The sequence below is a fragment of the Kitasatospora sp. NPDC051705 genome (assembly GCF_044453265.1).
GTDB lineage: Bacteria > Actinomycetota > Actinomycetes > Streptomycetales > Streptomycetaceae > Kitasatospora.
Window position 1 is genome coordinate 1 of the sequence record NZ_JBITCO010000019.1, and the last position, 112,703, is coordinate 112,703.

Consider the following 112,703-nt stretch of genomic DNA (forward strand, 5'->3'; position numbering starts at 1 on the left):
CCCGGACCCGGCCCCCCGGGCCCGGCCCGGTCCGCGCCGCGGGCCCGGGCCCCGGGGCCCGGCCGGCCGGGGGCGGGGCGTTCCCGCGCGCGGCGGGGCGCCCGCCCCCGCCCGGCGGGAGCGGGCGCCCGGCCCGGTGGGGCGCCCGGTGGCAGACCCCGGGAGCGGCGCCTGGGCCCTGTCGGGCCCGCCTCAGTACAGGACGTGCGGGTAGTAGACCCGGGCGTCGACGTTGCCGTTGCCCTGCAGGGCTCCGATGTTGCCGCCGTTGCCGGTCACGGCCAGCCCGTTGTTCTGGTTGGCGGCGCCCGAACCGGTCGCGGTCTGCTGGGTGTTGACCACGTTGCCGGTCACGTTGCCGATGATGTTGCCGGAGCCGGTGTTGTTCACGACGCTGCTGTTGGAGTGGTCGACGGCGCCGGCGCCGTTGTCGGCGTGGGCGGCGGTGGCGCCGATGCCCACGAGGAGGAACGCGCCGAGGGCGGTGACGGCGGCGGCTGCGCGAATACGGGACACGCTGGTCTCCCTGAGCTGGGGTGCGAAATGTGGCGCGATCCGGAGTGGCCGCTCCGTGGCGCCGTTGCCTGACGTCGCACGTTCAGCATTCACCAGCGGCGTGGACGAACTCCACCGTACGGGTGGCAATTCCCCCGATGGTGTCATGGCGTTGTCGTATCCGGGTTCCGCCGGACGGCCCGACGGGCGCCGTCCGGCCGGCCGAATCCGTTGTGGGAAGGGCCAGTTGAGGGCCAGGCCGGGATTCTTCGGCAACCCTCCGCTGTCAACCAAGAGTTGACCGGGTGCTCCCGAAGGTCCGGCGGGGCGGGACGGGGGCGGGGTGCCCCGCCCCGCCCGGTCGGGGAACCATTTCGGAGGCCGACGAGTCTTGGTGAATGCTTTACCTTTTCATTGCCAAGACTCGACCTCCCGGAGTGCCCGCACCGTGACCAGCCTCGCCCTCGGCCCGTCCTGGCTCGATCCGACCCACCTGATCTCGACCTTCGGCCTGCTCGGCATCCTGGCCATCGTCTTCGCCGAGTCCGGCCTGCTGATCGGCTTCTTCCTGCCCGGCGACTCGCTGCTCTTCACCACCGGCCTGCTGGTGGCCGGCGGCACGTACCTGCACCAGCCGCTCTGGCTGGTCTGCGCGCTGGTGGTGGCCGCCGCGGTGGCCGGGGACCAGGTCGGCTACCTGTTCGGCCGCAAGGTCGGGCCGGGGCTGTTCCGCCGCCCCGACTCCCGCCTGTTCAAGCAGGAGAACGTCGAGAAGGCCGCCGCCTTCTTCGACCGGCACGGGCCCAAGGCGATCGTGCTGGCCCGCTTCGTGCCGATCGTGCGCACCTTCACCCCGATCGTCGCCGGGGTGAGCAGGATGAACTACCGCACCTTCGTGGTCTTCAACGTCGTCGGCGGCGTCCTGTGGGGCGCCGGGGTCACCGTGCTCGGCTACTTCCTCGGCCGGATCCCGTTCGTCCGGGAGAACATCGAGGCCATCCTGGTCGGCATCGTGCTGGTCTCGGTGGTCCCGGTGGCCGTCGAACTGCTCCGGGCCCGCCGCTCCGGCGCGGCCGCCGCCAGCCGTCACCGCGCCGGGTAGGCGCCCGTGGGGACGGTCACGCTACGTCGCGTACATGTGCGTCCGGCTGTTCGATCAGGCAAGGTGTAACCCGAGATCGAACGGTGGCAGGCGGCCACCAGGGGTGGCGAGGAGCGGAAGTGCCGAAGCGGGGCCGACCGGGCGGCGGCAAGCGGGCGAGGGGGGGCCGGGCGGTCCGCCAGGCGCGGCGGACACCGCCGGTCCGGCCGGTGGACCCGGCCGAGGCACCGCCCACCGAGGGCCTGCTCGGCCACCCGGCCCCGCTCGTCGAGCCCGTCACCGTCGTCCCGCTCGTTCCGCCGATCCCGGAGACCAGGGGCCTGCTGAACCCGGAGCCGGAGCCGGAGCCGGAGCCGGAGTCCGAGGCCCAGCCCGCGTTCGAGCCCGATCCGGCCGTCGCGGCCGGGCCGCACCCCGGACTGGAGCCGTCGGGCGGGGCCGCCCGGCCGGCCCGGCGCCGCTCGGTCGCCGAGGACACCCTCACCCCCGAGGAGTGGCGGGCCGCCGGCTACACGCCGCCCACCGGCATCCCCGTCGCGGACCTCACCCCCGGCGCGCCCGGCGAGGCGCCCTGGCCGGACCGGATGCGCACCCTGCTGCGCACCCCGATGTCCGAGCGGCCCGCCTTCGAGCGGACCGCCCGCGAACTGCACCCCTCCGCGGCCGCGACCCGCAACGTCCCGCGCATCCTCGACCTGACGCTGCGCATCGGCGAGCTGCTGCTGGCCAGCGGGGAGGCCGCCGAGGACGTCGAGGCCGCGATGCTCGGCATCGCGCACGCCTACCGGCTGGACCACTGCGAGCCGCAGGTGACCTTCACCCTCATCGGCATCTCGCACCAGCCCTCGCTGGTCGAGCCGCCGATCACCGCCGACCGCGTGGTGCGCCGCCGCACCTCCGACTACACCCGGCTGAACGCGGTCTACGAGCTGGTCGCGGACATCACCGCCGAGAAGGTCACGGTCAACGACGCCTACCGCCGGCTCGCCGCGATCCGCCGCAACCGCCACCCCTACCCGGCCTGGTTCCTCGCGCTGACCACCGGTCTGCTGGCCGGCGCGGCCACCTTCCTGGTCGGCGGGCGGGCCGACGACAAGGCCTGGCTGGTCTTCGCCAGCGCCTTCGTCGCGGCCGTCCTGGGCGACCGGCTGGCCTCCATGCTGGCCCGGCGCCGGCTGCCGGAGTTCTACCAGTTCGTGGCGGCCGCGATGCCGGCCGCGGCCTCCGGGATCATCCTGTCCTTCAACGACTGGGGGCTGCGCGGTTCGGTGGTGATCACCGGCGGCCTGTTCGCGCTGCTGCCCGGGCGGGCCCTGGTCGCCGCCGTCCAGGACGGTCTGACCGGCTTCTACATCACCGCCGCGGCACGCCTGCTGGAGGTGATCTACCTGGTCGCGGGCATCGTGATCGGGGTGATGCTGATCCTCTACCTGGGCGTCGGCTTCGAGGCGAAGCTGCGGCCGGACGAGAGCCTGGTGGGCGTCAGCTACCCGCCGGTCCAGATGATCGCGGCGCTGGTGCTCACCCTGGCCTTCGCCACCCTGCTGCAGACCGACCGGCGCTCGCTCGCCCTGGTCACGCTGAACAGCGGCATCGGCTGGGCCAGCTACGGCGTCCTGGCCTACAACGCGGGCCTGTCCCCGATCGCGGCCACCGGGGTGGCGGCGGGCCTGGTCGGCCTCTTCGGGCAGCTGATGGCGCGCTACCGCAACGGCTCGGCGCTGCCGTACGTGACCGCCGCGATCGGCCCGCTGATGCCCGGGTCGGCGCTCTACCTCGGGATGCTCTCCTTCGCGCAGGGCCACTCCAGCGCCGGCCTGGTGTCGGTCTCCCGGGCGGCGGCGATCGCGATGGCGCTGGCGATCGGCGTGAACCTCGGGGGCGAGATCGCCCGACTCTTCATGAAACTCCCGGTCGGCGGCGAGCGCCCGTCGCTGTACCCGATGGGCCCGCGCCGGGCGGCCAAGCGCACCCGCGGGTTCTGACCGGGCGTTGGACCGGTGTTGGCCTCCGGGCCACGTCACGGCCGACCGGACGCAGGACCAGGAACGAAGGTAAGAAGCATGACCACACTGCTGGACGGCTACCGCGAGCACATCCTCGCCGCGCACAAGCAACCGCTGCTCCTGCTGCTGGTCGGCTTCATCACCTCCTTCGTCTTCATCCGCTTCAGCGTCCGGATGATCCGCGCCCAGGTCCGCTGGTGGCCGGGCAACGTCACCCCCGGCGGCCTGCACATCCACCACATGGTGTTCGGCCTGGGCTTCCTGCTGGCCGGGGGCATCGGGGTGTTCGCCACCTACGGCGGGCACCCGTGGATCGACTGGTTCGGGCTGGTCTTCGGCATCGGCTGCGGCCTGGTGCTGGACGAGTTCGCCCTGATCCTGCACCTGGACGACGTCTACTGGAGCGAGCAGGGCCGCAAGTCGGTGGACGCGGTGATCTTCGGGATCCTGTTCACCGCCCTGCTGCTGGTCGGGTACGTGCCGCTCGGCGTGGTGCCCGGCGAGGAGACCAGGTGGGGCCTGATCACCGTGATCTCGGTGAACGCGCTGGCCTCGGTGATCACCCTGATCAAGGGCAAGATGTGGACCGGCCTGCTGGGCATCATGGTCCCCGGCCTCTCCTGGATCGGGGCGATCCGGCTGGCCCGGCCCAGCAGCCCGTGGGCCCGCTGGCGGTACGCCACGCGCCCCCGCCGGCGGGCGCGTGCGCTCCGGCGCGAGCGCCTGCTGCACCGGCGCGCCGACCGGGCCCGCACCTGGCTCTTCGACCTGATCGCGGGTGCTCCGGACAAGGTGCCGGCGAACCACCCCGCCGCGCACCGGGTGGCCGAGCGGATGGCCGCCCGGGCCACCGCCCACCTCGACGCGCACGCCGCCCGGGCGCTGGCCCGGCGCCAGGCCCGGCTGGCCGACCGCCGCTCGGCGGCCGCCGCCGGCTCCCCGCTCGGCCCGGGGGAGGGCGCGGCCTTCGGGCCGGTCGGCCTCCCGGGCCCGTCCCGCGGCGCCCAGCAGCGCCGCCGGGCGGTCCGGGCGGGCCGCAACCGGACGTACGCGGTCCGGCCGACCGGGCTGGAGCGGCGCTCCTCGCGGCACCCCCACCTGCGGACCCACACCCCCCGGATCCACCGGTAGGCCGCCTCCCCCGGGGCGGGGCCGAAGCCGACTCCTGGTCGGATCATCCGATGGTCACCCGACCGGCGGACGGTGTTCGGGGTGGGAAAGGCGCCGGAGTTGAGAACATGATCGGCAAGTGACCGTTCTGTCACGTGATGGGATGATTCGCCGGAGCTCCTCGGACCGGCCGCCCGGCCGCCCGGCCGCCCAGGCCTTCGGACCGGGAGTCCCGAGGCCTCCGGGGCCCCGGGGGCCGCCCGGCCGTCATCCCCTCCGGACCCGTGAGAAGGGATGTCTCGTGGCACGCAGGCTCCTGCCGACCCTCCTGTTGTCCCTCACCGCCCTGCTCGGGCTGCTCCCCGCCGCCCAGGCCGCGCCGGCCGACCCCGCGCCGGCCGCCGGCCCGGGAGCCCCCGCCGGCCCCGCGACCGGCGACGACCGGTACCCGACCCCCGAGGAGATCGGCCGGTCCCGCGCCGAGGCCGACCGCACGGCGGCCACCGTCACGGCCGTCGAGGCCGGACTCACCGCCGCCCGGGACGAACTCGACCGGGCCGCGCACAGCGCCGAACGGGCCGTCGAGGCCTACAACGGCGCCCAGCTCGCCCTCACCCGGGCCCGCGCCGAGGAGACCGCCGCGGCCGGCCGCGCCACCGCCGCCGAGGCCCGGCGCACCGAGGCCGCCGAGGACGCCGCCCGGCTCGCCGCCGAGACCTACCGGCAGGGCGCGGGCGCCGAACTCTCCGCCCTCAACGCGCTGCTCGGCGCCCGCGGCCCGCGCGAGGCCGGCGACCGCGCCACCGCGGTCGGCGTCGCCAGCGACCGCACCCGGCAGATCCTGGACGCCGCCACCTCCACCGCCGCCGCGGCCGCCCGGGCCTCCGCCGCCGCCCGCACCGCCACCGGGGCCGCCGAGAAGGCCGCCGCCGAGGTCGGCGCCGCCAGGAGCAGGGCGGAGGCCGGGCTCGCCGCCCAGCAGAGCACCGTCGCCGCCACCGCGCGTCGCCGCGAGCAGCTGCTCACCGAACTGGCCGCCGCCCGGCACACCACCGTCGAGCTCGAACGCCGGCGCCGCGAGGCGGTGGAGGCGATCGCCGCCCGCGAGGCCGAGGCCGCCGCCCGCGCCGCCGCCGAGAAGGCCGCCGCCGACCGGGCCGCCGCCGAAGCCGCGGCCGCGGACGCCGTGGGGGCCGTGGGGGCCGTGGGGGCCGCACCGCCCGCGGACCGCCCGTGGTCCGCCGAGGGCGCCGCCGCCGCCGTCGCCTTCGCCCGTTCCAAGATCGGCCTGCCCTACGTCTGGGGCGGCGAGGGCCCGGACGGCTACGACTGCTCGGGGCTGACCATGACCGCCTGGCGCGAGGGCGGCCGGTCGCTCAACCACTTCGCCGCCGACCAGTACGCCCAGAGCACCCCGATCGGCTACCGCCAGCTGCGCCCCGGGGACCTGGTCTTCTGGAGCGACACCGGCCGGGCCGCCGACATCCACCACGTCGGCCTCTACATCGGCGACGACCAGATGATCGAGGCCCCCCGGGTCGGCATGCCGGTCAAACAGGCCAGCCTCTGGATCATGGGCACCCCGGACTTCTACGCCCGCCCGTAGCGCCCGGAGGGGTCCCGGGGCCCCTCGCGCTCGGGACGGGCCGGCGTCGTCGGGGGTCGGGGCTACCGTGGGTGGTCCGACGACCGGGAGGAGACGCCGTGCTGCTGCGGGATGTCCGGGAGGGGGACGTCGAGGCGTACGTCCGGATGCGCTGCGACCCGGTAATGATGGCCCGGCTTCCGGCTGCTCGGCGAGCGGGAGGTCGACTTCGCGGGCCGCGTGCTGCGCTGCCACGACTGGGTGGTGACGCCCGGCGAGCACCGCCGGTCGGGCACGGAATAATTCGGATGCCGCCGGACGAGCGCCGCCGTACGGTGGCCCGATGGGCAACAGAACCGATGACGGTGCCGTGGACGTCGTGGACGGCCTCCGGATCCGCGCGATCGCCGAGGACGAGGTCGCCGCGTGGGACCGCGCGCTCGCGACGGGCTTCCTGCGCTCGCACGTGGGCAGCGCGGCGGACTTCCGTCGTCGGCAGTGGGAGCCGGGCCGGATGCTCGGCGGCTTCGACGGCGAGCGCTGCATCGCCACCTTCCGCAGCTTCGACGTCGAGCTGACCGTCCCGGGCGGGGCCGCCGTCCGGGCCGACGCGATCACCGCGGTGACGGTGAGCGCCACCCACCGCCGCCGGGGCCTGCTCGGCGCCATGATGCGCCGGGACTTGGCGGCCGCCGCCGACCGCGGCTCGGCGGTCGCCATCCTGATCGCCGCCGAGTACAACATCTACGGCCGCTACGGCTTCGGCCCGGCCACCCGCGGCCACGGCTGGAACGTGGACCTGCGGCGCACCCGCGGGCTGCGCGAGGGCCTGCCGACCGTCCCCGGCGGCCGGATCGACTTCGTGACCATGGCCGAGCTGCGCGAGGTCGGCGCCGACCTGCACGAGCGCTGGCGCCGCACCCAGCCGGGCGCGATCGCCCGCGACGGGCTGTGGTGGAAGCGCTCCACCGGCGAGCTCCAGGTGCCGGGCTTCGAGTTCAAGGAGCCGTTCGCGGCCGTGCACCGGGACGCCGACGGCGCGGTCACCGGCCTGGTGGTCTACCGGGTCGACGACAAGTGGGACGGCAGCTACCCCGACTGCACGCTCACCGTGGTCGACTTCCTCGCCCTCGACCGGGCGACCGCCGCTGGCCTCTGGCGCTTCGTCCTGTCCGTCGACTGGGTGCGCAAGGTGGTGGTGGAGAACGTCGGCCCGGACGACCCGCTGCCGCTGCTCCTCCAGGACCCGCGCGCCGCCACCCCCCACGTGGACAACGCGGACTTCACCTGGCTGCGGGTGCTGGACGTCGAGGCGGCGTTCGCCGCCCGGACGTACGGCGCCCCGGGCCGGGTGGTGCTGGCGGTCGAGGACCGGCTCGGCTACGCCGCCGGCCACTGGGCGGTCGAGGTGGCCGCGGACGGCACCGGCCGCTGCGTCCGGACCACCGACGACGCCGACCTCGCCCTCGACGCCTCCGTCCTGGGCTCGCTCCACCTGGGCGGCGAGACGGCGCCCCGGCTGGCCGCCGCCGGCCTGCTCACCGAACTGCGCCCGGGCGCGGCCGCCGCCGCCGACCTCCTGCTGCGCACCCCCCTGCAGCCCTGGAACCCGGACGGCTTCTGACCGCCCGCCGGACCCTCCCCGCCGCCGGGCGCGGCTACTTGACGGCGGTCTTGCCGATGGTGGGGAGGATGAAGTCCTGGATGAGGCCCTTGGCGTCGCGGACGATCGGCCGGAAGACCCGGTAGCGGGAGAGGTTGATCACCCGGGCCGCCATGGGGGTGGAGCGGCGGACGAACTCCCTGGTCCGCTCGGTGTCCTCGGTCCTGTCGAAGACCCAGTAGAGGACGACGACCATGAGGTGCAGCCAAAGCACGTCGGGCAGCAGGTCGACCAGTTCGGCGTCCAGCTTCGGTGCCAGTTCGGAGCCCTGCAGCACGTCGCGGAAGAGCTCGACCGCCGTCGCCCGCGCCGGATGGGACTCGTTGGAGAACGGGCTGAGCGAGCTGTTCGGATCGGCGGCCGTGCGGAAGAACTGGGCGGAGAACTCGTGGTACGGGGCGGCGGTGTCGAGCCAGGAGTCCAGGGCGATCTGCAGCCGCTCGGCGAAGTCCCGGGTGTGGGCCATCCGGCGCCTGGCGTCCGCCGCGTGGTCGTGGGTCATCCGGTCGTAGAACCCCTGGATCAGGAATTCCTTCGCGGAGAAGTAGTAGTAGGCGTTGCCGACCGAGACGCCCGCCTCGGTCGCGATGGCGCGCATGGTGGTCTTCTCGTAGCCGCGTTCCTGGAACAGGCGCATGGCCGTCTCCAGGATCAGCGCCCGGGTCTGCTCGCTCTTGTCGGTCTTCGGTTGCGCCCGCCCGCCGGGCAGGGGCCCGCTGTCCGCGCCGGGTGCGGCCTCGGCCTCGGCCGTGCCGCTCGTGCCGTCCGTTCGGTTCGTCGCTGCCAGGTCGTCCACGGGCACGAGCCTAACCGGAGACGAGGCTCCAGCCGGTGTCGGTGGGTGCGGTACCGGACGTCCCCTCCGCGTCCGGTACCGCACCTGCCGCCCCCATCCTTTCGAACGCGTTCAAAAGCATGGCAGAACTGTAGAGGGTCGGCTTGAACATGTTCAACTCTGTCGGTGTGGGAGGCTCGTCACATGATCAGCCACGGGGAGACCACCATCCGCAGCGGCGGACCGCGGGACGCCGCCGCCGTCGCCGACCTGCACGCCGGCAGCTGGCGCACCGCCTACGAGGGGATCGTCCCCGCGGAGGCGCTCGGCGACGGACTGCCCGCCCAGCGGCGCGAGCTGTGGGAGCTGCGGCTGGGCGCCGACTACGGCGAGCCCTCCGCCGAGCCCGAGCTGCTGATCGCCGAACGGGGCGGGCGGACGGTCGGGTTCGTCTACCTCGTCCCGCAGCCGGACGGCCGGGTGCTGGTCGACAACCTGCACGTCCGCCCCGGGCTGACCGGCGGCGGGATCGGTCGCGCCCTGCTCGCCGCCGGCCGCGCGCACGTCGCCGAGCGGCACCCCGGCGCCGAGCTGTACCTGGAGGTGCTGCGCGACAACACCCGGGCGATCGCCTTCTACGAGCGCGAGGGCGCCGTGCGGACGCGGGCCCAGGAGGGCGTGTTCCCGGGCGGGTACGTGCTGCCCGAGTACGTGTACAGCTGGCCGGCCGAGGCCCTGGCCGCCGACCCGGCTGCCGCTCAGTCCACGTCGTAGACCGTCACCGGTACGCCCCGGGCCACCAGCCGGGCCGCCACCAGCGGTTCGACCCGCTCCCAGCGCCCGCCCGCCAGGCCGCAGCCGATCCGCGGCATGTGGACGGACGCGCCGAGCTCCAGGGCCCGGTCGCCCAGGGCGGCCAGCGCGGTGTCGATCGCCTCGTACCGGACCGGCACCCCCGTGGAGCGCCCCGTCCGGATGCCGCGCTGGCCGACCATGTTGGCCACCCAGACGTACGGCCCGACCCGCACCAGCTGGAGGGCGCCGAGCCCGAAGTCGTTCCCGGCCCGTTCCCGGTGCCAGCGCCGGAACGCGGCCTCGGGCTCGGGCCAGCGTCCGGACAGCGCGAGCACGAAGCCCTTGCCCCAGCCGCCGAGGTCGTTGCAGACGTGCGCGATCACCTTCACGCCCTTGCCGAGGGGCGCGGTGGCATCGCCGCGGACGTAGGTGATCTCCGTCATGCCCGAACGCTAGACCGGGGCACTGACAGCCCGCTCGGCATTTTCCGCCGGGCCGCCCGGGCCGCCCGGGCCGTCCAAGCAGTCCGAGCCGCCTGGGCCGTCAGGGCGGGTCGGAGCCCCGGGAGCACCGGAGCCCTCGGCGCCGTCCAGCGCCCGTGAGCCGCCCGCGGCCCGCGAGCCGCCGGGGACGCGCAGGTGCCGCTGCCCGGCCAGCGCGATGATCAGCGCCAGCGAGGCCGCGGCGGCCGGTAGCAGGTAGCCGGTGCCGGGCGCGGCGTGCTCGGCGACCGCCCCGGCGAGCGCCGCGCCGCCCGAGATGCCCACCACGATGCCGGACACCGCCACCGCCATCCCCTCGTTGAACTGCCGCCCCGGCAGCAGCTCCTGGACGAGGGTCATGCCGGTCACCATGGTCGGCGCGGTGGCCGTGCCGCCCGCGAACAGCACCACCCCGAGCAGGCCGAGCCCGGCCCCGCCCAGCCCGGCGGCGAGCGGCAGCAGCAGCACCGCGGCCATCGCCGCGGCCCCGGCGAGGAAGCGCACGCCGGGTGCCCGGCGCGGCGTCAGCAGCCCGAACAGCAGCCCCGCCACGCAGGATCCGCCCGCGACCAGGCCCAGCAGCGGGCCCGCGGCCGCCCGGTGCCCGAGCGCGTCGGCGTACGCCACGGTGGTGATCTCGGTCGCGCCGAAGACCACGCCGGTGGCGAGGAAGGTGAGCACCAGCACGCGCAGCCCGGGCACCCGCAGCGGGGAGCCGGGGGCGTCCTGCGCGGTGCGGGCGGCCGTCGGCGGTTCGGTGCGCCGCTGGGCCGCGAACAGCAGGGCGCCGGCCGCGCCGAACGTCGCGCCGGTGAGCAGTCCGGCCTCCGGGGCGACCGTCGTGCAGAGCGCCGTCGCCAGGACCGGCCCGGTCATGAAGCAGAGCTCGTCCAGCGCCTGTTCGAGCGAGTTGGCCCGGTGCCGGGCGGCCGGGTCCGCCCGGTACAGGTGCGCCCAGCGGGCCCGGGCCATGCCGCCGAGGTTGGGCGTGGCCGCGCAGGCCGCCCAGCAGGCGTAGAGGGTCCAGTCGGGGGCGCCGGACCGGACGCAGAGCAGCAGGGCGACCGGCGGCAGGACGTTGTAGAGCGCGGCCGGGACGGTCACCCGGGCCTGGCCGTAGCGGTCCACCAGCCGCCCGAGCAGCGGCATCCCGATCGCGCCGGTGACCAGTCCGGCCGCCGCGACGCTGCCGGCCAGGGCGTACGAGCCGCGCCGCTCGGCGAGCAGGACGACCAGCGAGACGCCGTTCATCGACAGCGCGAGGCGGGCGAGCAGTCCGGTGAGGGTGAAGGCGGCGGCGCCGGGGGCCGCGAACAGCCGCCGGTAGGAGGGGAGGAGGGCGCGCGGGGGCATCGGGCTCCAGGGGAGGCGGAGGGGGATGCCTCCAGCCTGGCGGCGGCGCCCGGCGGCCGTCCAACACCTGTTCCGCCGCATTCACAACACGCTGTTGTCAATGGCCGTGCGGTTGTTACCCTGCCGCCCATGCCCCGTGACCTGCACCCCCGTCTGCTCCGCGGCTTCGTCGCGACCGCCGAGACCCTGCACTTCGGCCGGGCCGCCGGGCGGCTGCACGTCGCCCAGCAGGCGCTCAGCCGGGACATCAGGGCCCTGGAGGGGCTGCTCGGCGACGCGCTGTTCACCCGTACCACCCGCAGTGTCGAACTCACCCCGGCCGGGCTGCGGTTGCTGCCCCGGGCCCGCCGGCTGCTCGCCCTGCACGACGAGATCCTGGGCGACGCCGTCCGGCCGCTGCTGCTCGACCTCAACAGCGACGTCACCGGCCCGGACCTCACCGCCGACCGGGTGCTCGAACGGGCCCGCGCGGCCTGGCCGGAGGGCGAACTGCTGGCCCGCTTCCACGGCGGCCTCGCCGCGGCCGCCGCCGAACTGCTGGCCCACCGGCTGGACGTGTCGTTCGGCCGCTTCGCCGGCCTGCCCGCCCAGCTGCGCAGCCAACTCGCCCAGGTCCCGGTGCGGTTGGAGCGGGTCTCGGTGATGATGGCGGACACCCATCCGCTGGCGGGCCGCCGGGCGCTGCGCCTCGCGGACCTCGCCGGGCACCCCGTCGACGTCTGCGCGGGGAACCCGGCCACCACCGAGTGGGCCGACCTCGGCGTGCGCCTGCTGCGCGAGCACGGCCTGGCGCCGGCCGCGCCGCACGTCCCGCCGGTGGGCGTGGACGAGACCGCCCGCTACCTCGCCCGGCACGGCGACCCGATGCTGACCACGGTCGGCGGACCGAGCCTCCCGGGGGCGGTGAACGTGCCGCTGGTGGAGCCGGTGCCGTTGAGCCTGGTCAGCCTGGTGCACCGGCCCGGCGAGCGGCATCCGGGGCTGGCGGCGCTGGTCGCCGCGGCTGCCGGGTTCGGCGCGGCCGAGGGCTGGCTGCTCCGGCCGGAGGGCAGCTGGCTGCCGGCGCCGGACGCGGCGCTGCTGGCCGGGTGACCGCGGGGCCGCGCCGGCCACGGGGCCCGGGTGGCCGCGGACCGGCCGACCGCGGCGCGACGGCCGGGGGATGCCGCCGCCCCTGCCGTCGGGGGGTCGGCAGGGGCGGCGGGTGGGCGGTGCACCGGCGGCGTCGGCGGCGGCGCGCCCCGCCCGGGCAGTGGCCGTGGACGGCCGGGTCAGGCCGCCTTGACGGCGGAGATGTCGAAGCCGAGCTTGACCTTCTCGCCGATCAGCACGCCGCCGGTCTCCAGGGCCGCGTTGTAGGTCAGGCCGAACTCGGTGCGGTCGACCACGGTCGAGCCCTCGAAGCCGACCCGCTCGGCACCGTAGGCGTCGGTGGCGCTGCCGGTGTACTCCAGGTCCAGGACGACCGGGCGGGTGGTGTCCTTGATGGTCAGGTCGCCGGCCATCCGGTAGGTGTCGCCGCGCAGCCACTCGGTCGAGGTGCTGCGGAAGCGGATCTCCGGGTAGGTGTCGGCCGCGAAGAAGTCGCCGGTGCGCAGGTGCTCGTCGCGCTGGGCCTGGTTGGTGTCGATGCTGGCGACCTTGATCACCAGGTCGGCGGAGGAGTTGCCCGGGGTGGTGCCGTCCAGGTGCAGCTTGCCGTCGTACTCGGTGAAGCGGCCCTTCACGTTGGTGATCATGGCGTGCCGGACCGAGAAGGAAACCTCGCTGTGCGTGGTGTCGACGGCCCAGTCGCCGGTCAGGTGGGCGAGGTCCGGGCCGGCCGGGGCCGTGGTGACGGCGGTCGCGGCGGCGGGGGTGGCGGTCTTGGTGCGGTTGAACAGGCCCATGGCTCCTCCTCGGGTTCGAAGCCAGTTGTTTAGGCTTCAACTTGTTGGCTCCAGCGTAGGGCGCTTTCGTTCAAATTTCAACCATGGCGCGCCACGGCCTTCGGGAGGTGCCCCGGCCGCTCCGGCGGACCGGCCCTGTCGGACCTCCCGGCTACCCTGCGAAGGACGGATCCACCCACCCGGAGAGGCCCACCCGCATGTTCGTCCTGCACGCGCTCTGGCGGGCGGACGGGCGGCTGGCGCTCTGGGCCGAGGACGCCCGGGCCCACCCCGGTGCCGCCGGGCCCGGGCCCGACCGGCCCGCCCCGCGCGCCCACCCCTACGCCTGCCCGGCCGCCGCACTGGCCGCCGTCCTCGGGGGCATCGGGCCCGGCCTCGGCTGGCTCGCCGGGCGGGCGCCCGAGCGCTGGGCCACCCTGCTGCTGCCCACCGTCGGCGCCCTGCCCGCACCCTCGCCCGACCTCCCGGTCACCCCCGCCCGGGGCGCCGCCGCGCTCGCCCCCTGGCGGGTCCCGGCCCTGCTCTTCGACACCGCGGCCGCCGCCCAGCTGCTCGGCGAGGTCTTCGACCCGCACTGGGCCGTCACCAGCACCGACCTGCCCGGCGCCGGACGGGTCGAGGTGGTGCACGGGGCCTCGCTGCGCTGGCTCACCGGCGTCCACGACCTCGCCTGGCGGGCGGTCGGCCACGGCCGGGTGCTGCCGCTGCCCGTCCTGGTGGACGGCCGCCCGCAGGCCCGCTGGCGCCCCGACCTCACCCCGGCCGGCCTCCGGGAGGCCGCCGGACTGGCGGCCGACTGCCCACCCGTCCTGCTCGGCGGGTGGCCGAACGCCGCGGAAGCGGCCGCCACCGGCCCGGGCGCCGAAGCGACGCCCGCCGGAACGACTCCCGCCGGACATCCCGCCGGAACGCCGTCCGGACCGGCCTCCGCCGGACCGCCGTCCGGACCGGCCTCCGCCGGACCGCCCGCCGCCACCGGCGAGGCCCTGCTGGACGCCGTCCTCGGAGCCCTGGTGGACGCCGAGGCCCGGGCCGCCCTGGCCGGGGCGCCCCCGCTGGTCCCGGACGGGGCGCGGGCCGGCACCGCCGCCGAACGCTGGCTGCACGCCCTCACCACCCCGGACGGCGCTCTCGCGGCCGACCCCGAGGGCGACCTCCCCGCCGCGAACCCCGCCGCCGCGAACCTCCCCGCCGGGGGCCCCGCCGACCTCGCCGACCTGCGCCGCCGGATCACCGCCTGGTACGCCGCCGCCGAGCCCACCGCGCCCGCCCTGCGGCTCTGCTTCCGCCTGCTGGAGCCGCTCGGGCCCGACCCGGACGACGCCGAGGGCCGGCCCTCCGACGACGCCTGGCAGCTGGAGTTCCTCCTCCAGGCCGTCGACGAGCCCTCCCTGCTGGTCCGCGCCGCCGACCTGCACGACGGCGGCGCCGCCCTCGCCGCGCTGTCCCGCAAGGCGCCGGACCCGGCCGACGTCCTGGTCGCCGAACTCGCCCGCGCCGCGCACCGCTGGCCGGCCCTGGCGGCCCTGCGCCACCGCTCCCGCCCGGCCGTCCTGCCCCTCGACCGGGCCGGCGCACTGGACTTCCTGCGCACCGCCGCGCCCGACCTCGCCGAGGGCGGCTTCGGCGTCCTGCTGCCCGCCTGGTGGCGCCGCCGTCCCCGGCTCGGGCTCGCCCTGCGCGCCACCACCCCGCCCGCGCCCGGTTCGCTCGCCGTCACCAGCCAGGTCGACCGGGACACCGTGGTCGCCTTCCGCTGGCAGGCCGCGCTCGGCCCGGACGGCCCGCCGCTCACCGAGCGGGAGCTCGCCGAACTCGCCGACGCCAAGAAGGGCCTGGTCCGGGTGCGCGGCACCTGGCTGGAGGCCGACCAGGCGCAGATCGCCGCGGCGCTGGCCTTCCTCGCCGAGCAGCGCGACGGCGTCCTCGCCACCGCCGACCTGCTGCGCCTGGCCCTCGACCCCGAGGCCGTGGTCGCCGGTCTGCCCGTCACCGCCGTCCGCGCGGACGGCCCGCTCGGGGACCTCCTCGCCGGGCGCGCCGCCCCCGCCCCCGTGCCCGCCCTGCCCCCGGACTTCGGTGCCGTCCTGCGGCCCTACCAGGAGCGCGGGCTGGCCTGGCTGCGGGCGATGAGCGGGCTCGGCCTCGGCGCGGTGCTCGCCGACGACATGGGCCTCGGCAAGACCGTCCAGACCCTCGCCCTGCTGGCCGTCGAGCGAGCCGAGGGCGCCACCGGCCCCACCCTGCTGGTCTGTCCGATGTCCCTGGTCGGGAACTGGCAGCGGGAGGCCGAGCGCTTCGCCCCCGGCCTGCGGCGGTACGTGCACCACGGCTCCGACCGCCTCGGCCCGGACGGGCTCGCCGACGCCCTGCGGGGCGTGGACCTCGTCATCACCACCTACGGGCTGGTCCAGCGCGACCTCGCGGCACTGCGCGCCGTCCGCTGGCGGCGGGTGGTCGCCGACGAGGCGCAGCACATCAAGAACGCCGGTGCCGCGCAGTCCCGGGCCGTCCGCGCGCTGCCCGTCATCCGGCACCGGATCGCCCTGACCGGCACCCCGGTCGAGAACCGGCTGGCCGAGCTGCACGCCGTCCTGGACTTCGCCAACCCCGGGCTGCTCGGCCCGGCCGAACGCTTCAAGGAGCGCTACGCGATCCCGGTGGAACTGCACCGCAACCCCGAGCGCACCGCCGAACTCCGGCGCCGCACCGAGCCGTTCGTGCTGCGCCGGCTCAAGTCCGATCCGGCGGTGGCGGCCGAGCTGCCGGGGAAGCAGGAGATGACCGTCTGGTGCAGCCTCACCGCCGAACAGGCCGGCCTCTACCAGGCCGTGGTGGCCGACCTGCTGCAACGGGTCGAGGGCGTCCGGGGCGTCGAGCGGCGCGGTACGGTGCTCGCCGCGATCGGCAAGCTCAAGCAGGTGTGCAACCACCCGGCCCAACTGCTGCACGACGGCTCGGCGTTGGGTGAGCGGTCCGGCAAGGTGGCCCGACTGGCGGAGCTGCTGGAGGAGGCGCTGGCGGAGGGGGACCGCACCCTGGTCTTCACCCAGTACGCCGAGTTCGGCACCATGCTCCGCCCGTACCTGGCCCGCCGGCTCGGGGAGGAGGTGCTCCACCTGCACGGGGGAGTCCCGCGGGCGCGCCGCGAGGAGCTGGTCGAGCGATTCCAGTCCCCGGACGGGCCCGGGGTGTTCCTGCTCTCGCTGCGGGCCGGCGGCACCGGGCTCAACCTGACGGCCGCCAACCAGGTGATCCACCTGGACCGCTGGTGGAACCCGGCCGTCGAGGAGCAGGCCACCGACCGCGCGTTCCGGATCGGCCAGCGCCGGGACGTCCAGGTCCGCCGCCTGGTCTGCGTCGGCACCGTCGAGGAGCGGATCGACGAACTCCTGGCGGCCAAGAGGTCCCTGGCCGAGTCGGTGGTCGGCGCGGGGGAGCGCTGGCTGACCGACCTGCCGGTGGAGGCCCTGCGCGAACTGGTCGCGCTCACCCGCGAGGACGCCGTCGCCGAGGAGGACGCATGACGGACCGGCCCACCCCCGCCGCGGACGCTCCGGCCACGGACGCCGCCGGGCCGAACGCTCCCGCGAACGCCCCGGCGCCGCCCGCCCCCGCGCCGAACGCCCCCGCGGTGAACGTCGCCGCCTACTGGGGCGGCGGGTTCACCCTGCGCCCGGCCCCGCCCGAGCACCCCGACGAGGCCGGGGGGCCCTCGCTCCGCCGCCTCGGCCGGTCCGGCGTGACCGTCCGGGGCCGCGACCTCGCCACCCTGCTCGCCCCCGCCTACCGGGCCTTCCTCGACTGACGCACCCTCCGGCCGCGCCGGCCGCGTGGGGTAGCGTCGGCCGGGTGACCGACACTCCCGACGCCGCGGGCCCGGAGGACTTCGAGCAGCACCGCCGGATGATCTTCGGCATCGCCTACCGGAGCTCGGCAGCCTCACCGACGCCGAGGACCTCGTCCAGGACACCTGGCTGCGCTGGACCCGGGTCCGCGGCCCGGTCGCCAACCCGGGCGGCTACCTGGCCCGGACGGTCACCAACCTCGCGCTCACCCGGCTCGGTTCGGCGGCCGTCCGCCGCGAGACCTACCCCGGCACCTGGCTGCCCGAGCCGCTGGTCGCCGGACCGGACGCGGCCGACGGGGCCGAGCGTGCCGAGACGGTCTCGCTCGCCCTGCTGGTCGTGCTGGAGAGCCTCTCGCCGCTGGAACGGGCCGTCTTCGTCCTCAACGAGGCCTTCGGCTTCTCCTACCGGGAGATCGCCGAGGCGCTGGACCGCACCGAGGCCGCCTGCCGCCAGGTCGGCAGCCGGGCCAGGGCGCACGTCCGGGCCCGTCGGCCGCGCTACGACGCCCCGCCGGAACTGCGCCGCCGGGCCACCGACGAGTTCCTCGCGGCCTGCGCCGGCGGCGACCTCAACCGGGTGCTCGAACTGCTCGCCCCCGAGGTCACCGCCTGGACCGACGGGGGCGGGGTGGTCAGTGCCGCGCTGCGTCCGGTCACCGGCGCCCGGAACGTCGCCCGCTTCCTGCTCGGCGTGCTCGGCCGACTGGGCGGGGGCGCCGCCGCCCGGCCGGTGCTGGTCAACGGCCAGCCCGGTCTGCTGCTCACCCTGGACGGCGTGGTCGACGCCGTCTCCGTCCTCGAGTTCGTCGAGGCGCCGGACGGCGGGCTGCGGATCGCCGAGCTGCGCACCGTCCGCAACCCGGCGAAGCTCGCCCACCTGACCGGTGCCCCGGGCCTGACCGGTGCCCCGGGCGGGGCTTGACCCTCGACCTGGTCGAGCCCGCAGAGTCACGGCATGGAGAGCGAGCTGCACAGCATCGGCGAACTGGCCCGTGCCAGCGGCCTCGGGGTCGGCACCCTGCGCTACTACGACGGCGCGGAGGTGCTCGCCCCCGCCTGGGTCGACCCGCAGACCGGCTACCGCTGGTACCGGCCCGGGCAACTCGCCGACGCCCGCCTGCTGGCCCGGCTGCGCCGGGTCGGCCTGCCGCTGGCCGGCATCCGCGCCGTGCTCGGCGCGGCCCCCGGCTCCGGCGAGGCCCGGCGGGTGCTCGACGCGCACCTGCGCCGGCTGGAGGACGGCCTCACGGACGCCCGCCGCGAGCTCTCCCTGATCCGCGTGATGATCGACCAGAGGGAGCGACCGATGACCGCCACACCCGCCGAGTCCCGCCTCACCGTCCGGTCCGAGGAGCTGGCCGCCGCCCTGGACGCGGTGCGCTTCGCCGTCGGAGGGGGCCCGGAGGCCCCCGCCCTCGCCGGGGTGCTGTTCGAGCCGGACGGGCCGGTGCTGCGGCTGGTCGCCACCGACCGCCACCGGATGGCGCTCGCCGAGCTGCCCGCCTCCGCCGACCCCTCGACGGGCTCCGCGGCCGCCGCCGGCGTGATCGTCCCCACCGCACTGGTGGACGCCCTGCGCGCGCTGCTCGGCGCGGCGGCGGAGGGCCCCACCGGGGTCGCGCTCACCCTCGGCGGCGGCCTGGTCCGCGCCGAGACCGGCGGCCACCGGATCGAGGGCACCGTCCTGGACTTCGACTACCCGGACCACCGCGCGGTCACCCGGCTCGAACCGGAGCACCGGATCGGCCTCTCCGCCGCCGAACTGCGCACCGCCGTCGAGAACGGCGCCACCCGCACCCTGCCCTCCGGGCCGCACGGCGCGGAGTGCGCCGTCACCGTCCTCGCCCTCACCGCGGACGGCGGCCTCACGGTCGCCGACGACGGGACGGCGTCCGACGCCCTGCGGGTGGCGGTCAACCGCGACTTCCTGCTGGACGCCCTGCGGGCCGGTCGGCCCGAGCAGCTGGTGCTCGAACTCGGCGGCCCGATCGCCCCGTTGGCGATCCGCACCCCGGGCCGGGACGGCACCTTCTCCGTCCTGATGCCGGTCCGGGTGCCCGAACCCGTCGGATCCTCCGAGTGATCCGCCCGGGCGTCGGACCCTAGGGTCGCCGCATGGAGACCTCCGGAGGCTTCGCCGCCGCCTGGCCCGCGCTCGCACCCGCCGCACGCCGGTGCCTGGAACTCGCCCACCAGGCCTGGCGTGCCGGCGGCCTGCCGGTGGGCGCCGTGCTCACCGACGCCGCCGGCGCGATCGTCGCCGAGGGCCGCAACCGCGCGTACGACGCCGGGGGCGGCGCCGACGCCCTCCGGGGCACCCCGCTCGCGCACGCCGAACTCAACGCGCTCGCCGGGGCCCGCACGGCCTGGGACCTGACCACCCACACCCTGTGGAGCAGCCACCGGCCCTGCGCGATGCGCGCGGCCGCCGCGGCCTTCACGGGCGTCGGGACGGTCCGCTACCTCGCCGCCGACCCGTGGGCGGAGTCGGTCGGGCACCGGCCGGCGGAGACCGTCCGCACCCTCGGGCCGGCCCCGGAAGGCTGGCCCGGGGCGGTCGCCACCGCGCTGTTCCTCGCCGACACCGTGCGCCGGGCCGGCCCCGAGCACCGCACCGTCCGGGCCGCCCTCCGCGCCGACCCCGCCACCGCCCGGCTCGCCGTCGACCTCGGCACCGACCCGGCCCTCCGCTCGGCGGACCTCCCCGCCCTCCTCGCCGCCCTCTGGCCCCGCATCACCGCCGCCGCCGGCCCCGGGGCCTGACCGCTCCGGGCGTTTGCTGCTGCTAGCACCCTGCTTGCATTTGCAAGCGCAATGCTGCACGCTGCTGGCATGGCCTCACTGAACGTCGGCTCGCTGGGCGAGTACATCCGCGAGCAGCGCCGGAACGCGCAGTACTCACTGCGGCAGCTGGCGGAGGCCGCCGGCGTGTCGAACCCGTACCTCAGCCAGATCGAGCGAGGGTTGCGCAAGCCGAGCGCGGAGATCCTGCAGCAGATCGCCAAGGCGCTGCGGATCTCGGCGGAGACGCTGTACGTCCAGGCCGGGATCCTGGAGGAGCGGCGCGGTGAGGGCCTGGAACTGCGGGCCGCGATCCTGGCCGATCCGCTGGTCAACGAGCAGCAGAAGCAGGCGCTGCTCGCGGTCTACGACGCCTTCCTCAAGGAGAACGCCGCCCTGCGGGGCCCGGCCGCCGAGGCCGTGCCCGGCGCCGGCACTCCACCAGCCTCCGGCCCGACGACCGACGGCTCAGCCCACCAGAACACCCACCGGGAGGACCGGTAAGCATGCCGATCACCGACGAGATCAAGAAGACCCTCAGCGACCCGACCCCGCTGTACGCCCTCGCCGGCGCCGGGGACCTCGCCTACGAGAAGCTGCGCGAGGTGCCGGCCCGGGTGGAGGCGCTGGCGGCGGACCGCAAGGGCGCGCAGGAGATGGCCACCGCCCGCCTGCAGGAGGCGCAGACGAAGCTGGCCGAGGCGCAGGCCAAGGTCACCGGCAGCGTCGCGGCCTTCCCGGTCGACGTGAAGGTGCTGCAGGAGCAGGCCCAGAGCTTCGCGCTCCAGCAGGTCGGTCGCGCGGTCGAGCTGGCGGTGAAGGCCAAGGAGGCGTACGACGAGCTGGCCGAGCGCGGCAAGGCCGTGGTGGACCGGACCCGTCCGGCCGCCCCCGCCGAGTCGTCGCAGCCGGTGGTCGTGGAGCAGGAGCAGGAGCCGGTCGAGGCCGAGCTGGTCGAGGACGAGCCCGCCGGGGGCTCCGCCGACGACACCGGGGCCGCGGCGCCGGCCGCCCCGAAGCGGTCCACCCGCGCCCGGAAGGGTTCCACCGACTCCCGGTGAGTGAAGGGCCGCCGAACGGGGCACATCCGGTGACCGCGGGACGTTGACCCCAGGGCGGACGGCCCGGCGTGCCAGGATGGACGGCGGCCGGAGCGCCGGAGCCGGGAGACAGAGGAGAACACGATGGGCGGAGTGGCCCAGATTCTGGACTTGGCCTACCTGAACCCGATCTGGTGGATGTCCGTCGCGATCCTGGCCTACAAGCTGTTCGCCCTGCTCGACGCGGCCACCCGCCGCGAGGACGCCTACCGGGCGGCGGACAAGAAGACCAAGCCGTTCTGGCTGGCGATCCTGGCGATCGCCTTCGGCTGGGACCTGCTCTTCGGGGTCAACTTCTTCACCGGCATCGGGACGCTCGCCGGCCTGGTCGCGTCGATCGTCTACGTGGTGGACGTGCGCCCGGCGATCCGGGCGCTGACCGGCGGCACCGGCCGGGGCGGCCGCAGCAACACCGGTCCGTACGGGCCCTGGTAGACCGGGCGGTCCGTCGACGTCACGGCCCGGGCGGGTGGTTCACCCGCCCGGGCCGTCGCGCGTCCGGGGCCCGGCCGGTCCGGTGGTGCCCGGTCGTGCCCGGCCGGTGCCGCCGGTCAGCGCCCGGCCGGGTCGGAGCGTGTCCGGTCCTGTCCGGGCGGCCTCGGCCGGGGGATCAACCGAGGATCAGCTGTACCGGGTTGCGTTCCAGCAGCAGCACCGCGACGTCGTCCGTCAGCGCGCCGCCGTTCAGCTCCTCGACCTCGGCGATGGCGCTGTCGACGAGCCGGCCCCGGGTGAGCCCGGCGGCCTGGTGGTCGCCGATGAGGTCCGCCAGCCCGTCCTGGCCGAGGCGGCGGGAGCCGGCCCCGACCCGGCCCTCGATCAGCCCGTCGGTGTAGAGCAGGAGCCGCCAGCCGGGGTGGAGTTCGAGCTCGTGCGCGGGCCAGGCGGCCCCTCCGTCGTGGCAGGGCAGCAGTCCGAGCGCGGGCCCGGCGAGGTCGGCGGGCAGGGTGAGCGGTTCGTGGTCGCGGCCGAGCAGCAGGGGTGCGGGGTGCCCGGCGAGGTAGAGGCGGGCCCGTTCGCAGGTGCCGAGGGAGCTGAGGTCGCCGCTGGAGCCGCCGGGCTCGATGACGAGCATGCACAGCGTCGCGAAGATCTCGTCGCTGCGCCGCTCGTGCTCCAGCACGTGCTGGAGGGTGGTGAGCAGCTCCTCGCCGGTGAGGCCCGCGAAGACGAGGGTGCGCCACGCTATCCGGAGGGCGACGCCGAGGGCGGCCTCGTCCGGGCCGTGGCCGCAGACGTCGCCGATCACGACGTGGACGGTGCCGTCGTCGGTGCGGACGGCGTCGTAGAAGTCGCCGCCGAGCAGGGCGCGGCGGCGGCCGGGGCGGTAGCGCCGGGTGAAGGAGAGGCCGGCGCCGTCGAGCAGCGGGGTGGGCAGCAGGTGGCGCTGGAGCCGGGCGTTCTCCTGGCCGCGCAGTTCGGCCTCGACCAGGCGGCGTTGGGACTCGTCGGCGCGCTTGCGTTCGACGGCGTAGCGCAGGGCGCGGGCGAGCAGCGGGCCGTCCGTCTCGTGCTTGATCAGGAAGTCCTGGGCGCCGGCGGCGACGGCGGCCGCGCCCAGTTCGGCGCCGGCCGCGTCGGTGAGGACCACCACCGCGGTGTGCGGGGCCCGGCGGAGCAGCTCGTGCAGTCCCTCCAGGCCGTCCGAGGCGTCGGAGGGGTGCGGCAGGTCGGCGGGTGCGGCCAGGTCGAGCAGCACGCAGCTGAACTCGGCGCTGCGGGGGCGACCGCGCCGGGCGCCGTGCGGGGGAGCGCCCAGCAGCTCGGTGGCCTGTTCCAGGCCGCGGGCCCAGTGGATCTCGATGGAGGTGCCGCTGTCGGCGACCGCCGCCTTGATCAGCTGTGCGTCGGAGGCGTCGTCCTCGATGACCAGCAGCCTGAGCGGTGCGCTGCCGTGCGTGACGGAGGTCTCGGCCGGTTGGGCGTTTCGGGCCTGGGACCGCGGGTGAGGTATCTGGGGAGGGGACGTCACCGGATTGCTGCTGGTCGGGCGGTTACGGGCATGGCCGACGGGGGCGCCGTCATGGGCGCCCGGCAGGTCCGCGGCACCAGGTGCCCGCCCGTCTCCCGTTGCGGGCATCGGTGGTTCCTCCCTTTCCCCGAGTGCGTAACGGTCGGCGTCCGTCCGCAGTGCCCGCCTGGCACCGTGCGTCGGGGAACTTCTCGCGACCATAACGTGATCTCCGGGGATTTCTCTGGCCGACCGGCGCCGTTGTGGTTATTGCCACGCCGGTGGCGGTGTGGTGATGGGACTCGGACGACGGCTCGGATCCCGCCCCTGTGGCGGCCGGGCCGGGTGGGGAGAGGGAACGGATGACGGTGACGCGGATCACCCTGGTCGAGGGTGACATCACGGAACAGCAGGTGGACGCGGTGGTGAACGCCGCGAACTCCTCTCTGCTGGGCGGTGGCGGCGTGGACGGCGCGATCCACCGCAAGGGCGGGCCGCAGGTCCTGGAGGACTGCCGCCGCCTGCGCGCCTCGCACTGGGGCGGAGGGCTGCCCACGGGGCGCGCGGTGGCGACGACGGCCGGGCGGCTGCCGGCCCGGTGGGTGGTGCACACCGTCGGGCCGGTGTACCTGGAGGAGGAGTACGAGGAGCGGGCGGGGCTGCTGGCCTCCTGCTATCGCGAGTCGCTGCGCACGGCGGCGGAGCTCGGCGCGCGCACGGTGGCGTTCCCGGCGGTGTCGGCCGGGGTGTACGGCTGGCCGCCGGCCGACGCGGCCCGGATCGCGCTCGGCACCGTCGCGCAGGTGCTGGACGGCGGTGACGCGCGGGCGGGCGCGGAGCTGGCGGAGGTGCGGTTCGTGCTGTTCGGGGCGTCGATGTACGAGGTGTTCGACCGGGTCGGGCGGGAGCTGCTCGGGCTGGGGTAGCGCGGGCTGGGCGCGCGCGGCTGTCGTCGTCCGGCTCTGTCGTCGTCCGGCTCTGTTGTTGCGTGGGGTCTTCCTGCGCGGGGTGTCCTGCGAGGGGCGTTCCCTGTACGGGCTGGATCGGTCGCGGCCCGGGCGTGACCAGGGCACGTCCGGGGCCGGGCGGTGGTGCGGTGGCACCGTCCGGTGGCGTCCATCGTGGCGTGGCGGGGCGTCAACACGCCAGAGGTATTCGATAACTCGTTCGAGTGAATGAGCGGGATCGTGCGGGATCGTGCACCAGGGCCGACCGCACGGGCACCGGAAACGTCGCCCACGGGCACCGGAAACGTCGCCCACGGGCGTCGGAACCGGGGCTACGGCGCGAGCGCGCTCCACGGCACCGTGACCTCGCCCTGCCGCCACCGCCCGCGCGCGTCCACCAGCGGCCAGGCGCCCGCCAGCGCGGTGCACGCCGCCACCCAGCGCTGCCGGGCGCCGAAGGCCCCGTACGGCGCGGCCGCCGCCCAGGCCCGGTCGAAGTCGGCCAGGAAGGCGTGCACCGGCCGGCCCGGCACGTTGTGGTGGATCAGCGCCTTCGGCAGCCGTTCGGCCAGGTCGGAGGGTTGGTCGAGGCCGCCCAGCCGGGCCGCGAAGGTCACCGTCCGGGGGCCCTCGGGGCCGAGCGCCACCCAGACGTGCCGGCGCCCGATCTCGTCGCAGGTGCCCTCGACCAGCAGCCCGTCCGGGGCCAGCCGGGCGCAGAGCCGCTCCCACACCGCGGCCACCGCCGACTCCTCGTACTGCCGCAGCACGTTGGCGGCCCGGATCAGCTGGGCCGGCGCGCCGCCGTCCAGCGGCACCTCGAAGCCGCCGCGCCGGAAGGTGAGCAGGGGCGGCCGGGCGTACGGCAGCGCGGCCGCGACCCGCTCCGGCTCGATCTCGATCCCGACCACCCGGACGTCCGGGCGCACCGCGTGCAGCCGTCCGGCCAGTTCGACGGCCGTCCACGGCGCGGCGCCGTAGCCGAGGTCGACCGCGACGGGCGGCCGCTCGGCGGCGCGCAGCGTGCGGCCGAGCGCGTGGGCGATCCAGCGGTCCATCCGCCGCAGCCGGTTGGTGTTGGTGGTGCCCCGGGTGACCGTCCCGACCGGCCGCCCGGTCCGCCCGCGGGCGGGTGCGGTCGGGGGGTCGAAGGAGGCAGCCATGCCTGGAAGGGTATCCGGGCCGCCGGCGGCACCGCCGTGACCTGCGGCGTCGCCCGGCCCGCGGGCTCGTCGGCCGGACCGGGAATGCGGGGCGGTCCACGCGCGGTTGGCACACTGGTGGTGATGTGTGCCCGGACGGGGCAGCGCACACCGGACAACGGGCGGCCCGTGCGCGGGCCGTCGAGACGGGCCGCACAGAGGAGGCTTCAGTCAGGTGATCCAGCACCCCGTCCGTTCGGTACGCCGTGCCCAGCCCGCCGCTCCCGCGCGGGGCCGGCTCCAGTCACTCGTGCCGGGCCGCCGCCGCCCGCGCCGGATAGCCATGCTGAGCGTCCACACCTCGCCCCTGCACCAGCCCGGCACGGGCGACGCCGGCGGCATGAACGTCTACATCGTGGAGCTGGCCAAGCGGCTGGCCGCGCTGAACATCGAGGTGGAGGTGTTCACCCGGGCGATCTGCTCGGACGACGCGCCCACCGTCGAGCTGGCCCCGGGCGTCCTGGTCCGGCACGTCACCGCCGGGCCGTACGAGGGCCTGCTGAAGGAGGACCTGCCGGCCCAGCTGTGCGCCTTCACCCACGGCGTGCTGCGGACGGAGGCGGGGCACCGCCCCGGCCACTACGACCTGGTGCACTCGCACTACTGGCTCTCCGGGCAGGTCGGCTGGCTGGCGGCGCAGCGCTGGGGGGTGCCGCTGGTGCACACCATGCACACCATGGCCAAGGTCAAGAACGCGGCGCTGGCCGAGGGCGACACGCCCGAGCCCGCGGCACGGGTGATCGGTGAGACCCAGGTGGTGGAGGCGGCCGACCGGCTGATCGCCAACACCACCGAGGAGGCCGCCGAGCTCGCCCTGCACTACGCCGCCCGGCCCGACCAGCTGGCCGTCGTCCACCCCGGGGTCAACCTGGAGGTGTTCCGCCCGGGCGGGCCGTCCGCGCGCGCCGGGGCCCGGGCCCGGCTCGGCCTGCCGCAGGACGCCGCGGTGCTGCTCTTCGCCGGGCGGATCCAGCCGCTGAAGGCGCCGGACGTGCTGCTGCGGGCGGTCGGCGAGCTGCTCGCGCGCCGCCCCGAGCTGCGCGAGCGCCTGGTGGTGCCGGTGGTCGGCGGCCCCTCGGGCACCGGGCTGGCCCGGCCGGAGAGCCTGCACAAGCTCGCCGCCCAGCTGGGCATCGGCGACGTGGTGCGCTTCCACCCGCCGGTCGGCCAGGCGCGGCTCGCCGAGTGGTACCGCGCGGCGACGGCGCTGGTGATGCCCTCGTACAGCGAGTCCTTCGGGCTGGTCGCCCTGGAGGCGCAGGCCTGCGGCACCCCGGTGGTGGCGGCCGCCGTCGGCGGACTGCCGGTCGCGGTGCGGGACGGCCGGACGGGCACGCTGGTCGACGGCCACGACCCGGTGGCCTGGGCGCACGCGCTGGAGCCGTACGTCATCGACCCGGACCTGGTCGCCCTGCGCGGTGCGGCGGCGGCCCGGCACGCGGCCGGCTTCGGCTGGGACACCGCCGCGGCCACCACCGCCGACGTCTACGCCGGCAGCCTGGCCCGCCCGGCCGGGCGGCTGGCCGCCGCCCGCCGCCGACTGGCCTGAGCCGGCCCGGCGGCCGGCAGCGGCCGGCCGCCGGGGCACGCCGCCGGGCCGTGTCCCGCTGGTGCGCGCGGCCGGTACCGCCGAGTAACGTCACCCTCATGGCAATCCGCACCAAGGACGAGGCCCTGACCCTCCTGCGCACCGCCCTGGACGACGCCGGCGCGGCCTGGGAGCCGGCCGCCACGGATCCGTACACGCTGGTCGTGACGCTCCCGGGCACCCGCAAGCTGAGCACCGCCTGCGCCCTGCGGGTCGGCGACCACACCCTGTCGGTGAACGCCTTCGTGATCCGCCGCCCGGACGAGAACCACGAGGGCGTCTACCGCTGGCTGCTGGAGCGCAACACCCGGCTGTACGGCGTCGCGTACGCCGTCGACCCGCTCGGCGACGTCTACCTGGCCGGCCGCCTGCCGCTCGAGGTGCTCACCCCGGACGCCGTGGACCGGCTGCTCGGCACGGTGCTGGAGAACGCCGACGAGCCGTTCAACACCCTGCTGGAGCTGGGCTTCGCCTCGGCGATCCGGCGCGAGTGGGAGTGGCGCACCAAGCGCGGGGAGTCCACCCGCAACCTGGCCGCCTTCGCCCACCTCGCCGCCCCGGCCGCCCCCGCCCCCGCGGCCGACTGACCGCCGGCCGCCGGGACCGGGCCCGGCCGCCCCGGGCCGCCCCGACCTCAGGCGTCCGCCGGAGCCTTCGCCGTCGCGACGGGAGCCCCGGTCACGACGGGAGCCGCGGTCGCGACGGCAGTCGGGGGAACCGGGGCCGTCGCCACCACCGCGGTCGCCCCGCTCCCGCCGACCGCTGCGGGGCCCGGCCGGCGCGCCAGCAGCACGTAGCCGACCGCGGCGGCCGTGCCGCACATCCCGCAGGCGGTCCAGAGCACCCCGCCGCCGGCCCGTTCCAGCAGCAGACCGCCCGCGGCCGGCCCCAGGAACGAGGCGAGCGACCAGGAGAGCGAGTACACGCCCTGGTAACGACCGCGCGCGTGGGTCGGCGACAGCTCGGCGACCAGGCCCATCAGGGTCGGCGTGTAGAGGATCTCCCCGATCGTCCAGACCGCCACCGTGAGCGCGTAGAACCAGGCGGACGAGCCGGCCAGCGCCGTCAGCCCGAACCCCCAGCCGATGAAGAGCGCGGCCGCCGCCAGCATGGCCGTCCGGCTGCGCCCCTCGACCCAGCGGGAGAGCGGGATCTGCAGCAGCACGATCAGCAGCCCGTTCAGCCCGATGACCAGGCCGTACTGGGTGGAGGTGATCCCCCAGCGGCCCATCTCCACCGCGAGCGTGGTGGAGCCCTGCTGGAGCACCAGGGCGAGCACCAGGGTGAGCCCGACCACCGCCATGAACCGGCGGTCCCGGAAGACGGTGACGATGCCGACCGCCGGCTCCGCGGACTTCGCGGCCGGGGCGTCGGGCTTGGTCTCCGGGATCCTGACGAAGATCACCACCGCGCAGAGCACCGTGGAGAGCGCGTCCAGCAGGAACAGCGCGAGGTAGCCGTGGGTGGCGATCACACCGGCGACGGCGGAGGAGAGGCCGAAGCCGAGGTTGATCGCCCAGAAGTTCAGCGAGTAGGCGCGGACGCGGTCCTCGACCGGCACGATGTCGGCGATGATCGCCGAGGTGGCGGGCCGGGTGGCGTTGTTGCAGAAGCCGACCAGGAAGGCCACCACGGCGATGGCCACCCGGCCGTCCGCGAAGCCGAGCACGGCGGTGAACAGGGCCGCGCCGAGCTGGGCGGCGACCAGGGTCGGCCGGCGCCCGATCCGGTCGGTCAGCACACCGGCGACGATCGCCGAGGACGCCGCACCGAGGCCGAACAGGGAGGCCACCAGGCCCGCGTAGAAGGGCGAGTACCCGCGCTCGCTGGTCAGGTAGAGCGCCAGGAAGGTGACCACGAAGGCGCCGAGCCGGTTGACCAGCGTGGACACCCAGAGCCACCAGAACTGGCGCGGCAGCCCGCCCACCGTCTCCTGCACCACTCTTCGGATCCGTGGGTTGGCCGGTGCGGCGAAGAGCATGTGGGGGCTCCCGTGTGCGGGCGTCCGCTGAGCGGAACGGGCAGGCCCGGCCAGCCGACGCGTGTAAGTGTCATTCCTGCTGCGCAGACATTACACATGGGGTTGAGGTCCCCACCAGCGCTTTTTCGGGCTCCACTAAGCTGGTGGCCATGGCTGACACGACGTACCGACTCATCCTGCTTCGCCACGGCGAGAGCCAGTGGAACCAGAAGAACCTGTTCACCGGTTGGGTCGACGTCGACCTCAACGAGAAGGGCGAGAAGGAGGCCGCCCGCGGTGGCGAGCTCCTGGCCGCCGAGGGCCTGTTCCCCGACGTGGTGCACACCTCGCTGCTGCGCCGTGCCATCCGCACCTCGCAGATCGCCCTGGACAAGGCCGACCGCCACTGGATCCCGGTCAACCGCAGCTGGCGCCTGAACGAGCGGCACTACGGCGCGCTCCAGGGCAAGGACAAGGCCCAGACCCTGGCCGAGTTCGGCGAGGAGCAGTTCCAGCTGTGGCGTCGCTCCTACGACACCCCGCCGCCGGTGCTGGCCGACGACAACGAGTACTCGCAGGCCGGTGACGCCCGCTACGCGGAGATCCCGAGCGAGCTGCGTCCGCGCACCGAGTGCCTCAAGGACGTCGTCGAGCGGATGCTCCCGTACTGGTACGACGCCATCGTCCCGGACCTCGCCGCCGGCAAGACCGTCCTGGTCACCGCCCACGGCAACAGCCTGCGCGCGCTGGTCAAGCACCTCGACGGCATCTCCGACGAGGACATCGCCGGCCTGAACATCCCGACCGGCATCCCGCTCGTCTACGAGCTCGACGCCGACTTCAAGCCCGTCGCCAAGGGCGGCCGCTACCTCGACGCGGAGGCCGCCGCCGCCGCCATCGAGGCCGTCAAGAACCAGGGCAAGAAGTAACGCCCGACTGCTTGCAGGCCCCGCCTCCCGGTTCCTTGGGTTCTAGGGGTCGTTGCAACACGTGGTCGGTTTGATCAGGCCGCGACGAGTCTATGCAGGCGCTCGGCTGGGGTTTCCCAGCCGAGCGTTTTGCGTGGGCGGCCGTTGAGTTCGGCGGCGACGTGGGCCAGGTGTTCCGGGTCGTGGACGGCGAGGTCGGTGCCCTTGGGGAAGTATTGCCTCAGCAGGCCGTTCGTGTTCTCGTTCGAGCCTCGCTGCCACGGGCTGGCGGGATCGCAGAAGTAGACCGGGATGTCGGTGGCGATCGTGAACGAGCCGTGGGCGGCCATCTCGGCGCCCTGGTCCCAGGTCAGCGAGCGGACCAGGTGGGTGGGCAGGGCCCGGACGGTGGCCACCAGGGCGTCGCGGACCTGCTCGGCGGTGCGGCCATGGGGCAGGTGCACGAGCATCACGTAGCGGGTGGCCCGTTCGACCAGCGTGCCGATGGCGGAGCCGCCGTCCTTGCCGATGATCAGATCGCCTTCCCAATGCCCGGGGACGGCCCGGTCCTCGACCTCGGCGGGCCGTTCGCTGATCATCACCATCGGGGTGGCGAAACGCGGCTGCCGGCAGGCGGCCTGGCGGTGCGGCTTGCGGCGCGCGCGTCCGGTGCGCAGGGCTGCCGCGAGCTCACGGCGCAGTTCACCCCGGCCCTGGACATACAGGGCCTGGTAGACCGTTTCGTGTACCACGTGCATCTCCGGCCGCTCGGGAAAGGTGTCCCGCAGAGCCTGGCAGATCTGCTCCGGACTCCACTTCCTGTCCAGGCGGTCCTGGATGAAGTCCCGCAGCCCGGCGTTCTCGGCGATCTTCCCTGTCTTCGGCCGGGGCCGTCGGGCATCGGCACGGGCCTGGGCGGCATGGGGCCGGTAACTTCCGCTGCCCGGACGGCTGTTGCGCCGGATCTCCCGACTGATCGTGGACGGGCTGCGGCCCAGCTCGCCGGCGATCGCCCGGATGGTGGCCTTCTCGCGGATCCGGTCGGCGATGTGGATCCGCTCGTCCTCACGCAGGTACCGGGACACGGCGCAGGGCGCCCGCTCGGGTCGAGCGGGCGCCCTGAACCTCTTCGGGTCCGTCCGGCCGTTGCGCCACTCGCGTCCAGTACGCGGGTGAACGCCCACCAGCCGGGACGCCTCTCTGTTGCTGTAGCCCTGTCGCACGAGCCGGAAGTATTCCTCCCGTTCGGCACGGAGCTTCCTGGGCCCCTGCGGCTTCCGGTCCCCGCGAATCTCGAAGTCCATCGCACCCCTTCAGCTGGGGTGTTGCGACAACCGCTAGAACCCAAGTTCGCCGGGGGCGGGGCCTTTGTCGTTCCGGGGGTGGCGTGTCGGTGGGGGTGGTCAACCAGCCTGTGTGGCAGGGGAGTTGTGGTCGGCGAAAATGGTTCAGACCATTGACGGGTGGTGGCGGCTGCTCCTACCGTGAGGGCACCGGCTGGCGCAAGCATGCCAAGGATCCCCCCGTCCTGGCCGCCGCACCCCACGCGCGCGACCGCGCCCCGGCGCACTCTCCATCCACCCCCACGGAGGAGCACCATGCGCACACGTCACATCGTCGGGGCGGCCGTCGCCGCGCTCGCGATCCCGCTCACCTTCGCGCTCCCGGCGCAGTCCCACGGCTACATCTCGACGCCGCCCAGCCGGGCCGCGCTCTGCGGAGCGGACGCGGTGGCCTGGGACTGCGGGGACATCCAGTGGGAGCCGCAGAGCGTCGAGGGCCCGAAGGGCTTCCCGAACTCCGGGCCCGCGGACGGCACCATCTGCGCCGGCGGCAACTCGCGCTTCGCGGAGCTGGACGACCCGCACGGCGGCGCCTGGCCGGCCACGTCGGTGCGGGCGGGCCAGCAGCTCACCTTCACCTGGAAGTTCACCGCGCGGCACGCGACCACGAGCTTCAAGTACTACCTGACCAAGGCGGGTTACGACGCGAGCCGGCCGGTCACCAGGGCGAGCCTGGAGCTGACGCCCTTCCTGACCGTCCCCTACAACGGCCGTCAGGTGCCGAGCACCCTCAGCCACACCGCGACCCTCCCGAGCGGGCGGACCGGCCACCAGGTGGTCGTCTCGGTCTGGGAGATCGCCGACACCGGGAACGCCTTCTACTCCTGCACCGACGTGCAGTTCTGAGACCCGCCCCGAGGCCCCGGAGGACGTGTCCGGGTGCGCGGCTGCCGGTCGTGGCGGTCGCGCACCCGGGTGGTCGGGGCGGCCCGGGGCGTCCTCAGTGGCCGCAGCAGCCACCGTCCACGCCGCCGCACTGGCAGGGCGCGCCGGACTGGCAGCCGCAGCCGCAGCCCGGACCGCAGCCGCAGCCGGCCGCGAGGACGGGCAGCAGCCTGGGGGCGGGCGGCGTGGAAGTGTCGTGGGCCGGTGCCGGTCGGGTGGGGTTGGCGTTCATCGTGCTGAACCCTCCTAGTGACGGGCACGCGTCGGTGCCCACGGCTTCGAGTGAAACCGCCGATCGGAGGGAGCGTCAACGGGCGCGCAGGGGTGGGGAGTACGAAGGGCCGTGCTTCCCCACCACCCCCGCCGCGGGTTTACTCACCCCGAGGGGTGAGCGGCCGCCCCGCCGAGCGGGGCGGCCGTGCCGGCGCGGCCGGCGGTCACTCCGCGGCGGCGGCCTCCGAGGAGGCCACGAACTCGGCCACGTGCTCGCCCGTCACCAGGTACACCACGCGCTTGGCGACCGACACCGCGTGGTCCGCGAAGCGCTCGTAGTAGCGGCCGACCAGGGTGAGGTCGACGGCGGTCTCGATCCCGTGGTGCCAGCGGTCGTCGATCAGGTGCGACAGCAGCTCGCGGTGCAGGGTGTCGATCGCGTCGTCGTCCTGCTCCATCTCCAGGGCCTTGTCCACGTCCTTGGTCGCGATCACCAGGCCCGCCTTGGCCACCAGGCGCTGGGCGAGCTGCCCCATCTCCAGGACGGTCGAGTGCAGGTCGCCGGGGACGGCCGAGTCGGGGTAGCGCATCCGCGCGACCTTGGCGACGTGCCGGGCGAGGTCGCCGCAGCGCTCCAGGTCGGCGCTCATCCGCAGCGAGGTGACCACGATGCGCAGGTCGGTGGCGACCGGCTGCTGGCGGGCGAGCAGGTCGATCGCCCGGTCCTCCAGCTCGTGGTGCAGCTCGTTGATCTTCTCGTCGGCGGCGATCACGCTCTCCGCCAGCGCCAGGTCCGCGTCGAGGAGTGCGGTGGTGGCCCGGCCCAGGGCCGAGCCGACCAGCCGGGCCATCTCGACCAGGCTGTCGCCGATCGCATCGAGTTCCTCGTGGTACGCGTCGCGCATGCTCTCTCCTCAGAAGCTGTGTCGGTGGCGGTGCCGACCGGTCCTCCCGTCCGACCGTCGCCGTGACGTCCGGGTTGACCGCTGCTGGTGGCGCGAATCGTACGCGCGCACCCGGGACGGCGGCCGCTGTTCGGCCCGCCGCCCGTTCCCACACGGGCTGCACGGCCAACTCTGCGCCGTTCGGGCGACGGTGCACGGCCGGTGCGGTGAATCGGCAGCTACGTGGAGGTGAATTCTCGGCAACGCGTGGCCGATGCCTTGATCCAGCCCTTGGGGAGTGCCCTGGCCGTACGCTTACGCTGGCCACATGGACGTGAACGTGGCCGCCGCCGCTGCCTGCGCCATAGCCGGGCTCGGCGTCGGCCTCACGGCCTCCATCGCCTTCCGTTGGAGCGAGCGCGAGCAGGCCAGGGGCAGGTACGGCGGCACCAGCAGCAGGACCCGTGGTCGCCAGCAGGTGCTGGGCACCGCCACCCCGGAGCCTCCGCTCCCGCCGGGGGTGGACACCGTGCTCTCGGTGCTCCGCTCCTGCGCGATCGTGCTGGGCGAGGGCGACGAGGTGGTCAAGGCCAGCTCCGCCGCGTACGCGATGGGCCTGGTGCGCGGCGGCGCCGTCGCCGTGGACCCGATGCTGTCGCTGGCCCGCGCCACCCGCCGGGACGGTGAGATCCGGCAGGTCGAACTGGAGGTGCCCCGACCCGGCGCGGCCCGCGCGGCCGAGCCGCTGGCGGTCTCCGTCCGGGTCGCCCCGCTGGGCTCGCGGCTGGTGCTGGTGCTGGTCGAGGACCAGACGGAGCGCCGCCGGGTGGAGGCCGTCCGCCGGGACTTCGTGGCCAACGTGAGCCACGAGCTGAAGACCCCGGTCGGCGCCCTGTCGCTGCTCTCCGAGGCGGTCGCGGACGCGTCCGACGACCCGGAGGCGGTGCAGCGCTTCGCCGGCCGGATGCAGATCGAGGCGACCAGGCTGGCCAGCCTGGTCCAGGAGATCATCGACCTCTCCCGGGTCCAGGACGACCGTCTGATGGTCGACCCGGAGCCGGTCGCGGTGGACGAGCTGATCGCCGAGGCGATCGACCGCTGCCGCCAGCAGGCCGCCGCCAAGCAGATCCTGATCGCGGCCGGCGGCATCGCCGGCCTCTACCTGCACGGTAACCGCGGCCAGCTCGCCGCGGCGCTCGGCAACCTGGTCGAGAACGCCGTCAACTACAGCCCGCCGCGCACCCGGGTGGCGATCGCGACCCGCCGGATCTCCAGCGCCGCGGCGCTCGGGGAGGCGGACGGCGAGCTGATCGAGATCTCGGTCACCGACCAGGGCATCGGCATCTCCGAGAAGGACCGCGAGCGCGTCTTCGAACGCTTCTACCGGGTGGACCCGGCCCGCTCCCGGGCGACCGGCGGCACCGGCCTCGGCCTCTCCATCGTGAAGCACGTCGCCGCCTCGCACGGCGGCACGGTCTCGGTGTGGAGCGTCGAGGGCCAGGGCTCCACCTTCACCGTCCGGCTGCCCGCCGGCCAGGCGCCCGACTCCGACTCCGACTCCGACTCCGACTCCGACGCCGACGCCGAGGTCGGGTCCGCAGACGCCGACGACCTGCCCGACGAGTGGGACGACGACCGGTCCGACAACCGGCCCGACGACCGGCCCGACGACCGGCCCGGCCCCGACGCCGGCCGCGCCGGGACCGCCACCACGCCCACCCAGACCCTCACCACGGACCGGACGGCCGACTCGGGCCGCGCGGACCGTTCGCTCCCCACGGGGGAGCGGGAACAACCCCTGTCAGACCCAACCCCACAGCTTGCCCCGGAGGCCCGATCGTGACCCGAGTACTGGTGGTCGAGGACGAGGAGTCGTTCAGCGACGCCCTCTCGTACATGCTCCGCAAGGAGGGCTTCGAGGTGGCCGTGGCCGCCACCGGCCCCGACGCGCTGGAGCAGTTCGAACGCAACGGCGCCGACCTCGTCCTGCTCGACCTGATGCTGCCGGGCCTGCCGGGTACCGAGGTCTGCCGCCAGCTCCGGGTGCGCTCCAACGTCCCGGTGATCATGGTGACCGCCAAGGACAGCGAGATCGACAAGGTCGTCGGGCTGGAGATAGGTGCGGACGACTACGTCACCAAGCCCTACTCCACCCGTGAGCTGGTCGCCCGGATCCGCGCGGTGCTGCGGCGCCGCGGCGAGGAGGGCGGCCCGGGCGAGAACGGCGGCGGCCCGGGCGCCCTGGAGGCGGGCCCGGTCCGGATGGACGTCGACCGGCACGTGGTGACCGTCGACGGCGCCAAGGTCGACCTCCCGCTGAAGGAGTTCGACCTGCTGGAGATGCTGCTGCGCAACGCGGGCCGGGTGCTCACCCGCATGCAGCTGATCGACCGGGTCTGGGGCGCGGACTACGTCGGCGACACCAAGACCCTGGACGTCCACGTGAAGCGCCTGCGGGCCAAGATCGAGCCGGACCCGGGCGCCCCGCGCTACCTGGTGACGGTCCGCGGCCTGGGCTACAAGTTCGAGCCGTAGACCGCAGGTCCGACGTGATGCGGAAGGCCCCCGCCGGCAGTCGCCGGGCGGGGGCCTTCCGCATCACGCCCGGCGGCCCCCAGGGGCCGCCGGAGCGCCGTGGTGCCTCAGTGGGTGCCGGCGGACGGGCTGCCGGACGGGGTGCCCGCGGCGGGCGTGGTGCCCGCCGGGGTGGCGGTACCGGACGGCACGGCCGCACCGGTGGTGGCCGGGGCGCCCGGGGTGGTGGCGCCGGCGGCCGGGGTGGCCGCGGCGGGGGCGGTGCTCTTGGCGGGCACGGCGACCGGGCTCGCCGTCGGGCCGAAGCCCTTGTAGAGGCCCTTGTTCGGGCTCACGCCGGCCAGGGTGTCGACCTTCTGGCCGTCCTTGAAGGTGAAGGTGGTGTTGACGAAGCCGCCGACCTGGACGGTCACCGAGGCGACCTTGGCGGACGGGTTGCCGTCGCCGCCGATGGCCACGGCGCCGTTGGCGGGGATGACGATGCCGGTCAGCGGGGCGCCCGCGGCGTCGGCGAAGGAGGCGGTGGCGGTGCCGACGGTGATCGACTGCAGCTCCGCCGGCACCAGGCCCGTGTTGGCGATGTTGACGGTCACGTTGGCGGGGCCGGTGTGCTCGCCCGAGGACTCGTCCCCGGTGACGACCACGATGTTGTTCAGGCGGAGGTCCGTTCCGAGAGTGGCCGCAGCGTTGTCCGGCTTGATCTGCAGGGTGTCCGGCGAGTTGCCGGCGGCGCAGGACGACAGCGAGGCGATGGCGATGGCGGCGATGGCGGCGATGCTGCCGCGTCGAAGGCTGCGGCTCACGGCGGCGGCTTCTCCTAATGGGTCACGTGTCGGTAGGTCAGGTCTCAGATTATCGACCTCACTTATGCGCTCCTCACGGGGTGGTCCCCCGTGTCGCACGACCGGGGTCCGCCGGGCGCCCGTCCGGCCGCACCGGTGGCGTGTCCAGGTCACTCCCGGGACAAGCTTCGACCAAGATCGAATAACGATGTGGATACGGCCCGATAAACGGTGAAAACCCAAGATCCAATCACGGTTTCGCGAGTGTTGCGCGAGGTTTCGTCGAGCGCCGGAACCGCCTCCGACCTGCGGGAAGCCCCTCTCGAACATCGGTCGCAGCACGTCATGGGGGTGGTTGTCAAGCCCCGAGACCTGCCCTGACCTGCGAAAACGCCCTTCGGGTGCGCCGAAAAGCGTGTTATTCTGGAAAGCCACGGAAGGGGTCCTGTCACATGACGTTCAAGGTTGGCGACACGGTGGTCTACCCCCATCACGGGGCCGCGCTGATCGAGGCCATCGAAATTCGCCAGATCAAAGGTGTGGACAAGACCTACCTGGTGCTCAAGGTGCAGCAGGGAGACCTGACGCTCCGCGTGCCCGCCGAGAACGCGGAGTTCGTCGGCGTGCGCGATGTGGTCGGCCAGGAGGGTCTGGACCGGGTCTTCGAGGTGCTGCGCGCACCGTACACCGAAGAACCGACCAACTGGTCCCGTCGCTACAAGGCGAACCTCGAGAAGCTCGCCTCGGGCGACGTTATCAAGGTCGCCGAGGTCGTGCGCGACCTCTGGCGTCGTGAGCGCGAGCGCGGCCTGTCGGCCGGCGAGAAGCGCATGCTCGCCAAGGCGCGCCAGATCCTCGTCAGCGAGCTCGCGCTGGCGGAGAACACCAACGAGGACAAGGCGGAGACGCTGCTCGACGAGGTGCTCGCCTCGTAGTGCAGTCGGGCTTCCGCCCACCGCTCACAGCGCCCGGTGCCGGCGCGCCGCTCCCAGGACCACGTGTCCGGGGGTGGTGCAGTGGCACTTCGGGCGCTCAGGCGTGTCCGGACGACGCCTCCGGCCCGACCGGGTCGGGGTCCGCCACGACGCGGCCGGGCCTGCCGGGCCCGGGGCCGCCAGACCGATTCGCCGTGCAAGACCGATTCTGCGGGTTGTGCGGCGGGTGTGGTGGACCGTGGTTCTTCGGAAGGGGCCCTCGCGCCCGCCGGGCACGCCAAGGCCATACCCACTTCGCCGAAGGAGTGAAACCTGAACGCCTCAGCAGCAGTCGCAGCAGCAGTGGTGCCCGCCGCCGGACGCGGTGAGCGGCTGGGGCCCGGTGCCCCGAAGGCCCTGCGGGAACTGGGCGGTGTACCGCTCCTGGTGCACGCCGTACGGGCGCTGGCCCGCAGTCGGGCCGTCGGCCTGGTCGTGGTCGCCGCGCCCGCCGACGGCGTGGCCGAGGTGGTCGCCCTGCTCGGCAGCCACGGCCTGGACGACAAGGACATCCGGGTGGTGGCCGGCGGCGCGACCCGCCAGGAGTCGGTCCGGCTCGGCCTCGCCGCCATCCCGGCCGACGTGGAGGTCGTGCTGGTGCACGACGCGGCCCGCCCGCTCGTCCCGGTCGAGGTGGTGGACGCCGTCGCGGCCGCCGTCCGGGCCGGGGCCGTCGCGGTCGTGCCCGCGGTGCCGCTGGCCGACACCGTGAAGCGGGTCGAGCCGAACCCGGGACTCCCCGAGCCGGTGCTCGACACGCCCGACCGGGCCACCCTGCGCGCGGTGCAGACCCCGCAGGGCTTCGACCGGGCCACCCTGGTCGAGGTGCACGCCAAGGCGCTGGCCGAGGAGAGCGCGGGCGCCCTCGACGCGCCGCCGGTCACCGACGACGCCGGCCTGGTGGAGCGCTACGGCGGCCGGGTCGTCGTGGTGCCCGGCCACGAGGAGGCGTTCAAGGTCACCCGTCCGCTGGACCTCGTGCTCGCCGAGGCCGTACTCGCCCGCCGGAGGGCCTCCGATGCCTACTGATCCACTGCTCCCGCCCGTCCCCCGGGTGGGGATCGGCACCGACGTGCACGCCTTCGAGGCCGGCCGCCCGCTGTGGGTGGCCGGACTGGAGTGGCCGGACGCCGGGTTCGGGCTGTCCGGGCACTCGGACGCCGACGTCGCCGCGCACGCCGCCTGCGACGCGCTGTTCTCTGCCGCCGGGATCGGCGACCTGGGCGCGCACTTCGGCACCGACCGGCCCGAGTGGGCCGGCGCCTCCGGGGTGAAGCTGCTCGGCGAGGCCGCCCGGCTGGTGCGCGAGGCCGGCTTCGAGATCGGCAACGTCGCGGTCCAGGTGATCGGCGTCCGACCGAAGATCGGCAAGCGGCGGGCCGAGGCGCAGGCCGCGCTGTCGGAGGCGGCCGGTGCGCCGGTGTCGGTCTCCGGGACGACCACCGACGGCCTGGGCCTCACCGGCCGGGCCGAGGGGCTCGCCGCGATCGCCACCGCCCTGGTGTACGAACGGCGTTGAGCCAGCGCGGCGGCGGCCGCGGAAATGTCCGCCGCTGACGGGTGTTCAACGGGGGCTGCCGGGGCCCGGGTCGATAGTGTTCGGCGCGGGCCCGCTCCGGCCGTTCCGCGCCGTCCCGCCGGGTCCGCCCCACCGCCGACGAGAAGAGGTTCCCGATGAGCGCCCAACTCTCCGACCGTGCCAAGGCCCTGGTCGACGGCAAGACCTTCGCCGTGATCACCACGATCCAGCCCGACGGCAGCCCCCAGTCCTCGGTGGTCTGGGTCAAGCGCGACGGCGACGACATCCTGTTCTCCACCGTCCAGGGCCGCCGCAAGCACCTGAACCTGGTCAAGGACCCGCGGGCGACCCTCCTGGTCAACCCGCCGGACAGCCCGTACGAGTACTTCGAGGTGCGCGGCTCGGCCACCATGACCACCGAGGGCGGCCGGGAGCTGATCGACGAGCTGGCCTTCAAGTACCGCGGGGAGCAGGTCTACGGGTGGGACGGGCCGGACGACGTCCGGGTCGTGGTGCGGCTCACCCCGCGCAAGGTGGTCGGCAGCATCTGACCGCCGTCCGGGCCCGGGATTCCGGGGGAATGTCGCGGGGCACCCCCCGCCGCCCACTACGCTTGACGCTGTGAGCATTCGCCTGTACGACACCAGCACCCGCCAGGTACGCGACTTCGTCCCGCTTGTACCGGGTTGTGTCTCGATCTACCTGTGCGGCGCTACCGTCCAGTCGGCGCCACACATCGGGCACATCCGGTCCGGGCTCAACTTCGACATCATGCAGCGGTGGTTCGCCTACCGCGGCTACCAGGTGACCTTCGCCCGGAACGTCACCGACATCGACGACAAGGTGATCGCCAAGGAGCGCCAGCTCGGCACCCCGTGGTGGCAGATCGCCTACGAGAACGAGCGCGCGTTCAACGACGGCTACACGGCCCTCGGCTGCCTGCCGCCGACCGTCGAGCCGCGGGCGACCGGGCACGTCCCCGAGATGATCGAGATGATGCAGGTGCTCATCTCCGGGGGGCACGCCTACGCGGCCGACGGGAACGTCTACTTCGACGTGAAGTCGTACCCCGACTACCTCGCGCTCTCCAACCAGAAGCTCGCCGACCTGCGCCAGCCCGAGGGCGAGGGCGAGACCGGCAAGCGGGACCCGCGCGACTTCGCGATGTGGAAGGCGACCCGGCCCGGCGAGCCCAGCTGGGACACCCCGTGGGGCCGCGGCCGCCCGGGCTGGCACCTGGAGTGCTCGGCGATGGCCCACAAGTACCTCGGTGCGGCCTTCGACGTCCACGGCGGCGGGCTGGACCTGATCTTCCCGCACCACGAGAACGAGATCGCCCAGTCCAAGGCCTACGGCGACGACTTCGCCAACTTCTGGGTGCACAACGCCTGGGTCACCATGGCCGGCGAGAAGATGAGCAAGTCGCTGGGCAACTCGGTGCTCGTCTCCGAGATGGTCCAGCGCTGGCGGCCGATCGTGCTGCGCTACTACCTGGCCGCCCCGCACTACCGCTCGATGATCGAGTACAGCGAGGAGTCGCTGCGCGAGGCCGAGGCCGGCTTCGGCCGGATCGAGGGCTTCATCCAGCGCACCGTCGAGCGCTGCGGCCCGGTCGAGGCGGCGCCCGAGGTGCCGCCGGCCTTCGCCGAGGCGATGGACGACGACCTGGGCGTGCCGCAGGCGCTCGCCATCGTGCACACCGCCGTCCGCCAGGGCAACAGCGCCCTGAACGCGGACGACAAGGAGAACGCGGTGGCGCGGCTCGCCGAGGTCCGTGCGATGCTCGGAGTGCTGGGTCTCGACCCGCTCGACCCGCACTGGGCCGGGGCGGAGCGCGGCGAGGACCTGCACGGCGTGGTCGACTCGCTGGTCAGCCTGGTCCTGGACCAGCGGCAGGCGGCTCGTCAGCGCAAGGACTTCGCCACCGCGGACGCCATCCGCGACCAGCTCGGCCTCGCCGGGCTGGTGATCGAGGACACCCCGTCCGGCCCGCGCTGGACGATCAACAACCAGTAACCCCATCTGACGATCGGGGTGAGGGTGGGCCGTACCGGACCGGTGCGGCCCTCCCGCATGACGTAGCGCATGCCGCCGGCCGCCGCCGGACAGTAACGGGGCGGCCGGGCATGCCGGACAGACAGGAAGTACAGCCATGGCCGGCAACAGCCAGCGCAGGAACCGCCGCAACCCCGGATCGAAGAAGGGCGCGTCTGTCGGTACCGGCGGGCACAGCCGGAAGGCGCTCCAGGGCAAGGGCCCGACCCCGCCCGGCGCGGAGCGCAAGGGCCACCCGAAGCAGCGCGCCGCCAACGCCGCGGTCAAGCGCGAGCGGGACGCCAAGGCCCGCGCCGGCATGCGCCGCGCCGGGGCCGGTCGCGGCGGCCGCGGTGGCGCGGGCAGCGCCGAGCTGGTCTTCGGCCGCAACTCCGTGGTCGAGGCCCTGCAGGGCGACGTGCCGGCCAACGCGCTGTACGTCCAGCAGTTCATCGACACCGACGACCGCGTGCGCGACGCCTTCCAGGCCGCCAACGACCGCGGCATCCCGCTGATGGAGGCCCCGCGCGCCCAGCTGGACCAGATGACCGGCGGGCTCAACCACCAGGGCCTGGTGCTCCAGGTGCCGCCGTACGAGTACGCGCACCCCGACGACCTGCTGGTCGAGGCCTCCGACGCCGGCCAGGACGCGCTGATCATCGCGCTGGACGGCGTCACCGACTCGCGCAACCTCGGCGCCGTGGTCCGCTCCGCCGCCGCCTTCGGCGCGCACGGCGTGGTCATCCCCGAGCGCCGCGCGGCCGGCATGACCGCCGGTGCCTGGAAGACCTCCTCCGGTGCCGCCGCCCGACTGCCCGTCGCCCGGGCCACCAACCTCACCCGCACCCTGGAGGCCTACCAGAAGGCCGGCCTGATGGTGGTCGGCCTGGCCGCCGACGGCGAGGCCGAGATCGGCGACCTGGAGCTGCTGAACGGTCCGGTCGTGATCGTCGCCGGGAGCGAGGGCAAGGGGCTGTCCCGGCTGGTCTCGGAGACCTGCGACATGCGGGTGCGGATCCCGATGTCCGGGCTGACCGAGTCGCTGAACGCCGGTGTCGCGGCGGGCATCGTGCTCTACGAGGCCGCGCGGCAGCGCGCCAAGCGCTGACGCCGTGAGCCGTGAGCCGTGAGCCGTGAGCCGTGAGCCGACGCCGGACGGCGTGACCCGACGGCAGGCGTCCTGAGCCGACGGCAGGTGCTCCGCGCCGAGCGCGCGGAGCACGGCCGGCGCGGAGCACCTGCCGCGGAGCACAGAGCGGGGCCGGCGCGCAGGGGTTCTTCCGAATCCTCCGCAGTCCGGCTGGAAAGCGATCGGGCCCGACCGGGCCCGATCGCTTTTTTCATGATCACTTCAAGTATGCGCCGGACATCCACCCGGGAGAGTGTCCTTAGCGGCCGTCACCCGGTTAGACCGGGCGTGGACACCAGAACACCTCGGCGCCCCCTGTTCGGCGGCGGCAGCACCGGGATAGAAGCGGGCCCCGGCCTCGACACCGTCAAGGTGTCGTCCGACCCGGCGCGCCTCAGCAGCACCCAGGCGAGCTTCCGGCTCCGGCTCGGCACCCCGGTGGCGCCGTTGATCGAGGCCCCGGCCGGACTGCTGTCCACCGGCGCCGCGTTCGGCGACCCGTACGCCAACCAGGGCCTGATCCGTCGTCCGCTGGTCACCCCGCAGGTCGTCGTGCCCGCCTCCGCCGTCCCGGCACTGGCGGGTGCCGGCGGAGGCGGTGCGCCGCGCCGCAAGGGCCGCGTCACCGCCGTCACCTGGACCGGCCAGGCACCCCCCGGGGACCTCGCGGCCACCCAGCTCCTGGAGGCCGTCCGGCTCACCGGCTCCGGGGGCGGCGGGGTCGGCCTCGCCGAGTCCGACACCCAGGTCATCCCGTCCTACACCGGCGCCCGGACGGTGCCCCGCCAGCCCCGCGAGGGCTCCGGCACCGCCACCGACGCCGGCGTCGGCCCGGTCGGCGTGCCGCAGGGCTGGACCCCGAGCGGCGAGCTGCCCGAGGTCTCCGCGGCCGCCGCCGACGGCCGGCAGGCCTGGTACCCCGGCCGCCGGGTCGACCTCGGCCTGGTCCTGCTGCCGCTGCGCGCCGTCCTCGGCTCGCTGTCCGTCTACGCCGGCTTCAGCAAACTCTGCGACCCGGTGTACTTCGACGGCGGCGAGCGCGGCTCGATGATGCGCTGGCTCGCCTCGCTGCACCCCTGGAAGGTCGCCGAGCCGCTGCTGGCCTTCGCCATGGCGCACCCCGTCGGCGCCGGGCTGGTGGTGTCGTTCACCGAGATCGTGGTCGGCGTGCTGACGATCCTCGGCCTCTGGCAGCGGCTCGCGGCCGGGGCGGCGATGCTGCTCTCCGCCGCACTGCTCTTCACCGTCAGCTGGCGGGCCGTGCCGGTCTACGACACCCCCGACCTGATCTTCCTGGCGGCCTGGAGCCCGCTGCTGATCGCCGGTGCGCCGTTCGCCTCCCTGGACGGACGGCTCAGCCTGGAGGCCTGGCGGCGGTACGGCACCGACGCGCCCGCCGCGCTGCGCCGCCGGGTGCTGCGCCGGGGCACCGTGGTCACCACGGTCGTCGTCGGGGTGACCCTGCTGCTCGGTTCGATGCTCGGTGCGGCGGTGCGCACCGGTGCCCGGCCGCACCAGGCGCCGGCCCGTCCGGCCACCGACTACGGCACACCGGTCTGGCCCTCCGGGGCCCCGACCGGCCCCTCCACCGGCCAGGGCCCGTCCACCCCGCCCTCGCCGTCCTCCGCCCCCCGCCCGGCCACCCCCACGCCGAGCCCGACCGCCCCGCCGTCCTCCGCCCCGGCCAGCCGTCCGGCCGCCCCGACGCCGAGCGGCAAGGGGCACGCCACCAAGACCGAGGGCGGCGCCAGTTCGGCCCCGGCCCCGGCCGCACCGACCGCCGCCGCACCGGCGGCCGGTTCCTCGCCCGCCCAGCGCAGCACCCCGGCCCCCGGCGGCTCCGGCACGGCGCCCAAGCCCAGCCCGAGTTCCGGGTCGGGATCCGGGTCCGGACTGCTCGGCGGGGTGCTGGGCAGCGGCCCGCTGGCCGACCTGTCCGGTGGCGCCCGCTCCTCCCGTCCGGGGGCGCCGACGTCCACCTGACGGTCCGGTACGGCAGTGGGCCGGGTGCTCCGTGGGGGAGCACCCGGCCCACTGCCGTGGCGTCGCGGGCCCGGTGGGCGCTGCGGCCCCGGTCGCCCTGGCGGGTGCCGCGGGCCCGTCTGCGGTGTCGCGGCCTGCTCGGCGGGCGCCGCGGCCCCGGTCACCGCCGGCGGTTCACTGCGGGGCGCGGCCGGCCCCGGCGGCGAGCTCCTTGGCCGCCTCCGTGAGGTCCTTCGCGGTGTCGATGGCGCGCCAGTACACGCCCTGCGGCAGCTGGTAGCCCGCCAGCCGCTTGCCGCGCGCCAGTTGGGGGAACGTGGTGCGCTCGTGGTCGCCCACGTCCGGCAGCAGCTCGGCGAACTCCGGGCTGAACACGTACAGCCCGGCGTTGATCAGGAACGGTGAGGGCGGCGCCTCGATGAAGTCCAGCACGTTGCCGAACTGGTCGGTCTCCACCGCGCCCCAGGGGATCCGCGGCCGGGCCAGCGCGAGCGTGGCGACGGCGTCCCGCTCGTGGTGGAAGGCGGCCATCTCGCGCAGGCTGAACCTGGTCCAGATGTCGCCGTTGGTGGCGTACCAGGGCTCGTCCGGGCGGGGCAGCGCGCGGGCCGCGTACTTGAGGCCGCCGCCGCGCCCGAGCGGCTCCTCCTCGACCACCGTGCGCACCCGCAGCGGCAGGTCCGCCTTGTCCAGCCACTCCTGGAGCACGTCGGCCAGGTGACCGCAGGACACCACCACGTCGGTGACGCCCTCGGAGGCCAGCCAGGCCAGCTGGTGACCGAGGATCGGGGTGCCCGTCCCCGGGATCTCGACCAGCGGCTTCGGGCGGTCGTCCGTGTAGGGCCGCAGCCGGGAGCCCTGGCCGCCGGCCAGGATCACGGCCTGGGTGACGGGCGTCGTGGTCGGCCGGGGCGAGCGGGGGGAGCGGGACGGCTGGGACGCGGGGTCGGCGGTGGGGCCGGAGTCAGCGGTCATGGCTGAACAATAAGGCGCGGACCGGGCCGCGGAGCCGGGGCGGCTCCGCGGCCCGGTCCGGGCTGCGGCGTCTGCTGTGGGGGTGCGGGGGAGGCCGTGGTGGGGCTCCGGCGCCCGGTGTGGTGCCGGGGGCCGGCCGGGGGGCAGCGTCAGCCCGCGATGCCGGCGGCGAACGACCCGTCGCAGACCGGGCGGGCGAAGGAGCGGGCGCGCTGCACGTCGCCCTGGTACTTGCGCACCGCGGCCTTGCCCAGCTCGGAGGCGAGCGAGCTGCAGTACGGCGTCAGCGACGGCTGCTCGCGCATCGAGCGCTCCAGCAGGTCCAGCGCCGCCGACGGGTTCTTCGCGCGCAGCTCGTCCAGCAGCGCCACCCGCAGCGACTCCTGCGGGGCGAGCGCGTCCGAGGAGCGGTCCGCGGCGGCGGTCGCGGTGCGGCCGATCCCGGCGCCGTCCCCGCTGGACGCGGCCACGACCTGCTGGTCGAGGCCGGTCGGCGGGGCCCACGGCACGCGGGTCACGGCGAGGGTGCCGGTGGTCACCAGGACGACCGGCAGGGTCAGGGCGACGGTCTGGCCGATACGGCGCACAAGCTGCTTCACGCTCAGGAGCGTAGCGGTGGGTGCGGGCCGGATCGCCCTCCGTTACACCATCGAGTGACACCGTGTCCGGGTTCGTCCCCGCGCCGTGTTGACGCGGGGGTGTACGGACGGAGCCCGTCGGACCGGGGCAGGTCCGACGGGCTCCGCACGGAGGTGTGCCCGGGCGCACCCGGGCCGCCCCGTCAGCTGCTCAGGCGGGCGCCCGTGCTGGTGGAGAACACGTGGGTCTCGTCGGCGATCGGCACGACGTGGATCGTCTCGCCGCGGGCCGGGATCTGCCGGCCGTGCACGCGGACGACCAGCTCCTTGTCCTCGCCGCCGATCTTGGTGGTGCCGTAGACGAAGCCGTCCGAGCCGAGCTCCTCGACCACGTTCACCGTCACCGCGACGCCCTCGATGCCGCCCGCCGGGACGATCTCGAAGTGCTCCGGGCGGATGCCGACGGTCACCGTCTTGTCGGAACCGGCGCCGGCCAGGTCGTCACGCGAGACGTTGACCACCGAGCCGCCGAACTTCACGCCGCCGTCCACCAGCGGGACCTCGACCAGGTTCATCGCCGGCGAGCCGATGAAGCCGGCCACGAACAGGTTGGCGGGCCGGTCGTACATGTTCCGCGGGGAGTCGACCTGCTGCAGCACGCCGCCCTTGAGCACCGCGACCCGGTCGCCCATGGTGAGCGCCTCGGTCTGGTCGTGGGTGACGTACACCGTGGTGATGCCCAGGCGGCGCTGCAGGCCGGCGATCTGGGTGCGGGTCGACACGCGGAGCTTGGCGTCCAGGTTCGACAGCGGCTCGTCCATCAGGAAGACCTGCGGCTGGCGCACGATCGCGCGGCCCATCGCGACGCGCTGGCGCTGACCGCCCGACAGCGCCTTCGGCTTGCGGTCCAGGTACTCGGTGAGGTCGAGGATCTTCGCGGCCTCCTCGACCTTGGTGCGGATCTCCGACTTGTTCACGCCGGCGATCTTGAGCGCGAAGCCCATGTTCTCCGCGACCGTCATGTGCGGGTACAGCGCGTAGTTCTGGAACACCATCGCGATGTCCCGGTCCTTCGGCGGCAGGTGCGTGACGTCCCGGTCGCCGATCCGGATCGCGCCGCTGTTGACGTCCTCCAGGCCGGCCAGCATGCGCAGGCTGGTCGACTTGCCGCAGCCCGACGGGCCGACGAGCACGAGGAACTCGCCGTCCGCGATCTCCAGGTCCAGCGCCGCCACCGACGGGTCCTTGGCACCGGGGTAGATCCGGGTCGCCTTGTCGTACGTGACAGAAGCCATGGTCGTTCTCTCCTTCACCGGCAGGAACGTGCCGGACGATCCGAGTAAAGGGGGGTTGGTTCGTCTCCGTCCGCCCACCCGGTGGTCTGAACCACTGCGCAGGCCGACTCCCGGCGACGCTACCTGCGCCCGCGCCGCTTGTCAGCCCCCGTCCCGCCCGATTTCGGCATCGGTTCCATCACGCCCACCCACCCCGCCGACCCCCGGATATCCCCCCACCCCACCACCCGGGCCCGGTAGACTGCCCCCGGTGCCGCCGTGATCCATCGCGGACGGCCACCGTGCCTCCTTAGCTCAGCTGGCCAGAGCACCGCTCTTGTAAAGCGGGGGTCGTCGGTTCGAACCCGACAGGGGGCTCAGCGGCGTGAAGGGCCGGCTCCACCTGGTGACCAGGTGGGGCCGGCCCTTCGTCGTTGCCGGGGTGGCGGGGCGGGCGGGTTCCGGAATCGGGTGGGGCGGGGGTGAGCGGGGGGCCGGGGCGGTGCGTACCTCCTGGTGGGGAAACGGATGAGGAAGGAGACAGTGATGGGCATGCTGGCCAATCTGGTTCCGGCGATGAGGCATCCGCACAAGCGGACCAAGTCCGGTCGCTCGACCAGGACCTCGAAGACGGGCACCCACCGTCGCCGTCGGCGCACTTCGTCGTCGCGGCACTGACGGCTCCGCCGTCCTGTCAGGGCCGGGCCCCGGGCCCGGCCGAGTTCCCAGGGTTGGACGAGTTCCGTGTGGTCACTGCGGCGGCTGACGGTCGTCGGTGCGGGTGAGGGCGACGGCCGGCCGGTCGTCGACGCCGCTCCGGCGGTGCCGTTGCGGCGGACCTTCGGGAGGTTCTGGCCCTACACGCGCGGGGGCAGGCGCTGGCTGGCCCTCCTGCTGGGGTTCGTCCTGCTCGGCCCGGTGGTCGACGCGGCCGCGATCTGGCTGTTCAAGGTCGTCGTCGACGAGGTGCTGGTGCCGCGCAGGCTCGGGCTGTTCCTGCCGGTGGCGCTCGGCTACGCCGGGCTGGCCGTCGTGGCGGGGGGCCTGCGCTTCGCCGACGAGACGACCTCGGCCTGGGTCAGCGAGCGCTTCCTGTTGGCCCTGCGGTCGGACGTGTTCCGGCACCTGCAGGGCCTGTCGCTCGGGTTCTTCGAGCGGCGGCGGCTCGGTGACGTGCTGTCCCGGCTGACCGGTGACATCGAGGCGGTCGAGACGTTCCTGCTGTCGGGCGTCCTCGACGCCGTCGCGTACGCCGCGGAGCTCGCCGTCTTCCTGGCCGTGCTGTTCTACCTGCGCTGGGACCTCACCCTGGTCGCGCTGGTGGTGGCGCCGCTGTTCTGGTTCCTCGCGCGCCGCTTCTCGGTGCTGGTGAAGGCCGCTTCGCGGGAGCGGCGACGGCGCAGCGGTTCGGTGAGCGCCCTCGCCGAGGAGACGCTGGGCAACATCGCGCTGGTGCAGGCGTACAACCGGCAGGACTGGGAGCAGGAGCGGTTCCTGCGGGAGAGCCTGGCGCGGTTCCGGGCGACGATGGCGGCGACCCGGCTGCGGGCGTTGTTCGCGCCGATCGTCGAGGTGCTGGAGCTGTCCGGCGGGCTGATCGTGCTGGGGCTGGGCGCCTGGGAGCTGTCCCGGGGGCGGTTGACGCTGGGCGAACTGCTGGTCTTCGTGGCGTTGTTGGGCCGGTTGTACGGGCCGATCCGGGGGATCTCGCGGCTCAGCAACGGCCTCTACTCGGCCTCTGCCGCCGCCGAGCGGATCATCGAACTGCTCGACCAGCGCCCGCAGGTGGCCGATCCGCCGGTGCCGTTGAGACCGGCCCGGGTGCGCGGGGCGGTGACCTTCGACGGGGTGTGGTTCCGCTACCCGGGGTCGAAGAGGGTGGCGCTGTTCGACGTGTCGTTCCACGCCGAACCGGGCGAGACGGTGGCGCTGGTCGGCGCGAGCGGGGCCGGCAAGTCGACGGTCTCCAAGCTGCTGCTGCGGTTCTACGACCCGGAGCGCGGTGCCGTCCGGCTGGACGGGATCGACCTGCGCGAGCTGGCGCTGGCGGACCTGCGGGACAACGTCACGGTGCTGCTGCAGGAGACCCTGGTGATCCACGGCACCGTCCGGGAGAACATCGCGTACGGGAGGCCGGACGCGAGCGACGCGGAGATCCTCGCCGCCGCCTGGGCCTCCGACGTGCACGACTTCGTCGTCGGGTTGCCGGACGGCTACGACACCGTGGTGGGGCAGCAGGGCCGGCTGCTGTCCGGTGGGCAGCGCCAACGGCTCGCGATCGCCCGGGCGATGGTCCGCGACGCGCCGGTGCTGATCCTCGACGAGCCGACCACCGGGCTCGACGCGGGGTCCGGGCAGCGGGTCATGGAGCTGCTGGGACGGCTGATGCGGGGGCGGACCACGATCATCATCTCGCACAATCTGCTCACCGTCCGGAGTGCCGACCGGATCGTGCTGCTCGACGGCGGCCGCCTCGCCGACTGCGGTACGCACGAGGAGCTGCTGGCGCGCAACGACGGCTACGCGCGGCTCGACCGGCTGCATGCCCGGCCCGTCCCCGCGACACCGCTGCAGGAGACCGTCCGATGAACACCCGACCGCTGAACACCCGACCTCCGCTGCCCGCGGGGACACCCCTCGCCCCCGGCTACCCCGTCCTGGCCCACCTGTGCCGCACCGGCTGGCTCGACGTCTACGACGCCTGGAGCGAGGAACGGGACTGCCGCTGCGTGGTGAAGGTGCTCCGGCCCGACCGCCGCCGCGACCGCCGGCTGCGCGAACGGCTGCTCCAGGAGGGCCGCTGGCTGACCGGCTTCACCCACCCGCACCTGGTGCGCGGCTACGGCACGGGCGAACACCCGCAGCCGTACGCGGTCCTGGAGACCCTGACCGGCGAGACCCTCGCCCACCTCATCGACCGGCGGAGCCGCCGGCCGGCCGCCACCGACCTGGCCCTGCTCGGGCTGCACCTCTGCTCGGCGATGCGCTACCTGCACGGGCAGGGCCTGCTGCACCTCGACCTCAAGCCCTCCAACATCGTGATCGACTGCCGCCACGCCAAGGTGCTCGACCTGAGCATCGCCCGCCCGCCGGGCCGGGGGCGCCCGGGCATCGGGACGGACGGCTACCTCGCCCCCGAGCAGGCCGACGGGGGCCTGCTCACGGCGGCCGCGGACGTCTGGGGGATCGGCATCACCCTGTACGAGGCGGCCACCGGGGACGTCCCCTTCGCCGGCCCGGCCCCGGACGGCCCGGCGCCGCCGGTGGGCCGGGCGCGCCGGCTGCCCCGTCCGCTCGCCGAGGCGATCGACGGCTGCCTGCGGCCGGACCCGGCCGACCGTCCGGGCCTGCCCGAACTGGCCGGCCGCCTGGACGCGTTGCTCCCGCAGAGCCGCCGTGCGGTGGCACCGCCGGTGGACGACCCGGACTACGACGACCCGGACTCCGGCGACGAGGACTCCGGCGACCCGGACTCAGGCGACAGGGACGCCGGCGACCCGGACTCGGACGACGGGGACTCCTACGCCTCGGACCCGGGCGACATGCCTCAGGACCTGCGGAGCCGCCGGAGGGTCCAGGCGGGGTCGGGCGGGGTGGTGAGCGGGCGGGAGTGGGTGGCGAGGAGTTCGGCGGCGCGGCGGTAGGAGAGCCGGGCGCGGCCGGTGAGCGGGCAGCGGTCGGCGGCCGGGGTGCCGGCGGGGGCGCGGCGGTCGGTGAGGAAGAGCGGGCCGGTGGTGCGCCCGGCGACGAGCAGGGGGAGCAGCCGGGCGGTGCCGGCCTGCCAGTGGAGGGCGGTGCGGCCGGGCCGGTGGAGGGTGCGGCGGTGGGGCAGGTCGAGGTCGTCGGCGTCGAGGGCGAGGACGGTCTCGATGGCGGCGCCGGACTCGTGGAGGAGGTGCCAGAGCGCCTGCTCGCGCAGCGGGGCGCGGAGGGCGAAGAGGGCGCGGAGCTCGTCGGGGGTGAGCGGGGCGGCGGCCGGGCCGGCGGGCGGGCGGGGGCGCAGGTCGGTGGTGGGGTCGCCGACGAGCCAGCCGCGGGCCCGCCACCAGGCCACGGCGGCGCGCAGGGTGGAGAGTTCGCGGTTGAGCGTGCGCGGGTCGGTCGCGGTGGTGCGGAGCTCGACGGCGGTGCGGAGGCGGCCGGCGGCGTCCGGGTGGTCGAGCAGGGCGAGCGGGAGGACGGGCGGTCGGGCGCGCCGTCGTCCGGGGCCGGTGGGGGCGGGGCGGTCGGCGAGGGCCCAGGCCCAGGTGTCCAGGGCGATGCGGTAGATCCGGCGGGATCCCGGGGCGAGCCCGGCGTCGGAGAGGTAGCGGTCCACGGCGACGGCGTACTCGACCGGGGGGAGCTCCGTCATGCCGGGGCCTTCCCTTTCTTCCGCAGTAAACGAGGTGTTCCGAGCCGTTTCGAGAGTACTCCCGATGCCCGGTGAACAGCAGCTGAACTGCTATTCCCTGGTGATTTACTGCGGCGATCCAAGGGGCGCGCAGAATTGATGCGGAAAGGCTCAAGTTTTTCCCGGAAATCCTTGAATCCGGTTCCCGGTGGAACGCACACTTGCTGCCCATGGCAGTGGACACGGAACGGATCCAGGCCCGCCGACGGCGGCCGGGAGGCCGGCTCGCCGTGCTGGGCGAGCGCGATTTCAGCCGGTTCTTCGTCGGCTACACGACCTCCCTCCTCGGCTCCTCGATGGCACCGGTGGCGGTGGCCTTCGCGGTGCTGGGCGGCGACGGCGGCGGGGCGGGGGCGGGCGGCGACGGCACGGACCTGGGGTGGGTGATGGCGGCCCGGATCCTGCCGGTGGTGCTGGTCCTGCCGGCGGGCGGGTTGATCGCGGACCGGTTCGGCCGGCGGCGGGTGATGCTGGGCTCGGACGTCCTGCGGGGGCTCGTCCAGGCGCTGTTCGCCGCACTGCTGGCGACCGGGCACGCGCCGGTGTGGGCGATGGTCGCGCTGGTGGCCGTCTGGGGGGTCGGCGAGGGGCTGTTCCTGCCCGCCTTCGGGGCGGTGGTGCCCGACCTGGTGCGCCGACGGGAGCTCCTGGGCGACGCGAACACCCTGGTGGGGCTGTCCCGTTCGGCGGCCGCGGTGGCCGGGCCCGCGGCGGCCGGACTGCTCACGGCGGCGTGCGGCCCGGCGGTGGTGCTGGTGGTGGACGCGGTGACGTACGGCGTCGGGGCGCTGGCCCTGGCCGGACTCCGCAGCTCCCCGCGGACGGTGCCGGCGGCCGGCGGCGAGGAGTCGATGGCCGCCGAACTGCGCACCGGGTGGAAGGAGTTCGCCGGCCGGCCGTGGCTCTGGATCACCACCGTACAGACCGGACTGTTCAACCTGGTGGTGTGGGCGCCGTTCCTGGTGCTCGGACCGCTCACCGCCCAGCGGCACCTCGGTGGCGCCCGCGCCTGGGGCGTGGTGATGGGCGTGTACGGCGTCGGCGCGGTGCTGGGCGGTCTGCTGATGCTCGGGCGCAGGCCGGGCCGGCCGCTCGCGGTGGCCACCGTGGCGACGCTGGGGTGGGCCCTGCCCTCGGCGGCGCTGGCGGCCGGCGCGCCGCTGCCGTGGGTGGCGGCGGCCGCGCTGGCGGCGGGCGTCGGCTCGGCGGTCTGCGGGGCGCTGTACGCCACGACGATGCAGGCCTGGGTGCCGCCCGAGGTGCTCGGCCGGGTGAACTCGTTCGGGGCGCTCGGCGCTTTCGTGCTGGGCCCGCTGGGGCTGGCGGCGGCGGGGCCGGCGGCGGACCGGATCGGTGTGGGCGGGGTGCTGCTGCTCGGGGTGGTCTGGCAACTCGCGGCGGGGGCCGTGGTGTTGATGGTTCCGGCGGTCCGTGACCGGCCCTGGGGCGGCGGTCCCGGCGAGCCCGGCGGCCCAGGCGGCCCCGGCGGCGCCGGTCATCCCGACCGGGAGCCGGTCGCGGAAGCCTGACGCCCGCCTCCCACCGGCCTCGGCCTCCCACCCCGTGCCCGCCGGCCCGCCCCCACCCGACCCGCTCCGCGGGCGCACCCCCGGCCCGGCGCGGTTCGTCGCCCACCGTGCCCGGCCGGCCTCGGAGCGCACCTCCGGCCCGGCTGCCGAACCCCGTCGCCCCGGCGGGGAGCGCGGCGGCCGGGCCGGTCGTACCGTGGAGGTGCGGGGACGACGGAGGAGGTCGGCCATGCCCGGTTCGCTCACCATCAGCCACCACGAATCCGCGGTCGCCCTGGACCACGCGGACGCCGATCGGCTCGCCACGGTGCTGGCGGAGCTGGCGTACCTGCTGGAGGTCCCGGGGCCCAACCGGATCAACGACGCGCAGCTCGCCCTGCTGTGCGAGGGACGGACGCCGGACCGCGCCGAGCTGTCGCGGTGGTCCCGGACGCTCGCGGCGGAGCTGAAGGGGCGGCTCTGACGGCTGCCGCGTCCGACCGCGCCGGAACCGGAACCGGAACCGGAACCGGAGCCGAAGCCGGAGCCGGAGCGGGAACCGGAACCGGAACCGGAGGTGCCCCGCCCCGCCCGCCGTACGATGGCGCGCGGGGCGGGCCGGTCGGGCCTGCCCCGGGGGTGTCGGGGTGGCCGGCACCCGGTCCGGCGGAGGGTGGGGGCCCGAGCGTGTCGCAGTCCCGGTCGATGTCCTGGCTGACGGTGGAGACGCCGCTGCCCAGCGGTCCGATGCACGTCGCGGTGACGCCGCTGGGCGTGGCGGCCGCCGGGTACGGCGTGCGGGAGGGTGAGCTGCCGCCGTGCACCGACGCGTCGCGGATAGCCGCCGTCACGGACCGCATCGGCGCCTATCTGGCGGGCCGCAGCCGGGAGTTGGGCCTGCCGATCGACTGGAGCCTGAGTTCCGGCCCGCACCGGACGGTGCTGCGCACGCTCTGGCGGGAGGTGCCGTACGGCGGGACCATCACCTACGGCGAACTGGCCTCCCGCAGCGGGGTGTTCGAGGACGTGACCGAGCCCGGCCTGGCCGCGCGGACCGTCGGCCAGATGATGGCCGCCAACCCCGTCGCCCTGCTGGTGCCCTGCCACCGGGTGGTGGCGGCGGACGGGATCGGCGGCTTCGGCGGCGGCCGGGTGGGGATCGAGGTGAAGCGCTGGCTGCTGACCCTGGAGGGGGTGCTGGAGCCGACGCTCGACTGGAACGGCCCCCTGTAGCCGGCCCCTGGCGCAGCGTCCCTGCGGAGCCCCGGAGCCCCGGAGCCCCGGAGCCCCGGAGCCCCGTCGCCACGTCCCGCCGCCTGCCGAGCCCGGCTCAGTGCTGCCGCACCAGGTCGACCGCCACCGGTGCCCGGCGCGGCCGGACCGGCTGGATGCCGGACACCAGCGTGTACTCGACGCCCCGGACGTCCGGCGGCCGAACGGCCTCCAGTCGTTCGCCGAGGGCCAGCCGGACGGCGTCCCAGGGCAGGTTGAGCCCGCACAGCCGGAGCTGGTGGAGCCCGGCGGCGGGGCGGGTGTTGACGTCGATCACCACGGGCTGCCCGTCCAGTTCGCGGAACTGGATGTTGGACAGGTAGGCCATCCGGCCGGCCCGGACCAGTCGGCCGACCGGTTCCAGGTAGCGCGGGTCGGTGGTGAAGCCGCGCCGCCGGCCGTCCTTGGTGCGGCCGACCGCGGTGAGCGGGGTGCCGTCCCGGTCGGCGAGGCAGTCGACCGAGACCTCGGGCCCGTCCAGGTACGGCATCACCAGGAGGTCCGCCGGCTCCTCCCCGGGCCCGCCGCCGGCCCGGTCGCCGGACAGCGCGGCGGCCACCTGCTCGACCTGGACCCGGTGGTCCCAGCCGTGCAGCCGCTGCGGCCCGTACGGCTCGCGGGTGAGCACCCGGAAGCCCGCGCCGCCCGCGCCGGTGGTGGGCTTGAGGCAGGGGGTGTGCCCGGTGGCCTCGATCCGGTCGACGGCCTCGTGGAGTTCGGCGGCGGTGCGGACCCGCCACCAGGGCGGGGTGGGGAGTCCGGCGGCGGATATCGCGCGGTAGCCGTCGTCCTTTCCCGCGTAGGCGGCGACGGCGGTGGCGGGGGGAGAGAGCAGGGTGGTGCCGATCGCCTCGAACTCGGGCCGGGCGAGGGCCACGGCGAGTTGGTGGAGCTGGGGGACGAAGACGGTGATGGCGTGCCGGGCGCAGTAGTCGAGGGCGTAGCCGACGTAGGCGTCGGCGGGCAGGTCGGCGGGTTCGAGGGTGCCGTGGTCGGCGGCGGCGAGCACCGGGGAGTCGGGGTCGGCGTGGGTGGCGTGGACGGTCACCGGGCGCGGTGCGGCGTGCAGTTGCTCGATGAAGAAGACGTTCTCGGCGTAGGTGCGGTTGAGCCAGACGCGTACCGGCGCTCCCAAGGCTGCCTCCCGGGGCATGGCGTGACGGAGTGTCAGGGCGCGGGGCGGGACCGTGCGCCGACTGCCCGGGCGGCCCTGTGAGGTGGCACCCTAGCGGGCCGTCGCGAGGATTCGAACAAGCGGGTCGGTCCGGGTGGCCGCTGCCCGGTTCCGCTGCCGGAGGGGGTGTCGATGGGGGAGGATGGGCAGCGGCATTCCGATAAATTCGAATAATTAGTCGAACAAGCATCGATCAGGTGATCCAGTCGTACTATTTGTTCGGTTATTCCGAACCACTCGAAAGAGTGATTGCGGCCCGCCCCCGAATGGCCTCACCATGAAGCTGCAACATGAATGTGCAAGGCGACACGTCATCGGGTAATCGGGTATGCGAAGGGCTCCCCTTATGTCGACCGAAACCACTGCCGGTATTCCTGCGCCGGGCGCGCAGCCGGAGATCCGGCAGCAGCAGAGTCTGAGCACGGCAGGTGCGCGGAACCTCGCCACCACCACCAAGTCCGCGCCGCAGATGCAGGGCATCAGCCCGCGCTGGCTGCTCAGGACGCTGCCCTGGGTGCAGGTGTCCGGCGGTACCTACCGGGTCAACCGCCGCCTGCGCCACTCGGTCGGCCGCGGTCGGGTGAGCTTCGTCAAGACCGGCCCCGAGGTGCGGATCGTCGCGCCGACGCTCGCCGAGGTGCCGGCGCTGCGCGGGTTCCAGGACGAGGCCCTGCTGGAGGAGCTGGCCGGGCGCTTCGTCCAGCGGGACTTCGGCGCCGGCGACGTCCTGGTCTCGGCCGGGGCGGCGATCGACGAGGTCTTCCTGATCGCGCACGGCAAGCTCGAGCGGATCGGCACCGGCAAGTACGGCGACGAGACGGTGGTCGGCACCCTCGCCGACGGCGACCACCTCGGCGACGAGGCCCTGCAGCAGGAGGACGGCACCTGGCCGTACACCGTCCGGGCCGCGACCTCGGGCACGGTGATGGCCCTGCCCTGGTCCGCCTTCCAGGAGCTGCACGACCGCTCCGAGGCGCTGCAGCTGCAGATCATCGAGTACCTGAACGGCTTCCAGCAGGCGCAGAACAAGCACGGCGAGGCCGCGATCGACCTCTCCGCCGGCCACCACGGCGAGTACGAGCTGCCCGGCGCCTTCGTGGACTACGAGCTCAGGCCGCGCGAGTACGAGCTGAGCGTCGCGCAGACCATCCTCAGGGTCCACACCCGGGTCGCCGACCTCTACAACCAGCCGATGAACCAGACGGAGCACCAGCTGCGGCTGACCATCGAGGCGCTGCGCGAGCGCCAGGAGCACGAGCTGGTCAACAACCCCGAGTTCGGCCTGCTGGAGAACGCGGCGTACGACCAGCGCATCCAGACCCACTCCGGGCCGCCCACCCCGGACGACATGGACGAGCTGCTCAGCCGGCGCCGCGGCACCAGGATGTTCCTCGCCCACCCCAAGGCCATCGCCGCCTTCGGCCGCGAGTGCAACAAGCGCGGCCTCGTGCCCGGCACGGTGGAGGTCGAGGGGCGGCACGTCACCGCCTGGCGCGGGGTGCCGGTCTTCCCGTGCAACAAGATCCCGATCGTCGGCGGCCACACCAGCTCGATCATCGCGATGCGCGTCGGCGAGGACAACCAGGGCGTCATCGGCCTGCACCAGACCGGAATTCCGGACGAGTACCAGCCGGGCCTTTCGGTGCGGTTCATGGGAATCGACGAGACGGCCATCATTTCCTACCTGGTCAGCGCCTACTACTCCGCCGCGATCCTGGTGCCGGACGCGGTCGGCGTCCTGGAGAACGTGGACATCGCGCAGCGCTAGAACGCGGCCGGCGACCACGGAACCGACGCCGGAACGGCGACCACCGGAGCGGTGTGCACCGAACGCCGACCACCGGAACCGACGCCGGAACGCCGACCACCGGCACGGTGTGCACCGAACGCCGACCACCGGAACCGACGCCGGCCGGCCGTCCCGCGCCGCCCGGCCGGGGCGCCCACACCCCGGGCCGGGCGGCGCGCCTTCGTGCGGGCCGAGCGCCCCACCGCCGGTACTTCACAGCGGCCCGCCCCGGGCGGGCCGACACATCCTGTCGCAGGCCCGACGGCCTCACCACAGGCCAACAGGGGGGAGAAACCCATGACGAGCTCCACGCTGGAACGGGACCACCGGGAGGGGCACGAGGCGGAGGGCGTCCTCGCCCGGGCCCGCACGCTGGTCGACCCGGTCCTGCGGGCCGCCGTCGACTCGCTGCCGGGCGCGATGCGCAAGGTCGCCGGCTACCACTTCGGCTGGTGGGAGGCGGACGGCTCGCCCTCGGCCGCCCCCTCCGGCAAGGCGATCCGGCCGGCCCTGGTGCTCGCCGCGGCCCAGGCGCTCGGCGGCACCCCGGCCAGGGCCACCGCGGCGGCCGCCGCCGTCGAGCTGGTGCACAACTTCACCCTGCTCCACGACGACGTCATCGACCGCGACGTGACGCGCCGCCACCGCCCCACCGCCTGGAGGGTGTTCGGCACCACCGAGGCCATCCTGGCCGGGGACGCCATGCACTCGCTGGCGCTCCGGCTGCTCGCCGAGGACCCGGACCCGGCTGCCCGGGAGTCCGCCCGGCGGCTCACCGACTGCGTGGTCGAGCTCTGCGAGGGGCAGCAGATCGACTGCGCCTTCGAGCAGCGCAGCGACGTCTCCCTCACCGAGTGCCTGGCGATGGCGGAGGCGAAGACCGGGGCCCTGCTCGGCGCCGCCTGCGCGATGGGGGCCCTGTACGGGGGCGGTTCGACGGAGGCCGCGCAGGCGATGGACGGCTTCGGCCGGGAGATCGGCCTGGCCTTCCAGCTGATCGACGACCTGATCGGAATCTGGGGCGACCCCGCGGTGACGGGCAAGCCGGTGGGCGCGGACCTGGTCGCCAGGAAGAAGTCGCTGCCGGTGGTCGCGGCGCTCGGTTCCGGCACCCCCGAGGGTGCCCGGCTGGGCGAACTGTACGCGCTGGAACGCCCGCTCAGCCCGGAGGAGTTGGCGCAGTGCGCGGCTGCCGTCGAGGGCGCCGGCGGGCGCGGCTGGGCGCAGGGCGAGTCCTGCGAGCGGATGGCCGCGGCGATGGCCCAGCTGGCCACCGCCGTTCCGGAACCGTCCGCGGCGGACGAACTGCTGGCGCTCGCCGAACTGGTCACCCGCCGCAAGCACTGACCCGGGGCGGCAGGGGTGGGCGCCGGCCCGGCCCGGTCGCCCACCCCTGCGGCGTGCCCGTCCAGGCCCCGCGCCCTGCGTGCACCGGCAGCGTCGGGTCGGCCACTGAGGCCCTTCCAGGCCCCGGCGCCGTCCACGTCGCCGGGCCCGGCCGCTGAGGCCGATCCCGGCGTCCCGTCCCGGAGCCGGCGCGGGGCTCAGCCGAAGGCGGCCAGCAGCCGCTGCTCCTTGGCCGGTTCGATGCCCTGCCGCACCGCGGCCTCCTTGCGGCCCTTCCGCCCCTCGGCGTCGGTGTCCTCGGCCGGGCCGCGGCTGCGCAGCCACTCCCAGGTGTCCCGCGCGGTCTCGGCGAAGGGCCGGCAGCGCAGCCCGGCCGCCCGGGCCCGGCCGGTGTCGGCGAGCCAGACGCCCGTCAGCTCGGGCACGTCGGGCGCCCAGAGCGGGAGTTCGCTCCACGGCTCGACCTGGTCCGGCCCCTCGGCGAGCAGCGCCGCGTCGTCGACCCAGACCAGCTCGGTGTCCGCGGCGCCGGCCACCTCCCGGCAGGTCTCCAGCCACTGGCCGAAGGTGAGCAGTCCGGGCGGGGCCGTGGTGACGTAGCGACCGGTGGTTCCCACGGTGAGCAGGTCGAGCCCGAAGGCGGCGAAGTCCCGGACGTCGATCACCTGCATGGTGCGCCGGCGGTCGCCGGGGGCCAGCACCCGCCCGCCGCGGGCCATCCGTTCCAGCCACCAGGGCAGCCGTCCGCCGTTCTCGTGCGGGCCGATGAGCAGCCCGCTGTTGAGGATCAGCGAGCGTTCGGCGCCGAAGCCGTCGAGGACCGCCCGTTCGCAGCCCGCCTTGAGCGGGTTGCCGGGCGGCTGGCCGGGAGGGGTGTCGGCGGGGCAGGGGTGCAGGGGCGAGTCCTCGGTGACGGTTCCGGCGGGCCAGTCGGCGAAGGCGTGCACGGAGGAGACGAAGGTGTAGTGGTCGGCCCGGCCGCGCAGCAGTGCGGCGGAGGCCGCCGCCTGGGCGGGCTGCTGCGCGGAGGTGTCGACGACTGCGTCCCAGCTGCGGCCCTCGACGAGCCGGGCGAGGTCGTCGGCGCGGTCGCGGTCGCCCCGGACGGTCTCGACACCGGGCAGGTCGGCGGTGGTGCGGCCGCGGTTGAAGGTGGTCACCTCGTGGCCGCGGGCGAGGGCGTCGGATGCGTAGGCCCGTCCGAGGAAGGACGAGCCGCCGAGCAGGAGGATCTTCATGCGGGCAAGTCTGTCCGCGGCCGGCCGTCGGTGACCCTCGCTTAGCGCTGGGCAGAGCGGGCCGCCGGGCCCGCCCCACCCCGCCCCATCGGCCCCGCGCCGCACCGCCCCCCACCGGTCGGCCGACGTGCCGCCCCGCCCGGCCCCGCATAGCATCCGCTATGTACTCGTATGTCCAGAATTCCGGCCCGCCCCGGCGTCGCCGGCCTTCCGTGCACTGGGGAGAGCGACGCGCATGGCCAACCCGGCACTCGTGGACCCGGCCACCATCCGTGCGACGGTCGCCGAGGCCTGGATCCGCGCCTACCCGATGCTGCGGAACTACCGCACCCTGTACGCGCAGGCCCTGGACGACGCGGACCCGCGCCACGTCGGCGGCTTCGGCGTCTTCCGCCACCACCGGCGGCCGTCCACCCCGGCCGACACCGACGTCGTCACCCCGAACAACGACACCCCGTACTCCTGGGCCTGGCTGGACCTGCGCGCCGAGCCGTGGGTGGTGTCGGTCCCGGCGACGGACCGCTACTACGTCCTCCCGCTGCACGAACTCGACACCGTCTACGCCGGGTTCATCGGCAGCCGGACCACCGGCCCGGAGGCCGGCGACCACCTGGTGGCCGGCCCCGGCTGGCAGGGCGAGCCGCCCCCCGGCGTCCGCGGGGTGATCCGCACCGCGACCCGGCTGGTCGGGATCGTCGGCCGGACCCAGCTGGCCGGCGGGACACCGGCGGAGCTCGCCGAGCTGTCGGCCGTCCAGCAGGGCTACCGGCTGCGCCCGCTGCACGCCTACGCGGGCACCCCGGCGCCCGCCCCCGCGCCGGAGCCGGTCTGGCCGGTGTGGCGCGAGGAGGTGCTCGGCACCGTCGAGTTCCTGACCTTCCTCGACTTCCTGCTCGGCTTCTTCCCGCTGCACGGCGAGGTCGCGCTGCCGCCCGCCGAGACCGACCTGCGCGGGCGCCTCACCGACCTGGGCGTCGACGGCCGCGGCGAGTTCGAACCCGCCGCACTGCCCCTCGCGGTGCGCGCCGAGATCGAGCGCGGCATCGCCGGCGGCCGCGCCCGGCTGGCCCGCGCCACCGGTGAACCCGGCACCTCGGCCGGGTTGTTCGGCACCCGTGGGGAGGTCGGCGCGGACTTCCTCGGCCAGGCGGTGGGCGCCGGGCTCGGCCTCTACGGGCTGCCTGCCGAGGAGGCCTGGTACGGCGGCTGGCCGGTCGACAGCGCCGGCAACCGGCCGCCGAACGCGAGCGACCGCGACTACGTGATCCGCTTCGGCCCGGACGACCTGCCACCGGCCCGGTTCTTCTGGTCGGTCACCATGTACGGGCTCCCGGACCGCCTGTTGGTCGACAACACCCTGGACCGCTACTCGATCGGCGACCGCACCCCGGGCCTGGTCCGCGACCCGGACGGCGGACTCACCCTCCACGTCCGGCACAAGCGCCCCGCCGACGCCGGGCACTCCGCCAACTGGCTGCCCGCCCCGGACGGCCCGTTCTCGGTGGTCGCCCGGCTCTACGGGCCGGACCGCTCCGTGCTCGACGGCCGCTGGCGGCTCCCGCCGCTCGACCCGCGGTGACCGCCCCGCCGCCGAGGTGACCGCCCACGGCGAGCGCCGACACCCGACAGGCACCCCACAGGCACCCGACAGGCATCCCACAGGCACCCGACCGGCATCCCCGCACCGACCTGACGAAGGACACCCGATGACCCAGCCCGAGCTGGAGGCCCTGGCCGCCGACGCCTACGTCTACGGCTACCCGCTCGTCGCCGGCCTCACCATGGTCGAGCGCTTCACCAAGGGCGGCCTGGGCACCCTGCCGGTGGCGGAGTTCAACCACTTCAGCCACGCCACCCGGCTGGCCGGGCCCAGGGACCACTTCGTCTCGGTCAACAACGACACCGTCTACTCGGTCGCCCAGCTCGACCTCTCCGAGGGCCCGCAGGTGCTGCGCGTCCCGGACACCGCGGGCGCCTACTACGTGCTGCAGTTCGTCGGGGCCTGGACGGACAACGTCGCCTACCTCGGGAGCCGTGCCACCGGCACCGAGGAACAGACCTGGCTGGTCGTCCCGCCGGGCTGGCACGGCACACCGCCCGACCCGACCCGGGTGATCGAGGTGCCGACCACGGTGGCGACCATCGTCGGCCGCTTCGCCTGCACCGGCCCGCGCGACCTCCCCCGGGTCAAGGCCCTCCAGGCCGCCCTCACCCTGGAGCCGTTGGAGCCCGGCGGGCTGGTCGCCGGGCTGCCCGAGCCGGACCCGGACGTCCCCGAGCGGCTGGCCTTCTTCGAACGGCTCAGGGTCTGGATGCAGGCCTTCCTGCCGGCCGGGCCGGACGTCGAGTACCAGCGGCGCTTCGCCCCGCTCGGCCTCCTGGACCCGGGTGCCTCGCCGTACCGCGCGGCCGCCGCGGACTGGACGCTCGCGCTGGGCAGGGGCCTGGCCGCCGGCCGGGAGCGGGTCGAGGACGCCACCCGCCCGCCCGAGGACCACCCGCTCGGCGAGTGGCGTTCGGCGCTCCACCTGTTCGACTACAACATCGACCACCTGGGGCCCGGGACCCGCGACGAACCCGACTGGCGCATCCCCGACCGCCGCGCCGGCTACCTCAGCCGGGCCGCCGCCGCCCGGGCCGGCCTCTGGGGCAACCACGCCTACGAGGCGTCCTACGCGATGACCTACGACGACTCCGACGGCCGCCCGCTCAGCGGCGAGCACCGCTACACGCTGCACTTCGACCAGCCGCCGCCGGCCGAGGCCTTCTGGTCCGTCACGATGTACGGGCTGCCGGACTACTACCTGGTGGAGAACCCGATCGGGCGCTACTCGATCGGCGACCGCACCCCGGGCCTGGTCTACGGCGAGGACGGCTCGCTCACCCTGACGCTCCAGCACGAGGAACCCGAGGACGGGCCGACGGCGGCCAACTGGCTGCCCACGCCGCCCGGCGAGTTCCGTCCGATCATCCGGCTCTACCAGCCGAAGCAGGCCGTGCTGGACGGCAGCTACCGGGTGCCGCCGATCCGGCGGAGCTGACCGCTCGGGCCGTACCGCTCCGCCCGTCCCCCCCCGCCGTCCGGGTGCCTCAGCGCGCGGCCGGGGACGCGCCGCCCGCCGGGGCGGCCGTGGGAGAGCCCGACGGCTGCGAGGACGGCTGCGAGGAGGGCTGCGAGGACGGGTGCGCGGACGGCGAGGAGCTCGGTGAGGAGCTCGGCGAGGAGGAGGGCGAGGACGACGGCGGCGCGGAGGAGGGCGAACCCGACGGGGACGGGGACGCCGTCGCCGATCCGGACGGTCGCGGGGTCCCGCTCGGAGTGCCACCGGGCGTTGAGCCGGTCGAACCGCTCGAGCCCGTCGAGCCGGTCGGTGTGGGACCGGGTGTCGTCCCCGGAGCCGCCGTGGCGGTCGGGCCCGGGTCGGCGGGGGAGGAGGCCGAACCGCCCCGGTTGTGCGGGCCGCCCTCCAGGGTGACGACCGCCTGCGAGGGCGGCAGCGCGATCCGGGCGGTCCAGTGCGTCGTGGGGGCGAGGTCCTCGTCCACCGTGACGATCACGGTGATCCGCTGGCCCGGGGCCAGCGTCCCGGAGTCACGGCTGAGCCGGAGCCAGCCGGCGTCCGGCGCGGCACGCCAACGGATCTCGGTGGCACCGGAGTTGGTGAGTGTGAGGACGGTCCGGTTGCCGTACTCGCCGGCCTCGACGGTGAGCAGCCCGGTCGCGGCCGGTGCGGCCTGGCCCGGCCAGGGAGCGGTGACCCGCTCGACCGCGGGGGCGGGGGCGGCGACCAGGGTGGGGCTGCCGATCGGGGTCGCGCCGCTGGCCGGTACCGGTACGGCCGGTCCCTGGAGGGCGAGCCGCGGAATCCCGGGGAACAACGTTTCTGCAGTGCCGGAACCGGACGTGACCGCCCCGGCACCCGCCAACTCCATCCCGGGGACCGCGGACGACTCCGGGCCGGCCGGATCACCCGCCGACGGCCGCGCGTCCGGTGGCAGCTGCCCGCCCGCCCGGCCGGCCTCCTCCACCCGCACCGTGGAGACCGAGGCCGCCGACCCCGACTCGCCGACGCCGCGGTGCCCCGCCCAGAGCGCGACCACCGGCGCGGCCAGGACGGCGGCCAGCACCCCGGTGGTCACCACCCGCCGGCGGACCGCCAGCGCGCGGCCCGTGTCCGGCGCCCGGTGCCGGGGGAAGCCGCCCTGGTCGAACCGCAGTCCCGGATCCACCGCCGGGGCCCCGGCCGCCCGCCGGGCCCGCCGGGCGGCCCCGGACGCCGTCGGCAGGTAGCCCGCCGCGCCGTCCTCCGCCGCGCCGTCCTCGCCCGCCTCGTGCGTGCCCGTCCCGCCCTCCGCGGCCCCGCCGTCCGCCGCCCCGCCCTCCACCGGTGCGGCCGCGGGCGCGGTCAGCAGCGCCAGCCCGGACAGCCCGGCCGAGCCCTCCGCCGCCTCGTCGCCCACCCGTTCCGCCGTCCCCCGGCAGGTCGGGCAGTCGACCACGTGCTGCACCAGCTCCCGGCGCAGCGCCGGACCGAGTACCCAGTCCCGCCAGGACTCCGCCCCGGCCCCGCCGAGCCGGTCGAGCTCCGGGCAGCTGCCCACCCCGAGCACCAGCAGCGCGGCCCTGGTCCGGGCCACCTCGGCCTCGGCGGCGGCGAGCAGGGCGCGGGTCCGTTCGAACGGCAGCCCCAGGACGGCCGCCGCCTCGTGCGGGGTCAGCCGGTGCCGGACGGACAGCTCCAGCGCCTCGCGCTGCTCGGGATCGGTGCCGGCCGCCTCCGGCCAGGCGAGCGAGGCCAGCTCGCGCCGCCGCCGGGCCGCCTCGGCCTCGGCCGGCTCCGCTCCGGGCTCCCGCCCGGCGCCGTCCGCCAGACGCCGCAGGCAGCAGTACCTGGCCAGTGCGAACAGCCAGGCCCGGACCAGCCCGGGCTCGGCGAGCCGGGCGCCGTGCCGCCGGGCCAGCTCGCGGACCTCGTGCAGGGCGGCGGCGGCCGCGTCGTGCTCGCACAGCACCGAGAGGCAGTAGGTGAACAGGCCGTCCACCTGCCGGTCGTACGCCGCGAGCACGGCGGCCGGCGGTGCTTCAGTACGCGTTGTCACCCGTCCGACGGTAGAGACGGCGGGCGGTGGGCCCCGGCCGTTCGCCGCGTATGTACTTCTTTCGGGTAACAACATCGTCCATCTGTGTGGACGCCGCCCGGCCCCGGCCCGTGCATCCGCCCGCCCCGGCCCGTGTACCCCGCCCCGCCCCGGGCCGTGCACCCCGCCGGGCGGAGCGCCCGCGAGGGGCCCGCGCCCCGCGCTCGTCCGGCGGTGTCAGACCCAGGCGCTACGGTGGCCGCATGGCTGCCCGTACCAAGACCACCGCCAAGCCGCGCCCGGCGTACCGCTGCACCGAGTGCGGCAACCAGCTGCCCAAGTGGGTCGGCCGCTGCCCGGAGTGCAACGCCTGGGGCACGGTCGAGGAGTACGGCGCGGTGCCGATCCGGACGACCGCCGCCGGCCCGGTCAGCGCGCCCGCCCGCCCGATCGCCCAGGTCGACGGCCAGGTCGCGACGGCGCGTTCGACGGGCGTTCCGGAGCTGGACAGGGTGCTCGGCGGCGGGCTGGTCCCGGGCGCGGTGGTCCTGTTGGCGGGCGAGCCCGGCGTCGGCAAGTCCACCCTGCTGCTGGACGTCGCGGCCAAGGCGGCCTCCGACCAGCACCGCACCCTCTACGTCACGGGCGAGGAGTCGGCCGGCCAGGTGCGGCTGCGGGCGGACCGCATCAACGCCCTCTCCGACCACCTCTACCTCGCCGCCGAGTCCGACCTCGGCGCCGTGCTCGGGCACGTCGAGGCGGTCAACCCCGGCCTGCTGATCCTGGACTCGGTGCAGACCATCGCCTCCGCCGAGCTGGACGGCGCCCCCGGCGGCCCGGCCCAGGTCCGCGAGGTGGCGGGCGCGCTGATCCGGGCGTCCAAGGAGCGCGGCATGGCCACGCTGCTGGTCGGCCACGTCACCAAGGACGGCCAGATCGCGGGCCCACGCCTGCTGGAGCACCTGGTGGACGTCGTGCTCAGCTTCGAGGGGGACCGCCACGCCCGGCTGCGGCTCATCCGCGGGGTCAAGAACCGCTACGGCGCGACGGACGAGGTCGGCTGCTTCGAGCTGCACGACGAGGGCATCGCCGGTCTGGCGGATCCGTCCGGCCTCTTCCTGACCAGGCGTGACAAGCCCGTCCCGGGCACCTGCCTCACCGTCACGCTGGAGGGCAAGCGGCCGCTGGTCGCGGAGGTGCAGGCGCTGATGGTGGATTCGCAGATCCCGTCGCCGCGGCGCACCACCTCTGGCCTGGAGTCGCCGCGGATCGCGATGATCCTGGCGGTGGTCGAGCGGCACGGCGGGGTGAAGCTCGGCAAGCAGGACATCTACACCGCGACGGTGGGCGGGGTGAAGCTGAGCGAGCCGTCCGCCGACCTCGCGGTCGCGCTCGCGGTGGCCAGCTCCTCCTCCGACACCCCGCTGCCCAGCAACCTGGTGGCGATCGGCGAGGTCGGCCTGGCGGGCGAGGTGCGGCGGGTGACGGGTGTGCAGCGGCGGCTCGCCGAGGCGCACCGGCTGGGCTTCACGCACGCCCTCGTGCCGCCGGACCCGGGCAAGGTGCCGCCGGGCATGAAGGTGGTGGAGGTGGCCGACATCGGCGAGGCGCTGCGGGCGATCCCGGGCCGCCGCCGGGCCGCCGCCAAGCCCCGTGGTGAGGCACCGTCGGCGCCGCCGGCCCCCCGTTCGGCCCGGGTCGTCGCCGATCCGGAGGAGCTGATGGACGGCTGGGAGCCGCTCGACTCCGACGAACTGCGCTGACCCAAGCCCTGTCGATGCCGCACGCAGTTAGACTTTCCCCAGTCTCATTGGCCAGTAGGCAGTACCGAGCGGTACTGAGCGACAGAGCAACAGACCGCGGACCGGCGCACGGCGCGAGGCGCGCGGCACGGGGTCGACCGGAGGAGTCACGTGGCAGCCAGCGACCGGGGGGCGGACAAGGCCTCCCGTGAGGAGGCCCTGCTGCGGGCCTCCCTCACCGCCATCGCGCCCGGCACGGGGCTGCGCGACGGCCTGGAGCGGGTGCTCCGGGCCAACACCGGCGGCCTGATCGTGCTCGGTTTCGACAAGACGGTCGAGTCGATCTGCACCGGCGGTTTCGTCCTGGACGTGGAGTTCACCGCCACCCGCCTGCGCGAGCTGTGCAAGCTCGACGGCGCGGTGGTGCTGGACAAGGACATCACCAAGATCGTCCGGGCCGGCGTGCACCTGATGCCGGACTCCACCATCCCCACCGACGAGACCGGCACCCGCCACCGCACCGCCGAGCGCGTCAACCGGCAGACCGGCTTCCCGGTGGTGGCGGTCTCGCACTCGATGCGGCTGATCGCGATGTACGTGAACGGCACCCGCCGGGTGCTGGAGGACTCGACCACCGTCCTGTCCCGCGCGAACCAGGCGCTGGCCACCCTGGAGCGCTACAAGCTGCGCCTGGACGAGGTCGCCGGCACGCTCTCCGCGCTGGAGATCGAGGACCTGGTGACGGTCCGGGACGTCACCGCCGTCGCCCAGCGGCTGGAGATGGTCCGGCTGATCGCCACCGAGATCGCCGGCTACGTGCTGGAGCTCGGCATCGACGGCCGTCTGCTCTCGCTCCAGCTGGACGAGCTGATCGCGGGCGTGGAGCCGGAGCGGGAGCTGGTCGCCCGGGACTACTTCCCGGAGCGCGCCGCCAAGAAGGGCCGCACGGTCAACGAGGTGCTGGCCGATCTGGAGGCGCTCACCCACGCCGAACTGCTGGACCTCCAGACGGTCGCCAAGGCGCTCGGCTACTCGGGCTCCCCGGAGTCGCTGGACTCCGCGGTCTCGCCGCGCGGCTACCGGCTGCTGGCGAAGATCCCGCGTCTGCCCAACACGGTGATAGAGCGCCTGGTCGAGCACTTCGGCGGTCTGCAGAAGCTGCTCGCCGCCAGCATCGACGACCTGCAGACGGTCGAGGGCGTCGGCGAGACCCGGGCCCGCTCGGTCCGGGAGGGCCTGTCCCGCCTTGCCGAATCGTCCATCCTGGAACGCTACGTCTGACCGGGGGCGCCCGTCTCGCGGCGCCTCCGCCCGGGCCCCCGGAGAGCAGGTCTCCCGGGGGCCTTCGCACGTCCCGCCGCGGCCCGCTGCGTCCTGCCGCGCCGCGGCCCGTCCCGCCGCGGCGCGGGTCGGACGGGCGAGCCCCCGACGCCGCCGCCGATCGCCGAAGCCCCCACCACCGGAACCGGTCCGGCGGTGGGGGCTTCGCGTGGAGCCGAGGGTGCCTCAGCTCTCCAGGCGGATCGAGGAGCGCGCCGAGACCTGCCCGCCGGAGAGGCCGGTGAGGTCGGCGACCACCAGGTAGGTGCCGGCGGCCGGGGCCGTCGCGTCCGCGGTGGCGCACTGCGGCTTGCTGCGGCTGCGGTCCCAGGTGAAGGTCTCGGTCATGCCGTTGTTGGCCGGGATCTGCACCCAGGCGCTGCCGCGGTCGCTCGGGCAGTCGCCGGAGGACCAGATCCGGTCGCCGTTGCTGGCGGTCACGGTGATCGCGGAGGCGGTCCGGCCCAGGTCCACCCGGCAGTTGGTGCCGGAGGCGTTCTTCACGGTGAGCGAGAGCCGGGGCTTGTCCTTGGGCTGGTACGAGTTCTGGGCGCCGGTCAGCTCCAGGGTGACCTGGGAGGAGACGCAGACCGGCAGGGCCATCACCTCGGCCGTGTTCACCGCCGGGGCGCCGCCCGAGCCGCCCGACCCGCCCGCGGCACCCGAGCCGCCGGTGCCGCCCGAGGCACCCGGACCACCCGTCCCGCCGGAGGCACCGCCCGCGGCCGCGCCACCGCCCGATCCGCCCGTGGCGGGGGCCGGGTTGGGGGCTCCGCCGGTGCCGCCGGTGCTGAGGCTGACCTCGCCGCCGCCGGAGCCGGCCACCGGGCCGCCGCTCTGGCTGCCGCCACCGCCGCTGCCGCCGCCGGGGCGGGCCGCCGGGCCGCTGGGCGAGGCTCCGGGCGTGATGGCCTGGGCGGGGGTCTGGGACTGGGACGGAACGGCCTGGGCGGCCTTGCTCTGTGATCCGCCGTCACCGCCCTGATCGGTCATCAGCCAGGCGATCAGGGCGACGACCGCCGCGACGGCGGCGAGCATGACGAGGCGCCGGCGCCAGTAGATCGAGGCCGGCAGAGGTCCCACGGGTTGACGCAGAGAGGGCACGCCCAAACTCTACGAGACTGTGTGTGGCGATTGACTCACCAACACTGCACAGTCGCCCCTTCCTTCACATGATCCGCCATTTGCGCCGTTCGAGGGAGCCCCGAAGCGGTGATTTCCCCGCGGTTCACCGAATTGTCCGGAGCCTCGAACTCCGCTTCGGCCGGGGCCGCCGGGCATGGGAGGATCGAAGGGCCATGGCTGCCATCACCCCCGTTCCCGTTGCTCCGACCGGCTCCGCACCGGAGGCCGTCCGGTTGCCGATGCCCCTGCCGCTCTTCCACGCGACCGTCCTCGACTGGTACGAGGCCGGAAAGCGCGACCTGCCCTGGCGGACGCCCGACGCGACGCCCTGGGCGGTCATGGTGAGCGAGTTCATGCTCCAGCAGACCCCCGTGAAGCGCGTACTGCCCGCCTGGGAGGCCTGGCTGACCCGCTGGCCCACCCCGGCGGCCCTCGCGGCCGACGCGCCGGGCGAGGCGGTCCGGATGTGGGGCCGGCTCGGCTACCCGCGCCGCGCGCTGCGGCTGCACGCGGCCGCGGTGGCGATCACCGAGGAGCACGGCGGCGAGGTGCCGGACGACCACGCGACGCTGCTCTCGCTCCCCGGTGTGGGGGAGTACACCGCCGCTGCGGTCGCCTCCTTCGCCTTCCGTCAGCGGCACGTGGTGCTGGACACCAACGTCCGCCGGGTGTTCGCCCGCGCCGTCACCGGCGTCGAGTACCCGGCCCAGGCCACCACGGCCGCCGAGCGCCGTACGGCGACCGCGCTGCTGCCCGACGACGCCGAGACGGCGGCCACCTGGGCGGTCGGCGTGATGGAGCTGGGCGCGCTGGTCTGCACCGCGCGCGGCCCGGAGTGCGGGGACTGCCCGCTGTTCGCCCACTGCGCCTGGCAGCGGGCCGGGCGCCCGCCGTACGAGGGCCCGGCCCGGCGCGGCCAGACCTACGAGGGGACGGACCGGCAGGTGCGCGGCAAGCTGCTCGCGGTGCTGCGGGAGGCGCACGGCGAGGTGTCGCAGGCGCGGTTGGACGAGGTCTGGCCCGACGCGGTGCAGCGGGCCCGGGCGCTGGACGGACTGGTCGCGGACGGCCTGGTCGAGCCGGTCGAGCAGGGCGTCTACCGGCTGCCCCAGTAGCCGGCGCCTCCGCGCTACGGCCCGGCCCGCCCGTTCGCGCTCCCGGTGTCTGAAGGCGCCTGCGGGACACCCCGGGGACACCTGGTGCCCCCGGGCCCGCGGGGACGCAAGGACGCACGAAGGCGCCCCCGGAGCACGGCTCCGGGGGCGCCTTCGGCACGTCGGGCGGATCAGATGGCCGCCGCCTCCAGCGAGGCCTCGGCCGCCTTGTCCTCCTTGCCGGTGCCGACGCCGCGCAGCGGCACCTCGCGCAGGAACACCGCGGCGGCGATGGCGATCACGGCCGCCGCCGCGCCCCACAGGAAGACGGTGTGCAGGCCGTTGGACACCGCGTGGTGGTAGGCGTCCTGGATGGTGTCGGGGAGCTTGCGCAGGGCGGCCGGGCTCATCTGGCCCGGGTCCTTCACCCCGCCGCCGCCCGCGGTGGCCTGCTCGCCGAGCCGCTCCTTCATGGTCTCGGTGACCCGGTTGTTGAACAGCGCGCCGAAGAGCGCGACGCCGAAGGAGCCGCCGATGGTGCGGAACAGGGTGGCGGTGGAGCTGGCCACGCCCATGTCCTTGAGCTCGACGCTGTTCTGCGCGACGAGCATGGTGATCTGCATCAGGAAGCCCATGCCGGCGCCGAGCACGACCATCCAGCAGGCGGAGGTGAAGCTGCTGGTCCCGGTGCCCATGGTGGAGAGCAGCACCATGCCGCCGGTCATCACGACGGTGCCGATGATCGGGTAGATCCGGTACTTGCCGGTCTTGGTGACGGCCTGGCCGACCACCAGCGAGACGACCAGCATGCCGAACATCATCGGCATCAGCAGCAGCCCGGAGTTGGTGGCCGAGGCGCCCTGGACGATCTGCTGGTAGAGCGGCAGGAAGACGGTCGAGCCGAACATCACGAAGCCGACGATGAAGCCGATGATCGAGACCAGGGTGAAGTTGAGGTTCTTGAACAGGCTCAGCGGCAGCATCGGCTCCTGCACCCGCTGCTCGACGTAGCAGAAGGCGATCAGCGAGGCGGCGGAGAGCGCGGCCAGACCGAGGATCTGCTTGGAGCCCCAGGCGTACTGCTGGCCGCCCCAGGTGGTGATCAGGGTGAGCGAGACGATGCCGGTGGTGAGCAGCAGGGCGCCCAGGTAGTCGATCCGGGCCGTGTTGCGGACCTTCGGGAGCTTCAGGGTGACGACGACCACGGCGAGCGCGACCACGCCGAGCGGCAGGTTGATGTAGAAGGTCCAGTGCCAGCTGAGGTGGTCGGTGATGAAGCCGCCGATCAGCGGGCCGCCGATGGTGGCGAGGGCCATCACCGCGGCGAACATGCCCTGGTACTTGCCGCGGTCGCGCGGCGGGACCAGCGCGCCCATGATCGACATGACGCCGACCATCAGACCGCCGGCGCCCAGGCCCTGGAGGGCGCGGAAGCCGATCAGCTCGTTCATGTTCTGCGAGAGGCCGGACAGCGCCGAGCCCACCAGGAAGATCACGATCGAGGTGAGGAAGGTGCCCTTGCGGCCGTAGAGGTCGCCGAGCTTGCCCCAGATCGGGGTGGAGGCGGCGGTGGCCAGGGTGTAGGAGGTGACGACCCAGGACAGGTGCTCGGCGCCGCCGAGGTCACCGACGATCGTCGGCATCGCGGTGCCGACGATCAGGTTGTCGAGCATGGCCAGCAGCATGGTGACGACCAGGCCGACCATCACGAGGCGGATCTCGCGGGGCGACCGCGGCTGTTCCTCCTCGGCCGTCTGCTCCTCCGGTGCCGGCCCGGCGGTCTTGGACTGTGACATGAGGTGGTGTCTCCCGGGGGTGTCGCGGACGAGCGGAGGCCGTGCGTGCCTGCTGGCTGACTACTTACTTGTCGCCCGGCTAGTTTGGTGTACCGTCGGCACGGTAAGTTGTGTACTAGCCGGCCGTCAAGCCAGTTTCCCGAGCGGCCGTCCGGGCAGGGAGAATGGCCCGGGGCGGACGCCACCGGGGTCCGCAGCAGTCACCGACGCAGTCATGAGGCAGGCCATGGGCACTCCGCACAGCCCCCGCAGCGACACCCGGGCTCGCATCATCGAGGTGTCGTTGGAGCTCTTCTCCGAGCAGGGCTACGAGCAGACCTCACTGCGCGAGATCGCCGACCGCCTCGGCGTCACCAAGGCCGCGCTCTACTACCACTTCAAGACCAAGGACGACATCGTCCTCGGCATCGTCGAGCGGATGGCCGCGCCGATCGACGAGACCATCGCGTGGGGCCGCGAGCAGTCCTGGAGCCCGGAGATGCGGGACGAGCTGATCCGCCGCTTCGCGGACGGGATGGCCGAGCGGGCGCCGCTGCTGCGCTTCTTCCACGAGAACCAGCCCGCGCTGCGCGAGTCCCCGGCCGGGCTGGCGTTCCGGGACCGCATGATCACCATGATCCAGCTGGTGCACGGGCCGGACGCCGACTTCCAGGACCGGCTGCGCGCCGCGATGTCCCTGTTCACCGTCCACTCGTCGCTGTTCCTGCTCAAGCAGGACGACTCCGAGTGCGGCCGGACCGACAACGTCTGGGGCGAGACCTCACAGGTCGCGGCCACCCTGGAGGACGCGATCGCGGCGGCCCGGGTGGTCGCCCTGGAGATCGGCGGCCGGATCAGCCACCCCGCCCCCGCGCGCCCCTGACCGTCCGCCCCGTCCGCCCCCGGGCGGACAGGGCGCGGACCCGGGGTCAGAAGTCGGTGACGCCGTGCCCCGCGAGGTACGCGATCGGGTTGACCACCGCGCCGTAGTGGTTGCTGGTGCGGATCTCGAAGTGCAGGTGGGGCCCGGTCGAGTTGCCGGTGCTCCCGGAGCGCCCGATCCGCTCGCCGGCCGACACCCTGTCGCCCGCCGAGACGGCGAGCGAGGACATGTGCGCGTACTGCGCGTAGCGCCCGTCCGCCAGCCGCAGCACGACCTCCTTGCCGTACGCGCCGTCCCAACCGGCCGACACCACGGTCGCGTTGCCGACCGCCAGCAGCGGGGTGCCCGGGGCGACCGCGAAGTCCACCCCGGTGTGGTACCCGGCGGCGTACTCGGCGTTGGCCTTCCCGTACGGGTTGCTGGTCCGTGCACCGGGGGCGGGCGCCGACCACTCGGGCGCGGGTGCCGGGGCGGGTGCGGGTGCCGGGGCCGGGGCGGGCTCGGCGGCGGGTGCCGGGGCGGGGGCCGGGTCCGCGGGCGCTGCGGCGGCGGCCGGCGGCTCGGTCGGCAGCAGGTTGGCGGCCACCGCGACGGAATCCTGCGCCGAGTCCCCGCCGCCGGGGAGCCGGTAGGAGCTCGGCCCCGACACCTGGACGATCCCGGGGCTGGGCACCGCGGCCTGCGGTGCCGTGAAGGCCGAGCTGCCCGGGGTGGTGGGCCGGACGGTGTGCGCCGAGGCGCTGCCGGGGGCGGCCACCAGCAGCCCGCCGGCGAGCAGGGCGGCGACCACGCCCGCCGAGGCCACCGCGTGGTCCCGGTCGGCGCGCTGACGGCTGCCCGGCAGGGTGGCGTGACGGGGCGTGGCGAGCGCGCGCAGCGGTGCGGCGGCGTGGGTGCGGACGGCGTGGCCGAGCCGGGGCTGCCAGGCCGCGGCCTGGGCGGCGGCGCGGGCGGCGAGCCGGCGCAGCGCGGGCCCCACGGGCGGGACAGAGGACATCGGTTGCCGTACCTCACGGTCGTACGAGGGCAGCACGGAAGGACCCGTTCGGGGTGTGCTGCGCGGGGACCACTCAGGTGTAACCGTCACCGGGCGCAGCCCCAAACGGTGTGACGTACTACGGCGGGTAGTCGGCGTCGCGCCCGGGATCCGGTCCGGCGGAGCGACGATCACGGGGTCGGATCGACCACCACCGGTCCGCGGCGGCCGCCGGGCCCGCCGGGCCGCCTACTACCGCCGCTCGTACCCCCTCCGGCCCCTGTGACCAGTCCCACGCCGCAGCGGGGTTTGTGCCGGCCCCGGGGCCTTTCGCGGTCCGCGCCGCTGACCTGACGGGCCCGCTGCGGGACCATCGACGCATGTATGGCAACAGGAGCGAAGACCCCGACGGCAGTGACCGCCCGAGCCTCCCGGACCGCCGCTTCGCCGCCCTGCGGGGCTGCGAGCGGATCCTGTCCGGCGCCCGGCCGCAGAGCATGCGCGAACGCCTCGCCGCCCTCGCGGCCGCGGACGGCGGCCTGGACCACCGGCCGGACCAGTACGGCGACGGCGTGGTCCGCACCCTGGAGCGCCGGGTCGCCGACCTGCTGGGCACCGAGGACGCGGCCTTCTTCCCCACCGGCACGATGGCCCAGCAGGTCGCCCTGCGGATCCACGCCGAGGCCGCCGGGCTGCGCACCGTCGCGACGCACCCGCTGGCCCACACCGACCGGGCCGAGCGGCAGGCGCTCGGGGTGCTGACCGGACTGCGCAGCGTCTGGCCGACCATCGCGCCGCGCCAGCCCACCGCCGCCGAGCTGCGCGCCTTCGACGAGCCGTACGCCGCGCTCAGCCTCGAGCTGCCGTTGCGCGAGGCCGGGTTCGTGCTGCCCGACTGGGCGGAGCTGACGGCGCTGGCGGAGGTGGTCCGGGCGGAGCACGGCGCGGCGCTGCACGTGGACGGCGCCCGGATCTGGGAGTCGGTGCGGCACCTGGGCCACTCGTTGCCGGAGATCGCCGGGCTGGCCGACTCGGTCTACGTCTCCTTCTACAAGACGCTCGGCGGGGTCAGCGGCGCCGCGCTGGCCGGCGCCGCGGGCTTCGTCCGCACCGCCCGGGCCTGGCGGCACCGGTACGGCGGCCAGGTCTACCAGCAGTGGCCGGCGGTGCTGGCCGCGCTGGCCGGGCTGGACGACGAACTCCCGCGGCTGGACCGGTACGTGGCCCACGCCCGGACGGTCGCCGCGGCGCTGGCCGCCGCCTTCGCCGCGGTCCCGGGCGCCCGGGTGCACCCGGCCCCGCCGCACACCCACCAGTTCCAGCTCTGGTTGCCGTACCGCGCCGAGGAGTTGGAGGAGGCCACGCTGGGGCTGGCCGAGGACACCGGGACCGGGCTGTTCGGCGGCTGGCGCGAGCGCGACCTGCCGGGGCTGTCGATGACGGAGGTCACGGTGGCCGCGGCCGCGCTCGACTGGACGGCCGCCGAGGTCGCCGGGGCGGCCGCCGCCTTCCTCGACCGGCTGCCGGCCGGCGGCAAGGTCGGGTAGCGGCGGGGCCCGGTGCAAGGACGACCGGCCCGCCCCCGCGCAGTGCGGGGACGGGCCGGCCGAGGTGTGTTCAGATGCGCCTGGTCACAGGCTGATCGCTACTGCTCGATCGATCAGTTGTCGACCGGACGGACCCGGATCCAGGTCTCCAGGTAGTTCGAGGACTCGTTCTCGACCTCGATGCTGGTGCCCGTCTTCGGGACGTCCACGCCGCTGTACGGGTTGTCCTTGGACCACCAGGACTTCAGGTCCGAGAACTCGTCGACGCCCTTGGACTTCGGGATCGTGGTCTCGACGCCGGCCTTGTGCAGGGTCAGCGCCGGAACCTTGCGGGAACCGAAGGTGGAGTCGAAGCCCTGCATGCGCGGACGCATCAGGGTGCCGTCCGACCACTTCATGGTGGCCGGGTGCGAGTCGACCGGCAGGACCAGGCCGTGGCCCGGGTGGGCGCTCACGTTGTTGTCGGTCTGCGACTCGTCCCAGTACCAGATCAGCAGGCCGGGCTGGTACGCGTAGTGCTCGACCCAGCTCGGCTTGTCGGCGAAGCCGAAGTTGTACGGGCCGGTCTTCAGGGTCTGGTCGAACGAGACGTACTGCTTGTTCTCGGCGATGTAGTACTGCGCGTAGTCCTTGGTGTACGAGCCGCCGAAGCGGGTGAAGCCGGCGGACGTCCAGCCGTTGTCACCCTTCTCGACGTCGTCACTGAAGACGGTGGCGCCGTCCGCGGTCACCGAGATGTCGTCCACCGCGAAGCCGCGGTAGTGCAGGCCGCCGTCGGTGGTGTTGTGGTAGCGGAACTGGACCTTCTGGCCGGCGTAGGCGTCCAGGTTGAAGGACAGGTCGCCCCACGTGGCGGCGAGGCCGTTGACGGCCGGGCGGCCGTTCTCCTTCGGCAGCGCGGCGCCGTTCCAGGTGCCGTCCACGACGGTCCAGGTCTTGCCACCGTCGGTGGAGACCTCGCCGAACGCGTAGTCGAAGTCCGGCTCCAGCTCGTACCAGGCCTTGGCGTTGATGCTGGCCTTGGTCTTGCCGGTCAGGTCGACCTCGCGGGTCAGCGTGACGTTCAGGTTGTCGGCGCTGCCGCTCCACCACTCCGACGTGCCGGCGAACGGCTTGTTGATGTCGGTGGTGATGCTCTTCTTCGGCAGGTCGACGACCAGGGCCTGCGGGAGGGCGCTGTTGTACTCGACCGGACCGATGTGGTGGGTCGACTCCTTGCCCGCGGTGGCCTTGTCGTACTTCAGCCAGCCGAGCTGCAGCTTGCTCCAGGCGTCGAGGTCGTTCGGCATGTCGCCGATCGCGTCCTTGCCCTCGCCCAGCCAGGAACCGGAGGACATCAGCGACCAGAAGCCGACCGAGTTGTCGATGCCCTTGCCGGCGGTGTCGTACAGGTCCGGCAGACCGAGGTCGTGGCCGTACTCGTGGGCGAAGACGCCGAGGCCGCCGTTCTCGGGCTGCATCGTGTAGTCGCCGATCCAGAGACCGGAGCTGCCGACCTGGACGCCACCGAGCTTGTTGCCCTCGGGGCCGGCCTGGCCGGTCAGGTTGCCGTAGACGTACGAGCGGTGCGCCCACAGGGCCTTGCTGCCCTGCTTGCCGCCACCGGCCGACTTGTCCTCGCCGGCGTGCACGATCTGGAAGTGGTCGATGTACCCGTCGGGCTGGTTGAAGTTCCCGTCGTGGTGCGACCCGTAGCGGTCCCACTGGTCGTACTGGGCCAGCGTCGCCTTGATCTGGGCGTCGGTCTGACCCTTGGCCAGCTGGTCCTTGTACCAGATGTCCACGGCGTCGCGGATCAGGTCCTGCGCGCTGGCGCAGACGTTGGAGCCGCAGTAGTCGGACCCGTAGCGGGCCTCGTTCCACGGAACGCGCACCCAGTCCGAGACCACGCCGTCGACCGAGTAGCGGCCCGAGGACTGCTTCTCGTAGAAGGTCTTCAGCGAGGGCTTGTCCTTGCTGAAGTACAGGTCCTGGTAGTGCTGCTGGTTGTAGTCGGCCTGCCAGGCGGTCGAGTTGTTGGTGGCGCGGTCCGGCTGCGCGATCTCGTTGTGCTTCGGGCCGGGCTCACCCCCGTACTTGACCTTGCCGTCCGCCGTCTTGGTGGTGTTGTCCACCTGGTCGCCGAAGTCGACCAGGATGGTGAAGATCTTGTCCGTGCGCTCGCGGGCGAGCTCCACGTACTTGTCCTTGCCCAGCTTCACGCTGGTGCTGCCGTTGTGCTCCTCGACCTTCGCGGTGCCGGCGAGCAGCTGCTCGGTGGCGGCCTTCTGCTCGGCCTCCACCTTCCCGGTCAGCGGGCCGGGAAAGTTGTGCTCAGTGCTCTGGACGGCCTCGGCCGGGTCCTTCGGCACGGGGGCCGAACCGGCGGCGACGGCGGTGCCCGGGAACATGCCCGCGCCAAGCGTGACTATGACCGCCGCGGCCGTGGCCACCGCAGCGGTTCTCCTGGTGTGCTTCAACGTTGTGACGTCCTCCCCGACCGGGGCCAGCTCTTGGCCAAAGCCCGGCAAACCAAAATGAAAGACAGGTGGACGTCATTTGATACAAGCGTGGACGGAAAAGATAGACCTTGACCCTGACATGGTCACGGCGCTATGCTCCGCGACTTCCCATCAGCTGACCATATGTCAACCGTATGCTCGTTAAAGCTTACTGAGAAATGGGACGCATCCGTACCATCCCGCCCCGAAGCCGCAGATTCCGGTCAGCCGGAACCCGCGGCCCGCGGGCCCGGAACGCACCGAGCCCCCGGCGCGGACGCCGGGGGCTCGGTGGCTGTGAAGTTGTCTGTTAAATGTTGCTACTTCGTCAGGTCCGGACCGGACGAGGCGACCGCGGCCGGGGTGTCCGCGACGGCCGACTTCTCCTCCCCGCGGAAGGTGAACTTGGCGTCCTTGCCCTCGCCCTCGACGTCCACGACGACGATGTGGCCGGCCCGCAGCTCGCCGAAGAGGATCTTCTCGGAGAGGTGGTCCTCGATCTCGCGCTGGATGGTGCGGCGCAGCGGACGGGCTCCGAGGATCGGGTCGTAGCCGCGCTTGGCCAGCAGCTTCTTGGCCTCGACACCGAGCTCCAGGCCCATGTCCTTGTCCTTGAGCCGCTCGTCCACCTTGGCGATCATCAGGTCGACGATCTGGATGATGTCGTCCTCGGACAGCTGGTGGAACACCACGATGTCGTCGACGCGGTTCAGGAACTCGGGGCGGAAGTGCTGCTTGAGCTCCTCGCCGACCTTCGCCTTCATCCGCTCGTACCCGGTCTGGGTGTCACCCGTGGCCGCGAAGCCCAGGTTGAAGCCCTTGGAGATGTCCCGGGTGCCGAGGTTGGTCGTCATGATGATGACGGTGTTCTTGAAGTCGACCACGCGGCCCTGGGAGTCGGTCAGGCGACCGTCCTCCAGGATCTGCAGCAGCGAGTTGAAGATGTCCGGGTGGGCCTTCTCGACCTCGTCGAAGAGGACGACCGAGAACGGCTTGCGGCGGACCTTCTCGGTCAGCTGGCCGCCCTCCTCGTAGCCCACGTAGCCGGGGGGCGAACCGAAGAGCCGGGAGACGGTGTGCTTCTCGGAGAACTCGGACATGTCGAGCGCGATCAGCGCGTCCTCGTCGCCGAAGAGGAACTCGGCGAGCGTCTTGGACAGCTCGGTCTTACCGACGCCGGACGGGCCGGCGAAGATGAACGAGCCGCCGGGACGCTTCGGGTCCTTGAGGCCCGCGCGGGTGCGCCGGATGGCCTGGGAGAGCGCCTTGATGGCGTCCTTCTGGCCGATGACGCGCTTGTGCAGCTCGTCCTCCATGCGCAGCAGGCGCGAGGTCTCCTCCTCGGTCAGCTTGAAGACCGGGATGCCGGTGGCGGTGGCCAGGACCTCGGCGATGAGCTCCTCGTTCACCTCCGCGACGACGTCCATGTCGCCGGCCTTCCACTCCTTCTCGCGCTTGGCCTTGGCCTGCAGGAGCTGCTTCTCGTCGTCGCGCAGGGACGCGGCCTTCTCGAAGTCCTGCGCGTCGATCGCGCTCTCCTTCTCGCGGCGCACGTCGGCGATCTTCTCGTCGAACTCGCGCAGGTCCGGCGGCGCGGTCATCCGGCGGATGCGCATCCGGGAACCGGCCTCGTCGATCAGGTCGATCGCCTTGTCCGGCAGGAAGCGGTCCGAGATGTAGCGGTCGGCCAGGGTGGCGGCGGCGACCAGCGCGGCGTCCGTGATGGAGACCCGGTGGTGGGCCTCGTAGCGGTCGCGCAGACCCTTGAGGATCTCGATGGTGTGCGGCAGCGACGGCTCGGCGACCTGGATCGGCTGGAAGCGGCGCTCCAGCGCGGCGTCCTTCTCCAGGTGCTTGCGGTACTCGTCCAGGGTGGTGGCACCGATGGTCTGCAGCTCGCCGCGGGCCAGCATCGGCTTGAGGATGCTGGCGGCGTCGATGGCGCCCTCGGCGGCGCCCGCGCCGACCAGGGTGTGCAGCTCGTCGATGAACAGGATGATGTCGCCGCGGGTGCGGATCTCCTTGAGCACCTTCTTCAGGCGCTCCTCGAAGTCACCGCGGTAGCGCGAGCCGGCCACCAGCGCGCCCAGGTCCAGCGTGTAGAGCTGCTTGTCCTTGAGCGTCTCGGGGACCTCGCCCTTGACGATGGCCTGCGCCAGGCCCTCGACGACGGCGGTCTTGCCGACGCCGGGCTCGCCGATCAGGACGGGGTTGTTCTTGGTGCGGCGGGACAGCACCTGCATGACCCGCTCGATCTCCTTCTCGCGCCCGATCACCGGGTCGAGCTTGGCCTCGCGGGCGGCCTGGGTGAGGTTGCGGCCGAACTGGTCCAGGACCAGCGAGGTCGACGGGGTGCCCTCGGCGGGCCCGCCGGCCGTGGCCGACTCCTTGCCGCCGCTCGTCTGGTAACCGGAGAGCAGCTGGATGACCTGCTGGCGCACCCGGTTGAGGTCGGCACCCAGCTTGACCAGGACCTGGGCGGCGACGCCCTCGCCCTCGCGGATCAGGCCGAGCAGGATGTGCTCGGTGCCGATGTAGTTGTGGCCGAGCTGCAGGGCCTCCCGGAGCGACAGCTCCAGGACCTTCTTCGCCCGGGGGGTGAAGGGAATGTGACCGGACGGGGCCTGCTGGCCCTGGCCGATGATCTCCTCGACCTGCTGGCGAACGGCCTCAAGAGAAATCCCGAGGCTCTCCAGGGCCTTGGCGGCGACGCCCTCGCCCTCGTGGATCAGACCCAGGAGGATGTGCTCGGTGCCGATGTAGTTGTGGTTGAGCATCCGGGCTTCTTCCTGAGCCAGGACGACAACCCGCCGCGCGCGGTCGGTGAACCTCTCGAACATCGTTTATCGCTCCTCAGAGCGGTCGGGCAGTTCGGGGTCGGTCCCCGCCCTGTCCTTCCGCATGCTAGTCCCGCTCAGCGGCGCGGCCCACGGATTCACTCCCCGGTACGGGAGCGAGATGCTGCGCGACCAGCCGACACCAATCCCAACCTGATGTTGGGAAACGGTGTTCCCACAGGTGGCCCGGATGCACCGGATACCGCTACGCCATCGGCGAACAAGAGCCGCCGGGGCGGAGCCGGACCGTCCCCGGCCGGTCGCACATACTGCCCCTGGACGGGTCGGAGAACCCGTCCACCTGCATTCATACCCGGTATCGGGGCGGTTCTCGCGCAGTTTCCGCGGTGGCGGTGTTCGCCTGGCGAGAAGTCGGGCCGCGGTGACGGTGGTTCAGTGCCCGCCGCGTCGACCGGTACGCCATCGGTGGTGTCGGCGTTACCGCTTCGCTCCTACAGCGTTGCACAGCTCGTGATTGTTCCGCCGCCCCGGCCCACGCCCCGGACGCCCCCCGGCGCCGGTGGCGCGCAGGCCCTCCGGGCGCGCGCCGCGGGGCGCGGAGGAGATTCCTCCGCGCCCCGCGCGTGTGTCGTCGGCGCCGTGCGCGGCCGCCGGGGCCCCGCACCCGCTCCGGCGTGCCGGCGGCGCCGGGATCAGGAGGCGTTGGCCTTGTCGTAGGCCTCGCGGACCGTGCTCGGCACCCGGCCGCGGTCGTTGACCTCCATGCCCTGCTCCTTGGCCCACGCGCGGATCTTCGCGGTGTCGGGCGCACCCCCGCCGGTGGGGCGCGGCGCCGTGCCGCGGCCCGGGCGGCGTGCCCCGGCGAGCCGGCCGCTCTGCTTGCGGCCCTTCTCGACGTACGGCGCCAGCAGACCGCGGAGCTTGTCCGCGTTGGCGCTCTTCAGGTCGATCTCGTAGGCAACGCCGTCGAGCGCGAACGTCACCGTCTCGTCCGCCGAACCGCCGTCGAGATCGTCTTCAAGAATGACCTGCACCCTCTGTGCCACGGGCTTCCCTTTCCGCTAAACGACCCATTGCCTAAGGAAAGGAAAGCGCCTTTCTCCGGAAAACACAAACCCTTGACCGGCGCGGAGCCGCTCAGAGGTGGAGCAGCATGCGTGAGTTGCCCAGTGTGTTGGGCTTCACGCGCTCGAGGTCAAGGAACTCCGCGACACCTTCATCGTACGAGCGGAGAAGTTCTTCATAGACATCCGTAGCGATCGCCGCCGGGTCTGTCGTACCATCATCGGTTTCCTGAACCTCGCCGATCTCGACGAAACCGTGTTTCGCGAAGAAGGGGACCTCGAACGTCAAGCAGAAAATCCGACGGACGCCGAGCCAGCGGGCGGTCTGCACCAGCTTCTCCAACAGCAGGTGTCCGACCCCGAAGCCCCGGCAGGACGGGTCGACCGCGAGCGTGCGGACCTCGGCCAGGTCCTCCCACATCACGTGGAGTGCTCCGCACGCCACCACCGTGCCGTCGTCGTCGCGTTCCGCGACCCAGAACTCCTGGACGGATTCGAACAGCGTGACCGTGGGCTTGTCCAGCAGAATCCCGTCGCGCGAGTAGGCGTCGACGAGCCCGCGCACGGCCCGCACGTCGGTTGTCCGCGCACGGCGGATGGTGACCTCCATGCCGGGACGTTATCGCGTCGGCCCCGGCCCGGTCTCCCCGGTATCGGCTCCGGGCGGCGGCGGGGAATCCGTCGGGGCCGGATCGGACGGGAACAGTGCGGCCACCCGCAAGGCGTCCCGCAGCGCCTCGCGCTGCTCGGGCGACATCAGGCCGAAGAAGTGCACCAGGGCCGCGGCCGGATTGTCGCCGGTGGCCCAGGCGTCGTTCATCAGCGCCGCGGTGTAGGCCTCGCGGGAGGAGACCGGCTCATATCGATAGGCCCGGCCCACCCGCTCGCGGCGCAGCCAGCCCTTTCTGTGGAGCTTGTCCAGGACGGTCATCACCGTGGTGTACGCGATTTCGCGTTCCGACTGCAGATCCAGGAGAACCTCGCGAACCGTCACCGGTCGGTTCCACCGCCACACCCGGGTCATGATGGCGTTCTCAAGTTCGCCGAGTTGCCGGACCATAGTGCGGCCAGGATAGGGAGTGAATGGGGCAAATCTTGTGAAGTGCGCCAAACCGGCGCGCCGCCACCCCGGAATCGGGAATGGCGGCGCGCCGGTCGTTCGGGCGGCTGACCCCGTCGGTCGCGGGTGCGCCGGCGGGTCAGTCGAGGTCTTCCTTGGCCTTCTGGGCCCCGCCCTGCGAGCGGACGATGGCCCGCACCAGGAAGCCGAAGCCGATCGCCATGACCAGCGGCGGCACGATCGCGCTGACGTAGTCCATCAGGTCACTCCTCCTCGGTCTTCTCCGCCGTCGCGGCGGATGCCTTCGGCTCCGGCTTCACCAGCGGGAAGAGCACCGTCTCCCGGATGTTCTTGCCGGTCAGCAGCATGATCAGGCGGTCCACCCCGAGGCCGAGGCCACCGGTCGGCGGCATCGCGTACTCCAGCGCCCGCAGGAAGTCCTCGTCGACCTGCATGGCCTCGACGTCGCCGCCGGCGGCCAGCAGGGACTGCGCGGTCAGCCGGGCGCGCTGCTCGACCGGGTCGACCAGCTCGGAGTAGGCGGTGCCGATCTCGGTGCCGAAGATCACCAGGTCCCACTTCTCGGCCACGCCCGGGACGGAGCGGTGCTGGCGGGTGAGCGGGGAGACCTCGGTCGGGTAGTCCTTGATGAAGGTCGGCCGGACGGCGTTCTCCTCCAGCAGGCGCTCGACCATCTCCAGCACGATCTGCCCGTGGCCCCAGTCCTTCTCGAACGGGATGCCGTGCTCGGTGGCGAGCTTGCGCAGCTCCTCGACGCCGGTGTCGGGGGTGACCTCGGCGCCCAGGCGGGCGGAGATGCCCGGGTAGACGGAGACCTCCTCCCACGGCTCGGCCAGGTCGATCTCGTGCTCCACGCCGTGCGCGTCGACGCCCTTGATCACCGTGGTGCCCAGCGCGTCCCGGGCCGCGTTGACGATCGTCGCGCGGATCAGCTCGGCCTGGGTGTCGTAGTCGCCGTAGGCCTCGTACGACTCCAGCGAGGTGAACTCCGGGTTGTGGGTGGAGTCCGCGCCCTCGTTGCGGAAGTTGCGGTTGATCTCGAAGACCTTCTCGGCGCCGCCGACCACGAGCCGCTTGAGGTACAGCTCGGGGGCGATGCGCATGTACAGGTCGATGTCGTACGCGTTGATGTGCGTCTTGAACGGACGCGCGTTGGCGCCGCCGTGCACCGGCTGCAGCATCGGGGTCTCGACCTCGATGTAGCCGCGGTCCTCGTAGGTGCGGCGGATCGAGCGGACCACCTTGCTGCGCAGGTGCAGGATCTCGCGGGCCTCGGGGTTGACGATCAGGTCGACGTACCGCTGGCGGACCCGGGCCTCCGGGTCGGTCAGGCCCTTGTGCTTGTCCGGCAGCGGGCGCAGGCACTTGGCGGTGAGCTCCCAGCGGTCCACCATCACCGACAGCTCGCCGCGCTTGGAGGTGATCACCTCGCCCTCGACGCCCACCTGGTCGCCGAGGTCGATGTCGGCCTTCCAGGCCGCCAGCCGCTCCGGGCCGAGCTTGTCCAGGGAGAACATCACCTGGAGGTCGCCGGTGCCGTCGCGCAGGGTGGCGAAGCAGAGCTTGCCGCCGGTGCGGGAGAGGATCACGCGACCGGTGACGCCGGCCCGCTCACCGGTCGCGGTGTCCGGCTCCAGGTCGGGGTGCTTGGCGCGCAGGTCCGCGATGGTGGTGGTGCGGGGGAAGCCGACCGGGTAGGGGTCGATGCCGGCGGCCCGGAGCCGGTCCAGCTTCTCGCGCCGGACGCGCATCTGCTCGGGAAGGTCGTCGGTCGCGGGGATTGGGCTCTGATCGCTCACCCCACAAGGGTAGCCAGCCACACACGGTGCTCCGCCACGGGATACGGGTGAGGGGGGCCGCGTCGGCGGCCCCCCTCGGTGCTCCGGCCGGCTCAGCCGGTGCCGGTGGCGAGCTCGATCTCCTCGGGGCCGGCCGGGGCGGGCGGCGCGGCGGGCGCGGGGTGGGCCGGGGGCTTGGGACGGCGGCCGAAGAGCTCGGCCGGGGTCGGCATCCGGTGCGGCCGGGCCGGGGCGGTCTGGGGGGCGGTGGGCCGCTCGGCGGGGGAGTCGGTGCTGCTCATCGTGATCCGTCCTCCAACAGGGGTGGGGAGACTGCTCGGGGGTGCGGCGGGGCTCGGTACGGCGACGAGGTGGCGGGGCTGCCCGGCGGTGAGGGCGAGCCGTTCGCGGACGGCGGCCTCGGCGAGTGCGTGGCAGCGGCCGGCCAGCCGGGAGCGGCGGGCGCGTTCGTGGTGGCCGCAGGGCTGGCGGGTCAGTCCGCGCAGCGCGGTGAGGTCCTCGGGGCCGGGGAGGTAGCCGTCGGTGACGGCCTCCTCCAGGCGTTCCAGGTAGCCGGGTGCGCTGCCGGGCAGGGCGGCCCGGTAGCGCCCGAGGTCGGCGAGCAGGAAGGCGCGCAGCCGGCCGCCCTCCTGGACGGCCTCGTCGATCGCCTCGGTTAGGCGCAGCGCGTCCTGGACGTCCTCCGCCCACAGTTCGGCGCCGGGTCCGGAGAACGCCGGGTGGCCGGGGCCTTGGAGGTGGACGGGGGCGGCGGGGTGCAGGGCTTGGGCGAGGGCGCGGCGCAGCACGCGGACTTCGTCGGCGCTGAAGGCCATGCCGCCGCGCGATCCGTGTGGCGTAGGCATGGGCTGACACTACGTGAGGAATATCCGATTTGTCGGTAACGTCGCGCCGGACACCCCGTGGTCGGGCCCGACGGGCCGCGCCGGGCCCGCGCCCTAGCTGGGCCGGTTGCGTTCGTAGACGAGCCGCAGGCCGATCAGGGTGAGCCAGGGCTCGTGCACGTCGATGGTGGTGGCCTCGCCGAGGACCAGCGGGGCCAGCCCGCCGGTGGCGATCACCTGGACGTCGTCCGGGTCCTTGGAGAGCTCCCGGGCCATCCGCTCGACCAGCCCGTCCACCTGGCCGGCGAAGCCGTACAGGATCCCGGACTGCATGCCCTCGACGGTGTTCTTCCCGATCACGTTGCGCGGCCGCGCCAGCTCGATCTTGCGCAGCTGGGCGCCGCGGACGCCCAGCGCCTCCACCGAGATCTCGATGCCGGGGGCGATCGCGCCGCCCACGTAGTCGCCCCGGGCGTTGACGGCGTCGAACGTCGTCGCCGTGCCGAAGTCGACCACGATGCACGGGCCGCCGTACAGGTGGTTGGCGGCCAGCGCGTTCACGATCCGGTCGGCGCCGACCTCCTTGGGGTTGTCCATCAGGACGTGCACCCCGGTCTTCACGCCGGGCTCCACGATCACCGCGGGGACGTCGCCGTAGTAGCGGCGGGTCACCTCGCGGAGCTCGTGGAGCACGGCGGGGACGGACGAGCAGATCGCCAGCCCCTCCACCGAGGCCTCCCGGACCGCGGTGTGGTTGCCCATCAACCCCTGCAGCAGCACCGCCAGTTCATCGGCCGTGCGGCGCGGATCGGTGGAGATCCGCCAGTGTTCGACCACTTCCTCGCCGTCGAACAGGCCGAGCGTGGTCTGGGTGTTGCCGACGTCGATGGTGAGGAGCATGTGGCGCTTTCTGCGAGTCGGGGCGGAGGTCAGGCGCGCAGGTCCAGGCCGATGTCCAGGATCGGCGAGGAGTGGGTGAGCGCGCCCACGGCCAGGTAGTCGACACCAGTCTGGGCGACCTCGCGCGCCGTGGCCAGGGTCAGTCCGCCGGAGGACTCCAGCTTGGCCCGGCCGGCCACCAGCTCGACGGCCTCCTTCAGCTGCGGGACGGAGAAGTTGTCCAGCAGGATCAGGTCGGCCCCGGCCTCCAGCACCGGCGGGATCTGCTCCAGGGTGTCGACCTCGACCTCGACCGGCAGGTCGGGGTAGGCGGCCCGGACGGCCCGGAAGGCCTCGGCCACGCCGCCGGCCGCGACCACGTGGTTGTCCTTCACCAGGGCGGCGTCGGACAGCGCCATCCGGTGGTTGGCGCCGCCGCCGCAGCGGACCGCGAACTTCTCCAGCGCGCGCAGCCCCGGAGTGGTCTTGCGGGTGTCCCGGACGACCGCGCCGGTGCCCTCCAGGGCGTCCGTCCAGGCCCGGGTCGCGGTGGCGATGCCGGACAGGTGGCAGAGCAGGTTGAGCGCGCTGCGCTCGGCGGTCAGCAGGTCGCGGGTGCGCGAGCGGACGGAGAGCAGCACCTGGCCGGCCTCGACCCGGTCGCCGTCCTGGACGTGCCGCTCGACCTCGAACTCCTCCTCGCAGACCAGCGAGACGACGGCCTCGGCGATCCGCAGGCCGGCCACCACGCCCGCCTCGCGGGCGGTGAAGTCGGCGGTGGCGACGGCCTCGGCGGGCACGGTGGCCACCGAGGTGACGTCCTCGCCGCCGGCCAGGTCCTCGGCCAGCGCCAGGGTGGCGATGTCCTCGACCTCGATCGGGTCCAGCCCGGCCTCCTCCAGCAGCTCGGCGAGCTGCGGGTCCAGGCCGGTCTCGTAGCCCTCGCCGTCCCCGCAGGCGCAGCCGTCGCCGCAGCCGCCCTGGGCGTCGGCCAGGGGGAGGTCCTCGTGGGAGTGGGTCATGGTTCTACTGCTCCTCAGGGGTGCTGACGGGGTCGCCGGAGGCGGTGAGGGTGGTGATCAGGTGGCGCCGCCAGTGGGCGTCGTCGCGCTCGGGGAAGTCCTCGCGCCAGTGGCAGCCGCGGGTCTCCCGGCGCTGCGCGGCGGCCGCGACCAGGGCGGTGGCGACCAGCAGGAGGTTGGCGGCCTCCCAGGTCTCCACCCGCGGGTCGGCGGGCTTCTCCTCGGCGACGTGCGCGTAGGCCTGCTCGGCGAGCAGGGTGAGCCCGGCCGCGGCGTCGGCCATCGACGCGGCCGAGCGCAGCACGCCCGCGCCGCGCGACATCAGCCGCTGGATCTCGGCCCGGGCCTCGGACGGGGGCAGCGGCACCGGGTGCGCGGCGCGCGCCGCGGCGACGTCCACCGAGCGCTCGGGCAGCCCGCCGGCCCGGTGCCGGGCGGTCAGGTCGGCGGCGATCGCCTCGGCGAACACCAGGCCCTCCAGCAGCGAGTTGGACGCCAGCCGGTTGGCGCCGTGCACCCCGGTGCAGGCGACCTCGCCGCAGGCGTAGAGCCCGGGGACGCTGGTGCGGCCCCGCGGATCGGTGCGGATGCCGCCGGAGGCGTAGTGGGCGGCCGGGGCGACCGGGATCGGCTCGGTGACCGGGTCGATGCCGTGCGCCCGGCAGGAGGCCAGGATGGTCGGGAAGCGCTGCTCCCACATCTCGGCACCGAAGTGCCGCCCGTCCAGGTACATGTGCTCGGCGCCCTGCTCCTGCATGCGCCGGGTGATCGCCTTGGCGACGATGTCGCGGGGGGCGAGCTCGGCCAGCTCGTGCTGCCCGAGCATGAAGCGGACGCCGTCCGCGTCCACCAGGTGGGCGCCCTCGCCGCGGACCGCCTCGGAGACCAGCGGCTGCTGGCCCTCGGCCTCCGGGCCCAGCCAGAGCACCGTCGGGTGGAACTGGACGAACTCCAGGTCGGTGACGGCGGCCCCGGCCCGCAGGGCGAGCGCCACGCCGTCCCCGGTGGAGACCGTCGGGTTGGTGGTGGCCGAGAAGACCTGGCCCATGCCGCCGGTGGCGAGCACCACCGCGCGGGCCCGGACGGCGCCGACGCCGTCGCGCTGCCCCTCGCCCATCACGTGCAGGGTGAGGCCGGCGGCGTGGCCGTCGGCGTCGGTGAGCAGGTCGAGGACGAGCGCGTGCTCGATCAGCTCGATGCCCGGGTCGCTGCGGACGGCCTCGACCAGCGCGCGGGATATCTCGGCGCCGGTGGCGTCGCCGCCGGCGTGCGCGATCCGGCGGCGGTGGTGGCCGCCCTCGCGGGTGAGCAGGATCTCGCCGTCGGCGCCGCGGTCGAAGGCGGCGCCGACCGCGATCAGCCGGCGGACGGCGTCCGGGCCCTCGGTGACGAGGGTGCGGACGGCCTCCTCGTCGCAGATCCCGGCGCCGGCCACCAGCGTGTCGTCCAGGTGCTGCTCGGGGGTGTCACCCTCGCCCAGGGCGGCCGCGATGCCGCCCTGGGCCCAGCGGGTGGAGCCGTCGTCCAGCATCGCCTTGGTGACCACCATGGCCCGCAGGCCGGCCTTGCGGACGTTGAGGGCGACGGTGAGGCCGGCTACGCCGGAGCCGACCACGACCACGTCGGTGGTGGCGGTCCAGCCCGGGGCCGGGGCGGTGAGGCGGTGCGTGGCGGACATGGCGTCAGTGGCTCCTTCAGCGCGCGGCGGTCGGGGCCGCGCCGTTGCCGTCACCGTACGCCCGGTCGCCGCGGAGCAGTCCGCTGCCCTCCGGGGTCTCGGCCGGGTCGCCGCCCAGGCCGGTGATCCGGTTCCGCTCGTCCACGAAGACGATCTTCGGCTCGTAGCCCTTGGCCTCGGCCGTGTCCATCTGCCCGTAGGCGATGAGTATGACCAGGTCGCCGGGGTGGACCAGGCGGGCGGCGGCGCCGTTGATGCCGATCACGCCGGTGCCGCGCGGGCCGGCGATGGTGTACGTCTCCAGCCGGGCGCCGTTGTCGATGTCGACGATGTGGACCAGCTCGCCGGGGAGCAGGTCGGCGGCGTCGAGCAGGTCCTCGTCCACCGTGACCGAGCCGACGTAGTGCAGGTCGGCCTGGGTCACGGTGGCCCGGTGGATCTTGGACTTGAGCATGGTGCGGAGCATGGGGTCACGCCTCCTGTGAGTGCATGCCTGAGGGGGTACTGCTGCTTACCGGACGATGATGCGGACGTTGTCGATCAGGCGGGTCGAGCCCACCTTCGCGGCGACGGCCAGCACCGCCTCGCCCTGGAAGTCGTCCGCCGCCTCGGTGAAGTCGTGCGGGTCGATCAGGGCGAGGTAGTCAAGGGTGACACCCTCCGCGCCGTCCAGGACGGCGGAGGCGGCCTCGCGGACGGCCTTCGGGCCCTGCGCGGCCACGTCGCGGCCGGCGAACAGCGCCCCGGAGAGCGCCAGGGCGCGGGTGCGCTCCTCCTCCGAGAGGTAGCGGTTGCGCGAGGACAGCGCCAGGCCGTCCTCGGCGCGGGCGGTCGGCACGCCGACGACCTCGACGTCGAAGTCCAGGTCGGCGACCATCCGCTGGATGACCGCGAGCTGCTGGGCGTCCTTCTCGCCGAAGAACGCGAAGTCCGGGTCGGTGATGTGCAGCAGCTTGGCGACGACGGTCAGCACCCCGTCGAAGTGGCCCGGGCGGGTGGCGCCCTCGTAGCGCTCGCCCATCGGGCCGGCCGTCAGGCGCACCTGCGGCTCGCCGTTCGGGTACACCTCGTCGACGGAGGGCGCGAACACCACGTCGGCGCCGTTCTCCTCGGCCAGCCGCACGTCCGCCTCCAGGGTGCGCGGGTAGCGCTCCAGGTCCTCGCCGGCGCCGAACTGCAGCGGGTTGACGAAGACCGTCACCGCGACCCGGCCCTCCCGGCCGACCTGCTTGCGGGCGGCCCGGACCAGGGCGGCGTGCCCCTCGTGCAGCGCGCCCATGGTCATCACGACGGCGTTGTCGACCGGCTGCTCGTCCGGCCAGAACGCGGCCTCGAAGTCGTCCACGGTGTGCGTGACGACGGCCCGGTGGACCTTCGGCTCCCGCTGGGACCTGCCGGGCTGCTTGCCGCGTGCCATCAGTGCTTCTCCTCGTTCAGTACGTCCAGCAGCGCCGTCGCCGACGCCTCGTCGATCGTCCCGTGGGCGAGCGCCCGCTGGGCGGTGGCCCGGGCCATCGCCCGGTAGGCCGCCGGGATGTCCGGGGACACCGTACTGAGCTGCGCCAGGTGGCGCCGCACGGTGCCCGCGTCGCCCCGCGCGACCGGGCCGGTGAGGGCCGCGTCGCCGGAGCGCAGGCTGTTGTCCAGGGCGGCGCCCAGCAGCGGGCCGAGCAGCCGGCCGGGCTCGGCGACGCCGGCGGTGCGCAGCAGCTCCATCGCCTGCGAGACCAGTGTGACCAGGTGGTTCGCGCCGTGGGCGAGGGCCGTGTGGTAGAGCGGGCGGACCTGCTCGGGCACCCACTCGGGCTCGCCGCCCATCTCGACCACCAGTGCCTCGGCGACCGGCCGCAGCTCCTCGGGGGCGGTGACCCCGAACGGGCAGCCGGCCAGCCGGTCCAGGTCGACGGAGGTGCCGGTGAAGGTCATCGCGGGGTGCAGCGCGAGCGGCAGCGCCCCGGCCCGGGTGGCGGGCTCCAGGATGCCCACGCCGTGCGCGCCGGAGGTGTGCACCACCAGCTGCCCGGGGCGGACGGCACCGGTGGCGGCCAGGCCGGCCACCAGGTCGGCCAGCGCGTCGTCCGGGACGGTCAGCAGCACCAGGTCCGCCGCGGCCAGCACCTGCGGCGGGGTGACCACCCGCACCCCCGGCAGCAGCGCCTCCGCGCGGCGCCGCGAGGTGGCGGACACCCCCGAGGCGGCGACCACGGTGTGCCCGGCCAGCTGCAGGGCGGCGCCCAGGGCCGGTCCCACCCGCCCGGTGCCGACCACGCCGACGGCGAGGCGGGCCGGGCGGTTGCCCGGATCGGCCGGATCGCCGAAGCCGTCGGCGAGCGGGGCGAACCCGGCGAAGTCGTCCGACCCGTTCATGCGCCACCTCGCTGCGCTCGGCCGGGGCATCCGCCGACGCGCACTTCGTCCACAGCGGGCTCGCTCCGCTCGCCCACAGCCTGCCCTGGTTCCTCGACTGATCGTTCCGGTCCTCTTCGGGTACCGGACGCACCGGCCCATTCTACGGGCGGGCGGCGGGGTCTCAGTCGGCTGCGCCGGCCCGGATCAGCCCCGCCTCGTACGCGAGCACCACGGCCTGGACCCGGTCGCGCAGGCCGAGCTTGGCCAGGATCCGGCCGACGTGGGTCTTCACCGTCGCCTCGGAGAGCACCAGCCGGGCGGCGATCTCGCCGTTCGACAGGCCCTGCGCGACCAGCAGGAACACCTCCCGCTCGCGCTCGGTCAGCGGCCCCAGCACGTCCGAGCCGGGCGAGCTCTGCGGGGTGGGCAGCACCTCGGCGAAGCGGTCGATCATGCGGCGGGTGGTGGTCGGGGCGACCACCGCGTCCCCGCCGTGCACCGCGCGGATCGCGGCCACCAGCTCGGTCGGCGGGACGTCCTTCAGCAGGAAGCCGCTGGCGCCGGCCTTGAGCGCGGCGAAGGCGTACTCGTCCAGGTCGAAGGTGGTCAGGATGAGCACGTGCGGGGCGTCCGGCAGCGGGCTCCCGTCCTCGGCGAGGCAGATCCGGCGGGTGGTCTGCACACCGTCCAGGCGCGGCATCCGGACGTCCATCAGGATCACGTCCACCTGCGTGTGCCGCAGCCGTTCGAGGGCCTGGGCGCCGTCACCGGCCTCGGCGGCGATCTCGATGTCGCCCTGCGACTGCAGGATCATCCGGAAGCCGGTGCGCAACAGCTCCTGGTCGTCGACGAGCATCACGCGGATGGTCAAGGTGGCTCCTTCGGGGGCGTCGGGGCGACGGGGGACTCAGTGTGCCGCCTTCAGGGGGAGGACGGCGCGGATCCGGAAGCCGCCGCCGGGGCGGGGGCCCACGTCGAGGCGGCCGCTGACCATGCCGACCCGTTCGCGCATGCCGATCAGGCCGTGGCCGAGGCCGTCGGTGCCGCCGGCGGTCAGCTGCTCGTCGGTGCTGCCGCGGCCGTCGTCCTCGACCAGGACGGCGAGCTCCCGCTCGCCGAAGTCGACCGCGACCCGGGCGTGCACGTCCGGGCCGCCGTGCTTGCGGACGTTGGTCAGCGCCTCCTGGACGATCCGGTAGACCGTCAGCTCGACGCCGCGCGGCAGCTCGCGGGGGTGACCGGAGGTCGCGTAGTCCACCTGCAGCCCCGCCGTGCGGACCTGCTCCAGCAGCTCCGGCAGCTCCTCGACCCCGGGCTGCGGCACGTACTCCTCGGCGGTGTCCGCGGTCCGCAGCACGCCCAGCAGCCGGCGCATCTCGACCAGCGCCTGCCGGCCGGTGGACGCGATGGTGCCGAGCGCCTCCTTGGCCTGCTGCGGGGAGTTGTCGAGCACGTACGCGGCGCCGTCGGCCTGCACGATCATCACCGAGACGTTGTGGGCGACCACGTCGTGCAGCTCGCGGGCGATCCGGGCGCGCTCGGCGGCGACCGCCACCTTGGCCTGGGCGTCCCGCTCGCGCTCCAGCCGGGCCGCGCGGTCCTCCAGCTCGGTCAGGTAGGCGCGGCGCACCCGGGTCAGCCGGCCCCAGGCCCAGCAGAGGATGAACGGCGTGCTCATCAGCAGCATGATCAGCAGGGCCTGGCCGGGGGAGTACTCCCGGGTGACCGCGTCGCCGGCGTGGTCCAGCTCCGTCTTCATCGGGTGCAGCTGCCAGAACACCAGCGGACCGCTGGCGACACCGGCGGCCAGCGCCAGCCGGGACGTCCACTTCTGGCCGAAGGCGGCGCCGGTGTAGGCGAACACCAGGTAGGCGATCGAGGAGGCGGCCGGATCGACGTCGGCGGCCACCTGGCCGAGACCGAGGCCGGCGGCGGCCGCCACCGTCACGTCGGGGAAGCGCCGGCGGAAGACCATCAGCGCGGGCAGCAGCACCGCGACCAGGATCTGCGCGTCGAAGCGCCAGCCGTCGGGGAAGTTGTCGTTCGGCAGCAGGCCGAAGAACAGCACGACCGCAGCCCAGGCGGCGTCGACCACCATGGGGTGACGGCGGAGCCAGGCGTTGAGTCGATGCACGTCTCCAGCGTAGGCAGTCACGCGGTGTGCCCAGGTCCGCCGGTAGGGCGATCCGTCCTACTCCGTAGGTCGGAGACGCACGGGTGCCGATGGGCAGGGGTGCCCGGCGGCCGGGTAGCGTCCCGGCCCATGACTTGGATGCGGTGGGCGCCCGCCATGGAACAGGCCCTGTACGACCCGGACGGCGGCTTCTACCGCAGGCCGGAGGGCCCCGCCGGGCACTTCCGCACCTCGGTGCACGCCTCGGAACTGTTCGCCCGCGCGGTGGCACGGCTGCTGCTGGAGGTTGACGAGGCCCTCGGTCGTCCGGAGGAGCTGGCCCTGGTCGACGTCGGGGCCGGACGCGGCGAACTGCTCGCCGGCGTGCTGGCCGAACTGCCCGGCGAGGTGCTCGCGCGGCTGCGCCCGTACGGTGTGGAGCTCGCGGACCGCCCGGCCGGGCTGCCGGACGCGGTCCGCTGGACGGACGCCGTGCCGCGCGGCCGCACCGGGCTGCTGTTCGCCAACGAGTGGCTGGACAACGTGCCGCTGGACGCCGGCGAGGTCGACGAGGACGGGGTGCTGCGCTACCGCGAGGTGGACACCGCCACCGGCGAGGAACGGCCCGGCGAGCCTGTCTCGGCGGCCGACGCCGCCTGGGCCGGGCGCTGGTGGCCCGCCCGGCAGCCGGGGGACCGCGTCGAGTTCGGCGGCCCCCGCGACGCCGCCTGGGCGCACGCCGTCGCCGGACTCGACCGCGGCCTGGCCGTCGCCGTCGACTACGCCCACACCGCTGGGCGGCGGCCCCCCTTCGGCACCCTCACCGGCTTCCGCGGCGGCCGCGAGGTGGCCCCCGTCCCGGACGGCTCCTGCGACGTCACCGCGCACGTCGCCCTCGACTCCGCCGCCGCCCCCGGCCTCCACAGCCTGTGGACGACGCAGCGCGACGCCCTCCGGGCCCTCGGAGTCAGCGGCGCCCGACCGGCACTCGCCCTCGCCTCCAGCGACCCCGTCGGGTACCTGCGGGCGCTCAGCGGCGCAGGTGAGGGCGCCGAACTGACCGACCCGGCCGGGCTCGGCGCCTTCGGCTGGCTGGCCCAGACGGTCCGCATGCCGGTACCGGAGAGCCTGCGCCCCCTGCCGGGATGGCAGACTCTGACCCCATGAGGGAGACCACGGTCGGCATCGGGGCGGGAGCCGAGAACTTCACCGGCGAGGCGGGCACCACCGACATGGTGCTCAACATCGGCCCGCAGCACCCCGCCACGCACGGCGTGCTGCGACTGCGGCTGGTGCTCGACGGCGAGCGCATCGTCACCGCGGAGCCGGTGATCGGCTACATGCACCGCGGCGCGGAGAAGCTCTTCGAGGCCCGTGACTACCGCCAGATCATCATGCTGGCCAACCGGCACGACTGGCTCTCCGCCTTCGCCAACGAACTCGGTGTCGTCCTCGGCGTCGAGCGGATGCTCGGCATGGAGGTCCCCGAGCGGGCGGTGTGGATCCGCACCCTGCTCGCCGAGCTCAACCGGGTGCTCAACCACCTGATGTTCCTCGGCTCCTACCCGCTCGAACTCGGCGGGATCACCCCGATCTTCCACGCCTTCACCGGCCGCGAGGACCTCCAGCACGTCCTGGAGGAGGCCTCCGGCGGCCGCATGCACTACATGTTCAACCGGGTCGGCGGCCTCAAGGAGGACCTCCCGGCCGGCTGGCTCGGCCGCGTCCGCACCGCCGTCGCCGTGGTCCGCTCCCAGCTGCCGGTCTTCGAGGAACTCGTCCTCGGCAACGAGATCTTCCGCGCCCGCACCGCCGGCGTCGGCGTCCTCACCAGGGCCCAGGCCGAGGCGTACGGCGTCAGCGGCCCCATCGCCCGGGCCAGCGGCCTCGACCTCGACCTGCGCCGCGACGAGCCCTACCTCGCGTACGGCTCCGAGGAACTGCGGCAGGTGCTCACCGTCGTCACCCGCGAGGAGGGCGACTGCCTGGCCCGCTTCGAGTGCCTGCTGGAGCAGACCGTCAACTCCCTCGACCTCGCCGACGCCTGCCTCGACAAGCTCGCGACCCTGCCGCCCGGGCCCGTCAACCAGCGGCTGCCCAAGGTCCTCAAGGCCCCCGAGGGCAGCACCTACGCGTGGACCGAGAACCCGCTCGGGATCAACGGGTACTACCTGGTCTCGCGCGGCGACAAGACGCCGTGGCGGCTCAAGCTGCGCTCGGCGTCGTTCAACAACGTCCAGGCGCTGACCGAGCTGCTGCCGGGGACGCTGGTCGCGGACATGGTGGCGATCCTCGGGTCGATGTTCTTCGTGGTCGGGGACATCGACAAGTAGGCGGGCGGCGCGCGGGGTGGGCGCCCCTGGGGGGTGGGCGCCGTCGGGCGGGCGCCCCGGGGGCGGGCCGGTGGCCCGGTCCCTGCCGCGGGCCTGCGTCTCCCGGGTCGTGCGCCGGGCCTGCGTCTCCCGGCTCTTGCGGCAGGTCAGGCCTTCTTGGGCTTCTTCACCGGGTCCGCCGGGTGCGGGGCCACCTTGCGGTCGCCCTTGGTGGCGATCCGCTCCGCGCACAGGCCGGCCAGCACCTCGTAGGCCGCCTTGCCCATCAGCTCGGTCAGCTCGGGGCGGTAGCTGACGTACACCGGGTCCGCGCCCTGGTGCGCGGCCGGGGCGCCGGTGCACCACCAGTGCAGGTCGTGGCCGCCCGGGCCCCAGCCGCGGCGGTCGTACTCGCCGATCGACACCTGCAGGTAGCGGGTGTCGTCCGGGCGGTCGATCCAGTCGTAGGTGCGCCGGACCGGGAGCTGCCAGCAGACGTCCGGCTTGGTCTCCAGCGGCTCCCGGCCCTCCTTGAGCGCCAGCGCGTGCAGGGCGCAGCCCGCGCCGCCCGCGAAACCGGGGCTGTTCACGAAGATGCAGGCGCCGCCCACCCGGCGGGTCTGCCGGTCGCCGTCCTCGTCCAGCATGGTGACGCCGCCGTCGGACTTGATCCGCCCCTTGGCGTCGGTGCCGTGCGCGAAGTTCTCCCACAGCTCGGGCGTCAGCCGCGCCGCGTGCCCGAGGACGCGCTTCTCGTCGTCCTCGTCCGAGTAGTGCGCGCCCAGCGTGCAGCAGCCGTCCGACTCGCCGCGGCCCTCGCGGATGCCGTGGCAGCCCTGGCCGAAGACGCACGACCAGCGGGAGGTCAGCCAGGTGAGGTCGCAGCGGAAGACCTGCTCCTCGTCGTCGGGGTCGGCGAACTCGACCCAGGCGCGGGGGAAGTCGAGCGGGACCTCGTCGCGCGGGATCCCGCCGAGCGGGGTCTCACCGCCGTGCGGGGTCTCGCGGCGCAGGGTCGGCATCGCGAGGTCGACCGGCGCGGAGGAGGCCTTGGACTTCTTCTTGGACGTTTCTGCTGGTGCCACCCGGCAAGGGTAGAGCCTTCGCGGGGCCGGCGGACCGCCCGCCACCGGGGGGCTTCGCGGCGCCTCGGCCGGGCGCCGGGGTGCCGAGGGTGCCCGAGGAGGCCGGGGGGTGGCGGCCGGGGCGGCGGCGGCCGGGCGTCGGCGTCGATGACGACCTGCAGGTTCGCCGAGGGCCGGTGATCACGACTGGAGGCCCGCACCAGGCCCTCGCACTGCCGCACCCGCGGACGCGTGAACGGCTCCACCCGCACCGGCCCAGCCCACAGCGCCCCCCGGGTACCGGAGAAACGCCCTGCGCCCGACCGTCCGGAACAAGCCCTAGGATGGCGGCCAATCCGCGACGGGGAGGTACGGGGATGCCAGACGACGGGGTCACCGGCAGCGGGGATTTCGTCCTCAAGCCGTGGGAACTGCGGGGCGAGGCACGGGAGTTCGAGCGGATCGGGCGCGACTTGGCGAAGGCCGTCGGCGCTCTGGAGCGCGACCTCGCCGCCCTCGGCGCACCATGGGGCACGGATCGGCCGGGCAGCGGCTTCGCCACCGTCTACGGGCCGGCGCGCGGCGAACTCGCCGGTGGACTGCGAGGGCTGGCCGGGCGGCTGGGGCAGGTCGGTGCAGGGCTCCACACCATGGCCGACCGCACCGCGGACACCGACACCTCGGCGGCGGCGGGCTTCGGGCCCCTGGGGGCGGCGGCAACCCCGGGGTCGGCGGCGGTCGTCCCCAAGGACGTGTCGGCCTGACGGCCGGCGCTCCCCGGGCCCGGTGGGTCGTGAGCCAGGGGGGTGGGGTGCCGGTGCTCGGGCGTCCGCCGCGCTCCGTGTGCGGCGTGCGGGTGCGGCGTGCGGCGTGCGGCGGGCGGTTCGCGGCACGCGGGCCTCTTTGGGCCCGTAGGGCTCGTGAGTCTCGTAGGGCTTGTGGGTCTCGTAGGGCTTGTGGGTCTCGTAAGGCTCGTAGGTCTCGTAGGTCTCGAAGGTCTTGAAGGGGGAAGCGCGTGGCCCGGAAGCTGCCCGAGGAACTGGCCCCGGTCCTGGCCAGGACCGGCCATCAGTGGCCACAGGCCGACGAGGACGGGCTGCGCCGGGCGGCCGGGCTCTGGCGGGAGTTCGCCGTCGAGGCGGACCGCCTCACCCGTCGCGGTGGCGAGTCCGCCCGACGCGTCACCAGCGAGAACTCCGGCCACGCGGTCGACGCCTTCGGCGCGTACTGGCAGGCGTTCACCGGCGGGGGGAAGGGGCACCTGGACGACGCCCACGCCGCCGTCGGGCTGGTCGCCGGGGCCTTCGACCAGGCCGCCCGGGCCGTCGACGGCTGCAAGGCCGAGATCGTCGCCACCCTCCGGGAACTCGCCGCCGAGCTCAGGCAGGCCGAACAGCAGGCCGCCGCCGCCCCGGCGCCGGCCGCCCCGGCGTCCGCGGCCCCGGCCGGGGGCGGTGCCGACGGGATCTTCGGCGGGCTGCGCCGGACCGTCGCCGCTGCCACCGCAGCCGTGCGGGACACCGCGGGGCGGCAGCTCGCCGACGCGAAGACGACGCTGGCCGTCGAAACCGCAGGCCTCAAGATCGGCGGGCTGCTCGACGAGCTCGGCCGCGGGATGAAGGACGCCCTCGCCACCGCGCTCAAGGACCCGGCCGCGGTCGCGCTGCTCCGGCTCGGCGCCGCGCCCGGGGTCACCGCCGCCTCCTACTCCTACCGGACCGCCGCCGCAGGCGCCTTCGACGCACGTGCCGCGGGCCTGCCGGCCGCGCTCGGCGAACCCGGCGTGCTCGGTGCGGACGGCACCGGCCTCGTCCTGCTCACCGGGAGGGACGGGAAACCGCTGGTCGGCGTGCCCGGGCTCACCGTCGAACTCGACGGGGCCGGGCAACCCGTCCTCGGCCAGGACGGCCTACCGGTCATCCTCCGGGCCGACGGGACGCTCCTCCCCGACGCCGCCGGACTGCTCGTCGTCACCGGGCCGGACGGCAGACCGCTCGTCGGCGTGGCCGATCCGGCCGTCGGCCTCGACGAACACGGGCGCCCGCTGCTCACCGGTCCGGACGGCCGGGACGGCAGGGCGTCCGACCAGGAGCCGCACGGCCTGCCGCTCGCCGGACTGCTGCCCGGCGGGCCGGCCGTCCTCACGACCTCGCTGATCCCCGCTCCCGACCCGGGCTCCGACCCGGGCCCGGACCCGGACTCGACGGACGACCCCGCGACCGGTCCGACGACCGGACCGCGGACCGGACCCAGGACGGCGGGCGGGGTGGGGGTGGCGGTGGCCGCCGCTCCCGACGTGCTGACGGCTTCGCTCGGGACCGACACGGCCGTCGCCGGGGCCAGCGCCGTGACCGGCGGCCCCTCCCCGGACGGACCCGTCGTCGCGTCCGTCGCGTCCCATGCCACCGGTGGGTGGCCGGGGCACGGCGGCGCATCGGCCGGGGCCGACTGGTCGACGCCCGCCCGGGCCGGTGTGGCCCCGGTGGCCGGGGGCGGCTGGTCGGACGGCGACTACCCGCTCCAGCAGCCCGCGCCGGCCCCCGCGCACGCCGGCGGCAACGGGGGCGGGGGCGGGCCCGTCACCGTACGGACCGACTCCGTGCTCGCCCCGCCGGCCGGTGTCGCCGCGCCCTCGTACGACCAGGGGTCGCCCGAGACACCGCCGTCGGTCCGGACGACCGGACCGGTCGGGGCGGTCGGTCCGGTGGGCGTGGCCGGGCACCTCGCGGCGCCGGCCTACGGCCCCCCGTCCGGCGCGGCGGGCCCGCTCGTGGGCGGTAGCGGGTACCCCGGGAGCGCTCCGGCACCGTTCGGGAGCGCTGCCGGGGTCGGTGGGCCGGGCGCCGGCCCGACCGGTGCGGCCGCGACGCCCGGGGCACCGGTCACGGGCGCGCCGGCCACGGGTGCGCCGGCCGCTGCGGCAGCCGCCACCGGCGGTCCGCAGCCCGGACCCGAACCCCGCCCGGGGGCCGCCGCTCCCCGCACTCCCGTCGGCGCCGCGCCGTACCCCGTCACCGCGCCCGCCCCGGGCACCTCCCCGGGGGCCCCGCCCGCGCAGGCGGTCGTTCCCGCCCCGCCGGTCGTCGGGCCCAACCCCGCGCGGCCCGAACCGCACCAGCCCGACGGCCGCCGCCGGGACTCCGCCGCACCCGTCGCCGCCGACCCCGCGCTGGTCTGGGGCGTCGTGCCGGTCGCCACCGCGCACGCGACGGCGTTCCGACTCGCCCTCCGCGCCCGCCGCGCCGGCCACACCGAGGACCCGGCCGTCCGGCCCCGCACCCTCGCCGACAGCCGCCCCTACGGCTCGCCGGGCGGGCTGGCCCCGGTCGACCCCCAGCACCAGGCCGAACTCGAGCGCCGCACACCCCGCGACGAGGACGGCCGACCGCTGCGCCACCCCGACCCCGTCGCCGGGTGCTGGGCCGAAGCCGTCAACGACGGTGGGTACCGCGAACCCGGCCGGGCCAACAACAGCCTGGAGATCGCCCTCTCCGCCATCGAGACCCACGCCGGCCTGCCCACCTGCGCGGCCCCCCGCATCCCCGCCGAAGGCGACGCCGGGGAACGCGGCGGCCGCGACCGTGCGGAACGCGAACTCGGTGCTCCGTTCCGCGACCTCGGGGACGGCGGGCCGGCCTTCGACCGCCTCGCCGCGGACCTGCTCCGCTCCGGCCACGGCGCCCAGGCGCTCCTCCTCACCCTCGACGACTACGGCCGCCCCCACGCCTGGAACGCCGTCAACCACCGGAACGCCGTGACGTATCTCGACCACCAGCTCGCCCGCCAGGGCTCCACCCCCCTCCACCCCGCCACCTGCGGTCTCTGGGCCATCACCCTCACCCCCGAAGGCCACCCCCTGGACCTCACCCCCACCCCCTGAGGCCCCCCGGCCCGCGGCCTGCCGCCCGCACAGGAAGTCGACCCATCCGACTTCCTGTGCGCGCCCCCCTCTATCCACCCAGCCAAATAGGTAGACCGACCGTCATATTCCACCGAAGGCTGCCCCGGCGGCCCGCGCGGGAAGTCGGCCACGCCGACTTCCCGAGTGGCGCGGCCCTGGCCCAGGCGTGCCATATGTAGACCGGTCGTCCTATTCGGCCCGCCCGGCGTGACCTGCGTGCAGGAAGTCGGCGCGGTCGACTTCCTGTGTGCAGCCCGGCGCCGCTGTAGCGGGGAGGAATCTGTAGACCGACCGTCATATTCCTCGCCGAGCTCCCCCTGGGGCGCTGCGCAGGAAGTCGATCGGGTCGACTTCCTGCGCAGGGTGGCTGCGTCCCGGCTTTGCCGCACGTAGATCGGTCGTCCTATGTGGTCGCGCCCTGTGGCGTCTGTGAGTGTGGAGTTGAAAGTCGGCGGAGTCGACTTCCTGCGTACGGATTGGTGCGCTTGCCGCTGGGGTGAATATGTAGACCAACCGTCATATTCCTTGCTGGTCCCACCCTGTGGTCCTGCGTGGGAAGTCGGGCAGGTCGACTTCCTGGGCGCGGGTCGGTGTGGTGGCGAGGGGTGGGGTATGTAGACCGACCGTCATATTCGCCCCTCGTTCACGCCGGCCCGGCGTGGTGTTGCACTGGGCATCGCCCGGGTGGGGCGGGGCCGTGGGGGCTTAGGTAGACCGGCCTGCATATTCCTCCGGGGGTGGGCTCCGCGCCTGGTGGGCCTGCGTGGGAAGTCGGTCTGGTCGACTTTCCGTGCCGGGGGAGTGGGCGGGGAGTGGCTCGGCGGGGGCGGGGCGGGGAGTGCGGCTGTGGTGGGGGGATGGGCGGGGTCGTAGGGTCACGGGTCGACGGCGTGGTCGAGGTGAGGGGGCGGTGGCGGCGTGATCTCGCGGGCGCAGGCGGTGGCGGCGGGTCATCGGTGGATCAACGGCGATCTCCCGCAGGGCGCCGCCGCGGTGCGGCGGGTGCTCGCGCACGAGTTCGAGCTCGGGTGGGTGGTCTGGGCGGAGCCGCCGAAGGTCGCGGTGGATCCGCGGACGGGGGAGCGGCGGCCGCCCGAGGAGGTCGGGGCGGCGTGTGCCGTGGTGGACCGGGAGTGCGGCCGGTTCACGGTGTGGCCGTCCGTGCCGGTGGACGAGGTGGTCGGGCTGTACCGGGACTTCGTGGGCGCCGGCGGGTACGACCCGGCGCGTCCGCCGGTGACCGGTCGGGGCGCCCGGGCCGAGCTGACCTACCGGGACGCCGCGGGCGAGGTGCGTTCGCTGGCCCTGCGTTCGGCGGCCGGCCTGCCGCACCCGGCGCTGCGCGGCTGGTGGTGGCTGCGCGAGCAGGGCGTCCCGGCCGAGGACGTGCTGGCCGTGCGCACCGATCTGCGGCTGGGCGCCCTGCCCGGCGGCTACTGGGCGCACGCGCTGGCGGCGGAGCTGCCGCGGGTCCGGGTGGGCTTCGAGGTGCCGTACGGTCCGAGGTTCGATCACCGGGCGGCGGCGGTGCGGGGGTTGCCCGCGCCCCCGGACGGTCCGGTGCGGAACCGGGTGCCGTTCCCGCGGGCGGCGCTCCCGGTGCCCGCGGAGTCGGTGCAGAAGGAACCGGCGCCCGTGGAGTCGGATGCGGCGTTGGCGGCCCGGCTGGCCGCGGGGTTCGGTGCGGCGGGCGTGCAGCGCTTCGATCCGGCGGACGTGGCGCGGGCGGAGTTGCCCGGGGAGGCGGCGGCCCTGTTGCTGACGGTGGGTGTGCCGTCGGTGCTGCCGGGTTTCTTCACCCTGTACCACCCGGGGGCGGCGGCGGTCGGGGACGGTTCGCGCCCGGCCGCGGTGCTGCCTCCGCTGGCGGCGCACCTGGCGGCGGCGGGTCGGGGCGCCCGGGTCGCCGAGCGGGAGCGGGCGGCGCTGGCGGGGCGGCTGGTGCTGGGGTCGGACGGCTGGGCGCTGGTCACGCTCGACGTGGTGAGCGGTGCAGTCCGGGCCGTCGATCCGGACGACGGGACGGCCCGGTACGGCAACGCGGACGTGCGGTCCTTCGTTCGCTGCCTGGCGGTGTTCGCCGGGTGGCTTCCCGCCCTGCGCGGGTCGGACCCGGTGACGGCCGGGCCGGCGGTGGAGGCCCTGCAGCGGGCCTTGGTGGCGGTGGACGGGACGGTCTTCGACGATCCGGAGAACTGGTGGGCCGTCATCGTCGAGCAGTTGTGGGACGGACTGCTGTGAGCGGCGCACCGGCCACTCGTCCGGGTGACGTGGACCGCACCGCGGTGTCGGCGTGCCGCCAGGTGGCCCCAGGCTGAGAGGAACCGGATGGCATCGTCGGGTTGTCGGATCAGTTTGATGATCTGCCGTCGAGTCGTATGAGATGCGTTCCGACCGGGCGGCGACGTCCACCAGCTGACCCCCGGCCGAACCAGACCCCGGCCGACCAGACCCCCGCCGAACCACCCCCCGACCGAACCGAGCAGGAGCCGGAGCCCCGAGCCGTGACCGCCCCGCCCCGCGCCGCCCAGACGGCCGTCCTCGCCGCCCTCGCGGTCCTGGCCGCCGGATGCGCCTCCGCGCCCGCGCTGAAGGCCCGGTCCGTCGCCGCCACGCCGTCCTGCGACGCCCCGGTGGTGATCGGTCACCGCGGTGCCCCGCGCAGCGCCCCCGAGAACACCATGGCCTCCTTCGAGACCGCCCTGGAGCAGGGTGCCGACTGGCTGGAGACCGACGTGCAGACGACCCGGGACGGCGTCCCGGTGCTGATGCACGACCCGACCGTGGACCGCACCACCAACGGCAAGGGCGCCGTCGCCGACCTGACCGCCGCCCAGGTCGCGGACCTGCGGGTGACGGTCGGGCCGGGCCCCGCCGAGCCGGTGCCCACCCTGGAGGAGCTGCTCGACCGCCTCTCGGACAGCAACGCCACCCTGCTGATGGAGATCAAGTGGCAGCGGGCCGAGGACGTCGTCCGGATCGCCCGGATCGCCGCCGCCAGCCGGGCCAAGGTGGTCCTCTACTCCTTCTCGGCCGAGCACCTGCACCAGGCCCACGCCGCCGCCCCGGCCCTGCCGGTGGTGCTGATCCAGGGCTCGGCGATCGCCGAGGACCCGGGTGACCTGCCGCTACGGGGCATCGCCCTGGACACCTCGCTGGCGACCGCGGCCCGGATCGCCGCCGAGCGCAGGGCGGGCCGCGAGGTGTACGTCTGGACGCTCGACGACGAGGAGTCCTGGCAGCTGATGTCCGCCCGGGACGCCGACGGCCTGATCACCGACACCCCGGGCCCGGCCCGGCGCTGGGCGGACGCCAACTGCCGCACCGGGCCGCGGCCCGGGCCCGGCGGCCACTGATCCACCACCGGCGCGGCCGGGGGGCACTGATCCGCCCCCGGCGAGCCCGGGGGCACTGATCCGCCCCCGGCGAGCCCGGGGGCACTGATCCGCCGCCAGTGTGCCCGCCGGGACCAGCGCGAATACGGTCACATCCGGTCTCGCCCAGGTCCGGATCGCGTAGCGTGGAGAGTTATGCGACTCGGTGTACTCGACGTAGGTTCCAACACGGTCCACTTCCTCGTGGTGGACGCCCATCCGGGTGCCGCCCCGCTGCCCGCGTACTCGCACAAGGCCGAGCTGCGCCTGGCCGAGCTGCTGGACGTCGACGGCGCGATAAGCGAGGCCGGTGTCGAGCGGCTGGTCGGGCACGTCGCCTCCTCGCTGCGGGTCGCCGAGGACAAGGGCGTCGTCGACATCCTGCCGTTCGCCACCTCGGCCGTCCGGGAGGCGGCCAACGGCGAGGAGGTGCTGGGCCGGGTCGCCGCGGAGACCGGGGTGGAGCTGCGGGTGCTCTCCGGGCAGGACGAGGCCAGGCTGACCTTCCTGGCCGTCCGCCGCTGGTTCGGCTGGTCGTCCGGGCGGCTGCTCAACCTGGACATCGGCGGCGGCTCGCTGGAGATCGCCTGCGGCCTGGACGAGCAGCCCGACGTCGCCTGTTCGCTGCCGCTGGGCGCCGGCCGACTGACCGCCCGCTGGCTGCCCGGGGACGTGGCGGACCCGGACGGGCTGCGCGAGCTGAGACGCCACATCCGGGCCGAGATGGGCACCGTCGTCGGTGAGGTCTCCCGACTCGGCACTCCCCAGCACGCCGTCGCCACCTCCAAGACCTTCAAGCAGCTGGCCCGGATGACCGGCGCCGCGCCCGCCGACGCCGGCCCGTACGCGGACCGCAGGCTCACCCGCAGCGGGCTGTCCGCCTGGCTGCCGCGGCTGGCCGGGATGACCGTCGCCGAGCGGGCGCAGATCCCCGGCGTCTCCGAGGGCCGGGCCAAGCAGCTGCTGGCCGGAGCGCTGGTCGCCGACGCCGCCATGGACCTCTTCGGGCTGGAGGAGCTGGACGTCTGTCCCTGGGCGCTGCGCGAGGGCATCATCCTGCGCCGCCTGGACACCATGGACAGCCCCGCCGACCGCCGCCGCCCGGCGCTCACCCCCTGAGGACGGTCCCGTTCGGAGCGCGGTCCGCATACGCTGTCTCCCGTGGTGCAACCAGCGGGTGAGGACGGGACGCCGGAGGACCGCGCCCCCGGGGACGGGCAGCGGCGGCCGGACGGCGCGCGCCGCAGGCTCGGCAAGGCGGTCAAGGGCGCCACCGCGGCGAAGGCCGCCAAGGCCGCGAAGGCGGCTCAGCGCACCGCCGCGAAGTCCTCCGCCGCGAAGTCCTCCGCCGCGAAGTCCGCCGGCGGAAAGTCCTCCGCCGAGAAGCCCTCCCCTCGGAAGCCCGACGTCCGGAAGCCCGCCGCCGCGAGGTCCGCCGGCCCGGAGGAACCCGGCTCCGAGCACTCCGGGACCGGGCGTCCCGAGACGGAGCCCGGGGACCCGGAGACCAGGGCCCCGGAGCCGAAGCGGCCCGCGCGCAGGAGGACGGCCTCGAAGACGTCCGACCCCGCGAAGCCCGACCCCGCGAAGGCCGTTCCCACGAAGCCCGCCCCCACAGCGGCCGACCCGAAGAGGCCCGACCCCCCGAAGCCAGCCCCCGCGAAGGCCGAGCCGAGCAAGGCCGAGCCGAAGAAGGCCGGCGTACGCAAGCCCGGCACGCGGAAGGCCGCCACCACCGCCGCGCCCCGGGAGACCCGCACCGCCCGGGCCGCCGGTGCCGCCAAGGCCGCCGTCCAGTCGGTGCGCTCGGTCAAGGCCGCCCGGCGCGACGCCGCCCGCCCCCCGCTGCTGCGCACCACCGACCGGCTGGTGCTGCCCCCGCACCCGACCCTGCACATCCCGGACACCAAGGTGGTCCTGTCCACCGCCTCGGTGTACCCGGCGAGCACCGCCGTGGCGTTCGAGCTGGCCGCCAAGCTCGGCTACGACGGGGTCGAGGTGATGGTCTGGAACGATCCGGTCAGTCAGGACGTCGACGCGCTGCGCCGTCTCTCCGACGCCCACCGGATGCCGATCCTGGCCGTGCACGCGCCCTGTCTGCTGATCACCCAGCGGGTGTGGACCACGGACCCGTGGACCAAGCTGGTCAGGGCCCGGGCGGCGGCGGAGAAGCTCGGTGCGAGCGCGGTCGTGGTCCACCCGCCGTTCCGCTGGCAGCGCCAGTACGCCCGGGACTTCGTGGCGGGCATCAACCGGATGGCGGGCGAGACCGACGTCCGCTTCGCGGTCGAGAACATGTACCCGTGGCGCTACCGCGACCGCGAGGTGCTGGCCTACGCGCCCGGCTGGGACGTCACCGACGAGGAGTACCGGCACTTCACCATCGACCTCTCGCACGTCGCGACCTCGCGGATCGACACCTTCGCCATGGTCGAGCGGATGGGCGACCGGCTGGCGCACGTCCACCTGGCCGACGGCAGCGGCTCGGGCAAGGACGAGCACCTGATCCCCGGCCGCGGCAAGCAGCCCTGCGCCGAGCTGCTGGAGCACCTGGCCCGCACCGGCTTCGACGGTCACGTGGTGCTGGAGGTCAACACCCGGCGTTCCGCGTCGCCCGCCGAACGCGAGGCCGATCTGGCCGAGGCCCTGGCTTTCACCCGCTTGCACCTGGCCACCCCGTCGCGCGTACGCTGAGAGACCGCGCTCGTGAGGGCGCGAACCACCGTGCGGAGGGGGAGCCATGACGGAGGATCAGGACCAGGGTCGGGGCCAGGCCCAGGGGCGGTTGGAGGCGGCGCGGAGCTTCGGCGGGGTCGCCGTCGAGTACGGCCGCGGCCGGCCGGGCTACCCGGAGGAGCTGTTCGACGCGGTGGAGCGGTTGTCCGGCCGCAGTCTGAAGAACGCCCGGGTCCTGGACGTCGGCGCCGGCACAGGCATCGCCACCCGCCTGCTCGCCGCCCGCGGGGCGGACGTCGTCGCGGTGGAGCCCAGCGCGGGCATGGCCGCCCAGTTCCTGGCCTCGTCGCCGGGGCTGCCGCTGGTCCGGGCCGGCGGCGACGAGCTGCCGTTCCACGACGGCTCCGCCGACCTGGTCACCTACGCCCAGGCCTTCCACTGGACCCGCCCCGAACTGGCCGTCCCCGAGGCGGTCCGGGTGCTGCGGCCCGGTGGCGCCCTGGCCGCCTGGTGGAACATCCCGGACGAGACCGTGCCGTGGGTCCGGGCGCGGGTCGAGCGGATGACCGCGGCCCTGGGGGACCGCTACCACGGCTACGGCGGGGTCGCCGGTCACGTCGCCCACTTCGCGTCGGCCGGCCTGAGGGTCGAGCGCGCGGTGCTGCGCTGGGAGCGGAGGGTCACCGTGGACGAGGTGCTGGCCGACCTCACCTCCCGCTCGTTCATGGCCTCCCTCGGGCCCGCGGAGCGCGCGCCGCTGCTGGAGGCCGAGCGGGTCGCGATGACCGCGGAGTTCCCGGACGGCCGGCTGGTCGAGCGCTACGCCCTGGAGCTGGCGGTGGCGATCACCCCGGACACCCCGGCCCACCCCGGCCTGACCCGGCCCACCCCGGCCTGACCCGGCCCACCCCGGCGCCCTGGCCGCGCCCCGCCCCCGAACCCCCCACCCCCCGCACACCCCCGAACGGCCCCGCCCCGCACACCCCCGAACGGCCCGTCCGCCTGACCGCATCGCGGACGGGCCGTCCGCCGCCTGGACCGCGGGCGTAGGCTCGTAGCCACAGCGGCCCCCGCACCCTCCCACCAGCGGGGCGCCGGCGACAGCCCCGAAGGAGTGGAGCACAGTGCCCGAGCTGAGGTCCCGTACGGTCACCCACGGTCGCAACATGGCAGGCGCCCGGGCGCTTCTCCGGGCCGCCGGCGTAGCCCGCGAGGACTTCGGCAAGCCGATCATCGCGGTCGCCAACTCCTTCACCGAGTTCGTGCCCGGCCACACCCACCTGCAGCCGGTCGGCCGGATCGTCTCCGAGGCGATCAAGCAGGCGGGCGGCATCCCGCGCGAGTTCAACACCATCGCCGTGGACGACGGCATCGCGATGGGCCACGGCGGCATGCTCTACTCGCTGCCCTCGCGCGACCTGATCGCCGACTCGGTCGAGTACATGGTCAACGCGCACTGCGCCGACGCACTGATCTGCATCTCCAACTGCGACAAGATCACCCCGGGCATGCTGATGGCCGCGCTGCGCCTCAACATCCCGACCGTCTTCGTCTCCGGCGGGCCCATGGAGGCCGGCAAGGCCACCCTGGTGGACGGCACGGTGCGCAAGCTCGACCTGGTCGACGCGATCTCGCAGGCCGTCAACGAGAACGTCTCCGACGAGGACATCGCGATCATCGAGGAGAACGCCTGCCCGACCTGCGGCTCGTGTTCCGGCATGTTCACCGCCAACTCGATGAACTGCCTCACCGAGGCCATCGGCCTCTCGCTGCCCGGCAACGGCTCGGTGCTCGCGACCCACACCGCCCGCCGCGCCCTCTACGAGGCCGCCGGCCGGACCGTCGTCGAGATCACCAACCGCCACTACGGCCAGGACGACGCCTCGGTGCTCCCGCGCGCGATCGCCACCCGCGCGGCCTTCGAGAACGCCATGGCCCTGGACATCGCCATGGGCGGCTCGACCAACACCATCCTGCACCTGCTCGCCGCCGCCCAGGAGGCCGAGCTGGACTTCGACATGCGGGCCATCGACGCGGTCTCCCGCCGGGTGCCCTGCCTCTCCAAGGTCGCGCCGAACGGCTCGTACTACATGGAGGACGTCCACCGGGCCGGCGGCATCCCGGCCATCCTCGGCGAGCTGTACCGCGGCGGGATGCTCAACGAGGACGTCCACACGGTGCACTCCGGCTCGCTCGCCGAGTGGCTCAAGACCTGGGACGTGCGGGGCGGTTCGCCGTCCGCGGAGGCCGTCGAGCTGTGGCACGCCGCGCCCGGCTGCGTCCGCTCCGCCGAGGCCTTCTCGCAGTCCGAGCGCTGGGAGTCGCTGGACACCGACGCCGCCGGGGGCTGCATCCGCAGCGTCGAGCACGCCTACTCGGTGGAGGGCGGCCTCGCCGTCCTGTACGGCAACCTCGCCGAGGACGGCTGCATCGTGAAGACCGCCGGCGTCGACGAGTCGATCTGGACGTTCAGCGGCCCGGCCGTCGTCGTGGAGTCGCAGGAGGACGCGGTCGAGGCGATCCTCGCCAAGCGGGTCAAGGAGGGCGACGTCGTCGTCATCCGCTACGAGGGCCCCAAGGGCGGTCCGGGCATGCAGGAGATGCTCTACCCGACCTCCTTCCTCAAGGGCCGGGGCCTGGGCAAGGCCTGCGCGCTGGTCACCGACGGCCGCTTCTCCGGCGGCACCTCGGGCCTGTCCATCGGCCACGCCTCCCCGGAGGCCGCCTCCGGCGGGACGATCGCCCTGGTCGAGGACGGCGACACCATCGCCATCGACATCCCGGGCCGGAGGATCTCCCTGGAGGTGCCCGCCGAGGTGCTGGACGAGCGCCGCCGCGCGCTGGAGGCCGGCGGCGGCTACCGCCCGAAGAACCGCGACCGCCAGGTCAGCCAGGCGCTGCGCGCCTACGCGGCGATGGCCACCTCCGCCGACAAGGGCGCCGTGCGCGACGTGAGCAAGCTGGGCTGAGCCCGCTGCCGGGCGGCCGCCCGGCAGGCCGGCTGGGCCCGGCCCGACGACAACGGCGGAGGAGCCGTCCCGCAGTCCGGGACGGCTCCTCCGCCGCTTGCGGCGTCCGGGGGATAATCGACCCCGTGAACGAGCAGCCCCCCGCCCCCGCCCCCCAGCCCGTCGGCGCCCCCGAGCCGGACCCGATCCGCTGGTTCGGCACCAGCTGGGTCGAGCGGGACAACGGCTACTGGCTGCGCCGCGTCGCGGTGTCGGCCGGTGCGCTGGTCGCCGCGGCGGCCGGTGCCTTCGCGCTGCGCCTCGGCGTCGAGGGCGTCGCCCTCTCCGACAGCGGCGGCTTCCTCAACGGGCTGCTGACCGCGGCCATCGCGATCTGTTCGCTGATGGCCGCGCTGCGCACCTGGAAGGTGCTCACGGAGGGCAAGGACCGGCTGACCGGCTGGATGACGGAGGACCGCTCGCTCGGCGCGGTCTGGCTGATCGGCGGGGTCGGCTCGCTGCTCGCCTACTTCGTCCGCAGCCTCACCGAGGCCCCCGGCGAGGCGGTCAACCGGGCCGCCCACGAGCGGGCCCTCGCCCAGTACGGCAAGCGCCGGGCCGACCGCAGCGGCCGGCCCGGCGCCGGGGCGCCGGGCCGGGGCAAGCGCCGGCGCTGAGCGGTCAGTTCCGGCTGAGGGTGCCGCAGGCGGCGCTCTCCTGGATGTCCTTCGTCCGGTCGTAGGGGTCGGTGGCCGGCCCGGTCGGCGTGGAGCCGGGGTGGGCGAGCTCCGCGAACTGGTCGAACTGCGGGTGCAGGAAGCCGTCGTAGACGTCGCACGCGCTGTTGCCGATGTCCGACGAGGACTTGGCGAAGCTCAGCTTCTTCGGGTTGACCCGGTACCGGGCCGGGTCGTAGAAGCGGAAGTCCTCCTGCTTGCGGACGATGGTGCGGGTGGTCCAGGTGTCGCCCGCGACGTCCGCGGCCGGCAGCACCAGGCCCACCGGCTTGGCCGTGCCGCCGGACGGCGCGGCCGGCTGCTTCGTCGCCGGGGGAGCGCTCGGCGCGGGCCGGGGGGAGGCGGCCCGCTGGGCGGCCTCCGGGCCCGGGCGCAGGGCGTACACGTAGGTGAAGTCGGTGTGCACCAGGACGCCCTTGTCGCCGTCGCCCTCGACGGTGATCCGGCCCTGCACCTTGACGGTGTCGGTCGCCAGGATCGCCTCGCGCGGGTCGAAGCGGGCGAAGTCCCTGGTGGGGTCGTGCTCCTCGGACGGCTTGGCCAGCGCGGCGTTCAGGTCGTCCTGCTGGTCCCGCTCCAGCATGGCCAGCGCGGCGTCCGGCCGCGCGCCGCCGATGACCTTGGGGTCCATGTTGGCCGCGGCGAGGTAGCCCTTCACCAGCGCGACCTGGGCGGCGACCTGGTCGGCGCCGAACACGCCGGTCGCGGCCGGCTCGTCCACGGGCTTGAAGTCGTCCATCGAGGTCGGCCAGCCCTCCACGGGGGAGCCCTTCCAGGGGTGGTCGACGGTCGGCTGCTGGTCGGCGGCCGCGGAGGGCGCGGCGGTGGGCTTCGCCGTCTCCGGGGCGACGGGGGCGGCCGGGGTGCGGGCGGCGGCCGGCCCGTTGCCGGAGCCGTTCCCGTAGCGGGTGTCGTACCAGCTGCGCAGCCCGTCGATGTTGAGCGCGGCGAGCAGCACGGCGATGGTGAGGACGACGTAGAGCGGCGCGCGCCACTCCGGCCGGCGGCGCGGGCGCGGATTGCCCCAGGCGTCGAGGGCCGGGGCCTTCGGCTTGCGGCCGAACCGGCGGCCGGCCGCCTTCGCCGGGCCGTCGTTGACGGAGCGGCGGCCGCCCGGGTCGACCGGCGGGGTGTGCTTCCACCGGGCGGCCAGCATCCGGGTGCGCCCGGACTGCTCTTGGACGGTGGCGCCCTTGATGAACTCCTCGTCCAGGACGAGGTCGGCGAACGGGTCCTTCCCGCCCGCTCCGGACGGGTCGGACCCGCCCGGCTCGCGGCCCTCGGCGGGGCGCGGTTCCGGATCTTCGGCTATCGGCATCGCGCCAGTATGACGACGGGCGGTGACGATTCGTCGATCGGGGGCACACCATGTGGTGAACGCGTGTGCGGGGCGTGGCGTTTCACCCCTCCTTGCCCCGGTCTGTGTCGGTGTCAGTCCTTGCCGCGGGCCTGCTTCACCGACCCCACGACCCCGGCGACGGCCAGCAGGACGCCGGCCGGCAGCAGGGCCAGGAAGAAGGCGCCGAACAGGCTGGAGTCGCCGAGGAACCACTGCGCCAGCACGTCCAGCACGAGGAGCCCGCCGGCCGCCGGGAGGGCGGCCCGCCACGGGTGCTCGTTCGCCCAGCGGCGCAGCCGGCGGTCACCGGTGTCGCGGCGCAGCTGCCCGCCGACGGTGCCGACGAGGAAGAAGAAGAACAGGGCCCAGCCGGCCGGCCCGGCCAGCATGCCCAGTGACCAGTCCCCGGAGATCGCGTCGATCCCCAGGGCGGTCGCACCCACCACCGCACCGACCCCCGCGGCGGTCCGCCACGGGCCCACGGCCGCCGAGGCGACGGCGAGTTGCCGGTTCTCACGTCGGGACATTTCGTCGTGTGCCATGGCTCCACGGTGCGCCCGCGCGGACGCGGAGGCCATAGGGGATGCCCCGGACTTTCCCCTGAGGGGTCGGCTCGGGGCGGCGGCCGGTGGCCGGTGGCCGGCGGCCGGTGGCGCGCGGCGGTGCGCCGGTGGCCGGGTGCCGACCACCGGGGTGGGCGGACCACGGGCTGGACGGTCCCCGCGGCCGCCCCCGCACGGTGCGAGGATGGCCGCAGTACCGAGGGTAAGGAGCGGCCATGGGCGCCAGCGCAGCACACGGACAGAAGATCGCCTTCCTGGGCACCGGCAAGATCGGCGAGGCCCTGCTCTCCGGTCTGCTGCGGGCCGGCAAGGACCCGGCGGACGTCCTGGTGACCGCCCGCCGCCCCGAGCGCGCCGCCGAACTGGCCGCCCGCCACGGCGTGGTGGTGGTCTCCAACGCCGAGGCGGCGAAGCTCGCCGACACCCTGATCCTGGCCGTCAAGCCGCAGGACATGGGCAGCCTGCTGGAGGAGCTGGCGCCGCACGTCGCCGCGGACCGGCTGGTGATCTCGGCCGCGGCGGGCGTCCCCACCGCCTGGTTCGAGGAGCGGCTGGCGGCCGGCACCCCGGTGGTCCGGGTGATGCCCAACACGCCCGTCCTGGTGGACGAGGGGATGAGCGTCATCTCCGGCGGCTCGCACGCGACGGAGGAGCACCTGGAGCGCGCCGAGGAGATCTTCAGCTCGGTCGGCAAGGCGCTGCGGCTGCCGGAGTCCCAGCAGGACGCGGCCACCGCGCTGTCGGGCTCCGGGCCGGCCTACTTCTACTTCCTGGTCGAGGCGATGACCGA

Annotated in this window: 95 protein-coding genes and 1 tRNA gene (1 of these 96 running past the window's edge); 56 read left to right on the top strand and 40 right to left on the bottom strand. The window is 74.4% G+C overall.

Annotated elements, in window-relative coordinates:
• Nucleotides 1–192: 192 nt before the first annotated feature.
• On the bottom strand, nt 193–516 hold the full coding sequence (locus tag ACIA8Q_RS22835) for a hypothetical protein (RefSeq protein WP_360211215.1): 324 nt from the start codon (nt 514–516) through the stop codon (nt 193–195).
• Nucleotides 517–943: 427 nt separating this feature from the next.
• Between ACIA8Q_RS22835 and ACIA8Q_RS22840 the strand changes: the two genes are divergently transcribed.
• The 5 genes from ACIA8Q_RS22840 (at nt 944) to ACIA8Q_RS22860 (ending at nt 7,922) form a co-directional block, all read left to right on the top strand.
• The gene (locus ACIA8Q_RS22840; RefSeq protein WP_360211217.1) at nt 944–1,597 is read left to right on the top strand and encodes a VTT domain-containing protein; all 654 of its coding nucleotides are present in this window, start codon (nt 944–946) and stop codon (nt 1,595–1,597) included.
• 320 nt (nt 1,598–1,917) lie between these two features.
• Entirely contained in the window at nt 1,918–3,582 is a 1,665-nt protein-coding gene (locus ACIA8Q_RS22845) for a threonine/serine exporter family protein (protein ID WP_396317623.1), read from the top strand.
• A 78-nt stretch (nt 3,583–3,660) separates the two neighbouring features.
• On the top strand, nt 3,661–4,734 hold the full coding sequence (locus tag ACIA8Q_RS22850; protein ID WP_360211221.1) for a hypothetical protein: 1,074 nt from the start codon (nt 3,661–3,663) through the stop codon (nt 4,732–4,734).
• A 280-nt stretch (nt 4,735–5,014) separates the two neighbouring features.
• Nucleotides 5,015–6,319: a C40 family peptidase gene (locus ACIA8Q_RS22855; RefSeq protein WP_396317606.1), complete on the top strand. Its 1,305-nt coding sequence runs from the start codon at nt 5,015–5,017 to the stop codon at nt 6,317–6,319.
• Nucleotides 6,320–6,641: 322 nt separating this feature from the next.
• Nucleotides 6,642–7,922 carry a GNAT family N-acetyltransferase gene (locus ACIA8Q_RS22860; RefSeq protein WP_360211225.1) on the top strand — a complete coding sequence of 427 codons (1,281 nt, stop codon included), beginning with the start codon at nt 6,642–6,644 and terminating at the stop codon, nt 7,920–7,922.
• Between the two features lie 34 nt (nt 7,923–7,956).
• Here ACIA8Q_RS22860 and ACIA8Q_RS22865 read toward each other — a convergent pair whose 3' ends face one another.
• The gene (locus ACIA8Q_RS22865; RefSeq protein ID WP_387902139.1) at nt 7,957–8,748 is read right to left on the bottom strand and encodes a TetR family transcriptional regulator; all 792 of its coding nucleotides are present in this window, start codon (nt 8,746–8,748) and stop codon (nt 7,957–7,959) included.
• Nucleotides 8,749–8,940: 192 nt separating this feature from the next.
• Here ACIA8Q_RS22865 and ACIA8Q_RS22870 point away from each other — a divergent pair, with 192 nt between their 5' ends.
• Nucleotides 8,941–9,510, top strand: a complete 570-nt coding sequence (locus ACIA8Q_RS22870; protein ID WP_360211229.1) for a GNAT family N-acetyltransferase — start codon at nt 8,941–8,943, stop codon at nt 9,508–9,510.
• Here ACIA8Q_RS22870 and ACIA8Q_RS22875 read toward each other — a convergent pair.
• Together ACIA8Q_RS22875 and ACIA8Q_RS22880 are read right to left on the bottom strand one after the other, a co-directional pair.
• Nucleotides 9,495–9,974, bottom strand: coding sequence for a macro domain-containing protein (locus tag ACIA8Q_RS22875; protein WP_360211231.1), 480 nt, complete (start codon nt 9,972–9,974; stop codon nt 9,495–9,497). The genes ACIA8Q_RS22870 and ACIA8Q_RS22875 overlap by 16 nt on opposite strands.
• A gap of 9 nt (nt 9,975–9,983) precedes the next feature.
• On the bottom strand, nt 9,984–11,366 hold the full coding sequence (locus tag ACIA8Q_RS22880) for an MFS transporter (protein ID WP_396317607.1): 1,383 nt from the start codon (nt 11,364–11,366) through the stop codon (nt 9,984–9,986).
• Nucleotides 11,367–11,495: 129 nt separating this feature from the next.
• On the opposite strand from ACIA8Q_RS22880, the gene ACIA8Q_RS22885 reads away from it, so the two are divergent.
• Complete coding sequence (locus ACIA8Q_RS22885) at nt 11,496–12,458, top strand: LysR family transcriptional regulator (protein ID WP_396317608.1); 963 nt, start codon at nt 11,496–11,498, stop codon at nt 12,456–12,458.
• 179 nt (nt 12,459–12,637) lie between these two features.
• Here ACIA8Q_RS22885 and ACIA8Q_RS22890 read toward each other — a convergent pair whose 3' ends face one another.
• On the bottom strand, nt 12,638–13,255 hold the full coding sequence (locus tag ACIA8Q_RS22890; RefSeq protein WP_360211237.1) for a YceI family protein: 618 nt from the start codon (nt 13,253–13,255) through the stop codon (nt 12,638–12,640).
• Between the two features lie 197 nt (nt 13,256–13,452).
• Between ACIA8Q_RS22890 and ACIA8Q_RS22895 the strand changes: the two genes are divergently transcribed.
• From ACIA8Q_RS22895 to ACIA8Q_RS22930, 8 genes are all read left to right on the top strand, one after another.
• The gene (locus tag ACIA8Q_RS22895; RefSeq protein ID WP_396317609.1) at nt 13,453–16,782 is read left to right on the top strand and encodes an SNF2-related protein; all 3,330 of its coding nucleotides are present in this window, start codon (nt 13,453–13,455) and stop codon (nt 16,780–16,782) included.
• Complete coding sequence (locus ACIA8Q_RS22900; RefSeq protein WP_387901976.1) at nt 16,779–17,063, top strand: hypothetical protein; 285 nt, start codon at nt 16,779–16,781, stop codon at nt 17,061–17,063. The genes ACIA8Q_RS22895 and ACIA8Q_RS22900 overlap by 4 nt, the downstream gene beginning before the upstream one ends.
• 379 nt (nt 17,064–17,442) lie before the next feature.
• Nucleotides 17,443–18,027, top strand: coding sequence for a sigma factor-like helix-turn-helix DNA-binding protein (locus ACIA8Q_RS22905; protein WP_396317610.1), 585 nt, complete (start codon nt 17,443–17,445; stop codon nt 18,025–18,027).
• Nucleotides 18,028–18,060: 33 nt separating this feature from the next.
• Nucleotides 18,061–19,188: a MerR family transcriptional regulator gene (locus ACIA8Q_RS22910; protein WP_360211245.1), complete on the top strand. Its 1,128-nt coding sequence runs from the start codon at nt 18,061–18,063 to the stop codon at nt 19,186–19,188.
• A 32-nt stretch (nt 19,189–19,220) separates the two neighbouring features.
• Nucleotides 19,221–19,868 (top strand): nucleoside deaminase, encoded by a 648-nt coding sequence (locus ACIA8Q_RS22915; RefSeq protein WP_360211247.1) that lies wholly within the window; start codon nt 19,221–19,223, stop codon nt 19,866–19,868.
• 69 nt (nt 19,869–19,937) lie between these two features.
• Nucleotides 19,938–20,390 (top strand): helix-turn-helix transcriptional regulator, encoded by a 453-nt coding sequence (locus ACIA8Q_RS22920; protein WP_360211249.1) that lies wholly within the window; start codon nt 19,938–19,940, stop codon nt 20,388–20,390.
• 2 nt (nt 20,391–20,392) lie between these two features.
• Nucleotides 20,393–20,947 carry a hypothetical protein gene (locus tag ACIA8Q_RS22925; RefSeq protein ID WP_360211251.1) on the top strand — a complete coding sequence of 185 codons (555 nt, stop codon included), beginning with the start codon at nt 20,393–20,395 and terminating at the stop codon, nt 20,945–20,947.
• Nucleotides 20,948–21,070: 123 nt separating this feature from the next.
• On the top strand, nt 21,071–21,421 hold the full coding sequence (locus ACIA8Q_RS22930) for a DUF2516 family protein (RefSeq protein WP_396317611.1): 351 nt from the start codon (nt 21,071–21,073) through the stop codon (nt 21,419–21,421).
• Between the two features lie 175 nt (nt 21,422–21,596).
• Here the strand turns inward: ACIA8Q_RS22930 and ACIA8Q_RS22935 are convergent, their stop codons facing one another.
• Complete coding sequence (locus ACIA8Q_RS22935) at nt 21,597–22,958, bottom strand: PP2C family protein-serine/threonine phosphatase (RefSeq protein WP_387901991.1); 1,362 nt, start codon at nt 22,956–22,958, stop codon at nt 21,597–21,599.
• 347 nt (nt 22,959–23,305) lie between these two features.
• Here ACIA8Q_RS22935 and ACIA8Q_RS22940 point away from each other — a divergent pair, with 347 nt between their 5' ends.
• Nucleotides 23,306–23,863, top strand: coding sequence for an O-acetyl-ADP-ribose deacetylase (locus ACIA8Q_RS22940; RefSeq protein ID WP_360211314.1), 558 nt, complete (start codon nt 23,306–23,308; stop codon nt 23,861–23,863).
• A gap of 353 nt (nt 23,864–24,216) precedes the next feature.
• Here ACIA8Q_RS22940 and ACIA8Q_RS22945 read toward each other — a convergent pair whose 3' ends face one another.
• Complete coding sequence (locus ACIA8Q_RS22945) at nt 24,217–25,047, bottom strand: class I SAM-dependent methyltransferase (RefSeq protein ID WP_360211255.1); 831 nt, start codon at nt 25,045–25,047, stop codon at nt 24,217–24,219.
• A 217-nt stretch (nt 25,048–25,264) separates the two neighbouring features.
• Here ACIA8Q_RS22945 and mshA point away from each other — a divergent pair, with 217 nt between their 5' ends.
• Together mshA and ACIA8Q_RS22955 are read left to right on the top strand one after the other, a co-directional pair.
• Complete coding sequence (mshA, locus tag ACIA8Q_RS22950; RefSeq protein WP_387902142.1) at nt 25,265–26,635, top strand: D-inositol-3-phosphate glycosyltransferase; 1,371 nt, start codon at nt 25,265–25,267, stop codon at nt 26,633–26,635.
• 98 nt (nt 26,636–26,733) lie between these two features.
• Nucleotides 26,734–27,261, top strand: coding sequence for a YbjN domain-containing protein (locus ACIA8Q_RS22955; RefSeq protein WP_360211257.1), 528 nt, complete (start codon nt 26,734–26,736; stop codon nt 27,259–27,261).
• A 47-nt stretch (nt 27,262–27,308) separates the two neighbouring features.
• Here the strand turns inward: ACIA8Q_RS22955 and ACIA8Q_RS22960 are convergent, their stop codons facing one another.
• A complete protein-coding gene (locus ACIA8Q_RS22960; protein WP_396317612.1) occupies nt 27,309–28,655 on the bottom strand; it encodes an MFS transporter in 1,347 nt (448 codons plus the stop codon).
• 149 nt (nt 28,656–28,804) lie between these two features.
• On the opposite strand from ACIA8Q_RS22960, the gene ACIA8Q_RS22965 reads away from it, so the two are divergent.
• Nucleotides 28,805–29,563: a phosphoglyceromutase gene (locus ACIA8Q_RS22965; protein WP_360211261.1), complete on the top strand. Its 759-nt coding sequence runs from the start codon at nt 28,805–28,807 to the stop codon at nt 29,561–29,563.
• Nucleotides 29,564–29,637: 74 nt separating this feature from the next.
• Here ACIA8Q_RS22965 and ACIA8Q_RS22970 read toward each other — a convergent pair whose 3' ends face one another.
• Nucleotides 29,638–30,846, bottom strand: a complete 1,209-nt coding sequence (locus tag ACIA8Q_RS22970) for an IS30 family transposase (protein WP_360211263.1) — start codon at nt 30,844–30,846, stop codon at nt 29,638–29,640.
• A 294-nt stretch (nt 30,847–31,140) separates the two neighbouring features.
• Between ACIA8Q_RS22970 and ACIA8Q_RS22975 the strand changes: the two genes are divergently transcribed.
• Nucleotides 31,141–31,731 (top strand): lytic polysaccharide monooxygenase, encoded by a 591-nt coding sequence (locus ACIA8Q_RS22975; RefSeq protein ID WP_360211265.1) that lies wholly within the window; start codon nt 31,141–31,143, stop codon nt 31,729–31,731.
• Nucleotides 31,732–31,825: 94 nt separating this feature from the next.
• Here the strand turns inward: ACIA8Q_RS22975 and ACIA8Q_RS22980 are convergent, their stop codons facing one another.
• Together ACIA8Q_RS22980 and phoU are read right to left on the bottom strand one after the other, a co-directional pair.
• Nucleotides 31,826–32,002 (bottom strand): hypothetical protein, encoded by a 177-nt coding sequence (locus tag ACIA8Q_RS22980; protein ID WP_360211267.1) that lies wholly within the window; start codon nt 32,000–32,002, stop codon nt 31,826–31,828.
• 205 nt (nt 32,003–32,207) lie between these two features.
• Nucleotides 32,208–32,888, bottom strand: a complete 681-nt coding sequence (phoU, locus tag ACIA8Q_RS22985; protein WP_360211269.1) for a phosphate signaling complex protein PhoU — start codon at nt 32,886–32,888, stop codon at nt 32,208–32,210.
• A gap of 307 nt (nt 32,889–33,195) precedes the next feature.
• On the opposite strand from phoU, the gene ACIA8Q_RS22990 reads away from it, so the two are divergent.
• Both ACIA8Q_RS22990 and ACIA8Q_RS22995 read left to right on the top strand, forming a co-directional pair.
• The gene (locus ACIA8Q_RS22990; protein WP_360211271.1) at nt 33,196–34,710 is read left to right on the top strand and encodes an ATP-binding protein; all 1,515 of its coding nucleotides are present in this window, start codon (nt 33,196–33,198) and stop codon (nt 34,708–34,710) included.
• Complete coding sequence (locus ACIA8Q_RS22995) at nt 34,707–35,402, top strand: response regulator (protein ID WP_396317613.1); 696 nt, start codon at nt 34,707–34,709, stop codon at nt 35,400–35,402. Before ACIA8Q_RS22990 ends, ACIA8Q_RS22995 begins: the two co-directional genes overlap by 4 nt.
• Before the next feature lie 107 nt (nt 35,403–35,509).
• Here the strand turns inward: ACIA8Q_RS22995 and ACIA8Q_RS23000 are convergent, their stop codons facing one another.
• Nucleotides 35,510–36,205, bottom strand: coding sequence for a DUF461 domain-containing protein (locus ACIA8Q_RS23000; RefSeq protein WP_360211273.1), 696 nt, complete (start codon nt 36,203–36,205; stop codon nt 35,510–35,512).
• A gap of 431 nt (nt 36,206–36,636) precedes the next feature.
• On the opposite strand from ACIA8Q_RS23000, the gene ACIA8Q_RS23005 reads away from it, so the two are divergent.
• The 7 genes from ACIA8Q_RS23005 (at nt 36,637) to ACIA8Q_RS23035 (ending at nt 43,823) form a co-directional block, all read left to right on the top strand.
• The gene (locus ACIA8Q_RS23005; protein ID WP_030244332.1) at nt 36,637–37,119 is read left to right on the top strand and encodes a CarD family transcriptional regulator; all 483 of its coding nucleotides are present in this window, start codon (nt 36,637–36,639) and stop codon (nt 37,117–37,119) included.
• Nucleotides 37,120–37,461: 342 nt separating this feature from the next.
• Nucleotides 37,462–38,187 (top strand): 2-C-methyl-D-erythritol 4-phosphate cytidylyltransferase, encoded by a 726-nt coding sequence (gene ispD / locus ACIA8Q_RS23010; protein ID WP_396317614.1) that lies wholly within the window; start codon nt 37,462–37,464, stop codon nt 38,185–38,187.
• Nucleotides 38,177–38,677 (top strand): 2-C-methyl-D-erythritol 2,4-cyclodiphosphate synthase, encoded by a 501-nt coding sequence (ispF, locus tag ACIA8Q_RS23015; protein ID WP_360211275.1) that lies wholly within the window; start codon nt 38,177–38,179, stop codon nt 38,675–38,677. Before ispD ends, ispF begins: the two co-directional genes overlap by 11 nt.
• Before the next feature lie 155 nt (nt 38,678–38,832).
• Complete coding sequence (locus tag ACIA8Q_RS23020; protein ID WP_360211277.1) at nt 38,833–39,228, top strand: PPOX class F420-dependent oxidoreductase; 396 nt, start codon at nt 38,833–38,835, stop codon at nt 39,226–39,228.
• Between the two features lie 70 nt (nt 39,229–39,298).
• Nucleotides 39,299–40,693: a cysteine--tRNA ligase gene (cysS, locus tag ACIA8Q_RS23025; protein WP_387902014.1), complete on the top strand. Its 1,395-nt coding sequence runs from the start codon at nt 39,299–39,301 to the stop codon at nt 40,691–40,693.
• 136 nt (nt 40,694–40,829) lie between these two features.
• Nucleotides 40,830–41,819, top strand: coding sequence for a 23S rRNA (guanosine(2251)-2'-O)-methyltransferase RlmB (rlmB, locus tag ACIA8Q_RS23030; RefSeq protein ID WP_360211280.1), 990 nt, complete (start codon nt 40,830–40,832; stop codon nt 41,817–41,819).
• Between the two features lie 309 nt (nt 41,820–42,128).
• Nucleotides 42,129–43,823: a DoxX family membrane protein gene (locus tag ACIA8Q_RS23035; RefSeq protein WP_360211282.1), complete on the top strand. Its 1,695-nt coding sequence runs from the start codon at nt 42,129–42,131 to the stop codon at nt 43,821–43,823.
• 174 nt (nt 43,824–43,997) lie between these two features.
• On the opposite strand, the gene ACIA8Q_RS23040 is transcribed toward ACIA8Q_RS23035, so the two are convergent.
• From ACIA8Q_RS23040 to ACIA8Q_RS23050, 3 genes are all read right to left on the bottom strand, one after another.
• On the bottom strand, nt 43,998–44,798 hold the full coding sequence (locus ACIA8Q_RS23040; protein ID WP_360211284.1) for a nucleotidyltransferase family protein: 801 nt from the start codon (nt 44,796–44,798) through the stop codon (nt 43,998–44,000).
• Nucleotides 44,799–44,947: 149 nt separating this feature from the next.
• Complete coding sequence (locus ACIA8Q_RS23045; RefSeq protein ID WP_360211286.1) at nt 44,948–45,397, bottom strand: hypothetical protein; 450 nt, start codon at nt 45,395–45,397, stop codon at nt 44,948–44,950.
• Nucleotides 45,398–45,579: 182 nt separating this feature from the next.
• Nucleotides 45,580–46,671 carry a sn-glycerol-3-phosphate ABC transporter ATP-binding protein UgpC gene (locus tag ACIA8Q_RS23050; RefSeq protein ID WP_360211288.1) on the bottom strand — a complete coding sequence of 364 codons (1,092 nt, stop codon included), beginning with the start codon at nt 46,669–46,671 and terminating at the stop codon, nt 45,580–45,582.
• A 283-nt stretch (nt 46,672–46,954) separates the two neighbouring features.
• On the opposite strand from ACIA8Q_RS23050, the gene ACIA8Q_RS23055 reads away from it, so the two are divergent.
• The 3 genes from ACIA8Q_RS23055 (at nt 46,955) to ACIA8Q_RS23065 (ending at nt 50,294) form a co-directional block, all read left to right on the top strand.
• Nucleotides 46,955–47,028: transfer RNA gene (locus ACIA8Q_RS23055), tRNA-Thr, on the top strand.
• A 366-nt stretch (nt 47,029–47,394) separates the two neighbouring features.
• A complete protein-coding gene (locus ACIA8Q_RS23060) occupies nt 47,395–49,239 on the top strand; it encodes an ABC transporter ATP-binding protein (RefSeq protein WP_387902019.1) in 1,845 nt (614 codons plus the stop codon).
• Nucleotides 49,236–50,294, top strand: coding sequence for a serine/threonine-protein kinase (locus ACIA8Q_RS23065; RefSeq protein ID WP_360212688.1), 1,059 nt, complete (start codon nt 49,236–49,238; stop codon nt 50,292–50,294). Before ACIA8Q_RS23060 ends, ACIA8Q_RS23065 begins: the two co-directional genes overlap by 4 nt.
• On the opposite strand, the gene ACIA8Q_RS23070 is transcribed toward ACIA8Q_RS23065, so the two are convergent.
• Nucleotides 50,198–51,004, bottom strand: coding sequence for a hypothetical protein (locus ACIA8Q_RS23070; RefSeq protein ID WP_360212690.1), 807 nt, complete (start codon nt 51,002–51,004; stop codon nt 50,198–50,200). The genes ACIA8Q_RS23065 and ACIA8Q_RS23070 overlap by 97 nt on opposite strands.
• 209 nt (nt 51,005–51,213) lie before the next feature.
• On the opposite strand from ACIA8Q_RS23070, the gene ACIA8Q_RS23075 reads away from it, so the two are divergent.
• From ACIA8Q_RS23075 to ACIA8Q_RS23085, 3 genes are all read left to right on the top strand, one after another.
• Nucleotides 51,214–52,572: an MFS transporter gene (locus ACIA8Q_RS23075; RefSeq protein ID WP_396317615.1), complete on the top strand. Its 1,359-nt coding sequence runs from the start codon at nt 51,214–51,216 to the stop codon at nt 52,570–52,572.
• Nucleotides 52,573–52,801: 229 nt separating this feature from the next.
• Nucleotides 52,802–53,035 carry a hypothetical protein gene (locus tag ACIA8Q_RS23080; RefSeq protein WP_360212694.1) on the top strand — a complete coding sequence of 78 codons (234 nt, stop codon included), beginning with the start codon at nt 52,802–52,804 and terminating at the stop codon, nt 53,033–53,035.
• 203 nt (nt 53,036–53,238) lie between these two features.
• Nucleotides 53,239–53,784, top strand: a complete 546-nt coding sequence (locus tag ACIA8Q_RS23085; RefSeq protein WP_396317616.1) for a methylated-DNA--[protein]-cysteine S-methyltransferase — start codon at nt 53,239–53,241, stop codon at nt 53,782–53,784.
• Nucleotides 53,785–53,881: 97 nt separating this feature from the next.
• Here the strand turns inward: ACIA8Q_RS23085 and ACIA8Q_RS23090 are convergent, their stop codons facing one another.
• The gene (locus tag ACIA8Q_RS23090) at nt 53,882–54,958 is read right to left on the bottom strand and encodes an ATP-grasp domain-containing protein (RefSeq protein ID WP_360212698.1); all 1,077 of its coding nucleotides are present in this window, start codon (nt 54,956–54,958) and stop codon (nt 53,882–53,884) included.
• Between the two features lie 385 nt (nt 54,959–55,343).
• Between ACIA8Q_RS23090 and ACIA8Q_RS23095 the strand changes: the two genes are divergently transcribed.
• Both ACIA8Q_RS23095 and ACIA8Q_RS23100 read left to right on the top strand, forming a co-directional pair.
• On the top strand, nt 55,344–56,765 hold the full coding sequence (locus ACIA8Q_RS23095; RefSeq protein ID WP_360212700.1) for a family 2B encapsulin nanocompartment shell protein: 1,422 nt from the start codon (nt 55,344–55,346) through the stop codon (nt 56,763–56,765).
• Between the two features lie 318 nt (nt 56,766–57,083).
• Nucleotides 57,084–58,133 (top strand): family 2 encapsulin nanocompartment cargo protein polyprenyl transferase, encoded by a 1,050-nt coding sequence (locus ACIA8Q_RS23100; RefSeq protein ID WP_360212702.1) that lies wholly within the window; start codon nt 57,084–57,086, stop codon nt 58,131–58,133.
• 197 nt (nt 58,134–58,330) lie between these two features.
• On the opposite strand, the gene ACIA8Q_RS23105 is transcribed toward ACIA8Q_RS23100, so the two are convergent.
• Complete coding sequence (locus ACIA8Q_RS23105) at nt 58,331–59,371, bottom strand: NAD-dependent epimerase/dehydratase family protein (protein WP_360212704.1); 1,041 nt, start codon at nt 59,369–59,371, stop codon at nt 58,331–58,333.
• 235 nt (nt 59,372–59,606) lie between these two features.
• On the opposite strand from ACIA8Q_RS23105, the gene ACIA8Q_RS23110 reads away from it, so the two are divergent.
• The gene (locus ACIA8Q_RS23110) at nt 59,607–60,950 is read left to right on the top strand and encodes a DUF1254 domain-containing protein (protein ID WP_360212706.1); all 1,344 of its coding nucleotides are present in this window, start codon (nt 59,607–59,609) and stop codon (nt 60,948–60,950) included.
• 127 nt (nt 60,951–61,077) lie between these two features.
• Complete coding sequence (locus ACIA8Q_RS23115; protein WP_360212708.1) at nt 61,078–62,412, top strand: DUF1254 domain-containing protein; 1,335 nt, start codon at nt 61,078–61,080, stop codon at nt 62,410–62,412.
• A 49-nt stretch (nt 62,413–62,461) separates the two neighbouring features.
• On the opposite strand, the gene ACIA8Q_RS23120 is transcribed toward ACIA8Q_RS23115, so the two are convergent.
• Nucleotides 62,462–64,471 carry a sigma-70 family RNA polymerase sigma factor gene (locus tag ACIA8Q_RS23120; protein ID WP_396317617.1) on the bottom strand — a complete coding sequence of 670 codons (2,010 nt, stop codon included), beginning with the start codon at nt 64,469–64,471 and terminating at the stop codon, nt 62,462–62,464.
• A 242-nt stretch (nt 64,472–64,713) separates the two neighbouring features.
• Between ACIA8Q_RS23120 and radA the strand changes: the two genes are divergently transcribed.
• On the top strand, nt 64,714–66,213 hold the full coding sequence (gene radA, locus ACIA8Q_RS23125; RefSeq protein WP_360212712.1) for a DNA repair protein RadA: 1,500 nt from the start codon (nt 64,714–64,716) through the stop codon (nt 66,211–66,213).
• A 201-nt stretch (nt 66,214–66,414) separates the two neighbouring features.
• On the top strand, nt 66,415–67,473 hold the full coding sequence (disA, locus tag ACIA8Q_RS23130; RefSeq protein ID WP_360212808.1) for a DNA integrity scanning diadenylate cyclase DisA: 1,059 nt from the start codon (nt 66,415–66,417) through the stop codon (nt 67,471–67,473).
• A 225-nt stretch (nt 67,474–67,698) separates the two neighbouring features.
• On the opposite strand, the gene ACIA8Q_RS23135 is transcribed toward disA, so the two are convergent.
• A complete protein-coding gene (locus ACIA8Q_RS23135; RefSeq protein ID WP_360212714.1) occupies nt 67,699–68,595 on the bottom strand; it encodes a hypothetical protein in 897 nt (298 codons plus the stop codon).
• A gap of 215 nt (nt 68,596–68,810) precedes the next feature.
• Here ACIA8Q_RS23135 and ACIA8Q_RS23140 point away from each other — a divergent pair, with 215 nt between their 5' ends.
• Nucleotides 68,811–69,752 (top strand): A/G-specific adenine glycosylase, encoded by a 942-nt coding sequence (locus tag ACIA8Q_RS23140; RefSeq protein ID WP_396317618.1) that lies wholly within the window; start codon nt 68,811–68,813, stop codon nt 69,750–69,752.
• A 170-nt stretch (nt 69,753–69,922) separates the two neighbouring features.
• Here the strand turns inward: ACIA8Q_RS23140 and ACIA8Q_RS23145 are convergent, their stop codons facing one another.
• Nucleotides 69,923–71,527, bottom strand: coding sequence for an MDR family MFS transporter (locus tag ACIA8Q_RS23145; protein WP_360212716.1), 1,605 nt, complete (start codon nt 71,525–71,527; stop codon nt 69,923–69,925).
• Between the two features lie 226 nt (nt 71,528–71,753).
• On the opposite strand from ACIA8Q_RS23145, the gene ACIA8Q_RS23150 reads away from it, so the two are divergent.
• Nucleotides 71,754–72,389, top strand: a complete 636-nt coding sequence (locus ACIA8Q_RS23150; protein WP_360212718.1) for a helix-turn-helix domain-containing protein — start codon at nt 71,754–71,756, stop codon at nt 72,387–72,389.
• A 46-nt stretch (nt 72,390–72,435) separates the two neighbouring features.
• Here ACIA8Q_RS23150 and ACIA8Q_RS23155 read toward each other — a convergent pair whose 3' ends face one another.
• On the bottom strand, nt 72,436–73,386 hold the full coding sequence (locus ACIA8Q_RS23155; protein WP_360212720.1) for a M23 family metallopeptidase: 951 nt from the start codon (nt 73,384–73,386) through the stop codon (nt 72,436–72,438).
• A 359-nt stretch (nt 73,387–73,745) separates the two neighbouring features.
• On the opposite strand from ACIA8Q_RS23155, the gene ACIA8Q_RS23160 reads away from it, so the two are divergent.
• Entirely contained in the window at nt 73,746–74,912 is a 1,167-nt protein-coding gene (locus ACIA8Q_RS23160; RefSeq protein ID WP_360212722.1) for a beta-eliminating lyase-related protein, read from the top strand.
• Nucleotides 74,913–75,025: 113 nt separating this feature from the next.
• Here ACIA8Q_RS23160 and ACIA8Q_RS23165 read toward each other — a convergent pair whose 3' ends face one another.
• The 15 genes from ACIA8Q_RS23165 to ACIA8Q_RS23235 form a co-directional block, all read right to left on the bottom strand.
• Nucleotides 75,026–77,302: an immune inhibitor A domain-containing protein gene (locus ACIA8Q_RS23165; RefSeq protein ID WP_360212724.1), complete on the bottom strand. Its 2,277-nt coding sequence runs from the start codon at nt 77,300–77,302 to the stop codon at nt 75,026–75,028.
• 410 nt (nt 77,303–77,712) lie between these two features.
• Nucleotides 77,713–80,232, bottom strand: a complete 2,520-nt coding sequence (locus tag ACIA8Q_RS23170; RefSeq protein ID WP_360212726.1) for an ATP-dependent Clp protease ATP-binding subunit — start codon at nt 80,230–80,232, stop codon at nt 77,713–77,715.
• A 650-nt stretch (nt 80,233–80,882) separates the two neighbouring features.
• Nucleotides 80,883–81,236, bottom strand: coding sequence for an Lsr2 family protein (locus ACIA8Q_RS23175; protein WP_360212728.1), 354 nt, complete (start codon nt 81,234–81,236; stop codon nt 80,883–80,885).
• Between the two features lie 91 nt (nt 81,237–81,327).
• Nucleotides 81,328–81,864, bottom strand: a complete 537-nt coding sequence (locus ACIA8Q_RS23180) for an amino-acid N-acetyltransferase (protein WP_360212730.1) — start codon at nt 81,862–81,864, stop codon at nt 81,328–81,330.
• Between the two features lie 9 nt (nt 81,865–81,873).
• Nucleotides 81,874–82,314, bottom strand: a complete 441-nt coding sequence (locus ACIA8Q_RS23185; protein WP_396317619.1) for a BlaI/MecI/CopY family transcriptional regulator — start codon at nt 82,312–82,314, stop codon at nt 81,874–81,876.
• Between the two features lie 263 nt (nt 82,315–82,577).
• Nucleotides 82,578–84,134 (bottom strand): bifunctional lysylphosphatidylglycerol synthetase/lysine--tRNA ligase LysX, encoded by a 1,557-nt coding sequence (gene lysX / locus ACIA8Q_RS23190; protein WP_396317620.1) that lies wholly within the window; start codon nt 84,132–84,134, stop codon nt 82,578–82,580.
• A 92-nt stretch (nt 84,135–84,226) separates the two neighbouring features.
• Nucleotides 84,227–84,979 (bottom strand): hypothetical protein, encoded by a 753-nt coding sequence (locus ACIA8Q_RS23195; RefSeq protein ID WP_360212734.1) that lies wholly within the window; start codon nt 84,977–84,979, stop codon nt 84,227–84,229.
• A gap of 93 nt (nt 84,980–85,072) precedes the next feature.
• Nucleotides 85,073–85,858: a type III pantothenate kinase gene (locus ACIA8Q_RS23200; RefSeq protein WP_360212736.1), complete on the bottom strand. Its 786-nt coding sequence runs from the start codon at nt 85,856–85,858 to the stop codon at nt 85,073–85,075.
• A 29-nt stretch (nt 85,859–85,887) separates the two neighbouring features.
• Entirely contained in the window at nt 85,888–86,859 is a 972-nt protein-coding gene (gene nadC / locus ACIA8Q_RS23205) for a carboxylating nicotinate-nucleotide diphosphorylase (RefSeq protein WP_360212738.1), read from the bottom strand.
• 4 nt (nt 86,860–86,863) lie between these two features.
• Nucleotides 86,864–88,537 (bottom strand): L-aspartate oxidase, encoded by a 1,674-nt coding sequence (locus ACIA8Q_RS23210; protein WP_360212740.1) that lies wholly within the window; start codon nt 88,535–88,537, stop codon nt 86,864–86,866.
• 16 nt (nt 88,538–88,553) lie between these two features.
• Nucleotides 88,554–89,003, bottom strand: a complete 450-nt coding sequence (gene panD / locus ACIA8Q_RS23215) for an aspartate 1-decarboxylase (RefSeq protein ID WP_360212742.1) — start codon at nt 89,001–89,003, stop codon at nt 88,554–88,556.
• Between the two features lie 45 nt (nt 89,004–89,048).
• Nucleotides 89,049–89,954, bottom strand: coding sequence for a pantoate--beta-alanine ligase (gene panC, locus ACIA8Q_RS23220; RefSeq protein WP_360212744.1), 906 nt, complete (start codon nt 89,952–89,954; stop codon nt 89,049–89,051).
• Nucleotides 89,954–90,904 (bottom strand): DUF2520 domain-containing protein, encoded by a 951-nt coding sequence (locus ACIA8Q_RS23225; protein ID WP_360212746.1) that lies wholly within the window; start codon nt 90,902–90,904, stop codon nt 89,954–89,956. The genes panC and ACIA8Q_RS23225 overlap by 1 nt, the downstream gene beginning before the upstream one ends.
• A 163-nt stretch (nt 90,905–91,067) precedes the next feature.
• Complete coding sequence (locus ACIA8Q_RS23230; protein ID WP_360212748.1) at nt 91,068–91,757, bottom strand: response regulator transcription factor; 690 nt, start codon at nt 91,755–91,757, stop codon at nt 91,068–91,070.
• A gap of 36 nt (nt 91,758–91,793) precedes the next feature.
• Nucleotides 91,794–93,020, bottom strand: coding sequence for a sensor histidine kinase (locus ACIA8Q_RS23235; RefSeq protein WP_360212750.1), 1,227 nt, complete (start codon nt 93,018–93,020; stop codon nt 91,794–91,796).
• Between the two features lie 129 nt (nt 93,021–93,149).
• Here ACIA8Q_RS23235 and ACIA8Q_RS23240 point away from each other — a divergent pair, with 129 nt between their 5' ends.
• Together ACIA8Q_RS23240 and ACIA8Q_RS23245 are read left to right on the top strand one after the other, a co-directional pair.
• Nucleotides 93,150–94,166 (top strand): SAM-dependent methyltransferase, encoded by a 1,017-nt coding sequence (locus ACIA8Q_RS23240; protein WP_360212752.1) that lies wholly within the window; start codon nt 93,150–93,152, stop codon nt 94,164–94,166.
• Nucleotides 94,163–95,332, top strand: a complete 1,170-nt coding sequence (locus tag ACIA8Q_RS23245) for an NADH-quinone oxidoreductase subunit D (RefSeq protein ID WP_396317621.1) — start codon at nt 94,163–94,165, stop codon at nt 95,330–95,332. Before ACIA8Q_RS23240 ends, ACIA8Q_RS23245 begins: the two co-directional genes overlap by 4 nt.
• Nucleotides 95,333–95,478: 146 nt before the next feature.
• Here the strand turns inward: ACIA8Q_RS23245 and ACIA8Q_RS23250 are convergent, their stop codons facing one another.
• Nucleotides 95,479–96,333, bottom strand: a complete 855-nt coding sequence (locus ACIA8Q_RS23250; RefSeq protein WP_360212811.1) for a hypothetical protein — start codon at nt 96,331–96,333, stop codon at nt 95,479–95,481.
• Between the two features lie 419 nt (nt 96,334–96,752).
• Here ACIA8Q_RS23250 and ACIA8Q_RS23255 point away from each other — a divergent pair, with 419 nt between their 5' ends.
• The 9 genes from ACIA8Q_RS23255 to ACIA8Q_RS23295 all read left to right on the top strand — a co-directional run bounded on the left by ACIA8Q_RS23255 (nt 96,753) and on the right by ACIA8Q_RS23295 (nt 109,951).
• Nucleotides 96,753–97,139: a hypothetical protein gene (locus ACIA8Q_RS23255; protein WP_360212756.1), complete on the top strand. Its 387-nt coding sequence runs from the start codon at nt 96,753–96,755 to the stop codon at nt 97,137–97,139.
• A gap of 251 nt (nt 97,140–97,390) precedes the next feature.
• Nucleotides 97,391–100,255, top strand: coding sequence for a toxin glutamine deamidase domain-containing protein (locus ACIA8Q_RS23260; RefSeq protein WP_396317622.1), 2,865 nt, complete (start codon nt 97,391–97,393; stop codon nt 100,253–100,255).
• Between the two features lie 939 nt (nt 100,256–101,194).
• Nucleotides 101,195–102,517, top strand: a complete 1,323-nt coding sequence (locus tag ACIA8Q_RS23265; protein WP_360212760.1) for an SUKH-4 family immunity protein — start codon at nt 101,195–101,197, stop codon at nt 102,515–102,517.
• Nucleotides 102,518–102,780: 263 nt separating this feature from the next.
• On the top strand, nt 102,781–103,632 hold the full coding sequence (locus ACIA8Q_RS23270; protein ID WP_360212762.1) for a glycerophosphodiester phosphodiesterase: 852 nt from the start codon (nt 102,781–102,783) through the stop codon (nt 103,630–103,632).
• Between the two features lie 174 nt (nt 103,633–103,806).
• On the top strand, nt 103,807–104,769 hold the full coding sequence (locus ACIA8Q_RS23275) for a Ppx/GppA phosphatase family protein (protein ID WP_360212764.1): 963 nt from the start codon (nt 103,807–103,809) through the stop codon (nt 104,767–104,769).
• Nucleotides 104,770–105,540: 771 nt separating this feature from the next.
• Nucleotides 105,541–106,344 carry a sugar phosphate isomerase/epimerase gene (locus ACIA8Q_RS23280; protein WP_360212813.1) on the top strand — a complete coding sequence of 268 codons (804 nt, stop codon included), beginning with the start codon at nt 105,541–105,543 and terminating at the stop codon, nt 106,342–106,344.
• Between the two features lie 46 nt (nt 106,345–106,390).
• Entirely contained in the window at nt 106,391–107,224 is an 834-nt protein-coding gene (locus ACIA8Q_RS23285) for a class I SAM-dependent methyltransferase (RefSeq protein ID WP_360212766.1), read from the top strand.
• 226 nt (nt 107,225–107,450) lie between these two features.
• On the top strand, nt 107,451–109,295 hold the full coding sequence (gene ilvD / locus ACIA8Q_RS23290; RefSeq protein WP_360212768.1) for a dihydroxy-acid dehydratase: 1,845 nt from the start codon (nt 107,451–107,453) through the stop codon (nt 109,293–109,295).
• Between the two features lie 125 nt (nt 109,296–109,420).
• A complete protein-coding gene (locus ACIA8Q_RS23295) occupies nt 109,421–109,951 on the top strand; it encodes a hypothetical protein (protein ID WP_360212770.1) in 531 nt (176 codons plus the stop codon).
• Between the two features lie 4 nt (nt 109,952–109,955).
• Here the strand turns inward: ACIA8Q_RS23295 and ACIA8Q_RS23300 are convergent, their stop codons facing one another.
• Together ACIA8Q_RS23300 and ACIA8Q_RS23305 are read right to left on the bottom strand one after the other, a co-directional pair.
• Complete coding sequence (locus ACIA8Q_RS23300; protein WP_360212772.1) at nt 109,956–111,329, bottom strand: hypothetical protein; 1,374 nt, start codon at nt 111,327–111,329, stop codon at nt 109,956–109,958.
• A 113-nt stretch (nt 111,330–111,442) separates the two neighbouring features.
• The gene (locus tag ACIA8Q_RS23305; protein WP_360212774.1) at nt 111,443–111,892 is read right to left on the bottom strand and encodes a hypothetical protein; all 450 of its coding nucleotides are present in this window, start codon (nt 111,890–111,892) and stop codon (nt 111,443–111,445) included.
• 236 nt (nt 111,893–112,128) lie between these two features.
• On the opposite strand from ACIA8Q_RS23305, the gene proC reads away from it, so the two are divergent.
• Nucleotides 112,129–112,703, top strand: the 5' portion of a protein-coding gene (gene proC / locus ACIA8Q_RS23310) for a pyrroline-5-carboxylate reductase (RefSeq protein ID WP_360212776.1). The gene runs 253 nt beyond the window's last position; only the first 575 of its 828 coding nucleotides appear in the window; it begins with the start codon at nt 112,129–112,131; its stop codon lies off the right edge, out of view.

What these genes read in the sequence shown, in the direction of transcription:
- rlmB (WP_360211280.1), top strand. Translation starts at nt 40,830, where the DNA reads ATGGCCGGCAACAGCCAGCGCAGGAACCGCCGCAACCCCGGATCGAAG.
- ACIA8Q_RS23250 (WP_360212811.1), bottom strand. Translation starts at nt 96,333, where the DNA reads ATGCCGACCCTGCGCCGCGAGACCCCGCACGGCGGTGAGACCCCGCTC.
- ACIA8Q_RS22850 (WP_360211221.1), top strand. Translation starts at nt 3,661, where the DNA reads ATGACCACACTGCTGGACGGCTACCGCGAGCACATCCTCGCCGCGCAC.
- ACIA8Q_RS23285 (WP_360212766.1), top strand. Translation starts at nt 106,391, where the DNA reads ATGACGGAGGATCAGGACCAGGGTCGGGGCCAGGCCCAGGGGCGGTTG.
- ACIA8Q_RS23080 (WP_360212694.1), top strand. Translation starts at nt 52,802, where the DNA reads ATGCCCGGTTCGCTCACCATCAGCCACCACGAATCCGCGGTCGCCCTG.
- ACIA8Q_RS23300 (WP_360212772.1), bottom strand. Translation starts at nt 111,329, where the DNA reads ATGCCGATAGCCGAAGATCCGGAACCGCGCCCCGCCGAGGGCCGCGAG.
- ACIA8Q_RS22955 (WP_360211257.1), top strand. Translation starts at nt 26,734, where the DNA reads ATGGCAATCCGCACCAAGGACGAGGCCCTGACCCTCCTGCGCACCGCC.
- ACIA8Q_RS22930 (WP_396317611.1), top strand. Translation starts at nt 21,071, where the DNA reads ATGGGCGGAGTGGCCCAGATTCTGGACTTGGCCTACCTGAACCCGATC.
- ACIA8Q_RS22885 (WP_396317608.1), top strand. Translation starts at nt 11,496, where the DNA reads ATGCCCCGTGACCTGCACCCCCGTCTGCTCCGCGGCTTCGTCGCGACC.
- panD (WP_360212742.1), bottom strand. Translation starts at nt 89,003, where the DNA reads ATGCTCCGCACCATGCTCAAGTCCAAGATCCACCGGGCCACCGTGACC.
- ACIA8Q_RS22925 (WP_360211251.1), top strand. Translation starts at nt 20,393, where the DNA reads ATGCCGATCACCGACGAGATCAAGAAGACCCTCAGCGACCCGACCCCG.
- ACIA8Q_RS22990 (WP_360211271.1), top strand. Translation starts at nt 33,196, where the DNA reads ATGGACGTGAACGTGGCCGCCGCCGCTGCCTGCGCCATAGCCGGGCTC.
- ACIA8Q_RS23170 (WP_360212726.1), bottom strand. Translation starts at nt 80,232, where the DNA reads ATGTTCGAGAGGTTCACCGACCGCGCGCGGCGGGTTGTCGTCCTGGCT.
- ACIA8Q_RS22880 (WP_396317607.1), bottom strand. Translation starts at nt 11,366, where the DNA reads ATGCCCCCGCGCGCCCTCCTCCCCTCCTACCGGCGGCTGTTCGCGGCC.
- nadC (WP_360212738.1), bottom strand. Translation starts at nt 86,859, where the DNA reads ATGACCCACTCCCACGAGGACCTCCCCCTGGCCGACGCCCAGGGCGGC.
- ACIA8Q_RS22915 (WP_360211247.1), top strand. Translation starts at nt 19,221, where the DNA reads ATGGAGACCTCCGGAGGCTTCGCCGCCGCCTGGCCCGCGCTCGCACCC.
- ACIA8Q_RS22975 (WP_360211265.1), top strand. Translation starts at nt 31,141, where the DNA reads ATGCGCACACGTCACATCGTCGGGGCGGCCGTCGCCGCGCTCGCGATC.
- ACIA8Q_RS23040 (WP_360211284.1), bottom strand. Translation starts at nt 44,798, where the DNA reads ATGACCGCTGACTCCGGCCCCACCGCCGACCCCGCGTCCCAGCCGTCC.
- ACIA8Q_RS23200 (WP_360212736.1), bottom strand. Translation starts at nt 85,858, where the DNA reads ATGCTCCTCACCATCGACGTCGGCAACACCCAGACCACGCTCGGCCTG.
- ACIA8Q_RS23185 (WP_396317619.1), bottom strand. Translation starts at nt 82,314, where the DNA reads ATGGTCCGGCAACTCGGCGAACTTGAGAACGCCATCATGACCCGGGTG.
- ACIA8Q_RS23210 (WP_360212740.1), bottom strand. Translation starts at nt 88,537, where the DNA reads ATGTCCGCCACGCACCGCCTCACCGCCCCGGCCCCGGGCTGGACCGCC.
- ACIA8Q_RS22970 (WP_360211263.1), bottom strand. Translation starts at nt 30,846, where the DNA reads ATGGACTTCGAGATTCGCGGGGACCGGAAGCCGCAGGGGCCCAGGAAG.
- ACIA8Q_RS23050 (WP_360211288.1), bottom strand. Translation starts at nt 46,671, where the DNA reads ATGGCTTCTGTCACGTACGACAAGGCGACCCGGATCTACCCCGGTGCC.
- ACIA8Q_RS23160 (WP_360212722.1), top strand. Translation starts at nt 73,746, where the DNA reads ATGTATGGCAACAGGAGCGAAGACCCCGACGGCAGTGACCGCCCGAGC.
- ACIA8Q_RS22965 (WP_360211261.1), top strand. Translation starts at nt 28,805, where the DNA reads ATGGCTGACACGACGTACCGACTCATCCTGCTTCGCCACGGCGAGAGC.
- ACIA8Q_RS22960 (WP_396317612.1), bottom strand. Translation starts at nt 28,655, where the DNA reads ATGCTCTTCGCCGCACCGGCCAACCCACGGATCCGAAGAGTGGTGCAG.
- ACIA8Q_RS23065 (WP_360212688.1), top strand. Translation starts at nt 49,236, where the DNA reads ATGAACACCCGACCGCTGAACACCCGACCTCCGCTGCCCGCGGGGACA.
- ispF (WP_360211275.1), top strand. Translation starts at nt 38,177, where the DNA reads ATGCCTACTGATCCACTGCTCCCGCCCGTCCCCCGGGTGGGGATCGGC.
- ACIA8Q_RS22900 (WP_387901976.1), top strand. Translation starts at nt 16,779, where the DNA reads ATGACGGACCGGCCCACCCCCGCCGCGGACGCTCCGGCCACGGACGCC.
- ACIA8Q_RS23105 (WP_360212704.1), bottom strand. Translation starts at nt 59,371, where the DNA reads ATGAAGATCCTCCTGCTCGGCGGCTCGTCCTTCCTCGGACGGGCCTAC.
- ACIA8Q_RS23150 (WP_360212718.1), top strand. Translation starts at nt 71,754, where the DNA reads ATGGGCACTCCGCACAGCCCCCGCAGCGACACCCGGGCTCGCATCATC.
- ACIA8Q_RS23225 (WP_360212746.1), bottom strand. Translation starts at nt 90,904, where the DNA reads ATGAACGGGTCGGACGACTTCGCCGGGTTCGCCCCGCTCGCCGACGGC.
- ACIA8Q_RS23095 (WP_360212700.1), top strand. Translation starts at nt 55,344, where the DNA reads ATGTCGACCGAAACCACTGCCGGTATTCCTGCGCCGGGCGCGCAGCCG.
- ACIA8Q_RS23155 (WP_360212720.1), bottom strand. Translation starts at nt 73,386, where the DNA reads ATGTCCTCTGTCCCGCCCGTGGGGCCCGCGCTGCGCCGGCTCGCCGCC.
- ACIA8Q_RS23115 (WP_360212708.1), top strand. Translation starts at nt 61,078, where the DNA reads ATGACCCAGCCCGAGCTGGAGGCCCTGGCCGCCGACGCCTACGTCTAC.
- ACIA8Q_RS23145 (WP_360212716.1), bottom strand. Translation starts at nt 71,527, where the DNA reads ATGTCACAGTCCAAGACCGCCGGGCCGGCACCGGAGGAGCAGACGGCC.
- ACIA8Q_RS23305 (WP_360212774.1), bottom strand. Translation starts at nt 111,892, where the DNA reads ATGGCACACGACGAAATGTCCCGACGTGAGAACCGGCAACTCGCCGTC.
- ACIA8Q_RS22980 (WP_360211267.1), bottom strand. Translation starts at nt 32,002, where the DNA reads ATGAACGCCAACCCCACCCGACCGGCACCGGCCCACGACACTTCCACG.
- radA (WP_360212712.1), top strand. Translation starts at nt 64,714, where the DNA reads ATGGCTGCCCGTACCAAGACCACCGCCAAGCCGCGCCCGGCGTACCGC.
- ACIA8Q_RS22890 (WP_360211237.1), bottom strand. Translation starts at nt 13,255, where the DNA reads ATGGGCCTGTTCAACCGCACCAAGACCGCCACCCCCGCCGCCGCGACC.
- ACIA8Q_RS23180 (WP_360212730.1), bottom strand. Translation starts at nt 81,864, where the DNA reads ATGGAGGTCACCATCCGCCGTGCGCGGACAACCGACGTGCGGGCCGTG.
- ACIA8Q_RS23240 (WP_360212752.1), top strand. Translation starts at nt 93,150, where the DNA reads ATGACTTGGATGCGGTGGGCGCCCGCCATGGAACAGGCCCTGTACGAC.
- ACIA8Q_RS23075 (WP_396317615.1), top strand. Translation starts at nt 51,214, where the DNA reads ATGGCAGTGGACACGGAACGGATCCAGGCCCGCCGACGGCGGCCGGGA.
- ACIA8Q_RS22895 (WP_396317609.1), top strand. Translation starts at nt 13,453, where the DNA reads ATGTTCGTCCTGCACGCGCTCTGGCGGGCGGACGGGCGGCTGGCGCTC.
- phoU (WP_360211269.1), bottom strand. Translation starts at nt 32,888, where the DNA reads ATGCGCGACGCGTACCACGAGGAACTCGATGCGATCGGCGACAGCCTG.
- ACIA8Q_RS23275 (WP_360212764.1), top strand. Translation starts at nt 103,807, where the DNA reads ATGCGACTCGGTGTACTCGACGTAGGTTCCAACACGGTCCACTTCCTC.
- ACIA8Q_RS23165 (WP_360212724.1), bottom strand. Translation starts at nt 77,302, where the DNA reads ATGTTCCCGGGCACCGCCGTCGCCGCCGGTTCGGCCCCCGTGCCGAAG.
- ACIA8Q_RS23140 (WP_396317618.1), top strand. Translation starts at nt 68,811, where the DNA reads ATGGCTGCCATCACCCCCGTTCCCGTTGCTCCGACCGGCTCCGCACCG.
- ACIA8Q_RS22920 (WP_360211249.1), top strand. Translation starts at nt 19,938, where the DNA reads ATGGCCTCACTGAACGTCGGCTCGCTGGGCGAGTACATCCGCGAGCAG.
- ACIA8Q_RS23005 (WP_030244332.1), top strand. Translation starts at nt 36,637, where the DNA reads ATGACGTTCAAGGTTGGCGACACGGTGGTCTACCCCCATCACGGGGCC.
- ACIA8Q_RS23245 (WP_396317621.1), top strand. Translation starts at nt 94,163, where the DNA reads ATGAGGGAGACCACGGTCGGCATCGGGGCGGGAGCCGAGAACTTCACC.
- ACIA8Q_RS23070 (WP_360212690.1), bottom strand. Translation starts at nt 51,004, where the DNA reads ATGACGGAGCTCCCCCCGGTCGAGTACGCCGTCGCCGTGGACCGCTAC.
- ACIA8Q_RS22910 (WP_360211245.1), top strand. Translation starts at nt 18,061, where the DNA reads ATGGAGAGCGAGCTGCACAGCATCGGCGAACTGGCCCGTGCCAGCGGC.
- ACIA8Q_RS22945 (WP_360211255.1), bottom strand. Translation starts at nt 25,047, where the DNA reads ATGGCTGCCTCCTTCGACCCCCCGACCGCACCCGCCCGCGGGCGGACC.
- panC (WP_360212744.1), bottom strand. Translation starts at nt 89,954, where the DNA reads ATGGCACGCGGCAAGCAGCCCGGCAGGTCCCAGCGGGAGCCGAAGGTC.
- ACIA8Q_RS22875 (WP_360211231.1), bottom strand. Translation starts at nt 9,974, where the DNA reads ATGACGGAGATCACCTACGTCCGCGGCGATGCCACCGCGCCCCTCGGC.
- ACIA8Q_RS22860 (WP_360211225.1), top strand. Translation starts at nt 6,642, where the DNA reads ATGGGCAACAGAACCGATGACGGTGCCGTGGACGTCGTGGACGGCCTC.
- ACIA8Q_RS23110 (WP_360212706.1), top strand. Translation starts at nt 59,607, where the DNA reads ATGGCCAACCCGGCACTCGTGGACCCGGCCACCATCCGTGCGACGGTC.
- ACIA8Q_RS23255 (WP_360212756.1), top strand. Translation starts at nt 96,753, where the DNA reads ATGCCAGACGACGGGGTCACCGGCAGCGGGGATTTCGTCCTCAAGCCG.
- ACIA8Q_RS23100 (WP_360212702.1), top strand. Translation starts at nt 57,084, where the DNA reads ATGACGAGCTCCACGCTGGAACGGGACCACCGGGAGGGGCACGAGGCG.
- ACIA8Q_RS23020 (WP_360211277.1), top strand. Translation starts at nt 38,833, where the DNA reads ATGAGCGCCCAACTCTCCGACCGTGCCAAGGCCCTGGTCGACGGCAAG.
- ACIA8Q_RS23195 (WP_360212734.1), bottom strand. Translation starts at nt 84,979, where the DNA reads ATGCCTACGCCACACGGATCGCGCGGCGGCATGGCCTTCAGCGCCGAC.
- ACIA8Q_RS22870 (WP_360211229.1), top strand. Translation starts at nt 8,941, where the DNA reads ATGATCAGCCACGGGGAGACCACCATCCGCAGCGGCGGACCGCGGGAC.